Source organism: Bradyrhizobium sp. 160 (genome assembly GCF_023073735.1).
Lineage (GTDB): Bacteria > Pseudomonadota > Alphaproteobacteria > Rhizobiales > Xanthobacteraceae > Bradyrhizobium.
Window position 1 is genome coordinate 56,343 of sequence record NZ_JADPKD010000055.1, and the last position, 112,410, is coordinate 168,752.

The window sequence follows — 112,410 nt, forward strand, 5'->3', positions numbered from 1 at the left end:
CCGTGCACGATATCGCCGATGATGCATGGAATCGCGCCTACACCCGCAGCGAGGGCTGCTTCCCCGCGGGCACCTCGCGCAGCGACAAGTACTGGAGCCCGGTGGGGCGCGTCGACAACGTCTATGGCGACCGTAACCTCGTATGCTCCTGCCCGCCGGTGAGCGATTATGCGGAAGCCGCGGAGTAGCGGCTTACGGCGCGATCAACGAACGGGCATCGGCGTCCCAACGCCAGAGCCGTTCGTTGGTCAGCTCGGTACCACCCCACCAACGTGTGAGCGGGTTGTGGCGCCACAAATCGTCTTCGCGGGCTACAAGTGAACGCCCGAGCTCTGTCAGCGTGACCTTCCACTCGCTCTCGCCGCGGTACTGCCGCTCTCATCGCCGCAACGGTCAAGCAGCCACAGCAAAATCAACTGCGCATTCGGCTCAGGTCCTGTCCATAATTCGACCGATTCGCATTCCGCCATCAGCTCGATCAATCCACGCCCCGTCATCCCCGAATTTTCAAGACGCCAGGATGGTGTGTCGTCCAGCCAATGGAGGCTATGCGGCTGCGTTGTGCGTGGCGCAAAGAACGCCTCGAGTTCGGCGTCCGACGGCAGCGGTCCCCAGACCAGCCGACGCTCGATCGCAATGACGAGATCGGCGAGACCGGCGCGTTGTATCCCGCCGGCAGTGGACGAGTCTGTTGTCACAATGAACCGCGTCATGCCTCAGGGCCTCGTCAAACCAGGGCCGTACCGCCACAGCCGGTCGTTGGTCAGATGCGTGCCGCCCCACCAGCGATCGATCGGATTGTGGCGGCTGAAATCATCCTGATGGGCCAGGACGGCTTTACCGAATTCGGTCAGCGAAAGGCGGCTGCGCAGATAGACTTTATGCCGAGCCCTCAAATTCTTAAGGTCGATTGTGCGCAGTTCCTCGCCCAAACCGGCCACTGCGGGATTGGGGCCGAGCGCCCGCCCCTCGAGCAACCAAGCCAACTCGGTCTCTCCGAACACGAACGTGCGCCGATGCGAGCGCAGGTGAAACAACGAATTCGTGTTCGCAAACCCTCTGGAAAGAAGTTCCAGAAATCGCATCTCCGTCGCACCAAGCCCTGTCGAGGGTGACGGCAGTTCTGGCAGCAGATTGAGCAAAGCCGGCCTCAGCATCGGTAATGCACTGAGGTCGCTGTGGAGGAGATTGACGCAGCTTTCCGGTGTCGGTTCGCAATAGGCCCGCCACGCCGCCTCGGCGGTCCCGAATTCCCTGGCAGAGACATTAAAGGCGGGAATATGCGACGCAGACTTTCGCAGGTTTTCGCCCCTCATCGCGATCAGATCGTCCACCACAAGGCGCACTTTGAGTTTTTGCGCCGGCCAGGAATGAGATCTGAGGTGATCGAGCAGCCAAATAAGTTGCAACTGATCCTCGGGATTTGGATCGAACCAGAGTTCGATCGCATCGTAAGGTTCGCAGAAATCGACAAGCGACAGATCTTTGCGACGACTCATGGCGCGAGGCCAATGGATGCCCCAGTCCGACCAGTGATCACCCGGCCCAAGACTCTCCGAACGTGCCGCAAAATAGGCCGCACGCATTTCAGGTGGAGGCACGGGTCCCCACTGAAAGCGAAACGAGAACATTATGACGAATTCGGCCAGTCTCGATCTTGCGAGAGCAAAGCCCGACGAACTGGTCAGGACCAGACGCTTCATCACACTACCGATCACGACAACGCAAAACGAAACGGGCGCTGACGACGTCGGCAACTCAACGTCCTCAGCGCCCGCTCCTCGCGAAAATTCTTCGCGGTAAGTCTTACTCCTCCGTCGGCTCCTCGCCGTCGGCGTCGCGCTCGGGGGTGCCGGCGAGAATCTGCTCGGCGATCAGGCCGGAGTTCTGGCGGATCGAGGTCTCGATCTTGGCGGTGATGTCGGGATTGGCCTTCAGGAACGCCTTGGCGTTCTCGCGGCCCTGGCCGAGGCGCTGGCTGTCATAGGAGAACCAGGCGCCGGATTTTTCGACGATGCCGGCCTTGACGCCGAGATCGAGGATCTCGCCCATCTTGGAGACGCCCTCGCCGTACATGATGTCGAACTCGACCTGCTTGAACGGCGGCGCCAGCTTGTTCTTCACCACCTTGACGCGGGTGGTGTTCCCGACGACTTCGTCGCGCTCCTTGATAGCGCCGATGCGGCGGATGTCGAGGCGGACGGAGGCGTAGAACTTCAGCGCGTTGCCGCCGGTCGTGGTCTCGGGCGAACCGTACATCACACCGATCTTCATGCGGATCTGGTTGATGAAGATCACCATGGTATTGGACTTGTTGATGGAGGCCGTGAGCTTGCGCAGCGCTTGGCTCATCAGGCGGGCCTGCAAACCCGGCAGCGCATCGCCCATTTCGCCCTCAAGCTCGGCCTTCGGCACCAGCGCTGCGACCGAATCGATCACCAACACATCGACCGCGCCGGAGCGCACCAAAGTATCGCAGATCTCCAGCGCCTGCTCGCCGGTGTCGGGCTGCGAGATCAGGAGCTCATCGATGTTGACGCCCAGCTTGCGGGCATAGACCGGGTCGAGCGCGTGCTCGGCGTCGATGAAGGCACAGATGCCGCCCTTCTTCTGCGCTTCCGCCACCGTATGCAGCGCCAGCGTGGTTTTGCCCGAGGATTCCGGCCCGTAGATCTCGACGATGCGCCCCTTGGGCAGGCCGCCGATGCCGAGCGCGATATCGAGCCCGAGCGAGCCCGATGACACCGCCTCGATGTCCATGGACCGGTCGTTCTTGCCGAGCTTCATCACCGAGCCCTTGCCGAACTGACGCTCGATCTGGGAGAGCGCGGCGGCCAGAGCTTTACTCTTGTCCATGGAAGATCCTTCGACGATACGCAAGGCAGTGGCGGACATTGGGTCGTGCTCCTTATGGCGAGGATTCGCTAGGGGGACAAACGATTGAGATGCGGGCCGGCAATAAAAGCAATGTACCCCATTTGTTCTAGGTTCGCAATATGTTCTTTCCGAGAGTCCCTAATTCACTCACCGCCTGAATCGAAAAGGGGCCGCCTTTCAGCGACCCCTTGCCGGTTACAATCTCGTTTCGGGATGAAATGCCAGCCCCGGCGGGAGCCATCGTACCGGTACCCCGATGCCAAGTGGATTCCGGGCAACTACCGTTCGTATCACTGTCCTATCTGCCCAGGATCTCTCGCTTAGCCGTCACAATCCTTAATCCTGAGGCACCGAACCTTTTCGCGGTCTATGGCCTTCTTCGGGAGGAGACTGCACCTCCGGGGCCTCTGCCATGACTGAAGACGCACACCGAGACGTCATCGGGCGCAATCCACTCCTGAGGCCGCGCAGGAGGAGAGATGATCAAGTTCGAGCGCAAGGAGAACGCGTTCCGCAAGAAGGACCGCGACGAGCGCGCCGCCGAGCTGCGGCTGCCCTGGGACGAGGTCAAGCTCCACTAGCGCTCGCCAGGGCCCGCTGCGCACGGCTGCCGTGAACCCGAGGGAACCAACATCGCGCGTCGGGGGTGCGCTTCTCGCTCGATTAAGGTGTCAAGATACCTCCGGTAAGTCATTGATGGAATGACGAAATCATCCCAGAGCCTACTGTGCATGGGGTTGTTTTTCCATTTTTGAAAGACAAAGCGCCGGTTCATCATCGGCAAACCGCGACGATACGGACCCCGGTCGCTCCCGCACCTGCGCTTGCGCTGCCTTACAGCACCGCCAGCAGCACGAGGCTGATCACCAGCACGACGAAGCCAGCCGCCGTCGCGGCGGCGAATGACCGCTCTACGTTATCCATGATGCCACCCCGTTGCCGCCGCGCCACGTTCCCCCATGGCCGCGCCGGACGGTGTGGAATCTTGCCGACCCGTGTGTCGCCAGTTGTGCGGCCGGATGTCGAAATTGGGACGGGCGCGGGGCCAGTCTGCGGCCTCGCGACCGCGACTTTCACTGACACCCGTCAGGCGCGTGTCAGCCTGATCGCCTATTCTCGTCGTGCTCGGTGGACCAACACTGGGCCTCCATACCCAGCCGACGACCCCGCTCCCCCGAGCGGGGTTTTCTGTTTGCGGCCCATGGACGAAGGCGATTGCCGACGCGGCTTCGATTTGGCCCTGTCAGGCTGTCGTAAGCCGAACCGGCTAGGGTCGCTTGGCTATGGTGTTGCAGCCCAGCACCTCAGCCTCCAATAACTTTCTCCCCGCTTGGCTCTCCCCAGGCGGGGTTTTTTTCATGCCTGCCGGCCGGGTCGCAGGTCCTTCTCCTCGCGCGTCAGCCGCAGCGAGACGGCGCGGATCGCGGGCGCAGCCAGCAGCACGATCGGCAGCATCGCGGCCCATGCGATCAGCCACGAAACCATCCAGTGCCCGAGGAAGGCCATCGCGCTCCCCGCGGGAACGCTGGCGATGCCGGCCGCGATCAGCGAGGTCAGTCCGGACTGGATGATGCCGAAGACGAAATGGGAGTAGCGGCGGGGAATGCCGAGCATGAGGCGCCCATGGTTTGCCTGCCGTCATGAGGCCAAGCAAGGCACATGCCGTCGGCGCGATGGACTCCGTGGTTCTCCGACCATGAACAGAGTTCCCTTCCCGCGCGCGAGGCCACGATGGGTTTACCGGCAGATTTTGCTTGTCCCCCGGAATATGACGGCGCCCAACATGCTGCAGGCATGGAAAGTGAGTCGTGGGAGGTGACCATGAATCACAGGGGTGTCGAATTCACCGTCGCCAGGACGGCAATTCCCGGAATCTGGCACTGGCGATTCCGCATCGGTGAGCAGATCAAGATCGGCCGAACCTCGATTTGTTGGCGATTCGACGGGTGCAGCTGCGCATCGACCGCGAGCTCAAGGCGATCGAGCGCAAGACGGCCTGAGCAAGACCGCCGGTGAGATCAAGCGGCTAGTGCGGCGCCTCGCCAGGGGCGTATCCCGTAGCCGCCCGGAATTGATCTGATCGGGGTTTGGGATTGCACTGCGCGCCCGTGGCCTTGGGGGTTGGGCCGTCACGCGTGATCGGTGCCAGCCATGCCGCTCTACTTCTTTCGAATCCGGAACGGCCGTTATTCCGGCTGCGCGGACCAGGCGAGCGAATTTGCCGATCGCGACTCGGCCTGGAAGGAGATGACCAGCGTCTGCGCCGACATGGCCGCCGGGATCGCCCGCAAGCTCCAGGAAAATTCCGAATGGCACATGGAGCTGCTGGACGAGGCCAAGGAGCCGGTATTCCGGATCCGCATCGTCGCAGAAACGCTCGAAAAGGTGAGACCCTAATCCGCGCTGGGCAGCCGCCGCATGGTGAATTCGATGTCGCCGCCGGGCAATTCGCGCCAGCTCTCGACCGCGCTCATATAGCCCGCCTTGGGGTAGCGGGCGAAGAAGGCCTCCGCCCTCGCCCGTGCCGCTGCGCGTGGCAGCGTGAAGGTCTCGCGCAGATAGCCGTCGCCGGTCGCGTGGTCCGGCTTGCCGCCCATCTTGCGCCGGCGCGCCATCCGTTCGGCGAGATCCCGCGGACGATCGGCCATGTCCCGCCCTCCTCTACGCAAATACGCTCTTGCGAGATGTAAGAGGCCTGTGGGGCAAAGAGGAGTCCCCGGCCGGAGGCGTCCACCGCCTCCGATCGGCGGAAAGGTCAATTGGCAGCCGTGCCGGATTTCTTCTTCGGCGCACTGGTCGCGGCCGATGCCTTCGGCGCCGCCGACTGCTTCGGCGGATCGGAGCGCATGCCGCCCCAGGGATCGTTGGAGGCCTTGGAGTCCGGAATCTTCTTCAGCGTTTCCTTGTAGGCCTTTTCACGTTCGGCTTCCGCAGCCTTCTCCTCGGGGCTCTTGCTCGGACCGTCCTGCAGCAAATTGAGATTGGGCATTTGCGCATAGGCCGGTCCCGCCAGCACGGCCAGCACCGCGGCCATACGGAAAAGCTTCATCATTCGCTCCTTGATCATCCACGAAGCGCGGATCGCCCGCGCCTTGTCGTCCTTGTGGCGGCCGACCGCAAGCTCAGGGCCGCATAGCCGCTAGATCCGGTCCGATCTGCATGATTTCGGCGCATGTAGCCAGTCGTCCCAGATCGGGCCGCATCTGGTGCAGCCGTTCAGCGCAAGGGCGAGCGCGGCCAGACAAAAGACCAGGACACATCGACGCAACATCATCCACCCTACCCAAGCAAGGCCATCATATCGGGCAAAGTCGGGCATTTTCAAGCCGACGCGGCCGGCAGCAGACCGGGTGACTTTGCCGCGCCGATGCGCGCAGAATGAGACCAAACATCCGGCAACAATGGAGGGAACGACAGCAATGCAAACGCAGCCAGACGTCGAGTTCGGCATCACCGATGCGCAACGCATCCTCGGCGAGGTCTTTGCACCCTGGGTCCAGGATCTCGACCTCTCGGTCGAGCGCATCGAGCACGCACAGCCAGCGAATGCGCCGGACTGGCAGCCGGGCGCGCTCTTGCGCATGCCGTTCTCGGAACGGCTGTGCCGGAACGGCGGCGTGGTCTGCGGCCAGGCGCTGATGGCGCTCGCCGACACCGCGATGGTGATCGCGATCCTCGCCGCCAATCGCGGCTATCGTCCGATGACCACGGTCGACCAAACCACGCATTTCATGCGCGCAGCCTCCTCGTCGGACGTGCTGGCGGACGCGCGCGTGGTGCGGCTCGGCCGCACCATGAGCTTCGGCCGCGTCACGCTGCTCTCGGCCTCCGACAACAAGCCGGTTGCGATGGTGTCGAGCGCGTTCGCGATGCTGCCGGGGTGAGCACGCGCGATGTGAACGATCGTTCGCATCGCCTCCATAACACGATCATGATCGCGTGACACGACGGCGGTGGCGCCAGCGCAGGCCCGTGATCACAAGCGCGACGACCGCGAGCGCGATGGCTGAGAACGCCGCAAGAAAACGTCCACCGGGACGATCGACGGTGCGTGACCACAACGATGGCCCCTCGCCCGGCCGCGCCAGACGAAACGCAACGACGCTGTCGCCGATCGACGTGCCTGCCTCGGAGTGGCCGCCGGCGCCGATCGCGACATATTGCTCCCCCTGCCAGAGATAGGTCATGGGGTTGGCGACGCCCGGGACGGGCAACCGGCCCTGCCATAGCTCCCTGCCGCTCTGCGCATCGAAGGCGCGCAAATAGGCGTCCATCGCTCCGGTGAAGACGAGCCCGCCTGCGGTGACCGCGAGCCCGTTGACGAGCGGCGCGCCCCAGGGCAGCGGCACGCCGAGCGGCGCAAGATCCTCGGTGGTGCCGACCGTCGAGCGCCAGAGGATTTTTCCGGCCTTCAGATCAACCGCGACCATCTCGCCCCATGGCGGCTTGTTGCAGAGCAGGCCGAGCGGCGACGTCACCATGGCGCGCGTCATCGCGAACGGCGTGCCATGCTGCTGGCCGAAATCGTGACCGGGCGGCGGATTGAACCCGACGGCGTCCGCGCGCGGAATCAGCTTGATGAGATGAACGGCGCGGCTGGTGTTGGCGTAGAGGACCTGGCTGACCGGATCGAAGGCCGCACTGCCCCAGTTCACCCCGCCACCGGTGAACGGAAACAACAGCGTGCCCTGCACGGAAGGCGGCGTGAACAGGCCCTCATTGTGAGCCTCCGCGAATTGGCGCTCGCAGGACGAGCGACGCAGTGCAGGTATTAGCGAGAGCGCATCGTCGGTCGAGATCGTCTGCGACGTTAGTGGCGGTACATGCGTCGGGAATGGCTGCGTTGGTGATAGCGCTTCACCTTCCGCGCCGCCCTGCGGCACGGCGCGCTCCTCGACGGGCCACACCGGCTTGCCGGTGTCGCGATCGAGCACGAAGACGAAACCCAGCTTGGTCGGCTGGATCACGACGTCGCGCTCGCCATCACCAATGTCGAGGCGCGCCAGCGTCGGTTGCGCCGGCAGATCGTAGTCCCAGACGTCGTGATGCACGGTCTGAAAGGCCCATACGAGCTCGCCGGTCTCAATCTGCAGCGCGACCACCGAATTGGCGTGCTCGTTATTGCCCGGCCGCCTACCGCCCCAGAAATCCGGCGAGGGCGACGACGTCGGCAGGAACACGAATCCGCGCCTGTCGTCGACCGACATCGGCGCCCAGACATTGGCGTGACCGGCTTCGATGCCATCGCGCTTGAGCGGCTCGAAGGTCCAGCGTGGCTGGCCGGTTCGCGCATCGAACGCACGCACCTGGCCGCTCGGCGCGTCGACGCGGCGGTTGTCACCGATTGCAGACCCGACCACGACGACACCGCGGCCGACCGCCGGCGGCGAGGTGATCTGGAATTCGCCCGGCCATTCCAGGGTCATTCCGATATCGAGCTTGATCTGCCCGCCATTGCCAAAACCGGCACAGGGAACGCCTGTCTTCGCATCGAGCGCGATCAGGCGGACGTCGTTCGTGCCCATGAAGATGCGCGCGCGGCAGGCAGCATCCGGCGGCGCCGTGTCGTCGACCCAATAGGTGACGCCGCGGCAGACATAGCGATTGGCCGGCCGCTGGTTGATCGCGATCTTCGGATCGTAACGCCATTTCTGCACGCCGGTGCCGGGATCGAGCGCGATGACCTCGTTGAAGGGCGTGCAGAAGATCAGGCTGTCTTCAACGAACAGCGGCGTCGCCTGGAATTTGGTTCGCCGCATCAGCTCGGGCGCGCGTGCTGTGAGATCGCCCGTGTGATATTCGAAGGCGCGGACGAGTTGGCCGATATTGCCGGGCGAAATCTCCCGCAATGGCGAGAAGCGCGAGCCGCCGGGATCGCCGCCCCAGCTCTCCCAGGCGAAGCATGGCGGCACGGCAAGCAGCAGGAGCGTAACGGATGCGACCGCAGCGCGCAGGTGGATCCGCAACGCCCGCCCCGTTCTATTTCGGCTTCTTGGTGGGCTCGCCAGGGCGGGCCCCGCCCCACGGATCGTACTTTTCCTTGGGCTCGGGAATGCGCTCGAGCGCAGCCTTGTAGGCCTTTTCGTCGATCTTGGGTGTCAGCCGGCTTTGCACCCTCACTGGGCTGGCGCCGGCCCTGCGCCTCCGCCGATCCAGCCGCCAGCGCCAGCACCGCGGCCGCGATGACCAAAATCCTCATCCGTGCAATCCCCCTGATGTGGGATACAAACTAGCCCGCAATCCCGTATTCGCAAATGCCCCGGTTTCCGCGTCTTCAGCAAATTTTGAACGGAGCGGACTTCGCCGGATCGCATTCGTGCCTATCTGTTGGCCCGCAGGGGACCTTCAAGGGATGTTGCGGATCATTGCTCATGGGGCGCTGCTCGCCGGCGCGCTCGCGCTCGGTGCCTGTGGCTTTGCCGACAGCCGCGCGCCGGTGCCGGAGTTCATGCGCATGAAGGAGGCCGAGCAGCCGCCGCCCGAGCCGCCCCCGGACGTCAAGCGCCTGGTGCGCGAGCAGATCGACGTCGTCTTCCTCGCCACCTCCTATCCGCGCGAGGTGCACGTCGCCCCGCCTCATCGCGAGCTGCGAGGGCCGGGCTGGACGGCCTGCGTCCGCGCGCAGCTCACCTCCGCGACCGGCACGCCGCTTGGCGCCCAGACCTACATCGTGACCATCAACGCCGGAAAGGTCGTCGACCGCCGGCGGGCGGACGCCGACGACATCTGCGGGACCGAGACTTACGAGCCGATCTAGGAACAAATCGCTGTAACGAAGCTGCGGTTCCGGGAAAAACCAGCATCGCGGACGGGAACGATCACCGCCTCCCCTTCTTGTTACCGCCGAGGGCAGTTTCGAGGAGGACATGATGAGGATGTTGACTATTGCGCTGTTGGCGGGTGTCGGTGCTTTGGCAGCCGCATCGGGTGCGAAGGCTTCCGATATCTATACGAGCAGCGAGTACACCAATCCGGATCTCGTCCAGCAGGTACGACTTGTCTGTGACGACGCTGGCCGCTGCTATCGGACGCGCGGCGGTTCGCGCGTGATCGTGCGGGATTCCTATAACTACATGCCGCGCGAGCGCTATTACGAGCGTCGGACCTATCATCGCGATTGGGATGACGGACCGCGCGCCGGCGTCGGCATTCGCGCACCTGGCGTCAGCGTCGGCGTCGGTGTCGACGACCGCTGGTAATCCATGAACGCTTGATGGCCGGGACCGGACGAGACGACTCGCCCGGTCCCTTCATATCAGGTTTCGTGCGGATCGGCCGGCGTCATGACGCGCGCCCTCGATGGCAAATGCGCGGTGAACCGCGCAAGCAACATGCCGGCAAACATCGCCGCGGCGAAAATGAGGGCGGAGCTCGAGCCAAATCCGAGCGCCGTCAGCGCCGGTCCCGGGCAGAACCCCGCCAATCCCCAGCCAATGCCGAAGATCGCCGGACCAACCACTATTCTCCGATCGACGTCTGCTCGCGTGGGAAGATAAAATCGCTCGGCGAAAAATGGACGTCCCAGCCTCAGGACGCGATTGAAGCCGACGAAAGTCACGGCCACAGCGCCGGCCATCACGAACGCGAGGCTCGGATCCCACGTCCCTGCCGGGATGCCGGCGGCATCGAGGAAATTCAAGACCTTTGCTGGATTCGACATTCCGGAGACGATGAGGCCGACGCCGAAGATCAGGCCGATCGCGAACTGAACGAAAATTGCCATCGCCGTCAGCTCCCGTGCCGCATCACGAAGACGGTCGCCATGCCTGCCGCCATGAAGATGATGGTCGCGACCAGCGAGCGCACCGACAGCCGCGACAGGCCGCAGACGCCATGGCCGGACGTGCAACCGCTGCCCCACACTGCGCCAAATCCCGTCAGTAATCCCGCAACGATCAGCACCGGCGTTCCCGCCAGTATAGTCTGCTCGGGCAGGCCTCCGGTGGTGAATCGAACCAGCACAGGCGCGAGGATGAGACCCGCGACGAAGGCGAGCCGGCCGGGGAATTCGCGATCCTCATAAGGCGGGAACAGCCGCGCCGCGATGCCGCTGACGCCGGCGATTCGTCCCGTCGCCCACATTAGAAGCACCGCGGACATTCCGATCAGCGCCCCGCCCAGAAGCGAAGCCAGCGGCGTGAAAGGTGTGGCGATCATCTTAATCCCTCCGGTCGAGCACCCCTCGCCCATCCGCTACAACCGGCGCAGTGCCGCCGGAATGTCAACGAGACGTTAACACGACCGCTCGAATTGACGCAGCATCCCAACGGTATCTTTCCAATCGTTGCGCTAAGCATGGCCGTAACGCGGCCTTGGCCTGCATGAACGGGGAACGACGGGACGTGGTCGACATCGCGCAGCAGGCAGCGGTCAAGCCGGCATCGGCAAGGGATGCTGTGGCCGCGCGCGCGCTCGTTCCGCTCACCTCCATTGACCCCGGTCAATGGCGCGCGCTCGCGCAGCGGGCGGTCGAGCCGAACGGCTACTACTTGCCCGGCTGGGAGCTTGCCGTCAGCGCAACCGCGCGCGGCCGCAGCTCGGCCTCGGCACTGCCCGCATTCGACGGATCTTCGGCGCGGCTGATCGGACTGATGCCGGTGATCTCGCTCTGGCGCGCCTGGAAGATTCCCCTGCCCGCGCTGGTGAGCGCGCATCCCTATGGCACGCTGTGTAGCCCGCTGATCGACCGCGACGCCCCGATCGAGGCCGCTATGCGTCTGTTGCAGCAGGCGCGCGAGGCGGGAGCCCATGCGCTGGTGCTGAATGACGTTGCGCTCGATGGCGCTGCGATGATCACCCTCAATCAGGTTCTCAATCGCGACGGCCTGAGACCGCGCGTGCTCAGCTCCTACATCCGTGCCAGCCTCGATGCGACGCAAGACGGCGATGCGCTGCTGCGCGAAGCGCTCGGCGCCAGGAAGCTCAAGGAGCTGCGGCGCCAGCGCCATCGGCTCGAAGAAAACGGCGCGGTCGTGTTCGAGGTCGCGCGAGGGCGCGACGAGATCGGGCCCGCGCTGGAAACGTTCCTGCAGCTCGAGGCCAGCGGCTGGAAGGGCAAGCGCGGCACCGCGCTAATCCAGCATGCGGGCGATGCGACCTTCATCCGCCGCGCCGTCGCGGCGCTGGCGGAAACCGCGCAATGCGAGATCATCACGCTGCGCGCCGGCACGACACCGGTCGCCGCCGGCGTCGTGCTGCGCCATCAGGACCGCGCCTTCTTCTTCAAGCTCGGCATCGACGAGCGCTTTGCAAGATATTCGCCGGGCGTGCAGCTCACGCTCGACCTCACTCGCCATCTCTGCGCTGATCCGGCCATTGCCAGCGCGGATTCGATGGCCAGCGCCAACCACCCCATGATCAACCCGATCTGGCGCGGGCGCTTCGCAATCGGCGACGTGCTGGTCCCGCTGCGGCGGAATGATCCGGTCGTCGCGCTCATTCATGCCGCGCTGGCCGGCCTCAACGTCGCGCACCAGGCCGCGCGAGGCGTGGTCCATCGGCTCCGCAAATAAGAGAAAGCTACTCCGCCGCCTGCGCGTTGACCTCCGCCGAGACCTGGCGGATGGCGCGCGCGAGCAGGTTCGGATCCTGCGCGCCGGAGACGGCGTATTTCTGTGCGAACACATAGGTCGGCACGCCGGAGATGCCTTTCTCGGCGGCCTCCTGTGCGTCCGCCGAAACGCGCGCGACATCCTCGTCGGTGGCAAGGCGCTTGCGCACGTCGTCGGCATCGAGGCCAACATCGGCGGCCGCCTGCACCAGCACGTTGACGTCGGTGAGGTCGCCGCCGTCGCGGAAATAGAGCTCCATCAGGCGCTGCTTCATCTCGGGCGCCTTGCCGATCGCCTCGGCCCAGAGGATCAGGCGATGGCAATCGGTCGTGTTGGGCTGACGCGCCACGAGCTCAGGCCGGTAGACGAGCCCCTCCTCGCTTGCGGCCGCGACGACGCGCCCGGCAATGCCCTTATAGGCCTCGACCGAGCCAAACTTCTGGGTGAGATAGTCCTCGCGGCTGATGCCCTCGCGCGGCACCCAGGGATTGAGGAAGAAGGGCCGGAAGTTGAGCTTGACCGGAACATCAGGCACGAGCGCCAACGCGCTCTCGATGCGGTGTTTGCCGATATAGCACCAGGGGCACACCACGTCGGAGACGACGTCGATCTGGAGCGGTTTCAGCGTGCTCATGGCGGCGCTTCCTTCGGGCAGTCTACGGGTCCATCGGAAGATAAGCCGAACCAGAGGCCGCGCAAGGCGCCCGTCCCGCATGGCTCACGACTTCACCTCTGCGGTTATTGTAGGAAACGCAACCCGCCCCGATACTCGCTGCACGATCGAGCCAGCGGGAGACTGCAATGACAGCCATTTTCAGGCCGGAAGGTCATCAATTTCGGGCTACGGAGCATGCCGGCGGTCCGTGGTCGCCGGACATGTTGCAGGGAAGCGCTACCACCGCGCTGATGGCCCGTGAGGTCGAGCGGCTCGCAACCGAATCGGGCTTTGCGGTGCGGCGCCTGACCTTCGATCTCTGGCGACCGGCAGGCCTGCGCGCCTTCAGGACCACCACTGAACTGCTGCGCGACGGGCGCAAGGCCAAGACCGCGCAAGTGCGGCTGATGGACGGCGAGACCGAGATCGGCCGCTGCACGGCGCTGCTGACGGCGCAGAGCGGAAAATCGCCGGTCGATCCCTTCGCGGCGCCCGCAGCGCTCGACCAGGCGCCCGAGGCAGGCACGCCGCCGCCGGCCTTCGCGCAGAAATGGAGCCGCTATTTCCAGAATGTGACGGTGCGGCTGATCGAGGGCGCACTGGAGAAGCCGGGTCCGGCCGCCGCCTGGATGCGGCTCGACGCCGCGCTGGTCGAAGGCGAGCCGAACACGCCGCTGCTCCAGGCGGTGCAGGCCGCTGACTTCTCCAGCGGCGTCGCGCAGATCGTCGATATGCGCCAATGGACCTTCATCAATCCCGAGATCAGCCTCTATTTCGTCCGGCCGCCGGAGGGCGAATGGATCCTGATCCGCGCGGCGACGGGCGTCGGCGCCAACGGCGCGGGCCTGACCACGGCGACGCTGAGCGATCGCAACGGTCCGTTTGCCGAGGTGATGCAGGCCCTGAGCTTCGAGCGGCGTGAGGCCGTGCAGGCTCAGGCGTCCTGAGACGCAAGCGCGATCAGCGTGGTCTCGGACCCTGCATCCGCCGGCATGAACATCTCGACACGAAGCTCCTGGAGCGTGACGTCCTGCGGCGTGCCGAGCGTCAGGACCGCACCGATCAGGCCGATGCCGACCTCACCTTTGCGCAGGCGCACCTCGCACAACGGCCCCGGCACGGCCTCGTCCTCGAGTTGAGGCGCCGGCAGCTCCGGCAAGCGCATCAATTCGCGCCAGGTCGATTGCAGGGCATCGTCGAGCGGGGCGGCCATCGCTTCATGACGCGCCCGCGACAACAGCGCTGCCGCGACAATTGGCCAGTTCTCGACGAACGGCTTGAGCTCGTCCGGCGCGAGGAACATGCGCATATGGTTGAGCGGACGCTGCATACGTTCAGAGCCAAGCAGCATCGTCATCAGACGCGAGGCGGCGCGGTTGGCCTGTTTCACGTTCCAGCGCCGGTCGGTGACGATCGCGGGAAATGGCTCGTGACGGCTGAGCAGAAGATCGATGGCACGCCGCGCATCGGCAAGCTCGGGCGCGGCGAGGTCGCGCTCGCCATATTGCCGCGCGAAGCCGCCGGCCTCGAGCAGCGCATTGCGGTCGCGCAGCGACAAATCGAGCGCGGAGGCGAGCTGGAGGAGGATGTCCCGACTGGCCGCCGCCTTGCCGGTCTCGACATGACTGAGATGCTTGACCGAGATGCCGGCCTCGAACGCCAGCTCCGCCTGGCTCAACTTACGGCGCATGCGCCAGGCGCGCAGGAGATTGCCGACCGGATTGGCCGGCCGCAAGGACCGGGACGAGCGTGTATCCATCCGCCGATTATGCGGGCCCTCGTGCACCCTGTAAACGCGGCTAAGAAAGTGTGGCCGCCATCTGCTTCAGCCGCTCGGCAGTGCGCTCGTCCGCCGGGAAGAAGGTCTCCAGCGCCAGCTCCGACAGAGTGATGTCGACGGGCGTGCCGAACACCATGGTGGTGGAAAAGAAGCTCAGGATCTCACCCTGGTGGCGCAGCTTGAACGGGATCGCGACATTGTCGCTCGGCAGCGGCGCCGCACGCGCCGGGATGGGGTAGCTTTTTAGATCGTTATACAACTTGATCAGTTCAGGATCGGCGGTCGCCTCGCATTGCCGGTGCAGCCGCTCGAGCAGATGCCCGCACCATTCCGCAAGATTGACGGTACGCGGCGCCAGCGCCTCGGGATGAAAGGCAAGTCGCAACACGTTCAAGGGCTGGCCGAGCAGATGCTGCGGGATGCCGTCGAGCAGCGGCGCCATCATGCGGTTGGACGAGACCAGGTTCCAATGCCGGTCCACCGCCAGTGCCGGATTGGGCTCATGTGCCTTGAGGACGAGGTCGATCGCCTGGCGGGCTGATGTCAAGGCGGGATCCTCCAGCGGGCGCTGCGGGAACGCCGGCGCATAGCCGGCCGCGACCAGCAGCACGTTGCGTTCGCGCAAGGGCACGTCGAGGCGCTCGGCGAGCCTGAGCACCATGTCGCGCGAGGGCGCGGCGCGGCCGGTCTCGACGAAGCTCAAATGGCGCGCGGAGATCTCGGCCTCGCCGGCGAGATCGAGCTGGCTCATGCGGCGGCGCTGCCGCCATTCTCGCAAATGGTCGCCGATATGGACCGGTTGGCTGCGTTCAGTACGTGCCGTGGATGCATGTGCCTTCATGATCGAAAACCTAGCATGCGAATTTCGGCCCTTCCATTACCCGCGAGGTAATCGAATTGAGGCGCGGACGCGCGCATCGTCGGTCGCAACAGGAGATGACCATGATCGCGCTGCTGCTCTACCGGACCATCGCTGACCACGTCTTCCCCTGGGCCATGGCCTTCGCAACCCGGATGCTGGCGCGCAGCCTCAACGTCCCGGAGCCGCTCGTGCATTCGACCGGCGACTATGTCGTCGCGCAGGTCATCGCCTTCGAGCACGGCGTCGGCAGGAGCCTGTGCCCGTTCCGCCTCGCCCGCCTCGTCCGCGCCTGGTGGCGCGGATTGCGGTGATGTCCCTCGACCTCAACCAAGGAGAACCACGATGATCGAAGCGTCCACTTTCCTGCGCCGTGCACTGCTCGCCGATGCCGTCTTCAGCGGCGTCGCCGCGCTGGGTTTCACTTTCGGCGCGAGCACGTTCGCCTCGCTGTTCAACCTTCCCGAAGCGCTGCTGGGTGAGACCGGCCTGTTCCTGATTGCCTACACCGTACTGGTCGGCTGGCTCGCCGCGCGTGCATCTGTTTCCAAGGCGCTCGTGCTGCTGGTCGTGATCGGCAACGCGGCCTGGACGGTCGGCAGCATCGCGCTGCTGCTTTCAGGCGCGGTGTCGCCGAACCTCATGGGCGAGCTGATGGTTGTGGCGCAAGCCATCGCGACCGGCGTGTTCGCGGAGTTGCAATATGTGGGGTTGCGGAGGAGCGCGAGTGCGGTGGCGGCGTGACCTACCGATCACTGCCATTCCGGGCTGGTGCGGCAGCACCAGACCCGGAATCTCGAGATTCTCAGGTGCGCAAGGGCGCACCGTAGTTCGCTGCGCACCGCCCCGGAATCTTGGATTCCTACGCCCGCGCGCGGCCGTTCGTCTTGGCGACGGCGTGACCGTTGAGCTGGTTCTTTTTGGGAGCCTTCTTTTTCGCACTCTTGGCGCCCGCCTTCGCGGCCTTGCGCTCGGCCCGCGCCTTCGCCTTGGTGCGTTGGGCCCGCGCCTCGGCGCGCAGCTTCTTGCGCTTCTTCTCGCAGGAATCGCACTTGCAGCCGATCGGCTTCAGATAGGCTTTGAAATAGTCGGTGCCGTAGTCGTAGTTGATCTCGTCGCCCGGCTCGATGTTCTTGATGGCGCGGATGAAGACCTTGCGCTCGCGCGGGCGGACGTCGGACTCGGCGTTGGGCCGGCAGGAATGATTGATGTAACGGGCGAGATTCTTGCGCACCGATCCGTCGATGGTCCAGCGCCCGTTGAGCTCGAACAGATATTTGTTCTCGATCTCGTCGTGCGCCGGAATCCGCGAGTCCAGGATCGGCCCGAAATAGCGGATGATCCGGGTGCCCTTCTTGATCGGCTTGGTGGCAAAGAGGCCGAGCCCTGTCTTGGAACGGCCGACGCGATAAGGTTTGTTCGAGGATATGGCTGGCATGATCAAGAGAACGAGGACGCGAACGGGGCCGGAGCGGCCCAGGCGAGCCGCTCTTCTAGAACGATTCCGCGCCGCTGTCAGGTGCCTGGAGGCGCTTTTGAACCTTGCCCACAGTCAAGACGTCTGATGCTACGAAGTTCCAGCTGCATCGAAGCGTCATCATGATCCGCATCGTCACCACATGCCTATCCGTGTTGCTGATATGCGCCGCCGTCAATTGGGCTTGCGCCGAGTCCGTGGGCGGCATCTACACCTCGACCGCGCCGAAAGATTGCCGCCAGATCGGTAAGCCCAGCGCGCTCGACGGCAGCACCATGCGGGTCTGTCCGGGCAAGTCCGGCCTCGTAGTGCTGATCGCCGAGGATGATCTTCGCGAGGTCGTCTCGGTCGGCCGCAATCGCAAGGAAGCGGCCGAGGAGCCGGCGGCCAAAGTTTGGTTCGCTCCCTTCAATTCATCGGACACGACTGTCGAATGGCGAGCTGCGGGCGCCAAGCCATTTGCGATCATTCAGCGCTGGCATATCGCCGACAGCAGCGATCCCGACAAGCAGGGGCGGCCGAACACCAAAGCCATGCTGGTCGTGACCCGGCTGCCGCCGGGTCCGGTCTGTCACGTCGCCTATGTCGATGCGATCGCGAATCCCACCGCCAATGAGCTCGCGCGCAAGGCCGCCGACGATTTCGCCCGCGGCTTCAGGTGCGGCAAGGACGAGGTCAAGATCATCGGCACAAGAGGCCGCGCCGTCGAGCTCGCGACCATGCGCTAGGTCTTCGCCGGGGGCAAACAGCCGCCAGGCGGCAATTTCGTGGTCACGGGCGACGTCAGCATCGCCTCGAGCAGCCGTTCGGCCGTCGTTCCCTCGGGCAACCTCTCCAGGATATCTTCGAGCCGGCCATCGAGCAGCAGCATGGTGAAGCCGTGCACCAGCGACCAGGCCCGCGCGATCGCCGCGCCCTGGTTCAAGGTCAGCGCATCGCCGCTGATCTGCTCCTGGCGCATCATGCCGACGGCATTGGCGAGCCCGGCAAAGGAGGCTTCGGCCGCCTCGCGCAGCGAGGGCCTGGAATAATCGAGCCGCTCGGTGCGAAACATGATGCCGTACATGCCGGGATGCGCCTGCGCATAGGCAACATAGGCTTTCGGCCGCGCCAGTGCGTGTTCAAGCGGCGTGGACGCGGCATCGGATGAAGCTGCCATCGCCGCGTTGAATTGGCGGAAGCCGACCGCCGCGAGCTCGCTGAGCAGGCCCGTGAGGTCTCCGAAATGATGGGTGGGAGCGGCGTGCGAGACGCCCGCCTCGCGTGCCACCGCACGCAATGTCAGGCCGGCAAGCCCGTCGCGCTCCAGCACCCGTTCGGCGGCCTCGAGCAACGCCTCCCGCAGAGCGCCGTGATGATAGGGTGTCTCAGCCTTCGCAACTGCCGGGCGCCGCGCGAGACGCGGCAAGACGTGCGAGGTCGACGATGTCTTCTTCGGGGGGCGCAGGCCGCGCGCCGCCCTGGTTTCGCTTTTGCCCATGCACAAGCTATAAGGCGCCATATTGACAGTGTAAAGATTTCCCTTGACCGCAACGGCAATCGGCACTATCTGATCTTTACGATGTAAAGATAGGGAAGGATACGCCGTGCAGCAGGACGTCGTCACCGAGCAGCGCAACAATATCGCGCCGATTCCCTTCGAAGCCGACGCGGCGTACCTCAAGCTCATCGGCGAATTGCCGCGCGAGTTGAACGGCACGCTCTATCGCAACGGCCCCAATTCGCAGTTCTCGTCGCCCGGTGCGCACTGGTTTGTGGGCGACGGCATGCTGCACGCCTTCCACCTCGAGAACGGACGCGCGAGCTACCGCAACCGCTGGGTCCGCACGCCGAAATGGCTGGCCGAGCACGACGCCGGCCGCGCTTTGTTCGGCGGCTTCGGCCGCAAGCTGCCGGATGCCCCGGCGGATCTCTCTGACGGCGGCGTCGCCAACACCAACATCATCTTCCATGCCGGCAAGCTGCTGGCGCTGGAAGAAGCACACCTGCCGACCGAGATCGAGCCGGGTACGCTGGCAACGCGCGGCTATCACAACTACCAAGGCCGCATCGCCGGCAGCTTCACGGCGCATCCGAAGATCGATCCTGTGACCGGCGAACTCGTATTCTTCGGGTACAATGCGGCCGGACCGCTGACCCCTGCCCTCTCCTACGGAGCGATCGATGCGTCAGGACGGGCGACGCGCTTCGAGCGTTTCGAGGCGCCCTATGCCAGCATGGTGCACGACTTCATCGTCACCGCGAACCATGTGCTGTTTCCGATCCTCCCCATCACCGGCAGCATGGAACGCGCGATGAGCGGACGGCCGCCCTATGCCTGGGAGCCGGACAAGGGCGCCTATGTCGGCGTGATGAAGCGCAACGGCACGGCAAAGGACATCGTCTGGTTTCGAGCTGAGGCCTGCTACGTCTTCCACGTCATGAATGCGTGGGAGGAGGATCACCGCATCATCGCTGACGTCATGCAGTTCGAGGAGCCGCCGTTGTTTCCGCATCCCGACGGTCGGCCGACGGATCCGGAGAAGTCGCGCGCCCGCCACTGCCGTTGGACGTTCGATCTTTCGGGAAAAACCGACCGCTTCCAGCAGACTTATCTCGACGATCTCGCCGGCGAATTCCCCCGCATCGACGATCGCCGCGCCGGACTGAAGAGCCGCCATGGCTGGTACGCCTGCGCCAATCCACGGCTGCCGATGTTCGACGCGCTCTCAGGCATCGTCCATGTCGACGGCAGCGGCCGACGGCTCGGCCATTATCTGCTGCCGGCCGGCGACACCATCTCCGAGCCGGTGTTCGTCGAACGATCGAAGGATGCGGCCGAGGGCGACGGGTGGCTGCTCGCATTGGTCTGGCGCGCGCGGGAGAACCGCAGCGACCTCGCCGTGTTCAACGCCACCGATGTCGAGGCCGGTCCCGTCGCGCTTGTCCAGCTCGGCCACCGCGTGCCCGACGGCTTTCACGGCAATTGGGTGGGGGCGGCGTAACGCCCTCCTCGTCATTCCGGGCGCGCATTCACGCGAGTCCGGCATGACGGCGCGGATGCATCACCAAGAGGTTCCACATGCACATGCCCTCGATCACAGCAGCCTGCCTCGCCGTCCTCGCTCTCTCCTGCGCCGCGCTCGCATTCGAGATGATCCGACTGAAGCGAAGCAGCCATACCATCTTCAACGGCGGCATCTTGCTCGCCGCGGCTCTTTTGAGCGCCGCAGCGGCGCCGATCCTGTCGCGCCTCCCCTGGGCGGAATTGGCCGAGGAGGCGTCCGAACAAGCCACTGCAGCAATTCATCTTCTAGAGGCCGCCTTCGTCATTTTGACACTGTAAAGATTTCCCTTGACCCAATTTTCGCGTTCGGCTACGTATCTTGACGTTGTAAAGATTCGGCCTGACCGAGGTGGCACATGGCGATTTTCCTGATCCTCGCGCCCTACGCCGTCTTCGCGTTGCTGATGCTGGTGACCTCGGCGACGATCAGCGTGTTCGCGGCCTCCGCGATCTGCCTCGCCACCGTTGCAATCGAGTCGCGCGCGGCCGCTCGGTGAAGATCCTGGCCGCAGGCTCGGCGGCCGTGTTCGCCGCAATCGGCCTCTATCTCGCACTGGTCCATCCCGGGCTCGGCACGCTCAGTGTCAAGCTGTCGGTCGATATCGGCATCTTCGTCATTTCACTCGGCTCGATGCTAGCCCGCCGTCCCTTCACGCTGCAATATGCGCTTGAATCGGTCCCGGCCGAAACCGCGGCGATGCCTGGCTTCCTTTACGCCAATTACGTCATAACCGGCGCCTGGACCGCAGCCGCGCTGTTGATGGCCGCCGCCAATCTCGTGCTGCTCTACGTCCCCGGGCTGCCGCTCTGGTCGAGTGTTGCGGTCGCCTTCGCCGCGCGCAACAGCGCAATCTACTTCACAAAGTGGTATCCCGAGTATCGCCAGATCAAGTACGGTACGCCCGCCCGCGCATTACGCAGCGCCCGCTGAACACGGATCGACGATGAAGGACGTATTCGCTCGCCTCGCCTCCGACCTCTTTTCCGCCATCGTCTTCCTCGCCGTCTACCTCATCACCGACAACGTCATCCTGGCGACATCGGTGGCGATCGCCGGCGCAATCGCGCAGGTGATCTATGCCCGCGTCAAGGGCCAGCAGCTCAACTACATGACTTATGCGAGCCTCGCGCTCGTTGTTGGACTGGGCGCGATCACACTCTTGACCAATGATCCCCGCTTCATGCTGGCAAAGCCCGCGATCGCGCATTTCGCGATCGGCCTCATCATGCTCAAGCGCGGCTGGATGCTGCGCTACCTGCCGCCGATCGTCGTCGAGACCGTTCCGGAATATGTGACGGCTGCGGGCTATGCCTGGGCGGTGCTGATGTTCGTGATCGGGATCGGCATGATCGCCGTCGCATCGACCGGCGATCTGAAGCTGTGGGCGTTCTATCTCACCGTCGTCGCAGGCGGCGCCAAGATCCTGGCCTTTGCCGTGCAGTACGTCGTGCTGCGCCTCATCGTCACCAGCCGCCGGCGCGGCGCTGCCCGCGCCTAATTGCCCCATCGGAGCGTTAGGCAGGAGCTGCGAGTTGGGTTATAGGCTCGCCACAGGACTGGCCGCGGATCGTCGCGGCCCGCCGGGCTTTGTTTGGGAGACGGGAATGGCCGTGGACGGCAACTGGAATCTGACCATGACGACGCCGATGGGCGAGCGCCAGGCGACGCTCAGCCTGAAGGCCGCGGGCGGCACGCTCACGGGCACGCAGGGTGCCGAAGGTAGTACCGCCGAGATTTTCGACGGCAACGTCAGCGGCGACAACGTCTCCTGGAAGGTCTCGATCACCAATCCGATGCCGCTCACGCTCGAATTCACCGGCACCGTCTCGGGCGACAGCATCAGTGGCGAGATGGGCATCGGCCCGATGGGTAGCTTCCCGTTCACGGGCACGCGCGCTTAAGGCCGGTCTGCCGTCCGCTGAGGGCGACAGGGCGCGCCTAAGCTTTTCCGCATCGTCATGGCCGGGAATGCTCGGCCATCCACGGGCTCGCAGCAGCAGAAGGTCCGTGCAATCCCGGGCATCACGGACTTGCGTAAGAGCACATGCACGCTCACCGGCGCCGCAAGCGAGGTGAGGCCGCTAGCCCAAATTCAATTCCTTGAAGAAATCATTCCCCTTGTCGTCGATGATGATGAACGCCGGGAAGTCGACGACTTCGATGCGCCAGATCGCTTCCATGCCGAGCTCGGGATATTCGAGCACCTCGACTTTCTTGATGCAGTGCTCGGCAAGGTTCGCGGCGGCGCCGCCGATCGAGCCGAGATAGAAGCCGCCATATTTCTTGCAGGCCTCGCGCACGGCCGGAGCACGGTTGCCTTTCGCCACCATCACCATCGAACCGCCCGCAGCTTGGAACTGGTCGACGAAGGAATCCATGCGGCCTGCGGTTGTCGGGCCGAACGCGCCGGAGGCATAGCCTTCGGGCGTCTTGGCTGGCCCGGCGTAATAGACCGGATGGTTCTTGAAATAGTCCGGCAGCGGCTCGCCCCTCTCCAGCCGCTCGCGCAGCTTGGCATGCGCGGAATCGCGCGCGACGATCATGGTGCCGGTCATCGAGACCCGCGTCTTGATCGGGTACTTAGAGAACGTCGCCAGAATGTCCTTCATGGGCTGGTTGAGATCGATCTTGACGACCTCGCCGCCGAGCGACTGCTCCACCTGCGGCAGGTATTGCGCCGGGTTGTGCTCGAGCTCCTCGAGATAAACGCCATCCTTCGTGATCTTGCCGAGCACCTGGCGGTCGGCCGAGCAGGACACGCCAAGCCCGATCGGCAGCGAGGCGCCATGACGCGGCATCCGGATCACGCGCACGTCGTGGCAGAAATATTTTCCGCCGAACTGCGCGCCCACTCCCAAGCTCTGCGTCATCTTGTGGATTTCCTTCTCCATCTCGACGTCGCGGAAGGCATTGCCGTCGGGCGAGCCGTGGGTCGGCAGCGCGTCGAGATAGCGGGCGGAGGCAAGCTTCACCGTCTTCATGCAGAGCTCGGCCGAGGTGCCGCCGATCACGATGGCGAGGTGATAGGGCGGGCACGCCGCGGTGCCGAGCGTCAGGATCTTTTCCTTCAGAAACGCGAGCAGCCGGTCCTTGGTCAGGACGGACGGCGTGGCCTGGAACAGAAAGCTTTTGTTGGCGGAGCCGCCGCCCTTTGCCATGAACATGAACTTGTAGGCGTCGTCGCCCTCGGCGTAGATCTCGCACTGCGCCGGCATGTTGTTGGCGGTGTTCTTCTCTTCAAACATCGAGAGCGGGGCGACCTGCGAGTAGCGCAGATTGCGGCGCAGATAAGCATCGCGCGCGCCCTCCGAGAGCGCCGCCTCGTCGTCGCCGTCGGTGATGACGTTGCAGCCCTTCTTGCCCATAATGATCGCGGTGCCGGTGTCCTGGCACATCGGCAGCACGCCGCCCGCGGCAATATTGGCGTTCTTCAAAAAGTCGAGGGCAACGAACTTGTCATTCGGGCTCGCCCCGCCGTCCTCCAGGATCGCGCGAAGCTGCTTCAGATGGCCCGGCCGCAGGTAATGGTTGATGTCGCCGAAAGCCGCCTCCGACAACGCCCGCAGCGCCTCGCGCGACACCACCAGCATGTCCTTGCCCAGCACCTTCTCAACCCTGATACCCTCGGACGAAATCTTCTTGTAGGGCGTCTCGTCCTTGCCCAGCGGGAACAGCGGGGTGTGCTTGTAGGGCGGAACGGGTTTTGACTGGTCGGGAAAGGCGGTGGGAGCGTTCATAGCGGATCTCGGGGTTTGGGGCCACGTGGGCCCTCGGCATAGAAGCGTTCTAAGCCCATTTTGGACGGAAAAGAAAGGGACCGGGGCGCATGGGAGAGGGTGGCTAGGGGCTCGGGAAGGCATTGGCACGGCACGTGGAAAGGCCGGCGCCCACCCTTGCGCTTCGCGCCCGCCGACGCTTGAATGCGCGCCGCAAGAGGCTTTTCATCATGACATTGAACTTGAACCTCCGCGGCGCGATCCTGGTCGCCGCCGCCATCACCGGCCTTGTGGCCCTCACCTTCCCCGCGCGCGCCGACCGCTGCGACGACAGCGCCAAGGAGCTGGCGAACCAGGTCGATCGGCTCAAGGTGAATTTCCGGGCCGCCAACATCGTGTATTTGACGCACCCGGCGGCCAAGGAGCTGTCCGTTGGCTGCCGCGGCGACAAATATTCGATCGAGCTCTATGCCAAGGGCGATCGCAAGCCCAAACCAGAGTTCTATGCGCTGGTGGGGTCGATGGCGGCGATCGTCTTCACCGTGACGAAGGACGACACCACGACGGGCGCGACACGCTGCCTGAAGCGGATGGGCCTGCTGCGCGGCGATAAGATCAGCATGCGCTACCGGCGGCTCAACATGGAATGCACCCGCACCAAGTCGGACGCCTCCATCGCGATCACGCGCGGCAAAGACGAATAGGAGCCTTGCACGTTCTTGCCGCCGCGGTGCGAGCATCACGATGTTGCTCGCCGCATACGTCGTCATTGCGAGCCAACGGCGTCCGCGCCCCTTTCAAATCTTGCACTCGCGGAAGCAAAGAGAGCGCATCCACCGCGCCAATTCCCTCGCATTTTAGCAATTGCCTTGAAGGAAATTTCGCTCCTCACAGGGCAGGCTCGATTGCTTCCATGTGTGAGGATTGCGGATGAAGGTTTCCACCGTTGCGCCGCCGCCGATCGCGATCGTGGTTCCGAACTACGACACGACCAAGCAGCAGGACGATCAGGCCAAGGTTAAGGACGAGGATCCGACCTATAAGCCGCAGCCGCCCGCGCCGCTGCCGCCCGGTCAGGGTACGCGGATCGATCAGCTCGCCTGATCAGGCTTGCCAAGGCTGAAGCGCCCGATCCGGTCGATCGGGCCTTTGGTGCATCCGGCCGCATCTTTGCCGGATAGCGGGACCATGATCGTGCGGTCATCCCGGGATCCTGCGCATGATCGCACGCTTCCTGTTGCAGAACACGATCGTCGTCGTCGGCATGGGCGCGCTGTTGTTCGCCTCCGCCGGAACGTGGCACTGGCCTTCGGCCTGGGTGCTCCTCGCCACCTCTGCCCTGCTCGGTCCGCTCTGCGGCTGGTGGCTCTACCGGATCGATCCGGCGCTGCTCGCCGAACGTCTGCGGCCGGTTCTGCAACGGGATCAGCCCGTCGCCGACAAGATCTTCGTGACTGTCTTTGTCATCACGATGCTCGCCTGGCTGGCGCTGATAGGATTTGACCGACGCATTGGGTCCTCCGAGATGCCGGTTGCGTTCCAGGTCCTCGGCCTCGTGTTGTTCCTGGCCTCGACGCTGTTCACGATGTGGGTCTTCCGCGAGAACTCCTTTGCCGCCCCCGTGGTGAAGCTCCAGGCCGAGCGCGCACAGCGGGTGATCTCGACCGGCCCCTACGCCCACGTCCGCCATCCCATGTACAGCGGCATGATCCTGTTCTTCACCGGCGTGCCGCTGCTGCTGGGGTCGTGGTGGGGACTTGCGATGCTGCCGCTTTTCGCCGCTTTGTTTGCGGTCCGCATCGGGATCGAGGAGCGCACCTTGCGCGAGGGCCTGCCGGGCTATGCCGACTATGCGGCGCGGGTGCGCTATCGCCTCGTGCCGGGGCTCTGGTGAGGGCAATCCCACTGCCGTCCGACCGGCTAATTATCCAGCTCGCGATAGCGGCGGAAGATGCCCTGCTCGTTGAAGGGAATGCGGCGGTCGCTTTCGAGATAGGCCTTGATGTTCGGCCGCGCAGCGATGCGGTCGTGCAGGCCGACCAGGCCCGGAATATCCGTCTCGAACGCCTTCATGCGCCTGGGGAAGGCATAGCGCAGCCCCGCGACGATCTGGAACAGCGAGAGGTCGACATAGGTCAGTCGGCGGCCGGTGACATAGGTGCCGCCACTCTCGGTGAGAATCTGCTCGAAATAGCCGAGATATTTCGGCACGCGCTCGCTCCAGAAATCGGCGGTGCGCTTCTTCGCCGCTGGCTTCTGGTCCTCGTAATAGAGCGAGGGTCCGAGCGGATGATGGGTGTCGTGGATCTCGACGACGAGGTCGGCGACGGTGAGCTGGAGCTGGTGCACCCAGAGCCTGCCGCCTTCGGTCTTCGGCGCAAGGCCATGGCGGGCACCGAGATAGAGCAGGATGTTGGCGGTCTGGCCGATGACGAGCTTGCCCGCTTTCAGGAACGGCGGGGCAAAGGGCGGCGTGCCTTCACGCGCATTCATCATCTTCATCATCGCAGCCGTTCCGCCCGGCCCGCGTACGACGTCGACATAAGCGGCGCCCGCCTCCTCCAGCGCCAGCCGCACATATTCACCGCGGCCCTGGATCTCGGGCCAGTAATAGAGCTCGTATTTCATGGAGACCGTCCGTGATTGCGTTGCGGCAAGTGCAGTACGCAACCACGAACGCCATGACGTGAGAAGGAGTTCCGCGCCTCAATTCGCCGCAAAACAATAGAACAGGCCGTCGCCGCCGGTGCTCTTCAGATCGGCCTGCGAGCAGCCGCCGTCGGGACCGCGGGACGGGTGAGAGCTGTTCCACGATTTCGAGGCCTCATCGTCGCGCAAGCCTCGTCGATCGAGATGGCCGACCATCGCCGCGCCTTGTGTGCTCGATGTCCAGTTCTTGCAGGTGCGATCGTCCGGACCGCCAAACGCGGTGCCGTCTGGTTGCGATCCCGTGAGGACGTCATGCCGGTTTGGCTGGTCGCCAACACCATTGATCCCCTCGCCCTTCTCGCTGAGGGCGGTCTGCTTGGTGAGGTTGTTGGCCGGGCTGTGCAGATCGGCAACGTCCTTCGCAATCACCGCGCCCTTGGCGTTCTGCCACGGTCCCTTGCCGATGCGGTCTCGGGCGTTGATTGCCGGCTTGCCGTCGGCGGCCTGGGTCGAGAGATAGGCGCGCCAGGTTTTGTTGCCTGCGCCGGCGGCCTGAGCGAGCTTCTGGCAGTGCGCGTCGGCTCCCTCGAGGCCGCCGAGATCGGCGCCCTTGCCGAGGCCGCTTGAGGTCACGAAAAAGGTCATGTCGGCCGATTGTGCCAGCGCCGATGGGGCCGCAAGCAAGGCCAATACGAGTGCGAGGCCTGAAATCGCCAGGGATTTCTCGGTGCGGATCATGGTGTCCTCCTGTTGTGGTTGTCGTTGGCCGCCTGATTTCAACCCGACGCACGCCTGCTTATTCCGATGCGGCGATGCGAGGCGCCGCAAAGAAGAGACGCGCAAAAGAAAAGGCGCCGTGCCGGAGCACGACGCCTTGGTTTCTCATGTCACGAGCGATCAGTTGGTCTGCTGGATCGCCGACAATTCCCAGCCGGTGCCCGGCCGGCGGGCGAACGTCCAGATTTCGGTCGCCTCGCCCGGCTGCTCGCTGCCGGCAACGACTGCGCCGGTGTTGCGGTCGACCGTCTTGTCGGTGAGAGCGAAGCGCAGCGCCACCGTGGCGTAGTCCGTCTCGCCTTCGCGCCAGGCCTCCGCGAGGTCGCCCTGCAACAGCTTGACGTTGGTCACCTTGTTGACGACGTTGCGCGCGCGGTTCTGGGCGAGGTCCTGCTCGAAGTAGGAGACCATCTCCGGCGTCGCGAGCGTGTGCAGCTTGGCGACGTCCTCGTTCGACCATGCGGTCTGGACTTCGCCGAGCAGGCGCTCGAATGCTTCATAGTCGTCAGGCTTGATCTCGAGCGGCGCGTTGTTGGCGCCGAAGCCCAAGCCACCGAGACCGCTGCGATAGTTCGGCTGGGGTCCGGGACCTGCGCCCGCATCAGCATTGGCATAGGCCGCCTGCGGCGAGTGACGGCGCTGCCACCAGGACATCGCCAGCCGCACCACGAGCACCACCAGCGCGATCTGGATGATCAGGCCCAGGATCGAGGACAGGCCGCCGAGGCCGCCGAACAGACCGCCGCCGAACAGCATGCCGAGCAGGCCTGCGCCGAGGAAGCCGGCCGCAAGGCCGCCCAGGAAGCCGCCGCCGCGACCGAACAGGCCGCCGCGCGCCGGCGCGGTCGCGGCCGAATTCATGCCTGCGCCCGGCTGGGTGTAAGTGCGGTTGAACTGCGAGGTCGAGCCCGGCGCGGTCGTGGTCGATGGCGGCGCCGAATACGTCCGCGAGCCGCGCGAACCCGAGGAGAAGCCGCCGCCGGCGCGGGCGTCGGCAGACGAGATCGCCAGCGCGGTCGGCAGCGCAAGCGCCAGCACGACGGCAATCGCCTTGAAGACACTGCGGGAGCGTTGCGAGAAAGTCATGTGCGTTTCCCAAATCCCCGGCATGGGGACGTGCGCTTAAGATGGGCAGACTTCCCGAAAAGTGAAGCGGGTTTCGGAACCTGTGGCTGCGGCCCTCAGTCGCGGGGATGTGGCAAAAGCCCATATTTGGCGAGGGTTTGGCCGGGTAAACGGGAACGGGGGGTCGCCGGATACCGGCGGTTTGCAATGCGATTTCCGCTTTCTCCCTCGTCATTGCGGAATGACTGGAGAGGGCGCGCCTCACCCCGCCTTCGTCATCGTCTCCTTCACCGCCGCCACGAGCTGGCTGAGCGTGAACGGTTTTGGCAGGAAGTCGAACTGCTGGCCTTCGGGGAGGCTCTTCTCGAACGCATCCTCGGCGTAGCCGGAGACGAAGATGAACTTGATATCCGGGTTCTTCTCCCGCATCGCCGTCAGCAGCGTCGGGCCGTCCATCTCCGGCATCACCACGTCGGAGACGACGAGATCGATCGCGCCGCTCTGCTCCTCCAGCACCTCCATGGCCTCGACGCCGTTCTCGGCCTCGACCACCGTGTAGCCGCGCGAGCGCAGGCCGCGTGCATTGAGGGCGCGCAGGCCCTCTTCGTCTTCGACGAGAAGGATGGTGCCCTGGCCAGTGAGATCGGTGCGCGGCTTGGCCTCCGCCACAGGTGCGGCGTCCTTCGCGGCGCCATTGCTCGCGCTGACCACGGCTGCGGGCTGCTCGACCTGTAGCTCCGGCTCGGCATGATGGCGCGGCAGGAAGATATGGAACGAGGTGCCCTGCCCCGGTTCGGAATCGACGTAGATAAAACCGCCGGTCTGCTTGACGATGCCGTAAACGGTGGAAAGCCCGAGGCCGGTGCCCTTGCCCACCTCTTTCGTTGAGAAGAACGGCTCGAAAATCTTGTCGCGGATATCGGCGGGGATGCCTGTGCCGGTGTCGGCGACCTCGATCCGGACATAGTCCGCGGCCGGCATGCCCTTGTAGGCGAGCTTGCCGGCATCGTCGCTGGTGACGTTGGCGGTGCGGATGATCAGCTTGCCACCATCAGGCATGGCATCGCGCGCGTTCACCGCGAGGTTGACGATCACCTGCTCGAATTGAGAGACGTCGACCTTTACCGGCCACAGGTCGCGGCCGTGGACGAGATCGAGCTTGACCTTCTCGCCGATCAGCCGGCGCAGCAGCATGGTAAGATCGCTCAAAGCATCGCCGAGATCGAGCACCTGCGGCCGCAAAGTCTGCCGACGCGAGAACGCCAGCAGCTGCCGCACCAGGGTGGCGGCGCGCGTCGCGTTCTGCTTGATCTGCATGATGTCCTGGAACGACGGATCGGTCGGTTTGTGCGCGTTCAGCAGGAAATCGTTCGCCATCATGATGGCGGAGAGGACGTTGTTGAAGTCGTGGGCGATGCCGCCGGCGAGCTGGCCGACGGTCTCCATCTTCTGCGACTGGTTGATCTGGTTCTCCAGCGCGCGCCGCTCGGTGGTCTCGAGCATGTGCACGATGGCGGCTTCCGCGTCATTCTCGGCCGAATCGACCGGCGTGACGAAGAACTGGCCCCAGCGCTCCTTGGTCCCTTCCAGCGCCACTTCGACCGGCGCGACGTCGGCCTGGCCTTCGGCGGCCTGGTTGATGGCCGCGATCAAAAGGTGCCTGTCGCGCGAACTGACCGCGCGGAAGATCGACTTGGAGGCGCTGTCGAGCCCCAAGGCCTGCCCAAGCTTGGCGTAGCGGGCGTTGGCGCGCACGACGTTGCCGGCGCGGTCGACGGTCGCGATTGCCATCGGCGTGTGGTCGAAGAAGCGCATGAAGCGCACTTCGGCGGCGCGGTCGGGATCGCTGCGCTCGTCGCGGGCACGGCTGATCACGAGCGTGCGCGACGGCCCCGGCGTGCCGTCGGCGCCGAAGGCAAGCTTGTGATAGAGCCGCACCGGCATGGTCTTGCCCGTGCGCATGCGCAGGTCGATATCGAAGACCTCGATCTTCACCTCGCCGGGTACCGCCACGATCGAGGTCAGCAGCGAGGCGCCGTCGCCGGAGACGATGTCGGTAAGCTTCAATCCGCCCGAGCCGATCTCGGCGAGGTCGTAATCGAGCCAGTTCGCCAGCGTCGCGTTGACATAAGCGAGCTCGCCGGCTGGATTGACCGAGAAGAAGCCGCACGGCGCGTGATCGAGATATTCGATCGCGTGCTGGAGCTCCTGGAACACGTCCTCCTGGCGCTCCCGATCGCGGGTGATGTCGGCGATCGACCACACCGCATATTTCGCTTCGCGTTTGCCGGTGCCGAGCGGGCGCACCCTCATGCGCAGCCAGCGGCCCTGGTTGCCGTCATGACCGGAGATGCGCACCTCCTCCTGCTGCCGCTTGCCTTCGCGGGCGGCTTTGAGCAGGCGGAACACGGCTTCGGAGACGTCGGGGTTGCCGATAAAGACGCGCTCGACCGGACGCACGTCCTGTGGACTGGTGGCGCCGGTCAACGTCAGATAGGCCGCGTTGGAATAGACCACATGGCCGCGCGCATCGGTGACCGCGAGCCCGTCGAACGCGTGATCGGAGATGCGGCCGATGATGGGATCGTCGAGATTGCGGTCAGCGAAGCGGATGATGCCGGCGGCGAAAGCGAACAGGTTGAACAGGCCGACCATCGCCAGCACGGCGAGGATGCCGAGAATATAGGGCTGCGCCTGCGCGCGCCCGAGCGTCATTAGCCCGACGGCGACCGCGACGAGCCCGGCGGCCACCAGCAGCACGAGCGCGATGCTGCCCGAGCGCGGCGACGGCTCATGCGCCGCAACGGGCTCGCGTGACAGGTCGTGGTCGGTCTCAGCAGTCATTTCACGCTGGCGTAGCCTGTCGGCAGAGAATCAACGCGCTACAGGGCGCGCAGGGTCCTCCCTGCCTGAATCGGACCCGAAGGCGCAAGGGCAGCAGGGGCGAAAGGTACGCTGATTCCCAGATTACGGCCATTCCCGGTACTTTCCGCGCATTTTATCCCCGCCCGACGCTGAATCCGCGCTTCAGCCGCATCACGTAGCCGATGACTTCGGCGACCGCATGGTAGTGCTCGGTCGGGATTTCCTCATCGATGTCGACAGTAGCGTAGAGCGCGCGGGCGAGCGGCACGTTCTCGACGATCGGAATGTCGTGCTCGCGCGCGATTTCCCGGATCTTGAAGGCGAGGTTGTCGACGCCCTTGGCGACGCAGACCGGCGCCGACATGCCGCGCTCGTAGGACAGCGCCACCGAATAGTGCGTCGGGTTGGTGATGATCACGGAGGCCTTGGGAACCGCCGCCATCATGCGCTTCTTGGCGCGCTGCTGCCGCAGTTGCCGGATCTTGCCCTTGATGTGCGGGTCGCCTTCGGACTGCTTGTACTCTTCCTTGATCTCCTGGAGCGACATCTTCTGCCGCTGGAACCAGCTTCGGTACTGGAAGAAATAGTCGGCGATGGCGACGATCGCGAGCGCCGCCACCACTGCCCCGAGCAGATGGATGGTCATGCTGGTGGTGGCTCCGAGCATGGCGGCCGGATCGAGCTTGACCATCGCTTCCATGCGGTGCCGCTCCGGCCACAGGATCATGGCCATGACCACGCCGAGCCCGATCAGCTTGCCGAGACCTTTCAGGAAGTTCGCCGCCGCCTGCTTGCCGAAGATGCGCTTGAAGCCAGCACCGGGCGAGATTTTGCTGAATTTGGGTTTCAGCGATTCGGCGGACCACACCAGGCGATGCTGGAGCATGTTGCCGGCAATCGCCGCCAGTATCAGCATCAAGAGGGGCACGCCGATCGCGGCGAGCACGGCGAACTCGATCTGCTGCATCAGCGCGAGCAGAGCCCTGCCGTCGGTCTTGATCATCCAGGAATTGGCGAGCAGGTTGCGCATCGGCGTCAAGAGCCCGCTGCCGACCGAGGCCGAGAAGGTCGAGACCACGAGCGTGCCGCCCGCCATCATGAACCAGGTGTTGATCTCCTGGCTCTTGGCGACGTCGCCGCGTTCGAGTGCATCGTCGAGGCGCTTTTGCGTCGGGTCTTCTGTTTGACTCTCGGGATCGTTGTCGTCCGCCATCGATCGATCCCTATTACTTGAGCGGCATCATCTGGTGCATGACACCGATGAAGTAATCCAGATACGTACCCATCATCGCCGTGAGCACCACGGCGAGCACCAGAAAGCCCGCGAAGATCGACAGCGGCACGCCGACGAAATAGACCTGCATCTGCGGCATCAGCCGCGCCAGCACCCCGAGCCCGATGTTGAAGACGAGGCCGAACACCAGAAACGGTCCGGAGAGCTGCAAGCCGAGGCGAAACGCGGCGGCGAAGGCCCGCGTTGCCAGCGAGGCGACATCGCCGCTCGAGACGGTCTCGCCCGGTGCGAAGATCGTGTAGCTGTCGTTCAGCGCCGCGATCACCAGATGATGGCTGTCGGTGGCAAACAACAATGTCACGCCCAGCATGGTCAGGAAATTGCCGACCAGCACGCCCTGCTGTCCCTGCGTCGGATCGACCGAGGTGACGAAGCCGAGTCCCATCTGCTGCGCGATCACGGAGCCGGCGACTTGCAGGGCCGAGAGCGTCACACGAGCGGTCGCACCCAGCACGATGCCGATCGCGATCTCATGCAGCATGAGCACCAGGAGCGGCGCGAGCGAGCCCATGTCGACCTGGTAGGCATTGCGATGCAGCGGCAGGATGATCAGCGTGAGCAGCAGCGCGATCGACAGCTTGATCCGCGTCGGAATGTTGGTCTCGCCCAGACCCGGCAGCAGCATCACCATCGCACCGACCCGGGCGAAGGCGAGCATGAAGGAAGCGGCAAGCGCCGGCAGCAGCGAGATGTCGATGCGCATGACCGACGCATTGTGCCTCAGCCGCCGATGATTCGCGACGAGATCCGCAGCATGTGGGCATGGAGCGAGTCGGCCATGAACGGTAGCGCCAATAGCATCGTGGCGAAGATGGCCAGGATCTTCGGCACGTAGATCAGCGTCTGTTCCTGGATCTGCGTCAGCGCCTGGAACAGCGACACGATGACGCCAACCACGAGGCCGACCACCATCAGCGGTGACGACACGATCACGATGGTCCAGATCGCATCGCGCGCGACGTCGAGGGTTTCGGGTCCGGTCATGACACAGTTCCTTTGTTCAAGTCTCATCCTCATCATTCTGACGGGACGGAATGTTCTCTCCCCGTCATTGCGAGCGTAGCGAAGCAAATCCAGACTGCCGTCTGCGGAAAGATTCTGGATTGCTTCGCTGCGCTCGCAATGACGACGGAGGCCGAAATCAGATCGGCATCTTCATGATGTCCTCATAGGCCGCGATCACGCGATCGCGGACCGAAACCAGCGTGGACACCGCGACGTCGGTGTCGGCAACCGCCGTCACTACGTCCATCACGTTGGCCTTGCCAGCGGCCATCGTCACCGTCTGCGCGTCGGACTTGCGGCCGGACTCCATGACGCTGCCGACCGCGTCTTTCAGCAGTGAAGCGAAGGATTGCCCGCTGGGCTCGCTGCCCTTGCCGGCGCCGCTGTTCTCCAGCACGCGGGCGAGATTGGCGTAAGCATTGGCGGCGATTGTCGGTGATGCCATGACTCAGATGTCCTGTTCAGCTCTTGAGGATGTCGAGCGTGCGCTGGATCATCCGGCGCGTCGCACTGATGATGTTGAGATTGGCCTCGTAGGACCGCTGCGCGTCACGCATGTCCGTCATCTCGACCACCGAGTTCACGTTGGGATATTTGACATTACCGCTCGCATCGGCGGCCGGATTATTCGGCTCGTATTTGACGCGGAAGCTGGACTGGTCCGGCTTGATCCTGCCGAGGGTGACAACCTGCGCGTCGAGCGTGCGGTCGAGCGCGGACGAAAAGGTCGGCACCTTGCGCCGGTAGGGCTCGCCGCCAGCGGTCTGCGAGGTCGAATCCGCGTTCGCGATGTTCTCCGAGATCACCCGCATGCGGCCGGCCTGCGCCCGCAGGCCGGAGGTCGCGATCGCCATCGAGCGGGCAAAGTCGCTGCTGTCATTCGCCATGATGCGTCTCTAGCTCTTCCGTTCCGGGATCATGCTCTAGCCCTTGCCGATCGCGGTCTTGAGCAGACGCAGGCTCTTGGAATAGAGCGAGGTCGCCGCCGCGTAGTCCATCTGGTTGCTGGCGGCCTTCATCATCTCCTCTTCAAGATTGACGGCGTTGCCGGCAGGGCGAGTCTCAAAACCCGCATTCTTGTTCTGGTCGAATGCGGAGGCCGCCCCTAGCGGCGTCATGTGAGAGGCGCTGGTGCGGGCCAGGGCCAGCGGCCCCATCGAGCCCGTGACGGCGCCGGTCCTGTCGAACTTAGGCTCGACCAGGTCGCGCGGCCGGAATTTGGGGGTATCGGAGTTGGAGACGTTCTCGGACAGGACGCGCTGGCGCTCCTGGTGCCACTGCATCTTGGTCCGAAGCGCTGACAGCACCGGGAGGTCGTTAATGGACATCGTTGCGGCTCCTTCCGCCCCTTGCGGACCTTGAGATCCGAAGCTAGGCAGAATTTGCCGCCTGTATGGTTAACAGCTGGTTAAAGATATCACAGGCACCGGTTCCCCGATGGACACGACAGGCGGGCAGTTCCGATTCGGCCTTTCCAAAAGTGGCATTAACCCAACCATTTGGCGGCGCGTACACGGGCCAAGAAGTCGTTTTGGATCGAGCGATTCATGGGTTATTAAGAGTTGGGGACGGCAAAACTTGCCGTGGAACGTTAAGAGATCGCAGTTTGGGGCATCGTATGCCGGTGGTTGGCGCGTCTGACCACGGGCACGAGAAAAGCGCCATTTGTCGGGGACAAGTATGCAAGGCAGCCCTATCACCTTCATCGTCGCGTTCATCGTCGTTCTGGCGTTGATCGGCGTCGCTGCATGGCTGGTTCGCCGATTCGCCAGCAGCCGGCTGGGCGCCAACACCCAGCGCGGCAGGATGCCCCGGCTCGCCGTGATCGATGCCGCCGCCGTCGACGGACGGCGGCGCCTAGTGCTGGTCCGGCGCGACAATGTCGAGCATCTCCTGATGATCGGCGGCCCGACGGACATCGTTGTCGAGCCCAATATCGTTCGCGCCGGGTCCGGCCGCGACCAGTTTCCGCAGCGCTCCAGCGCTGCCGAAGCGCCGCGCCTCGCCCCCATGCCCGATTCCGGCGCCTGGGCCGACGAAGCGCCGCGACCCGAACTGCTCGATCACCCCGAGCCGCAAATGCCCGAGCCGCCGCCACGGCCCGCGCGGCCGTCCTTCGTCGACGAGGTGCGCCGGCCCGCTCCCGCGCCGGCCGAACGCCGCAGCGATCCCCTGGCCGGCTTTCCGCCCGAGCGCGAACCACGGCCCGAGCCGCTGCCGCCGCGCATCGCCCGCAGCGAGCCGCCGTTGATGCCGCGTCCGCCGCGCCACAACGACCCGGGAAAGTTGCCGCCGGTGCGCGCCGAGCGTGCGGCGCCGCCGCCACCGATTCCGCAGGCGGCTCCGCCGGCCCCTGCCCCGGCCGCTACGCCCTCGAGCGCCGAGCAGAATCTCGCCGAAATGGCCCAGCGGCTCGAAGCTGCGCTGCGACGCCCGGCTGGCGAAACGGTCGCGCCTCCGGTTGCGCCGGAGCCACCGGCCGCTCCCCCGCGCGCGGCACGCAGCGAGCCGCCGGCGCCACCGGCCCCGCCGGCAAAGCCCGCCACGGAAAAGACCAGCTTTGAAAATCTCGAAGACGAGATGGCGTCCCTGCTCGGCCGTCCGAAGCCGTCTTCGTGAGGTTGCCGGCCCTCCCGCGTAGAGTTCTTTTTCTTTCTGTCCTGATCGGCGCGGTCTCCCTCGCGAGCCTTTCGCATGCGCAGGACGTCAGCATCAATCTCGGCGGAGGTCCGGGTGGCGGCGGCGTCACCGAGCGGGCGATCCAGCTCATCGCCCTGCTCACGGTGCTGTCGATCGCGCCGTCGATCCTGATCATGATGACGTCGTTCACGCGCATTGTGGTCGTGCTGTCGCTGCTGCGCACCGCTATGGGCACGGCGACCGCCCCGCCGAACTCGGTGATCATTGCGCTGGCGATGTTCCTCACCTTCTTCGTGATGGGGCCGGTCCTGCAGAAATCCTACGACGAGGGCATCCGGCCGCTCGTCGCCAACCAGATCGGCGTCGAGGACGCACTCCAGCGCGCCTCGGTGCCCTTGCGCGGCTTCATGCAGAAGAACGTGCGCGAGAAGGACCTCAAGCTGTTCCTGGATCTCTCCGGCGAGGCCCTGCCGGCCACGCCTGACGATCTCGCACTGCGCATCCTGGTCCCCGCCTTCATGATCTCCGAGCTGAAGCGCGCCTTCGAGATCGGCTTCCTTTTGTTTCTACCCTTCCTGATCATCGACCTCGTCGTTGCCTCAGTGCTGATGTCGATGGGCATGATGATGCTGCCACCAGCAACGATCTCGCTGCCGTTCAAGCTGATCTTCTTCGTGCTGGTCGACGGCTGGTCGCTGGTGGCGGGAAGCCTGGTGCAGAGCTACGGGGGATGATGGGGCGTTCGGCGGCAGCTTCGCGCGACGGATCCTCTCCACTCCAGCGCTGGCCTCTCCCCGTCATGTATGGACGGCCCCCTCTCGGCAAGGGCTTTTTGCTGCTTCGGCAAACGGATCGGGGAGCGGTCATGTATATGGCCTCGAGATGCGGCCATTGACCGCGGGCCCTGATGGAGATCGCAGATCGAATTCCAATCATTGCGGCGCGCTGTAACGCGCGATGACGGCGCGGAGTGTTTCGATCTCGGTTTCCTGACCATTTGCCATCACACCTTAAGTGCCCTTCCGATAGGCGTGGAGCGCGAGCGCGGCGGCTGTTGCCCCTCAACTAGGCCGCAGCCGGCGCGCTCGCGCGGTCTCGGTAAGCTTCTCCTTTGACCAGCATGGCCCAGATGATCCGGGCGGTTTTTGCGGCGAAGGCCACCATGGCGACCTTGTAAGGCCGCCGCGCCAGCAGATCACGCAACCACGGATCGGTGACGCCGCGCGCCTTCTGCTGTCGCAAATGGGCACTGGCTCCGCTGATCAGCAGCGCGCGCAGCACGCGGTCGCCCCGTTTGGAGATGCGCCCCGGGCGATGCTTGCCACCGGTGCCATGATCCTTGCCGGTGATCCCGATCCAGGCCGCAAAGTCACGCCCAGAGCGGAACACTGTTGCGTCGGGCACTTTGGCCAGGACCGTGCTGGCGATGATCGGGCCGACGCTTGGAACATCCATGAGCCGCTTGGCGTCGCGATCGCAGCGGGCAGCCTTGGCGATCTGCCGTTCGAGCCCCCGTTCATCGGCATTGAGCGCCTGCCAGTGCTTGGCCAGCATCAACAGGGCGCCGCGCATCATCTCCGGAACCTCCTCGCTCGGTTCTTCGAGCCGGGCCATCAGCTCACACAGCCCCTGATATCCTTGCGCAGCAACGATCCCGAGTTCACTCAGCGCGGCTCGCAAGGCGTTTGCCACCATCGTCCGCTGCCGGACCAGCAAGGCACGCGCGCCATGAACCGCCAGCATCGCCTGTTGTGCGACGCTCTTCACCGGAACAAACCGCATCGTCGGTCGGGTCACAGCTTCGCAAATCCCCTCGGCGTCACGACCGTCGTTCTTGTTGCGCTTGAGTAGAGTCGAGGAGAGGCGCGGTGATGCGCTTGTTGCGCGTTCCGTTTCCTCTCCCCGCTCATCAAACCGGACGTGCAGTTTTCCCGCATCCGGCTTTCCGACAGGTTTCGTCACAAGCCGCACGTCGGCGACACTTTGCGCACGCGGTTCAGCACGAGTACGCCAGGGTTCCCATAGATCTGATCAGAGAACCGTCTGACGCCACGTCCTGGCGTCTTATGTCGTCTGCGCAGAAAGGCGAGCACGCGGTCGAAGACGTGTCGATCAACGGCCTGATGAGCCGTAGCAAGAGAGCCATAGCTGAAGTAAGCGGACCAGCCGCGCAGAAGGCGGTTCAGTCGTGCCTGTACTTCGGGCCAAGCGCCCTTGTTGCCCGGCGTCAGCAGCTCGCTGACCTTCCTCTTGATCCGCAGCACGCTTTTCTTGGACGGAGCCGCGCCAAGATACCACCGTCCCCCATTGCGGAAGCGGCGGGGTCCGAGCGTGTACCCAAGAAAGTCAAAGCTTTCCAATCGGGCATTCTTCACCGAGGTTTTAGTCTCGTTGAGCGTCAACCCAAGCTTGGTCATCACCGCTTTCGTCCACGTCAATGCCTCCTCCGCGTGGCCGCGGCTGAGAATGACGAAGTCGTCGGCATAGGAGATAACCTGGGCATGGAATGCTTCACGCCGACCGCTGAGACGCCAATGTTTCAGGAACCGGTTCATGTAGATGACGGAGAGCAGCGGACTGATGACACCGCCCTGTGGCGTGCCACGCTTGTTGCTCTTACCGCCGCTCATGCGCCGTTTCCCATCGCTATCCCGCTCCTCGACCGGTACTCGCAGCCATAACTTAATCATCCGCAGCACATTCCGGTCGACGATGCGTCGGGCCACCGATTTGAGGAGGTCCGAGTGCGGAATCGTGTCGAAATATTTCGACAAATCGGCGTCAACAACGTCCGTGTAGCCCCGGCACACAAGCCGGTGCACTTCCTTGACTGCATCGACCGCGCTGCGACGCGGGCGATATCCATAAGCACCGTTCTCAAAATCCGCCTCGAAGATCGGCTCCAACACGATCTTTGCGGCAGCTTGGACGACCCGGTCCCGGATTGTTGGGATACCGAGTGGACGTTCGCCGCCGCCGGGCTTCGGGATCATCACCCGCCGCACCGGATCGGGCCGGTAAGTCTTCGTGACGAGTTCATCGCGCAGGCCGGCCAACCATGCTTCGAGTCCCGACGCGTCGATTTGCTCGAAAGTTGTTCCGTCCACTCCTGGCGCACCCGCGTTGGCGCGGGCCAGCTTGTAGGCATGGTTCAGAATGTCCTCGCGGCAGATCTTGTCGTACAGCACGTAGAAGCGGAAGGCAGGCTCCGCCTTCGCCTTGCAATAAAGCTTTCTCTGAAGGCTCCTGATCTTATCGGGCGTTTCAAGGCTCATCGCCAATCGACCCTTCCCCTCGCCATCTTCAAAAGCGCACCTGAAGTCAGGGTCCTTTCCTCCACCGGAATTACCCGGTTTCATCGGTACCTATGACCCTGTCCGACTCCCATCCGGTCCATCGACTACTCAATGCTGAAGGCGCGACCTTCGACCAAGACGGGTCTCCCCCGATTACCCGCACTACCTTTCCAGCGTGCCATGCCCATTACCCCGGTGAACCAGACAGGTGCATGTGTCGATTGCTTCCCTGTCCACACGGCCTTCCCCGCCATACGATCGGGTCGGCATTCACATCGTAACTTTCGAGGCGTGCTCAGACTTCACTCACGTTACGGCCCGCTGGATTGCTCGGCCGCCCAAGGCGACCTTTGTCACGAGGCTTCGGTCCGTCCGATTGCTCGTCCAAACCGCTCGTCAGCTACCAGATCAATCGACAATTCTCTGGGTGGATCCTTCCTCCACTGGTAATACGCGCCGTCGGGGCGCACCATAGGGCTTCACATACGCCGGCGGCATCAGCCGCACCTCATGGCCATAGCGGCTGATGACGCGCGCCCAATGATGAGCGCTGCCGCAAGCCTCCATGCCCACCAGGCAAGGCGGCAACTGCGCGAAAAACCTCTCGACCGCGGCTCGCTTAAGCTGGCGCCTCACCACCACAGCTCCCGACGCATCAACCCCATGAACCTGAAAAACGTTCTTCGCCAGATCCAAACCAATTGTGCTAATCTTCGACATGGACGGCTCCCTTTGTCTGGTTCGACTCAACATCACCAGTCTGGCACATCGATGCCGTTCGGGGGCCGTCCACCCCATCATTGCGAGCGTAGCGAAGCAATCCAGTCTATCACCGCGGAGGACTCTGGATTTGCTTCGCTGAGCCTGTCATCGGACCGCGCTTCGCGCGGGCCCGTGGCTCGCAATGACGGAGAATGCGGCGCTCTCACAGGCCGCGCTTCGCGCGGCATCAGTCCCCTACCGCGCCATCTTGATCTGCCGCACGACCGGGATCGTGGGCAGCGAGCCGGTGTGGTCCGTCTCGTCCTTGGCCTGCGGCGCGCTAGGTGCGCGGGCGGTGGCGTCGGGGAAGCGCTGCTTCATCTCCCGCAGGAAGCCGTCGAGCGTATCAACGCTGGCGGCAAGCTTGGCGATCTCGGCGAACTCGGCGCTCGAGGCCGCGGCGGGCTTGCTGGCGATATCGAAGGCGAGACGGTCGGCGCTCTCGCTCATCAGCGGGGCGTATTTCTCGCGGAAGCGCGACAGGCCGATCGAATCGTCGGCGAGCGCGTAGCCGACTGCGGCACGGATGATGTCGCTCTTCTCGACCGCATTGAGCGGCTTGAAGTCACGGAAGCGCTCGCCGTAATAGAGCTCGATCTGCTCGGCGGATTCGCGCCAGCGCCGCGCGGCCCAGAAGATATCGGAGCGCAGGCGCAGCACTTCGCGCCCGGAGACATTGGAGACGATGTCGAGCGCGAGATCGTGACGGCCGACGTCGCTCTGCGCCCGCCCTTCCAGGAGGAGGCGCTGCTGCCTGAGCTCACCGGCGAGATCGCTGATGCGGCTCGCGCGCAGCGCGGTGATCGCCATGTCGGGCTTGCGGTTGGCGAGATAGATCATGGCAAGGCGCGCGGCGACCTGGGCGCGGGCGGCGCCTTCGAGGCGGTGATCGACCTGGTATTGCAGAAGCTCGGCGGCCTGGTCGAGCAGATCGACCGAGGCGAGACGATCGGCGAGACGGCGGATCAGCTCGTCGCCGCGGCGGCCGATCGGTGTGAGCTCGCGGAACTCGTAGAACATCCCGAGCGCCTCGACCGGCGGCAGATCGTCGCCCTTTGGTCCTAAGAAGATCTGCGTGAACAGGTCGGAGGCGAGATCCTGCGCCTGGCGCGAGGCTTCCGCGTTCGGCTGGAGCTTCGTCGCGGTGCGCGCCGCCGTGAGCGCGTCCCGGTAGCGCCCGTTCTCGGCATAGAGCTGCGACAGCATCTGCAGCGTCTTGACCTCGATCGCATCGCCGCGCCAGGTCATCGATAGCGTCTCGAGCTCGCGCAGCGCTTCTTCCTTGCCGATCTCGTCACGCTTCTGGCGCAGCGCGACCTCGAGCTGCTTGGCCTCGGCCGCTGCCGGTCGGTCGCTCGAGGCAACCGCGTATTTGTAGTCGTCGAGCGCATCCTTGTCGTGGCCGAGTGCCTCGGCGAGCCGGCCCCGCAGCACGGCAAAGCCGGGCGCAGCTTCGGGCGAGACGCCGACCACCTCGAGCTCGCTGCGGCGCTTGGAGGCGCCGGCATAGTCCTTCACCTCGAGCGCGGCGCGCATCGCGTCCATCGTCACGATGCGCTGGATGTCGAGCGGCAGCGAGGCGATGGCGAACTCGACGTTCTTGAATTTCTCGCGCGCGTCCGCCCATTTGCCCTGGCGCGCATAGGCGAGCGCCTTCCAGAGCTGGGAATCGTGGCTGTTGCCGATCACGGGACTGGCGAGGTCCTTCAGGCCCTGCGCCGGCCGGCCGATCAGGATGTTCGCGATTGCATGCATGATCAGCGCGCCGCTCTCCTCCTTGTTGAGGGGATCGCTCAGCATCAGGTCCGTCACGGCCTTGGCTTCGTGATACATGGCCCGCGACATGTAGAACTGCGCGAGGTCGAGCCGCGGCAGCGAGCGCAGCGCGGGCTCGACCGCCGAGATCGCCGTCGTCAGCTCGCTCTGGCGGGTCCAGAAATTCTCCGACTGGCCCTTGCGCCAGCCTTCAGGACTGAAGATCGGGCGCACCGCGGTCGGGGCGCGCTCGGCCGAGATGTCCACCGGCGACAGCGTCAGCCCGCCCTTTTTGCCCAGAATGACCTTGTCGGCGCCGACCTCGACGCCGACCTCGTCGGAGTTCGGCCGGATCGCGATGCCGTGCGCGGATTCCAGCAGCGAGAGATCGACGAGGTCCTGCCGCTTGATGAAACCGCGCACCGGCCGCTGCGCGGTGACGACATAGAGCGTATCGCCGGCATCAGGGTCGGTGAGCTTGTGGAGCAGGCCCGGATTGGCGAAGGGGATCGCGATGTTGGCAAGCGCAGGATCGGTGATGTTGCGCGACATCATCAGCGGCAGCGGCGTCGCCTGGATCTTGTCGGCGAGCGTCAATAGCCAGTTGGTCTCCTTGCCGACCTCCTCGCTCGTCAGCGAGTAGACCAGCGGACGGGTGAGGCGGATGCGAACCGCCTGCCCCTTGTCGAGCGGCACGCAACCGACCTCGCCAATCATCGCCCCGCCCTTGCTGCGGATCGCCTCGACATCGATCGGCCTCAGTGTATCGAACACCAGCCAGACCGTATCGCCGCGGCGGAACGCCGCCGCAGGCGTTGCGACCTGAAGCGGGAACGTGACGCGCAGGCCGTCGCTGTCACGGCGCACATCGACGCCGGCAATACCGGGCTGCACTGCCGCCGGCGCCTGCGCAGCAGCAGCTTTCGGAGCTTCCTTGACGGATTCCTTGGCCGGCTCTTTCGCAGCTTCCTTTACAACCTCTTTCGGTGCTTCGGCAGGGGCGGCTTCGGCAACGTGCGGCGCCGGCTTCGAGGCTTCCATGGGCGCTGCAGGAGCGTGCGCAGCCTCAGTCGCGTGCACCGGTTTCGGCCCTTCGACCGTCGGCATCGCGGCGAGCGCTTCCGGCTTCACCTCGGGCTTGACGTCGGGCTTTGCCTCTATTCTGGCTTCAGGCGCGATCGTCTCGGACGTCGGCGGCGCGATCTCGCGATGAGCGTCCTTCGGCTTCTCGGCCGCCGGCTTTTCAGACGCAGGCGCAGGTCCGTGAGGTGCGGGCTTGACCTGCGCGATCGCCGCCTCGGGGGTCGCCGCCGCTCTGCCCCTGTCCGGCTGGAAGGCGATGTCGACGATATAGTTCTTCTCGTCGCGGAACGAGTGCACGTCGGAATCGCCGATCAGAGCGATCTCGACACTGGTCTGGTCGATGTCGGCCTTCTGCTTGATCGAGGCGACGTTCGGCGGCGCAGCAACGACCGCATCCGCCAGATCGAAATTGAGGTTGGCGTTGAACGCGAGCGTGAGCTTCTGCTCGTTGAGCACGGAGGACACGCCGACGCCGTCGGGCATCTCGAACACGAAGCGGACGAAGGTCGGCTGCACCGAGGCGCGGACGCGGATCTGCGGACGCTTCTTGGCCTCGGCCGCGGCGCGCTGGGCGCGCAGCGCACGTTCGGCGACGCGCGCGCGCTCGGCCAGCTCCTTGACCACCTCCATCGGCAGGCTCGGCGGCGGCCCCTTCCAACCCTCCGGCAACAGGTCGATGAAGGTGCGCTCGCCGGCATTCATGGTGTTGACGGTGACCCGGCGCGCCAGCGACAGGCGGATGGCGCCGCCATCGGGATCGCGCCGGGCGGAGTTGACGTAGTCGGGCGCGCCTTCCGGAACGCGGTCGACGGGAACGTCGACGGACCGGTCGAAACGGATCACGAGAATGGAGCCGGCCGTCGTCACCTCGGAGGGAACGTCCTCGCCGAGCTTGATCACGAGACGGGCAAAACCGCCACCGGCCGAAAAGCTCGCTTCGCCCCTGACAGGATCGGCCGCCCGGGCGGGCGCAGCGAAACCGATCAGCAGGCAGGCCGCGAGCACCGCGTTGCGGATATGACGCGACAGCCCCAGCGCCAGGGCGCGGGCTCGCGATACAAATCCAGCGGCAGCCTTTCGCGCCATTGGCGGCATTTCTTCCGGTCTGACAATCCATGCCGGCAATCGCGCCGGCCGGTGCCGTCGACTGTAGGTCTCGCCAATTAAGGACTTGTTAATGCTATATCTTGATTTGCTCTGGAGAGAGCACGCCTCGTCAAATCGAGCGTGGGCGGTCCGCCAGCTTTGGATTTGAGACGCAGGCGGTTAAGGAATTGTTCACACCTGCACAACTGCGCTGCCGCCACCAGTCAATCGTTCGAGGGCACTCCATAGCGGGCAAAGTCCTCGCGGACTCCAGCGTCGATTCTTCTTGCCGCCGAAATATCGCTATCGCCGCCAGCTCTGTCGCCGAGCTTGAGTCTGGCAACCCCGCGGCCGTAGAGCGCGCTCGCAAGCTTGGGCATGAACCGCAGCGCCGAGTTGTAATCATCGATCGCCGCGGAGAGTTGCCCCATTTTCAGCTTTATCAGAGCTCGCGAATCGTATGTTGCGGCGTTGTTTGCTTCGAATCGAAGCGCTCTGTTGCAGTCTTCCAGCGCAGCCTGCAAAGCCCCGAGGACGGCCCGGGCCCAACAGCGTCCGCTCCACATCGCCTCGAGATTCGGATCGAGGCGAATTGCCTCGTCATAGTCCTGCGCTGCACGGTCGTACGCATTCCTCTTCAGGTAGGCCGCCGCACGGTTGGCAAAAGCAGCGGCATAGTTCGGGTTGAGCTTGAGCGCCTCCTCAAAAGCGCCAAGGGCCAGGTCGTACGCGCCCGTTCTTAGATAGGCCACGCCGAGGTTGTTGAAGGCTTTCGCATAATTCGGGTTAAGCCTGGTCGCTTCAACGAAATCCTTGATCGCGCGTTCATAGTTGTTTTTGGCGCTGTAGGCATTGCCCCTGTTGTTGTGGGCGACAGCGAAGCCGTTCGCGGTCCCATCGCCCGCATCGATAAAGGCCGTGCAAGCATCGATCCGAGCTTCGGGCGACACGCGGTCTGAGCCGTTACACAGTTCAACATTCTTCAGGGAGCTGCCCTTCTTCGGCTTCTGCGCCCAGCCCGACGAACCGGACAGCACAAGAATAACAATGAGCATCACGGCCTTGATGAAACTGGCTCTTGCGGTCATTTCCACACCAGGCGTCCGACTCCGACAGCGAGCGAAGCGCTAATCCTGATCTCTCTGCCCGGCCGGCGCTGCGCGCGCATTACGCGGCCTCGGGCCAAGCAAAGTTCTCAGCATCCCCGACAGATGTTGAGCCTGCGATTGCTGCTTCGATCAGGCTCCGGCGCCGCGGATGTCGCCGGCTTCTTCAGGAGCTTACTTTTGCCCTCTTCGATCAGGGTCGAAAACTTGACCGACCCATCATCCGAAATCTCGATATGCGGCGTCGTGCCTCGGATTCCCAGCGTGGCGACGGGAGTCTCGACCTTCATGTCGCCGGTCTTTGCGACACTGCCAGCAACGAACGTGAACGTGCCCCTGGCGAGATTGAACAGGGTTGCATTGGAATTGCCGGCCGGCTCATACACATAATGATCCAACACCATACGGGCGTTGCTCGATAGATTGAACGAGCTGCCGTCGGTGAAGTTGATTCCCACTCGGCCATCGGCCCCGGTCAACACCACATCACCGAGATATACAGGATCACCGGTGTTGGCCCGGCCGGGCTCACTCGAGACATTCGCTTGAACGACCACTGCGCTCGCATGCTCGATGGTGACCGAGCCTGTGGCCACCACCACCTTTCCAATCGGTTTCGATGACGAGGTAGCAAGGGCGGGCTTGGCGGAATCGATTTGCCCTCGAGCCGCACTCGGCAAGAAATTGGCAAGCGCCAAAACAAGGCCGGTTGCCAAAGCGACCATCGTAGGTTTGCACATGATCCCCCCTTTCTGAGAAGATCTTGTCGGCATCGGCGGCGCATTGAAGCCGCGAACTCAGCACAACAAATATAATTGTTGTTTAATTCGTTTAATTGACTTAATTTATATCCAATATTGCGAAAGCGCCACCAATTTAAATCGTTTGTCAATGCAATCACTTTGGCGGGAGGGGCATGTCGGGAATGACAGTACGGCATCGCCGTCCCCGAGAATGCGTCTCTCTCTAGAGCGGATTTGATTCTTTCGGCGGGCAAGCCTCGGCTGCCAGCGCCTAGGATATCTGTCCCTTGGCGAGGGTCGCCCTGACAAGATCATGGCAGCACGCCGAGCCTGAATCGATCACCCAGGCGAGGTCGAGCCATGTTAGTTGCATCCGGCATCGAGGTTGGTAACGGGCCCGCCGTGGCCCTGCCCGTCGAAATCATCGGCCATATTCATAAAGTGATCGGTTGCGGTACGCTTACGCGAGCGACCGGCATCGCCACACAGGCGGCAGCTGGTGCGCTTGTCTACCGGGGCGACGCGCTGGAGACCGATGCCGACGGACAGATCACAATTGGCTTCCTCGACGGTACTTTCTTCAACATCGCCTGCGGCACTCGCGTCGTGCTGAGCGAGTTCGCCTTCGACGTCGAAGGCATGTCACCTGCAGCCTTGTTCGAGGTGACCCGAGGGAGCTTCAGTTTCGTACCAGGCCGGCTCGTAGAAACCGGGTCATTCCAGCTGGATACGCCCATCGCAGCCATTCGCGCCCGGAGCCACGCGGGCGGCTTCGGGATGCTGACGCTTGCAGCATTGACCTTCTCGACCGCGCACAATGCCGAGGCCGCGGATCCTGATGTCACATTCTTGGATGACGATTCCATCACTTACAAGGACCTCGCGCACGGTGCATTTGAGCTCGTGACCAAGGAACCGATCCCGCGCCACATCATCGTCGAGGATCCGGGCGAGACGATCGTCCTCAAGAAGGTGGGATCCACCATCAGCGTCAATCAGGTCGCGAACACGGCCGCTCGCATGGACGAGTTGCGCGCCGCGCAACAGGATGTGCTCGCCAATCTCACACAAGGGCAAGGGCCGCATGGCTCGAGCACCCCTCCCTTCGTCAAATCCCAGCCGCTGCAGCCGATCAACTTCGTTCCGCCTGATACGCCGGAGCTGCAGACTTTGCCGACTGTGTTGCCCTTCGCCACTCTGGAGCCTGTGGGACGTCTACCGCCGACGCTCAGCACCGGGGCTGGGCCAGCTGAACGCGACACGGTGGTGTTTGACACATTCACTGCGACAACAGGAACTTTCAGTGCCAGTAGCACCAACGGCGGCGGCCAGCTGACTTTCGGCGTCATCGGGGCGAACGCCGCTCAGACGGTCCTGGATGGGGTGACGTACGATCTGTCGAAGACAAGCCCCTACGGGATACTCTACGTCAACAGCACAAGCGGCGCCTATACGTTCGTGCCTAACGACGCTGCGATCAACGCGCTGAAGGCGCCCACGACTGACGGTTTCGTTATCACGGTCTCTGATGGATTCACCTCGGTCAATCAGACGTTCACGGTCACCATTAACGGTGTCAACGACGCTGCAGTCATCTCCGGCACCACGACCGGTTCGATCATCGAGGCTGGCGGAATCGCGAATGGAACGCCCGGCACGCCGATTGCGACCGGCACCCTTTCCGATACCGACGTCGACGATCCGCCCAACACGTTCACGGCCGTGAGCTCGCCAACGACGAGCGCCGGCGGCTATGGCACTTTCACGATGACGGCGGCCGGCGTGTGGGTCTACACCTTGGACAACGCCAACGTCGCTGTGCAAGCGCTCAATGCCGGCGAGACGCTGATCGACAGCTTTACGGTGACCACGATCGGAGGCACCGCCCAGGTAGTGACGATCACCATCCACGGAGCCAGTGACGCGGCGGTCATTTCCGGCACGACGACCGGCGCAGTGATCGAGGCTGGCGGCATCGCCAATGCAAATCCCGGCACGCCCACCGCGACCGGCACGCTCACCGACACCGATGTCGACACGACCGCAAATGCTTTCACGGCAGTCGGCTCGCCAACAGCGAGCGCAGCCGGCTACGGCAACTTCACCATGACGGCAGCGGGCGTGTGGACCTACACGCTCGACAACACCAACGACGCGGTGCAGGCGCTCAATGCCGGCCAGACACTGACCGACACGTTCACAGTGACCACGCTGGACGGATCCGCCCAAGTGGTGACGATCACCATCCACGGCAGCAACGATGCTGCCGTCATTTCCGGCACCACGGCCGGTTCGGTGACCGAGGCCGGAGGCGTTGCCAACGCCACACCCGGCACGCCGAGTGCAACAGGCACGCTCGTTGCCATCGACGTCGACAATACGTCCAATACCTTCACAGCTGTGAGTTCGCCCAAGGCAAGCACGAATGGGTATGGCACCTTTACGATAACCGCCGCCGGCGTGTGGACCTATACGCTCGACAACGCCAACGGCGCGGTGCAGGCCCTCAATGTCGGCGGCGCGCTCACCGACAGTTTCTCTGTCACAACCCTCGACGGCACGCCGCAGGTGGTGACGATCACTATTCAGGGCAGCAACGACGCGGCTATCATTTCCGGCACCACGACCGGCTCAGTGACCGAGGCAGGAACTTTCTCACCCGGCATTCCGATCGCGACCGGCACGCTCACCGATACAGACGTGGACAACGCGCCGAACACGTTCACCGCAGTCTCCTCGCCTGCTCCGAGCGACGATGGATATGGCACGTTCACCATGACGGCGGCCGGCGTATGGACTTACACCCTCGACAACAACAACAGCGTGGTTCAGGCGCTCGAGGTCGGCGACACGTTGACCGACACTTTCACCGTAACTGCCATGGACGGTACCACGCAGGCGGTGACCGTCGCGATCCATGGGGCCAGTGACGCAGACCCGAATGACTTTGATTATCTGGCCACCGGATCTGTCGTGATCTCCGATCCACCCAACGTGTATGGGACGCCGGGGCCCGAAACCATCGCGGGCGGCGGCGACACAGGTCAGATCATCTACGCGGGGGCCAGCGATGATACCGTCAATGGCACCGGCAAAGCGGACGTTCTCTATAGCGGCTCCGGCAATGACACGATCAAAGGTAACGACGGCGATGACGCCATCTACGGGGGCTCGGGCAACGATACAATCAACGGCAATAACGGCGGCGACACCATAACTGGTGGATTTGGTGCGGACCAACTCACCGGCAGCAATGGGAAGGACCGTTTCGCTTATTTGTTCGTAGCCGATTCCAACGCAAGCCAGTTCGACACCATCACCGATTTCGCATCGGGGTCCGACAAGATCGACTTGACCGCTCTTGGCGCGCTTGGGTTCGTCATCTTGGCCTTGAGCTCAACCAGCACGGCCGTGCCGGCACATACGATCGCCTGGCTCTATGACAGCGCGGCGAATGAAACCATCGTGTACGTCAATCCAACGGACCAGACCCTGCACATCGGCGATTCCGGTCTGCTCGAAATCCATTTGCAGGGGATCGCAACCATCGACGCGTCAGACTTCCTCGTGGCGCCGGTTGCGGCACCTGTGATGGCGGCTGCCAGCGAACCGCTCGACCTCACCGCAACCGCGCAGAGTGACGCGACCGCCGTGATGATCGCCACTTCCGAGGTCTCGTCCGATTCCGCAAGCGGCGACGGCACGCTATCCGCCCATGGGAGTTCCACAATCCCCTCAAGTGAGGCGACCTACAGCCTGCATTGGAGCTGGGACCAGATCGGACCGACCGAATATTCCAGCCTCTCCAGTTCAGACGACGTGCAAACGCACCTGACCGAACCGCCCCGCAATGACGCATTAGCTCCCGCAGCCAGCGGACTGTCTACGATCTTGCACCACATGGCCGCACCGACGGAGGTCACTTTTATCTTCGATCAGATCGATGTGGCCGACACAGGGACTATCATTGGCAAGAATGGCGAGCTCGCCGGAAGTGCCCACATGCCTGATGTTGCTCTTGCAGCACTGGACATGGCCCACAACCCCGCTGAACAGCACGCCGGGCTTGCGCTGGGGAGCGTTGCCGGGAATCATGGCGCCGCGAGGTCGGAAAACGCTGACAATGCCGCTCTTGCTCACGGCCACACCGGCCATGACGGCGTAGGCACGACGCCCAACCCGAGCCTGCTGAAATCGGCTGGCGGCGTCAATCATTCGCCCTCAAGTAAAGCGGCCGACGAGCAGCATGATCCGCACCATGCACCGTCTGGGTCAGCGCCTGCCGATCCCCAGCAGCTCGGCGAATCATTCGAATTCAAGGATGACACTTCACACGGCCGGCGGTTACTGCCCAACGCAGAGCTCGATGATCTTTCTAACCCGGCCGATCATCACGACCACGCTGGAGGGGCCCACGGATCCGAGCTGGTGGCTATGCCTGAACTGTCCCCGCCAAATGTTGATCCAACTGACCGGGCAGGTACAGCTCACGGCCACGTGCTGCACGATCTGATCGTGTGACGCCCAACTGCGTCTTCAGTGCTGTTTTCCGCTGCCATCCGGCGCGGAGGAGTTCTGTTGATCGGGAGAAGATTCATCATCGTTGCCGTCGTCTCCTTCGGGCGGCGCTGCATGCTGATGGCTTAGCGCCGATATCCAGGCGGACGTCATCGCCGCTATGAGGACCCGGTTGACGGCCTCAATTACGCGTTCTGCTGCGGACGAGTAGTTCATGGCCTCCTGCTCCCGCGCTGCTGATTGCGAATGGCCCAAGCCTACGACGATCCCTCGAGTGCCACTGTCCGCTGCTTCACACCCGCGCGCGTCAACTCACCGCAGTCTCAGAAGATGCCGCGTGCGGCAGCTGCAGCCGCGACGGGAGCTTGATGTGCTGCATTGATGAGTTGCTGAGCGCGCGCACTCACAACCTTGGGGGCGTTGCGCTTCGCACGCGACTCTGAATCAGATGTGATCTCGGCGATGCGAATCGATTGGTTAGCTTTGGGGGTAATCAATGAGCGGAGAAGCCGGTTGCATTGTGTGTAGCAGGGCAAGAGCGGTCGTAGCGATCGTTCCGATCGCCAGAGGATATGCCCTGAAAGTATATGAATGCTCCTGTTGTCATAGCACGCTGCAGCTCGTGACTCGCGTCACGAAGGCCGCGCTGATCAAGCAGCAGCTCAATACTCTTCCTCGCGTTGAGAAGCAGTTGCGCCCGCCTGTTCGCAGGGTGCAACAGGCGCTTGCAAACTAACCAAGCAAGGGCGTCTCGCTGGGCTGCAGTCGGACAACCGCGCGAACGCAGGTTGCCAAGGCACGCTTCGCCTCGCGCCCTCAATTCGGCTTTTGCGTCGGCTTGCCGTCGATCTTGGGCAGATCGCCGGCCGAGGCGGACTGATCTCCGCCGCCATTGGCCCGCCGGGCCATCTCGACGGTGAGCCGCTCGGCCGCCTCGGGCGACATCAGTCCGAGGATGTCCGACATCTTGCGCGGCGCGATGGCCGAGGCGATCTCGATCAGCACGCCCATCTCGAGCCGGTCGAACACCCGCGCGGCATCCTTCGGCTTCATGCCCTCATACATGGTGACGAGGCCCTTCATGCGCTGGGCTTCGGCCGCCTTCTGCTCGGCCTGGGTTGCGGAGATGCGGGTCTCCACCGCCTTCATCTCCTCGACCTTGTTCTCGATGCGCTTCTCGGCCGACTTCAGCAGGCTCTCGCGAATGTCGATCTCGCGCTGGCGGGCCTCGATCTCCTGGCGGCGCGCCTGCAATCGCTCGAGGATCGCGCGCTCGGCGGCCGAGACCTGCGGCTGGGCCTCGTCCATCTTGATCACGGTGCCTTCGGGCTTGCTTTCGGGAGCAGCCGGCTTCGGCGCCTTCTTGGGCGCGCCATGAGTCGATCCGGTGATGTCAGGATCCTCGCGACCGGTTGGGAAGTTCAGATTCTCCTGCGCCCAGGATTTCTTGGCTTGGTTCGGCTTGTAGTCGAACACATAGCCGCCATTGATCGCGAGGCCCGCGACCTTCAGCGTGGCGAGACCTGCGACGGCCACCAGAACGACGGGGATGACGCGGATGTTACGAAAGGACTTCATACCCCTGACTTCATGCGGCAAGGCCGTTGGATCGCCGGCGCTCGGAGAAAGCTTCAGCCGCCGCCGCGACCGCCTTCGCCGTCGTAGGCTTGGCCGCGGGGACGGCAACCGTTTCCTGATTGGTGACGGGACGCGCGGCGATCGCGATCTTGGACAGGCGCCGCACCACGTTGTCGGCCTCGCCGAGCTGCTTGTGGAGCTGGTCAGACATTTGCGTCGCTGCTGCGAGCTGGCTGCCGAGGTTCTCGTTGACGTCGCGCACGGCGAGCTTCAGTCCGCCGATCGCGCGCTCGGCGATTTCAGTCGCGGTGATCAGCTCGCCGATTACCGCCTTCAGCGAATGCTCGTCCGCCTTCAGCCGCGTCAGCCGCTTGTTGAGCATGACGCAATAGACGATCGTCAGCATCAGCAGGATAGCCACCAGCGACTCGATCGCCATTCCCAGGGAGTGGTTCATGGGGCCTCTATCATCTTGTTCTGCTCGTCAACCTTCTCGAACATCGCAAGTGTCGTACTTGGCTTGCGCAGGGGTTTCGTCACCCGGATCGCGACCCGGTCGCCGACCCGGCCCATCCGTCCTTCGGTCAGGGTGACGCTGCCGCAGCGCACCGACACGTTGGCATCCGCGCGCATCTCAAGCGGCAGCGTGTCGCCGACCTTGAGCCGCATCAGCTGCTTAAGCGGAATGTCGGCCTCGTAGAGCACGGCGTCGACGGCGATCTCGGCCTGCACGATCTCGGTGGCGAAATGCCCCTCCCACACCGGGTCGCGGCCGAACTTTTCGCCCATGAACATCTGGAGCAGGACGCCCCGGATCGGTTCGATGGTCGCGTAAGGCAGCAACAGCTCGATGTTGCCGCCGCGGTCTTCCATGTCGATGCGCAGGCGCACTAGGATCGCGGCGTTGGCGGGACGGCTGATCGCGGCGAAACGCGGATTGGTCTCGAGCCGGTCGATCGTGAAGGTCACCGGGGAGAGTGGCCGGAACGCCTGCTCGGCATCGGCCAGCACCACCTCGACAAGCCGCTTGACCAGCTCGGTCTCGATCGTGGTATAGGGCCGCCCCTCGATGCGGAGCTGGCTGGTGCCGCGGCGGCCGCCGAGCAGCACGTCGATCATCGAGTAGATCAGGTTGGAATCGACCGTCGCCATGCCGAAGTTTTCCCACTCCTCGGCCTTGAACACCGAGAGCACGGCCGGCAGCGGGATCGAGTTCATGTAGTCGCCGAAGCGCACCGAGGTGATGCGATCGAGCGAGACTTCGACGTTGTCGGAGGTGAAATTGCGCAAGCTCGTCGTCAACAGCCGCACCAGGCGGTCGAAGACGATTTCGAGCATCGGCAGACGCTCGTAGGAGACCATCGCCGAATCGATGATCGCGCGAATGCCGGAATGATCGTCGAGCGTGACATCGCCGACGGTGAAGCCGAGGAGATTGTCGATCTCCTCCTGCGACAGCACCCGCTCGCCGGAGTTCTTGCCGCTGCCGAGATCGCGGCTGCCGTCCTCGACCATCGCCGCCCATTGCAGGGCCATGGTCTCGGAAAGTTCGTTCTCGGCGGCAGCCTTGGCGGCCTCCGCCGGATCCTCCGAATCGAGCGAGGCCTCCCATTGGGCGGCAATCGCATCCTGGTCCATCTGCTCGGTGCCGGCCATGGCGCTAGCTCATTCCCCTCACTGCACCACGACTTCCTTGAACAGCACCGCGCTGACCTGGATCGGGGCGACCGCCGCGTTGACGCGCTTGGTCAGTTCCTCCTTGAGGCGGAAGATGCCGGCGGAGCCGTTGAGGTCGGAGGGGCGAAGCTCGCGCACATAGGTCTGGAAGATGTCGGTGACGCGCGGCATCGTCGGCTTGATCGCCTCGATCTGCTTTTCTTCCTTCAGCTCCAGGACGATCTTCAACCGCAGATATTGCACGCGCTCGCCGGGCGCGCCGGCGAGGTTGACCATCATGTCGGGAACGTCGACGAAAGCCGGCGGCTTCGGCGGCGGCGCCGCCTCGGCATGGTGCTCGTCGTCGCCATGACGGAAGAAGAAGAACCAGGTCGCAGCACCGCCGCCGAGGACGGCGAGCAGGCCGACGGCCATGATGATAAGCTTGAGCTTGTTCTTCGGCGGAGCCGCTTCCGCGCCGTCAGCGGCTGCGCCGCCTTCCGCTTCATTCTCTGCCATGATCGCCGCGCCCGGATCTCTCAAAGGGGTCGAAAGAGCGAAGCCTCAGACAGTGACGCGATACAAATGCCCCAGCGCGATGCGCTCCTCTTCATGGCAAACGCTACGGTAATAATGGTTAACGGAACCTTTCGATTGGGCGTCCGCTAGGAAAAATCTGCCGGGCAAACATGGCTAACAGAACCTTTCTGCCGCCCTCCCGCACCTCTCAAATTTCACCAAGTGCTTTAAATAACACGACTTTTAGAGTTGGCACGGCTTTCGCTGAGAAAGGGCCGAGACCCGACGGTTTGGGAGAACCAGACGGTCTCGTTCACGGGGTCCGCCAAGGCGCTTGGGAGAGCGAGGTGGCAGATCTCACTCAGGGGAGAATTCCGATGCAGAACGCGCTTCTGATCGGCTTGTCACGGCAGATGACGTTGGAACGGCAGATGGATGTCATCGCCAACAATGTCGCCAATGCCAATACCAACGGCTTCAAGGCCGACCATTCGCTGTTCGAGGAGTACCTCAACTCGAACGCGCGTGAGGACAATTTCCTCGGCTCCGACCGCCGGGTCTCCTATGTGCAGGACCGCGGCACCTTCCGCGACGTCGGCCAGGGGCCGATGGAGCCGACCAACAACCCGCTCGACATGGCGATCGACGGCAACGCCTATTTCGCGGTGCAGGCCAATGGCGGCGAGCGTTACACCCGCGACGGCAAGTTCTCGCTCAACAGCACCGGCCAGCTCGTCACCTCCGACGGCAACCTCGTGCTGGGCACCGCCGGCCCGATCACCTTCCAGCCGACCGACCACGACATCAACGTTGCACCCGACGGCACCGTCACCGTGCTCGAGGGCACGGCGAAGACCGACTCCATCCGCGGCAAGATCCGCATGGCCTCGTTCGACGATCCGGCCAAGCTGACCAAGCTCGGCGCCAACCTCTATGACATCGGCTCCGCCGTCCAGCAGGCCGACACCAAATCCAGCGTGCGCCAGGGCTACGTCGAGAAGTCGAACGTCAATGCGGTCGGCGAGATGAGCCGCATGGTCGAAGTCATGCGCAGCTACACCGCCATCGCCAGCCTGCTCCAGCAGCAGAGCGACCTCCACAAATCGGCGATCGAAAAGCTCGCCGACGTTCCGGCCTGATTGAAGGAGAACTGACATGCAGGCGCTTCACACCGCAGCGACCGGAATGGCGGCACAGGAACTCAACGTTCAGGTGATCTCCAACAACATCGCCAACCTCCGCACCACCGGCTTCAAGAAGCAGACCGCGGCGTTTCAGGACCTGATCTACGAGCACGTCCGCCGCGTCGGCGCGCAGTCATCCGACCAGGGCACCATCCTGCCGGTGGGCGTCGACATCGGCGGCGGCGTCAAGACGGTCGGCACGCCGCGCAGCATGACGCAAGGCACGCTGTCGCAGACCGGTAACGATCTCGACCTCGCGGTCTCGGGCGACGGCTTCTTCAAGATCCTGATGCCCGACGGCACCTACCAGTACACCCGCGACGGCACCTTCCAGATGGACAATCAGGGCCGCATTGTCACCGCACAGGGCAACCCGGTGCAGCCGACGATCACGATCCCGAACAACGCCTCGGGCCTGACCGTCAACGTCCAGGGCCAGGTCTCGGTGACCCTGCCGGGCTCGTCGACCTCGACCATCCTCGGCCAGATCGGCCTAACTCGCTTTATCAATAAGGCCGGCCTCCAGCCCGTCGGCAGCAATCAGTTCACCGAGACACCCTCCTCCGGCCCGCCGCAGGACGGCACCGCGACGGCCGAAGGTTACGGCAATATCACGCAAGGCAGCCTCGAGCAGGCCAATGTCGACGTCGTCTCGGAAATGAGCGACCTGATCGCGGCCCAGCGCGCCTACGAAATGAACGCCAAGGTGATCAGCGCCGCCGACCAGATGATGCAATCGACGACGGCGCTGTTCCGCTGAGGTGATGACCATGATACGGACCACCCTCGCCACGATCTTCGCTCTGCTCGCGCTGGCGCTGCCGGCAGCTGCGGCCGACGATTTCATCGCAGCGCCGACGCTGCGCGCGAGCATCACCGTGACCGCGGACGTGGTGCGGGTCGGCGATCTCATCGACAATGCAGGATCTGCCGCGCTGATCCCCGTCTACCGCTCGCCCGATCTCGGCACCACCGGCGCACTGCCGGTCGCGCAGGTGTTGTCGGTGCTCCGCGCAAAACAGGTGATCGGCGTCATGACCGGCGACATCAAGGAGGTCCAGGTCACCCGGCTCGCCCGCACGCTCGCCAGCAAGGACCTCGAAACCGCGGTCGCCTCCGCGCTCGAGCGCCGCTTCGGCCTTGGGGAAGCCGCCAACATTACCGTCACGTTCGATCGCGGCATCGCCGACATGCGGTTGGATGCCTCCAACACCGGCGCGCTCCAGCCGGTTGCAACCCGCTATGACGCCCGCAGCGGCCGTTTCGACGTCGCCTTCGAGATCAACAACGACAACAATCCGACGCCGACCAAGCTGCGCTTCACCGGCACCGCGATCGAAACGGTGGAAGTGGCCGTGCTGACGCGCGACATCGACCGCACCGAGCTCCTGAAATCCTCCGACGTCGCGCTGGAGCGCCGGCCGAAGGCCGAGGTCACCGGCGAGCCCGCCTCGCGCGACCGCACTGTCGGGATGCAGCTGCGTCGGCCGATGCGGGCCGGCATGCCGATCCGCATCGCCGACATCGTAAAGCCTGATTTCGTGGTGCGCGATCAGACCGTCACCATCATTTACCAGGTGCCCGGCCTCCACCTCACCACGCGCGGCAAGGCGATCGAGAACGGCGCCGAGGGGGACACCGTCAGCGTGCTCAATTTGCAATCCAAGCGTACGCTGACGGGAACCGTCACCGGCCGCGGCCAGGTCACCGTCCAGGGCGCCAGCCAGTCCGCACCGATGACGCCCGCGATCGAGCAGACCTCGTCGATCAAGCGTGACGACGTGCCGGCGGCCGCAGCCCTGGCGCAGAGCCTGATCCAGGCGCCGGCGTCTCCCGCCCAGATCGCCCAAGCCCAGATTCCGCAAGTTCGCGTCTCGCAAGCTCCAGCCAAGTCAGAGTAAGTCATGTCTCCGTTCAGTTCGGCTTTCCACCTTCGTCGCATCGCGATCTCTGCCCTGCTGCTGGCGACTTGCGCCCTCGCAACCGGCTGCTCCTCGATCGACCGCCTGTCGCAGATCGGCGAGCAACCGAAATTGTCGGCGATCGACAATCCGACGACGCAGCCCGGCTACAAGCCGGTGCAGATGCCGATGCCGAAGCCGGAAGTCGCCTCCTACAATCCGAACTCGCTGTGGCGCAACGGCAGCCGCGCTTTCTTCAAGGACCAGCGCGCCCGCCAGGTCGGCGACCTCCTGACGGTGACCGTGAACATCACCGACAAGGCCAACCTCTCCAACGAGACCCAGCGCAGCCGCACCAACCAGGAAAACTCGGGCATCGACGATTTCATCGGCGCGAAGACCCTCGGCGTGCAGGCGCAGAAGGTGCTGCCCGGCCGCATCTTCGCCGCCGACTCGACGGCCTCCAGCGATGGCAAGGGCTCGGTCAACCGCCAGGAAGCGTTGCAGACCAACGTCGCCGCGGTAGTCACGCAAGTGCTGCCGAACGGCAACCTCGTGGTCGAGGGCAAGCAGGAAATCCGCGTCAACTACGAGATCCGCGAGCTCGTGGTCGCCGGCATCGTCCGCCCCGAAGACATCCAGAGCGACAACACCATCGACTCCACCAAAATCGCGCAGGCCCGCATCGCTTATGGCGGCCGCGGCCAGATCATGGACGTGCAACAGCCGCGCTACGGCCAGCAGGTCATGGACGTGCTGTTGCCCTTCTAAGCTTCTTTAAGAGCTCCCACATCGTGTTCGCGAACCTAGGCGCGAACGACGATGTACGACGCGGCCTCCGGTAGCTCCCCTGCCGGAGGCCGCATGTATTTTGGAGGTGGATGCTGGCGGGCTGTGAGTCAGGTCGCGCCATAGAAACGACGCCGCTGCCTCAAACACCGTTGCAATGACGAGCTTGGCCGGGTGCTATCTACTCTCCCCCCTGTCATCGTCCGCGAAGGCGGACGATCCAGTACTCCGAGGCCCTCGTTGCTAAATCGATGCGGCGCGGCGTACTGGACTCGCCGCCGTCGCGGGGAATGACAGCATAGAATGCCGTAGCCCCCTCACGTAAACTCCGCCTCCACCGTCCCCAATCCGTCCAGCTCCATGCGCACCTTGTCGCCGGCCTTCAGCCAGAGCGTCTTCACCAGGCTGCCGGTGAGCACGAGCTGTCCCGCATCAAGGCTCTTGCCTTCGGCCGCGAGATGGTTGGCGAGCCAGGCGAGTGCGTTGTGGGGATGACCGAGCACGTCGGCGCCGGTGCCTTGGCTCACCTCCTCGCCGTTGACGATGGCCCGCCCCTTCAACGCGTTCAGATCCGGCACCGACGAGCGCGGAACCAGGGGTCCCAGCACGCAGCCCGCGGCGAAGAAATCGTCGGCGATCAGCGTCGGCGCCCCCATCGTCTCCCACTTCACGTAGCGATCGTCGACGATCTCGATCGCGGGATGGTAGGCGTCGACGGCCTCGCCGACCCATTCGGCCGTGAACGGCGCCTCGCCGGCGGCAAGATCGCGCTTCAGCCGCACCGCGATCTCGCATTCGACGCCGACGCGGACATAGTTGGAGGCGGCGAGCTTGGCGCCGCTGTCATGGACGCCGTTCTGGAACACGCCGCCGCCGCAAGGGTGCGGGATACCGATGTAATCCTGCATCACCTGGCTGGTGCAACCGATCTTGTAGCCGACGAGCGGCCCGATATGAGGCAGCAGGAGATCGTGCAGCGCGCGCTGGACTTGATAGCCTTCGGCTTCGTCCGTAGGGGGGCGCTTCAGCGCCGCGAGCGGCGCATGGTTGCGGCGCGCCTGCGCGATCGCCTTTGCGGCTTCGAGAATCCTGTCCATCGGCGCCGCCTCCCACGCTACGCATTCGAGGGCGGCACTTCAGCATCCCCGCTCCGGCCTGACAAGCACGGCTGGCGGGCAGATTACGGCCTCGTGCCGGCGTTTAAGGAAATATTGATTTGGTCCAGGCTTCATGGGATGCACGCCCCATGGCGTCGCAGCAGGCCTGACCGCAGCGATGCTTGATGCAGCTCGATCAGCGCTTCAGCAAGCGAGTCGATCTCGTTGATGCGACTCGCAAAACCTCCCGCGCCTAAAGTGAAAGCTGTTTCTCATCCGAACTCACGTGAGCTTGGAGGAACTGAGTCTAGCCCATTGAGCGCGATTCACTTTTCGCGATTGCGCAAGCGCGTTGAGGCGCGCGGCTTTCAAGCGCGAGGCAAAACGCCGACCACGACGCCAAACGGCGCGTTGCCTCCAAAAACAAAGAGCCGCAACTCTGCGGCTCGGGCTCTATTCGTCGCGATAGACCTTCTCGCGCTTCTCGTGGCGCTCCTGCGCCTCCACCGAGAGCGTCGCGATGGGCCGGGCCTCGAGCCGCTTCAACGAGATCGGCTCGCCGGTTTCCTCGCAATAGCCGTAGGTGTTGTCCTCGATGCGCTGAAGCGCGGCGTCGATCTTCGCGATCAACTTGCGCTGGCGGTCGCGGGCGCGGAGTTCGATGGCACGGTCGGTTTCAGACGAAGCCCGATCGGCGAGATCGGGGTGGTTCACGTTCTCCTCCTGCAGGGCTTGCAGGGTGAGCTTGGACTCTTTGAGGATCTCATCCTTCCAGGCGAGGAGCTTCAGACGAAAGTACTCCTTCTGCCGGTCGTTCATGAAAGGCTCTTTGTCGGTCGGACGGTAGTTTTTCAACTTTTCCAAAGGGCGGCCTATCTGTCTAAGCAACGACTCGCAAACGGAACGGGGTCCGTCGAGCGGGGCGTTATATAGCGGCCTCCTGTGACAGACAATATTTCCCTGCCGCCTCGGTCGCCGCCCCCAAGCCCTTGCACAGGAAAGGTTTATCCGCAAACGCTCGGGGGCGGCTGACGGCTCAGTAGCCGACCGTGAAACGCTGCCTCGGATGGGCCGGCCGCTCGATCTCGTCGGCGAGCGCAATGGCGTAGTCGGCGAAGGTGATCCAGCTCTTTCCGTTCGCATCTGCGAGAAGCTGGTCGGTCCCGAGCCGGAACTTGCCCGTCCGCTCGCCCTCGACGAACAGCGCCGACGGCGAGATGAAGGTCCAGTTCAGGTCCTTTTCCTGCCGCAACAGGTCCAGAAAGGCCCCGCCCTTTTCCGCCTCGGCCTTGTACTGGGCGGGAAAGTTGGAAGTCGTCACCAGTTTCACGCCCGGCGCCACTTCCAGGCTGCCGGCGCCACCGACAACGAGGTAGCGGCCAACCTTGGAGTCCTTCGCAGCGCCGATCAGCCTGGGGGGATCGCTGGCCAGGAAATGCACGGAACTCACGGCGACGTCGTGCCCAGCCCACAGCTTGGGAAGGCCGGCCTGATCGAGCACGTCGCCCTTGGTGGGCGTGACGTTCGGCAGGGCCGCGATCTTTTCGGGGTTGCGAGCAATGGCGGTGACGCTATGGCCGCGACGAGACAATTCCCTGGTGATTTCCGATCCGGCCCGGCCCGAGGCGCCGGCAACTGCGATTTTCATGGAGGCTCCTTTGCTTGGTTAGTAACTAGTGGCGACTAGATATCGCAAAGAATGCTGGTGTTAAGAGAGCACTTTGTGCTTACCTGATAACGCTGGAGTAACCGCCAAGCATATTCGCAAAGCACCAGGAAGGAATCCGAGGACTCGACGATGAAGCCAGACGTCTATGCAGCGAACTGTCCGACGCGCCAGATCCTCGATCGCGTCGGCGACAAATGGGCGGTGCTGATCCTCTTGCTGCTGCGCGAGCAGCCGATGCGTTTCAATCAGTTGCGCCGCACGATTGAAGGCATTTCACAGAAGATGCTGAGTCAGGTTCTCAAATCGCTCGAACGCGACGGCCTGATCAGGCGCCGCGCCATCGCGACGGTGCCTGTCACGGTGGAATATTCGATCACGCAGCTCGGGCTGACGCTGGCGGCGGCGGTCGATCCCCTGCGCGATTGGGCCGAGCAGAATCTGAAGGACGTGCTCGCCGCCCAGCGCCGCTACGACGCACAACAGAAACAACAGAAGGAGGAAGCGGCGGCCTAGGCGCTCTCGCAGGAGCGCGCTCTGCACCCCAACCTCTTTTGCTAGAGTGTTACGACGACCGATTGAATCCGCCCAGTACGCCGCGGCTTCTTGAATCAACAACGTCTATCTCTGGAATACTGGATCGCCCGCTTCGCAGGCGATGATAGCCTGCCTGACTTACGCCCGGCCGGCTTTCGCCAGTTCGACCTCCACCCGCAGCTCGATCTCTGAGAGTACGGAATCCAGTCCGGGATCGCCCGAAGACGATTTCAGGTTCGCCGCCGCGTCGCGCAGCCGCATCACGGTCGAGGCGTCGAGATTGCCGGACAGGAGCCCCATCTTGAGATCGTCGAGCACGTCGAGCGCAGTCTTGCCGCGCGCGACCGAGCGCTTGCGGCGCGCGACCGGATCTTCTTCGACGCCTTGCAGTGCGAGCAACGCATCGATGTTGGCGGCGGCTTTCGGCGCGGCAGCGCTGCGCGTCTCCTGCGCCAACGAGGTGTCGGGCAGGACGAAGGTGCCGGAACCCGTCCGCCGGGCCTGACTGGCCGGCGTTCCAAGCGTGGTGCCGTTCGGTCCGTAGATGCGCATCGCAGCAATCCGGGTGATCGATGCCTCACCTTCGCCGCTTTATGGTTAACGGCGCGTAAACGGCTCGGCAAAATCTGCCGACAGACGGCAGTTTCGCACCTGAAGGCGAACGCCGGCTGACACCGGTCGGAACAGATTTATTCAACCTATTCAGCCACCTACCCTGCTGCCCTCGCTTGGCACGGCGCTCGCAAGGAAAGCGCCGGACCAGCTCGTCATGGGAGTGTCGCAGACGGTCCTTTGATTTGAGGAGCCCTTTTTAGGGGACCTTTGGGGAGCAGAGGATGCCAGGCGTTCGTTGGGTGAGGATTGTTGGGGTGGCCTGTGCCGCGCTGTCGGCGCTGGCGCTCTCGGTCACGCCTGCAAGCGCGACGTCGCGCATCAAGGACCTCGCCAATATCGAGGGCGTGCGGCAGAACCAGCTCATCGGCTACGGCCTCGTCGTCGGCCTCAACGGCACCGGCGACACGCTCAACAACATCCCCTTCACCAAGCAATCGCTGCAGGCGATGCTCGAGCGCATGGGCGTCAACATCCGCGGCGCCACCATCCGCACCGGCAACGTCGCCGCTGTGATGGTGACGGGCAATTTGCCGGCGTTCGCCACCCAGGGCACGCGCATGGACGTCACCGTCTCCGCGCTCGGGGACGCCAAGAACCTCCAGGGTGGCACCCTGCTTGTCACCCCCCTGCTCGGCGCCGACGGCAACGTCTATGCGGTTGCGCAGGGCTCGCTCGCGATCTCCGGCTTCCAGGCCGAGGGCGAAGCGGCGAAAATCGTGCGCGGCGTGCCGACCGTCGGGCGCATTGCCAACGGCGCCATCATCGAGCGAGAGATCGAGTTCGCGCTCAATCGCCTGCCGAACGTCCGCCTGGCGCTGCGCAATGCCGACTTCACCACCGCCAAACGCATCGCGGCCGCCGTCAATGACTATCTCGGCGTCAAGACCGCCGAGCCGATCGACCCCTCGACGGTGCAGCTGTCGATCCCGCCGGAGTTCAAGGGCAACGTCGTCGCCTTTCTCACCGAGATCGAGCAGCTCCAGGTCGATCCCGATCTCGCCGCCAAGATCGTCATCGACGAGCGCAGCGGGATCATTGTGATGGGCCGCGACGTCCGCGTCGCCACGGTGGCGGTGGCGCAGGGCAACCTCACCGTGACGATCTCCGAGAGCCCCCAAGTGAGCCAGCCCAACCCGTTGTCGCGCGGGCGGACCGTGGTTGCGCCGCGCAGCAGCGTCACCGTCACCGAGGACGGGAAAAAACTGGCCGTCGTCAAGGACGGCGTATCGCTCCAGCAGCTCGTCGACGGCCTCAACGGCCTCGGCATCGGTCCCCGCGACATGATCAGCATCCTCCAGGCGATCAAGGCCGCCGGCGCGATCGAAGCCGACATCGAGGTGATGTGATGCAGATCGGCGCAATCAACACCCCGCGCGTCGCCAACGCTTCGGCCTTCTCGGTCGAGAGCCGCAACGGCCGGCCGGATTTCGAGCTCGCGAGTGCCTTGCAAAAGGTCTCGCCGCAACAGCAGGCCAAGGCGCAGAAGACCGCCACCGATTTCGAGGCGATGTTCCTCAACAGCATGTTCTCGCAAATGACCTCCGGCCTGAAGGGCGAAGGCCCATTCGGCGACACGCCTGGAACCGGGGTGTGGCGCTCGATGCTGACGGAGCAATATTCGAAGAACTTCGCCAGGGCCGGCGGCGTCGGCGTCGCCACCGAAGTCTACCGCACCCTGATCATGCAGCAGGCGAAAACGATCCGCACGGCATAAGGTCAACCGAGATGAACCATTCCCACGCCTCACGTCAGCCAATGCAAGCGCAGCGCCCGAGCCCCGCGCATGGCAGCGCCGAGGCACGCAAGATCGGCGAGAACCTGATGGATGCAATGAGCGCCCTGCTCGGACTGATCGAGCGCGAGACCGAGCTCGTCCGCGCCGGCAACGTCCGCGAGGCGATGACGCTCGAGGGCGAGAAGCAAGAGTTGTCGCGCAACTATGTTGGCGCTGTCAGCCAGCTGAAAGCGAACCAGGCCCAGCTCGCCAAATCCGCGCCCGAGTTGCTCTCGACGTTGCACCGCCACCACGATGCGTTCCGCGCCATGCTTCAGGTCAACCTCACCGTGCTCGCCACCGCACACGCGGTGTCCGAGAGCGTTGTGCGCGGCGTCAATGCCGAGATCCAGAAGCGCAACGTGCCGAACACCTATACGGCTGCGGGTCGTCGCGCGGCCCCCGGCCCGCGCCACATCACGCCGCTCGCGGTCAGCCGCTCGCTCTGAGCGCCCGCAAGAACAAGAGACAATTTTACGAAAAAGCGCGCGGCGATGTCGTCGCGCGGTTAGGCACGTTTGCTTACCCGGTCTTCAGTCCTGGTGTTCCATGCTTGCGCAATGAGAGGGGTTGGGATTTGACTCAATACTAGGCAACCAGGAGGCTGCCAATGAGTACAGATTTCAGCATCAGGCCGGTGGGGATCCCGGCCCCCGTGCAGATCGTACCGACGTCCAACGCGGCGGCGAACGAGGCTGTGCAAACTGATCTTCCGGTGCGGCAGACGGTCGCCGCCAGCGATACGGGCGCGCCCGTGCGCAATGATCCGCCAAACCACGAGAACGTCTCGCGCCAGGTCGTGTTCGACCAGGCGGCCGCATCCTTCGTCTTCCAGGTCGTCAACGACAAGACCGATGCGGTGGTCAACCAGTTCCCCGATGAAGCGATGCTGCGCCGGCGGGCCTATTTCCATGCGCTGGATCTGAAGTCCGAACCCTCGCGCCCGCTCAGCACCGACCGCAGCGCCTGACGATCAAGCGTCGAGCGGCGTAACGGCAATATCGAAATAAGATCTGGCTTGCCACATCTGTCGGCGTGACCTTGGCCCGCACTCGACAGATTGCTCGACTGACGCAGGCGGCTTGCTGTCACGGCCTTCCGGACAGACCAGCTGCGATATTGCGGTTGATCTCGATCAGCGGACGGAAGTGATCGAACTGCGGGCTCATCTGCAGCGCGGCGGTCTGGCTCAGCACGAACACGCTGATGTTGGCGATCTTCTGCCGGACGTCGATCGGCTGCGGATTGTTGTCGCGCATCGCCTCGCTCAAGAAGATGGTCCAGAGCTTGCGGTTGAACATCAGGGCCTGCATGGTCTGCTCGCTAAGCGGATCGGCGTTGTTCACCGCATCCTGAAGCTTGTTCGCGGCCTTGAGCAGAGTTTGCGCCTCGATGTCGCGAGGAGATGCAGTGGTCGTTGCAACACGCGCGTAGGCCGAGGCAGCGGAATTCGACATCAATCACACCCTGGAGGTTACCTAGCGCGTTGAACACGCTTAAGGATTTCTTTTCCGACCCTAGGCAGCACCGCTTAAGATTTTGCTTACGTGACGAGTGGAAGGACTCCGGATTATTACGGTCGCGGAGTGCTTCGTCACCGCAAGGCTAGATGCGCGCACGCATGCTGTAAACACGCCTCGCACGACGCGCATCAATCTCGGCTAATCCTGCCTTAGCGATCTCCATAAAAAAGGCGGAGCGTGAGCCCCGCCGTGAAATCTTGAATGGCGATCTTGCACCGTGAATTAGCGGAGCAGCTGGAGCACGCTCTGCTGCGACTGGTTGGCCAGCGATAGCGCGGAGACTGCGATCGACTGCCGGGTCGACAGCGCCTGGCTGTTGGCCGCTTCCTCGTTGGTATCGGCGAGCGTCAGGTTCGACGAGCCGGTCTGGAGCACGTTGATCAGGTTTTTGGAGAAGTCCTGACGCACCTGCACGATCGAGAGGTTCGAGCCGAGAGCAGAGCCTTCCGAGCGTAGCGTGCTCGAGGCCGCATTGAGGCTCGCGAGCACCCTGTTGGTGGCGCCGTTGTCGATGAAATCGACGCCGTTGACGAGATTGGACAGGCCGAGGCCCGCCGCGTTGAACACGACGCCATTGATGCCGAGCGTCGAGCTGCCGGTCTCATTGAAGATCAGCTTCAGCGTGTCGCCGTTGAGCAGGTTGACGCCGTTGAAGGAGGCGTCCTGCGACGTCGTGTCGATCTGGGCCAGGATGTTGTTGAACTGGTTGACGAGGTTCGAGCGCGCCGTCTGCGCGACCGGATCCTGGATCGGCGGCTGGGCCGTCGTAAAGGCAACCGTACCGGTGATCGTACCACCGACGACGCCGCCGGCCGTCACCGAGCCGAGCGTCGAAGACGCGTATTCGTTCACGGTGGTGATCGTGAGCACGCCGTTGGCGTCGATTGTCGCCGTGAGGTGATTCGCCTGAAGCTGCGAGTTCAGCTGATCGAGTGTCTTGACGGTGCCGTTGGTGCCGTCGCCGAAGGTGACGTTGACCGCCGTGCCGCCGTTGAAGGAGGTAAACGTCAGGGTCTTGCCCGAGATGCTGCCTACTCCCGGCGCGCGTCCCGCGGTGAAGGCCGTGCCGGTGCCCGTGGGACCGGTCAGACCGAACGAGGACAGCGCGTTGCCGGTTCCAGTGATCGACAGATCCGCCGTGGTGCCGGTGCTGAGCTTGAGAGCGCCATTCACGACCGAGGACAGCGACGAACCGCTCGCCGCAACCACGGCGCCGCCGCTGACGATGCCGGCCCCCGAAGCCAGATCGATCGCGTTCAACGAATCCTGAACGTTTCCGCCCTGGAGATACACGACGGAGTTGCCGTTGTTGTCCGTCACGATGTTGCCGATCTTGGTGGAGCCTGTCGGCGCGGCAGCAGGAGCGGCCGCATTCTTGAACGTGACCGTCTTGCCATCCACATTGAGCGTGGAGCCGTCCTGAACGAGAGTGCCGAGCGTCGCCGAAGTCGTCAGGCGCGCCTTGGTCACATTGACATTGCCGGACCCGGTCGCGGTTGTCAGACCGAGCGCCTTGAGGAAGTCGGCCTTGCCGGTGATGCTGAGGTCGGCGCCGGTACCAGTGGTGAGCGTGAGAACACCAGAGGTGATGGAGGCGTTGGCGCCGGACGAGCTCGACAGCGTCGCGGTGCCGCCCGTGATGGCAGCCTTTTGCACGCCGCTTGCAAGGTCGATCGCATCCATCACGTCCTGGACGGTTGCGGCCGGAGCGGCGTTTGTCCCGAGATAGACAGTCGAGTTGCCATTGCCGTCGGTGACGACGTTGTTGTTCTTGCCGGACCCGGCAGGAACGTTGGCCACCGCGGGCGCAGCGCCGGCCCTGAATGTGATGGTCTTGCCGTCCACGACGAGCACATCACCATCCGACGGAGCACCGTTCGCCGCGATAGTGCTCGCGCTGGGCGTGCCGAGCAGCGTCAGACCCGCAGCAAGGCTGGCGGCGGTGCCGGCACCATCAGGAGCAGCCGAACCGACCAGCGACTGCGAGATGCCGCCGAGCGTGGTCGTGGTGGTCGCCGGTGTCGTGCCGCCAGCGGTACCGTTGGTGACCACATTGCCGGTTGCCGTTGCGTATGTATAGCTCGTGGTGCCGCGCAGATCAGCCGGCGTCGCGCCAGGGATCGTGGTCGAGATGTTCGACTTGGTCGAGTAGCCGACTGTGGTCTGGAGCGCCTGGTTGGCGATCGACTTGGCGCTGTCGATCAGCTTTTGCAGCGAGGTGATGCCGGTGTTGGCGGCCTGCAGCACCTGCACACCGTTGTTGATGCCGTCGAGGAGATTGCTGATGTCGCTCGCCCGGTTGTCCAACCCCTGCGCGGTAAAGAAGTTGGTCGGGTTGTCGAGCGCGGTGTTGACCTTTTTCCCGGTCGAAAGGCGCTGCTGCGTCGTGGACAGCAGGTCGGCCGTCGACTGCAGCGACAACAGGTTCTGGCGAACCGACGCCGAGAGAACGATGTTGGACATTGGCGGGTCTTCCTTTTGAACCGGATACGAATCGTGGCTCGCCGATCTGGAAAGCGGGCTTTTGTCCAGTTTTAGGGGCTGTCCTTTAAAGTAAGGTTAACGCCGGTTTAAGGGACAAGGTTAATGCCGGGTTAGCGCCCCTCCCGGCTCGGAGCACGGGTTCGATCGAGCCCTTGCACGAACGAAAAAAGCGGCGGGGCCGAAGCCCCGCCGCCGGTTTTAGTTCCGTGATTTCAGTCGCTTATTAGCGAAGCAGCTGGAGCACGCTCTGCTGCGACTGGTTGGCGAGCGACAGCGCCGAGACTGCGATCGACTGGCGGGTCGACAGCGCCTGGCTGTTGGCCGCTTCCTCGTTGGTATCGGCCAGCGTCAGGTTGGACGAGCCGGTCTGGAGCACGTTGATCAGGTTCTTGTTGAAGTCCTGACGCACCTGCACGACCGAGAGGTTCGAACCGAGCGTCGAGGCTTCCGAACGCAGCGTGCTCGAGGCTGCGTTCAGCTTGGCCAGGACCCTGTTGGTCGCGGAGTTGTCGATGAAATCGACACCCTGCACCAGGCCAGCCAAACCCAGACCCTTCGAGTTGAAGGTCACGCCGGTGATGTTCAGGCTCGATTTACCGGTCTCGTCGAACACCAGCTTGAGTTGATCGCCGTTCAAGAGGTTCACGCCGTTGAAGGAGGAGTCCACCGACGTCGTGTCGATCTGCGACATGATGTTGTTGTACTGGGCAACCAGGTTCGAGCGGGTGGCCTGGGCAACTGCGTCGACGATCGGGGTCGTCGCGTTCGTCCAAGTCAAGGCTGTCGTGATCGTGCCGCCGATCGCACCGCCCGCGATGACGGATCCGATCGTCGAGGACGCATAGTCGTTGGTCGCAGACACAGTGAGCAAGCCGTTGGCATCGATCGTGGCCGTCAGGTTGTTGGCCTGAAGCTGCGTGTTGAGCTGATCGAGCGTCTTGACCGTGCCGCCGGTACCATCACCGAACGTGACGTTGACCGCCGTGCCGCCATTGAAGGAGGAGAAGGTCAAGGTCTTGCCCGAGATGCCACCCGACGCCGCGGCGCGGCTCGCCGCGAAGGCAGTGCCGGTGCCGGTGGAGCCAGTCAGGCCGAGCGCGGACAATGCGTTGCCCGAACCTGTGATCGACAGGTCCGCGTTCGCACCGGTCGAGAGGTTGAGCGCACCGGCCACGATCGACGAGTTCTTGGCGCCTGCGGTCGTCTGCAGAGCACCGGAAGCACCCGCCGTCTTGACGGTCTGCACACCGGTCGCGAGATCGATGGCATTCAGAATGTCGTTGACGTTGCCGGCCTGAAGGTAAACGGTCGAGTTGCCGTTTCCATCCGTGACCAAATTGCCGACCTGGGTGGAACCCGTTGCGACGGTGGTGGGCGTCTTCGCGTTCGAGAACGTGATCGTCTTACCGTCCACGTTCAGCGTCGATCCGTCCTGGATCAGGGTCCCGAGCGTGGTCGAAGCGGTCGAACGCGCCTGGGTGACGGTGACCTGGCCGCTGCCGGCCGCGCCCGTCAGGCCGAGGGCCTTCAGAAGGTCGGACCGGCCGGTGATGCTGAGGTCAGCGCCGGTACCCGTGTTCAGGGTAACCTTGCCGGCGGCGATGCTGTTAGCAGTGCCGCCGCCGCTCAGGGTAGCAGCGCCACTGGCGATCGAGACCGTCTGAGCTCCGCTGGCAATGTCGATGGCATTCAGCAGGTCCTGCGCAGTACCCGTCGCAGCCGTAGCGCCAAGATAGACGGTCGAGTTACCGTTACCGTCCGTGAGGACATTGCCGACGGTGCCGGATCCCGACGGGATATTCGTCCCGGTCGGAACGTCCGCGGCCTTGAAAGTGATCGTGTGGCCATCGACGGTCAGCGTTTCGCCATCGGTAGGTGCCGCGTTGGCAGCGATGGTCGTCGCACCGGCGGTACCGGCCAGCTTCAAGGCGCCGCTGAAGGCGGTCGTACCGTCGCCGGCAACTGCAGCCGAGCCGGTCAGCGCAGCCGAGACACCGCCGAGCGTCGTCGTTCCGCTCGCAACGGTCGCGCCGCCGGCAGCGCCGGAGAACAGCACGTTGGAGAGCGCGGTCGTGCTGGTGTAGGTCGTGGTGCCGCGCAGGTCGGACGAGGTCGCACCCGCGATCGTGGTCGAGACGTTGGACTTGGTCGAATAGCCGACCGTGGTCTGCAGCGCCTGGTTGGCGATCGACTTCGCGGAGTCCAGCAGCTTCTGCAGCGAGGTGATGCCGGTGTTGGCGGCCTGCAGCACCTGCACGCCGTTGGCGATGCCATCGAGCAGGTTGTTGATGTCGCTGGCGCGGTTGTCGAGCGACTGGGCGGTGAAGAAGTTGGTGGGGTTGTCGAGCGCCGAGTTCACCTTCTTGCCGGTCGACAAACGCGACTGGGTGGTGGCGAGGAGGTCGGCGGTGGACTGGAGGGAGAGCAGGTTCTGACGAACCGACGCAGAGAGAACAATACCGGACATAACTCTTACCCTTCTGGTTTACGCGTCTTCGTTCGATCGCTTCGGATCGAGTGACGGGCACAGCCTGCGCGGTCATGGCTAACAAAGGGTGAAACGAGCCTTGCCCACATAAGCGTCGGTTCACCATAAACTGGCGAGCGGCGCCACGCGGTCGGGCAATCAGACTGAAATCGTTGGCGATTCTCTGCGCTTACGCTCCATTAACCATAACCGACGGTTACAGAGCGCTGTGTTTCGAAGCCGAACGCCAACAAAGAAAGCGGCGGAGCCGAAGCCCCGCCGCCATGACTTGATTGCGATGTCAGCCGCTATTAGCGAAGCAGCTGGAGCACGCTCTGCTGCGACTGGTTGGCGAGCGACAGCGCCGAGACCGCGATCGACTGGCGGGTCGACAGCGCCTGGCTGTTGGCCGCCTCCTCGTTGGTATCGGCCAGCGTCAGGTTGGACGAACCGGTCTGGAGCACGTTGATCAGGTTCTTGTTGAAATCCTGACGCACCTGCACGACCGAGAGGTTCGAACCGAGCGTCGAGGCTTCCGAACGCAGCGTGCTCGACGCCGTGTTCAGCTTGGTCAGCACCTTGTTGGTCGCGGCGTTGTCGATGAAGTCGGTGCCCTGCACCAGACCAGCCAGACCCAGACCCTTCGAGTTGAAGGTCACGCCGGTGATGCTGAGGTTGGACTTGCCGGTCTCGTCGAACACCAGCTTGAGCTGATCGCCGTTGAGCAGGTTGACACCGTTGAACGACGCGTCCAGCGACGTCGTGTCGATCTGAGTCATGATGTTGTTGTACTGGGACACCAGGTTGGTACGGGTGGCCTGGGCAACAGCATCAGCAACCGGCGCGGTCGCGTTCGACCAAGTCAGAGTCGAAGTGATCGTGCCGCCGATCGTGCCACCAGCGGCGGCAGATCCGATCGTCGAGGACGCATAGTCGTTGGTCGCAGACACAGTGAGCAGGCCGTTGGCATCGATCGTGGCCGTCAGGTTGTTGGCCTGAAGCTGCGTGTTGAGCTGATCGAGCGTCTTGACCGTGCCGCCGGTACCATCACCGAACGTGACGTTGACCGCCGTGCCGCCATTGAAGGAGGAGAAGGTCAAGGTCTTGCCCGAGATGCCACCCGACGCCGCGGACCGGCTCGCCGTGAAGGCGGTGCCCGTGCCGGTGGAGCCAGTCAGCCCGAGCGCGGACAGCGCATTCTTGGTGCCGGTGATCGACAGGTCCGCGTTCGCACCGGTCGAGAGGTTGAGCGCACCGGCCACGATCGACGAGTTCTTGGCGCCTGCGGTCGTCTGCAGAGCACCGGAAGCACCCGCCGTCTTGACGGTCTGCACACCGGTCGCGAGATCGATGGCATTCAGAATGTCGTTGACGTTGCCGGCCTGAAGGTAAACGGTCGAGTTGCCGTTTCCATCCGTGACCAAATTGCCGACCTGGGTGGAACCCGTTGCGACGGTGGTGGGCGTCTTCGCGTTCGAGAACGTGATCGTCTTACCGTCCACGTTCAGCGTCGATCCGTCCTGGATCAGGGTCCCGAGCGTGGTCGAAGCGGTCGAACGCGCCTGGGTGACGGTGACCTGGCCGCTGCCGGCCGCGCCCGTCAGGCCGAGGGCCTTCAGAAGGTCGGACCGGCCGGTGATGCTGAGGTCAGCGCCGGTACCCGTGTTCAGGGTAACCTTGCCGGCGGCGATGCTGTTAGCAGTGCCGCCGCCGCTCAGGGTAGCAGCGCCACTGGCGATCGAGACCGTCTGAGCTCCGCTGGCAATGTCGATGGCATTCAGCAGGTCCTGCGCAGTACCCGTCGCAGCCGTAGCGCCAAGATAGACGGTCGAGTTACCGTTACCGTCCGTGAGGACATTGCCGACGGTGCCGGATCCCGACGGGATATTCGTCCCGGTCGGAACGTCCGCGGCCTTGAAAGTGATCGTGTGGCCATCGACGGTCAGCGTTTCGCCATCGGTAGGTGCCGCGTTGGCAGCGATGGTCGTCGCACCGGCGGTACCGGCCAGCTTCAAGGCGCCGCTGAAGGCGGTCGTACCGTCGCCGGCAACTGCAGCCGAGCCGGTCAGCGCAGCCGAGACACCGCCGAGCGTCGTCGTTCCGCTCGCAACGGTCGCGCCGCCGGCAGCGCCGGAGAACAGCACGTTGGAGAGCGCGGTCGTGCTGGTGTAGGTCGTGGTGCCGCGCAGGTCGGACGAGGTCGCACCCGCGATCGTGGTCGAGACGTTGGACTTGGTCGAATAGCCGACCGTGGTCTGCAGCGCCTGGTTGGCGATCGACTTCGCGGAGTCCAGCAGCTTCTGCAGCGAGGTGATGCCGGTGTTGGCGGCCTGCAGCACCTGCACGCCGTTGGCGATGCCATCGAGCAGGTTGTTGATGTCGCTGGCGCGGTTGTCGAGCGACTGGGCGGTGAAGAAGTTGGTGGGGTTGTCGAGCGCCGAGTTCACCTTCTTGCCGGTCGACAAACGCGACTGGGTGGTGGCGAGGAGGTCGGCGGTGGACTGGAGGGAGAGCAGGTTCTGACGAACCGAGGAGGAGAGAACGATACCGGACATACTGTTACCTTTCTGGTAGCTACGCGTCCTGTCTGACCGAGATTGATCAAACGACCGGCGGACGGTGCCTCCGAGCCTCTAACAATCCGTGAAATGAAACCTCGGGTTTGTCCGCGTCGCGCGCAAAATGCCCTCGGGCGAACTTTCAAACCTCGTCCTTGTCATCGCGCACAGTATTGACATCATTCGGCTTTTTCGCGCAGAGGTCGGTGTTTACGACCCGTTAACCACATTCGGCAAGGATTGGACCCAATCAGAGCCGGCAGCCGCCATTGAGTGGGCGCGCGCGCCACTCGGTTACAAAAGCGTTGATGGAGAACAGGCATGGCCCTCAAGGTCGAGCTCAGACCGCACGAACGCATCATCGTCGGTAACTGCGTGATTACCAACACCGACCAGCGCGCCCGCCTCCTAATCGATGGCGACAACGTGCCGATCCTGCGCGAGCGCGACATCCTCACGCCGGAGACCGCAAATACGCCCGCCAAGCTGGTCTATCTGGCGGTGCAGCTCATGTACATCTCGCCGGATCCGCAGACCCAGCACGGCACCTATTTCAACCTCGTCCGCGACATCGTCACCGCGGTGCCGAGCGCCTGGCCGATCATCGAGGGCATCAACAACAACATCATGAGCGGCGATCTCTATCGGGCACTGAAGGAAGCCCGCAAGCTGATCGCCTACGAAGACAAGCTGCGTGAGCAGTTCGAGGCCACCCATCCCAAGGACGAGGTCAAGGGCGAGGTCAGCTCGGCCGCCTGAGCGCTTCGCAACATCTGAAGCAAAAACGCCCCGGACCAGGTCCGGGGCGTTTTGTTTTGAAGGTTCCTGATGCTACTGCGCCGTGAGCGGCGGCGCCTCCACCTCGATCACGCCGCCACTGCGCCGAGCGCCGAACTCCAGCACGGCCGCGACCAGCGCATCGATGTCCCTCTCATCGGTGCGGTGATTGACGATCGCGGCACGGATCGCAAACCTGCCATCAAGCGTCGTGCTCGACGGTGCCGCGACGCCCGACTCCTGGATGTCGGCGACGATCTCGCGATTGACCGCGTCATCGGCGCGATAGCGGAAGCAGACGATGTTGAGATTGACCGGCGCCAGCAATTCCAGCCGCGGCTCGGCCAGGATGCGCGCCTCCAAATATTTTGCGAGCGCGCAGCTTCGCGCGATCACCGCACCGAGCCGATCGGTGCCGAACGTCTTCAGAGTGAACCAGGTCTTCAGCGCACGGAAGCCGCGCGACAGATCAGGTCCGAGATCGCAGGGCCAGACCGCACCCGCCGCAAGTCCCCTCGCCTCCCGGCGCAGATAGGCCGCGGGCTGCGCAAACGCCTGCCGATGCTGCTCGCCGTCGCGCACCAGCAGGAAGCCGGCGTCATAAGGCACTTGTCCCCATTTGTGGAAGTCGAGCGCAATGGAATCCGCGAGCTCGATGCCGCCAAGCAGCGGTGCGAGCTCGGGTGACATGATCGCGAGCGCTCCGAAAGCACCGTCAACGTGAAACCAGATCCCCTCCTCGCGGCACAGCTCCGCGACGGCCTTGAGATCGTCGATCGCGCCGACATCGACCGTGCCGGCCGATGCGACCACCAGGAACGGCTTGAATCCGACTTCGCGATCAACAGCGATCTGCGCGCGCAGCGCGGCAACATCGATGCGATGATCGGCATCGACACCGATCTTGCGTAGCGCGTCCGTACCGAGCCCGGCAATGTCCATCGCCCGCGGGATGCAGCCATGTGCGGCGTGCGACGTATAGGCCGTGAGCAGCGCGCCGTCATTGCCGATACCATGCTGGCGCGCGAGCGCGCCGAGCGCGTTCGTACGTGCCACTAGCACCGCCATCAGATTGGCCATCGACGTGCCCGTGACGAAGATGCCGCTCGCGTCGTCCGGAAACGCCAACAGGCGGCGCATCCACGCGACGATCTGGCGCTCAACCTCGATCGGCATGTGGTCGCGTCCGCCAAGATTGGCATTGAGGCCGGCTGCGAGCATCTCCGCGAGCATGCCGACCGCCGTGCCACCACCATGGACCCAGCCCATGAAGCCCGGATGGACGTTGCCGGTCGCATAGGGCGCGACATGCTCGGCAAAATCGCGATAGACATCGGGGAGGCCGCTCGCCTGGCGCGGCACGTCGGCCTTGAATGCCGCGCGGACCTCGTCGGGGATCGGCTGCCAGACCGGACGCGCCCGAATGTTGGCGACGCCGTCGATCGCCTCGTCCAGCATGCGATGGGCCAGCGCGCGAAACTCGCTCCAGTCCTGCGGATCGAGTGATGTGTGGGTGACCGAGCCGGGCGTGTTGCGGATGATCTCGTTCATGCTGCGCTCTCCTTGCCCGCGCATGCATGCCGCGACAGCATCGCCGTGAACGCCGCAAATATCTTGCGCATCTGCGGCGGCTTGTAGGGAAACACGACCGGCGAATCCATGTTGTGCACGACGGCGGTGTTGTCGGCTTCGAAGACCAGGAGCTCACGGTCCTGGTTCTCGGCGCAATCGACGATGAAATAGTCGAGCCCGACGCGTCTGCTCATCTCCTCGAGCGCGCTCCTGTGGCGCACCGCGAAGGTGTGGTCGAAGTCGAGCATGAAGATGGCCTCCTCGGCCCGCTTCTCCTCGCTGAATGCCATGTAGGCGTTGAGATACCAGATGTCCCAGCGATCGGCGATCGCCATGTGGCAAGCGTAAGGCTTGCCGTCGATCATGGCGAGGCGATATTTGCGATAGAGCCCGTCGGGGCTGACATAGTCAACGAAGCGTGCGACGAAGAAGTCCTCCTCCTGCCGTTCGCCGAGATAGGCCGATAGCGCCGCCGCATCAGCGAGCTTGGCGAGCCCGACGCCGGCATGCGAGCCGCACGGTCGCGCGATCATCGGAAAGTGCAATTCTTCCGCGATGGAATTGCAGGCGATCCGCCCCAGCGCGAGCTCCGACAATTGCGCGCGCGTGGCGTGGACGGTCGCGGGAATGTCGAGGCCGGGCACACCCGTCAGCAGCCGGTACAGCTTGTCGCGATCGAGGTTGCCGATGAGATCGGGGCGATTGAGCAGCGGCCGCGGCCAATGTGGCGCGGCCTTCTCGATCAGCGCGAGCGCGTCCCGGCATTCCTCGGAATCGGATGCAACCACGATGGCGACGTCGTGCTCGGGCAAGTTCTCCGGCAGACCGACGCCCTTGACCACATAGAGCGTCAACAGCTCGATGTCGGACCCTTCGAGCAGGAAGTCGATCGGCGTGTTGCCGCCCATGTCGATGTCGGCTGCAAGCGCGAGCACGCGCAAGCCCGGCTTCGGGGCAGCGCTGGGCGTACGAAACAACTGATGGAAGGTCAGCACCTCCGACTGGATCGCAAGCCCTGCCTCCTTGTCGCCAAGAAGCTGGACGATCAGCGACAGATCCAGGCCTTCGCCCGCCTGCGCCGTCCCCTCTCTGATCCGGACCACGAGCTGGTCGCGCAACGGCTGCAAATCGACACCTTCGAAAGCCTGGCGCGTCAGCTGCGCAAAGCCGATACGGTCGGCGTACGCGCCGGCGCTCATCCCGAAAGGCTCACGCCGCATGGGCCGCCGCCGCTGTGGGCGCCGGCGCGAATTGCGAGGCGATATCGCCGTGGAACACCGACGGTCCAACGTGATCGAGCGAACTCTGGATGTCGGCCCAGATCTCGCCGCCGATGTCGGTCCAGCGCTTGCAGAAGGCGAAGTCCTCGGACAGATACGTTCCGGTCGCTGGATCGATCATGCATTCGAACAGCGCGAACCGGTTCAGGCTCGCCGCCAGCGTATCGTGCGAATGCTCGCGGAAGAATTGCAAGTTGGCGTAGTCGGGGTGGCGGCACATCGCTTCCAGCACGTGGCGCCGGATCATCAGGAAGCCGGTGCCGGCATAGCGCACGCGGGTGAAGCCGTTGACGACCACGATGCACTCGGGATCCTCGATCTCCAGCACGTAATCGAGCGCAGCCGGCGGCACGTCAGCGCGGCCGACCTCAATTGCGCGCTTCGCCTTGTCCCAGTTGACCCGCTTGATCGGATAGCAGCCGGCCACGAGGTCGGCGCCGCATTCGATCAGCCGGAACACCTGCTCCGGCTTGAAGCCGATGTCGGCATCGATGAAAAGGAAATGCGTCGCCTTGGGATCATCCAGGAACAGTGCGACCAGATTGGCCCGCGCGCGCGTGATCAGCGCGTCGCCGTCGCGCAAATGCACCTTGAGCTCGAGATTGGACATGCCGTGGACGGCGCGCTGGAGCGCGAAGATCGAGCTCGCATAGATGCTCGACACCTGCCCGCCGAAGCATGGCGTGGCCACCACCAGTTGCATCTTGTCTGACATCCCCAGCTCCGCCCCCGCTCCAATCCTCACCAAGAGGTAAAGAGGCATGGTTAACGGCGTCTTAACGCGTCCTTACAGGAACTTGACGAGCGAGAGCTGCGCCAGGTTCGAGGTCACCTGGTAGGACGCCTGGAGCGCATTCTGCAGCGCCAGGATCTCGCTCGCGACCTGGTCCGGCGAGGCTGATTCCGCCTGGTCGATGATGGTCTGGAGCTGCGCCTTGGCCTGGGTCTGGCGCGTGGACGCATCCTTCATCGTGTTCTGGGCCATCGCGATGTCAGTCTGGATGTCCTCGATGCGCTGCTGCCCGGGCTGCTGGGTCAGCGCCTGCGTCACCCGCAGGCTCAGCGCGGAAACCTGCCCGCCCGAATATTGGCCGGTTGGCGAGGTCGAGAAGGTCCCGAACACCGCGATCGCCTGCAATTGCCGGCGGATCGCATCCTCATTCGCCTGGGCGCCATATTGCACCGTCACGGCATCGTCGACCCGCGCCATCGCGGTTGAGCGCGGCGAGCCCGGCCCGTCGTTGCCCAAGTACCATTTCACTGTATTGGCCGAGCCGTTCACCAGCGTGGTCGCCGAACTCGCCGGCGACGAGCCGACGCGCAGCGGCGGTTGCGTGGCGGTCACGGGCGTCGAATTGAAACCGAGCGAACTCAGCGCGCCCGTATTCGAGCTCGTGATGCTGAGGCTCGCCGCATCGTCGGTGTTGATCGTGATCGAGCCGCCATGGACGGTCGAGGGCTTCGACGTCCCCGTGATCTGGTCGATCCTGCTCAAGAGGGTCTGGATGCTATCGGTGGAGTTGAGCTGGTTGCCGGTCGCGCCGGAAGCGACAAAGGTCAGCGTGGTGCCGTTGACGGTGATGGTGTCGCCGGCGACGAAGCCCGGCGAGATCGAGTCCGAGGGGCTCGCGCCGGACAGTGCCGTCGCGCCGGAGACAGGGGCCGGCGGCGTCGCCTGGTTATTGACGGGCGCGCCGATTGCAGAGCTCGCGCTGTTGAAGAAGTTGTCGCCGGCGACGACCGCGGATGCCGCCACCAGCGAGGTGTTGGCGAGCTTGGTGATCGCGGTGTTCAGCGCCGTGTTGAGGTTCGCGGCCGTGTTGTTCGGATTGACGGGGACGCTTGCATCGATCGCGAAGTTGCCGAGCGGGGTCGGCGTCGCCGTCGAGGCGGTCAGGTCGATCTGCTCGGTCGTGCCGTCCGGCAGGGTGAACTGGACGCTCAGCTTGTCGCCGTTGTTCGGGTTGACGCCGTTGAGATCGACCGAGAACGACACCGGCGAGCCGCTCGGGCCGGTGACGGTCGCACCGGTCAACGTCGAGGAGACCGACTTGATCTTGAGCCCGAACGGTGACCCGGCGGCGTCTTCCGCGACTTGCACCGAACTCGGCGTCGGCTGCGTCTGCACCAGACGGCCCATGCCGTTGGCGCCGAGGTCGGCGGCTTGGCGCTCCGCCATGACGGTCTTGAACCCCGCCTGCGTCGTGGTGCCGTTGATGATGTCGCCGGCATCGGCGACCGATTGGGTGTTGACGGCCGTTCCGGAGAACAGATAGCGGCTGCCGGTCTGCGTGTTGAGAACGCCGACCATTGAGCCGAACTGGGCGGCCGCGGTGTTCTGCGCGACCGTCTGGCCGTTGACGTTGAGATCCTGCGCGGTAGAGGCCGAGCCCGTCTGCACCGTGCTGCGGATCTTCGTCAGCGACTGCAGGGCGGTATTGGCGAGGTTGATGCTGACATTGACGTTGGTGATCGTGTCGGTATAGGCGGCGATGTTGGAGAGCTGCGCGCGCCCGGCGATCGCAAAACCCTCGTTGGTGCCCATGCCGGAATAGTTCTGCGACAGCTTGCCGGTCGAAAGCTGCGTCGACAGGTCGGTGAGCTGCTGATTGATGTTGCGGATCTGCGAGCCCAGAACCGACGACGAGTAGTTGATGCTGCTGATCGACATGTTTCAGAGCCCTGTTACTTGTTAGCCTTGAGCCTGGAGCAACGTGTTCATCATGCTCTGCACCACCGACATGACGTGGGCGTTGGCGGCATAGGCATTCTGAAGCTGGATCAGGTTCGACATCTCCGAGTCCAGGTTGACGCTGGAGGTCGAGTTGAATTTGGCCTGGAGCGTCGAGACCACGACGCTCTGGCCCTGCTGGAGCTGGGTCGCCTGGGTCGCGGCATTGGCCTGCACGCTCAGGAACTGCTGGAGGTAATTCGAAACGCTGCCGGTGAAGGGCTGGTTCGCCGAGCCGAGCCCGCTCTGCGGCGAATAGGAGAACACCGCATTGGTGAGCTGGGAGTAGAGATAGTCCGAACGCGTGGTATCGCCCGCGGGCGTCACCGGCGAGGTGTTGTAGACCGACAGCCGGGTCGGATCGGAAACCAGCTGCGTGTTCACGGCGATGCGCCCGGCAAGGCCGGTCATCTGCGAACCCGACGCGGTGATCGCGCCGGTGTAGAGCGCCTGGCCGCCGTCGGTGAACAGCGGCAGTTGCGGGTTGCCCGAGGTCAGCGACGAGATCGTCTTGGTGGTCGAGGCCGAATTGACCTTGGCAAGGCCGGTGTTGTCGTCGGCTAGCCGCAGCGTCGTGGCCGTCGCCGGCGACGGGGCGGCGGCGAACGACAGATGCGTGGCTGATAGCGCGGTGTTGAGCGCAGAGGCGATCGCGCCCATGCCGCCGGCGAAGTTGATGCCGATCCGCATCGGATTGGCATTCGTCGCGTTCTGCAGCGGCAACGCGGCCGGATCAGTCACGTTGACCAGCGTAATCTGGCGCTGCGTGTTGGTGGTCGTGTCCGTGTAGGCGATGTTGACGGTGTTGCCCGGCACCGCACCGGCGAGGTCGAGATCGAATCCGGCCGGCGGACCGGAGACCGTGCTGCCGGCCGTGGTTTTGTCGGACAGCGCGCTCGACATCGTGGCGGCGAGCTGGTCGATCTGGTTCTGCGCCTGCACCAGCGTCTGGTCGCGCAGCTTCAGGTCAGCCGCGATCTGGCCGGAAGACACCACGTTGTTGGCGACGACGTCGAGCTGCGAGCCGTTCGGCAGCTTGATGTTGAACGCGCCGACGCCAGACTTGGCCGGATCGATGTTGTAGAGCGAGGTCGCCGACAGCGCGCCGGCGGACGCAAAGGAGAATTCCGAGGCGAGCCCGGCGCCGACGAGCTGAATCCCGGTCGTGGTGTAGATGTTGGCCTGGTTCGAGCCGTCGGTGGTGACGCGGACGTCGACATATTTCGACAGCGTGTTGATGGCCTGGTCGCGCTGGTCCATCAGCGTCGCCGCCGAGGGATCGTTGGCCGACAGGCCCTGGAGCCTGGTGTTGATATCGGCGATCTGCCGCATCGCCGCGTTGGCGGCTTGCGCCGAAGTGCCGAGATCCTGCTCGACGTTGGAGCGCAGCGACTGGATGCCTTTGGTCGTGACGTTGAGCTGCTGTGCCAGCGCCTGGGCCGCGCCGAGGGCCACGGTCTGCGCCGACGACGCGCCCGAGCTTGTCGACAGCGCCTGCAGCGCCGTGGTGAAATTGTTCAGCGCAGTTTCGAGCGTGCCGGAATTGCCGGGCGTGCCATAGACATTCTGAAGCTGCTTCAGGATGTTGGCCATCTGGTCGGCGTAGCCGCTGCCGCCGGTCTCGGTCCGTAGCTGGTTCAGCACGTAGCTGTCGAGCTCGCGGCTGACACCGGTGGTCATCGCCGTCGAGCCGAAGTCGCCGGTGGTTACCTCGATCTGGTTCGGCGTCTGGACGACGTAACCCGGCGTCTGCGAATTTGCGACGTTCGAGGAGACGATCGAGAGCGCGGCCTGGTTGGCACGCAGACCGCTCATCGCACTGGCGAGGGCCGAACTCAAACCCATGTTACTAGCCGCCTTTGGTTAGGTTACGCGCCGATCAGCGCAACACGTTCAAAAGGTCCTGCACCATCGAATTCGCGGTCGTGATCACCTTGGTGTTGGCCGAATAGGCCTGCTGGGTCACGATCAGCTTGGTGAATTCGTCGGCGATGTCGGTGTTGGATCCCTCCAGCGACGAGCCGCTGATGGTGCCCGAAGCGCCATCGATGGCGTCTCCCGACTGTTCAGTCGCGGCATAAGCGCCGCCGTCGAGCGCCTTCAGATAGTTTGTGCCGTTGAAATGCGATAGCTGGACCTGAGCGAGGTTGAGGTTCTGGCCGTTCGAGAAGGTTCCGACCACGATGCCATTGTTGTTGACGGCAACCGAGCGGAGCTGACCGGCGGAATAGCCGTTCTGGGTGATGGTGTTGATGGTCACCGCGCCGCTCGTGCTGGCATATTGCGTTAGCCCGCCCGAGGAGATGTTGAAGGCGACGGAGCCGAGCGACTGGCCGCTCACGCTGACATTGTTGATGGTGATGCCCGAGCCGCTCGGCGAGGTCAGCGAGCCGTCCGAGGCAAAAGTGAAGGCCTGGCCGGTATTGACCCAGCCGACCGTCGTGCCGGTCGCATTCGGGTCGGTCTGGTAGAACAGGTTCCAGGTATCGGAATGGCCCGCGCCCAACGAAGCGCTGTCGGTCTTGGCCCAGCGCAATTGCAGATTCACCGGCGTGCCGGCGGCGTTGTAGGCGGTCACGGCACCGCCGCTGATCGATTCCTTGGTGAAGGTGGCGATGTCGTTGCCGATCACACCGCCGGTGCCGGCGGTGCCGCCGCCGTCGCGATTCTTGGTGATGGTCGAGGTGAAGCCGAGCGCGGCAAAGGCCGCGCTGTTCGAGCTCGACACTGTGAGATTAGAGACGGTGCCGGTATTCAGCGTGATCACGCCACCGCTGCTCACCGACGACCCCGACCCGCCGGAGAGTGCATCGATCTTGCCGAGCAGGGTCGTGATGTTGTCGGTGATGTTGATCTGGTTCGGGCCCGAGGCACCCGAGGCGACGAAGGTCAGCGTCTGACCGTTGACGGTGATCGTGTCGGCGGGCGGGCCTGCGGAAAAACCCGACGAGAGCACTTGGGCGCCGCCGGCGGTCGCCGTGCCGCTCAGCACCGTTGAGCCCGAGATCGCGGGCGAGGACAGCACGTTTCCGCCGCGCGTCACGCTGCTGATGCCGAGCGCGGTGGCTGCCGTGCCGCTGCCCACCGCCACGTCGGTGCCGGTACCGCTGGAGATCACGATGTTGCCGCTGGCGGAGAGGGACGCCGTGACACCGGCGCCGCCGGCGGTCTGGATCGCGTTCAGGATGTCCGCCACCGTAGCCGTCGTACCCGCACCGAGACCGATCGTGGTGTTGCTGCCGACCGTCGAGACCGTCGTGCCGGCGTTGAAGGTGACCGTGTTGCCGTTAATGGTCAGCGTCTGGCCGCTCAGCGCGGTGAGAATGCTAGAGGCGAGATGCGTACCTACCGTGTTGTCGAGGGACGTGGTGGTCGAAGCCACGGCGGACGAATTGTTCTGAAGCGCAACCGTACCCGTGCCCGTGGTCGACGAGTAGGGCGAGCGGACGTTGCCGGTCGCCGCCGCGCCGGAGACCTTTGCGTTGGCATAGGGTGCGGGCGGTGTGCCGACGGGCAACGGATTGGCGGCGAAGTCGGATGGGTTCAGTCCACCAGCGGCCAGCAGCGTGCCCGTCGCCGCCGTCGTGCTCGCCACCGTGTTCGGCTGCGTCGGCAGGTTCGCGGCGTACTGGATCGAGGTGGTCGCCTGCGCCGGAATGAAATTGTTCTGGAATTGCAGGACGGTCGCCACGTTGCCCTGCGGATTGCCCGTCTTCGGGTCGACCGTGACGCCCATCAGGTAATAACCGGCGCCATTGACCAGATTGCCGTTGGCATTGAGCTGGAAGTCGCCACGCCTGGTGTAGTAGGTGACGCCGCTGAACACCGGTACGTTGTCGACGACGCCGGTCGCCTTCTGGATCGAGAAGAAACCGTCGCCGGTGATTGCCATGTTGGTGGCGACGGTGGACGACGAGATCGTTCCCTGCGTCGTGATGGTGGCCTTGGCGTTGGCCGTCACGCCGCCTGCGACCTGCTTGCTCGGCACGGACGAGTCGGGAATGAGATCGACGAAGCTGGTGCCGATGCCCTTGTAACCGGTGGTCGATGAGTTCGCGATGTTCCCGGAAATGTTCTGAAGCGCGAACGACTGCGCCTGCAGGCCACCCACCGAGGTGTTCATTGCATCGAAGATACCCATAACTTTGTCTCCAAATCCGATCCCGGCGGCCGGTCGAGCCTGGCCGCAGTCGGAGGAGACAGTCGCAAAGGCTATGCCAATGCAGGTATCTTCAGGAAATCAACGACTTAAATGAACATGCCCCAGTCGGATGACCGGGGCACAATTGCCGGGCCGGCAACAATTGCCGGGATGCCATAGCGTTTTCGAGCGAAGTGGCTACCGGTTCGCGTGAAGAAGACGCCTCAAAAAAAGCCCTACGTCGCCGACGCCGCCGCGGGATGGAAGACCAGCCCGAAACCGTCGATGCAGTAGCGCAGACCGGTTGGTTTCGGACCGTCGTCGAAGACGTGGCCGAGATGGCCGCCGCAGCGGCGGCAATGCACTTCGGTGCGGACCATGCCGTAAGCACGGTCCTCTGTCTTGCCGACATTGCCCTCGATCGGCTGGTAGAAGCTCGGCCAACCGGTGCCGCTCTCGAACTTGGTGTCGGAGCTAAACAGCGGCAGGTCGCAGCCGGCGCAGGCGAAAATGCCCTTGCGATGCTCCTTGAGCAGTGGGCTGGAGCCGGGCCGCTCGGTGCCGTGATTGCGCAGGATCTCATATTGCTGCGGCGTGAGCTGGGCACGCCATTCGGCCTCCGTCTTCACGATCTCGAACTTTTCCGCGGCCTTCTCGCCAGCCTCGGCCGGCGATGCCCTCAGCCAGCGGAAGGCCGAAAGGCCGAACAGCCCGGCGGCAGTCGATAGCAGGATGCGGCGATCAAACATCTCATTCTCCGTGCGGGAGCGTTCACGCCCTGAGATACGGGCTTCTGACGGCCGATGTTACACTTCCGGGCGGAATTATTCTCGGGTCTATTGCGAGACGCTGTCCTCCTGCGGGGCTGGTTCCGCGGCCTGGGCCGCAGCTCGTGGCGGCGGTGCCGGCCGTGGCCGGACCCCGGGCGGCGGACGGCGCGGACCGGTGCCAGCCGCCCGGTTGGCTTCGGCGAGGCGCGCCTCGCGTTTCCCGTCCTTGACCCGCGCCCGCTCGCGGTAGCGGGCGAGCGAGCCGGCGGCCGCGGAACTCGCCCTGCCCCAGAGCCCGACCAATTGGCCGGCGACCCGTCCGGTCATCCCTCCCGCCCAGACCAGCTCGAAGGGCGAAAACAGGCGCCAGCGTTCATCACCCCGCAGGATGCTGCGCGCGATCAACTGTCCGGCCATGGCCGAGGTGTTCATGCCCTGGCGGCCGAACCCGCTCGCCACCCACAGGCCTTTGCGCAGTTGGCCGATCTGCGGCATGCCGTGCACCGTCTGGCCGGTGGCGCCGCCGAACATATCGGTGATCTCGACATTGCCGAGCTGGGGAAAGATCGTGCGGATCCGCCGCCTGACCGCGCCGGCGAAGCGCTGCGGACGCGCCGCCCACGTGGTCTGCGGGCTCTCCCACATCAGCCGGTCGCCGTCGACGATACGAAAATGGTCGATGCCGCCGGAGTCCATCACCGATCCCTTGAAGGCGGTGATCTCGTGCACGCGCTCGCCAAGCGGCGCGGTGATGCCGGCATAGCGCCAGACCGGAAGCAACGTCTCCGACAAACGCCGCAGGGGCGCGCCGAGATGGATGTTGCCGGCGAGCACGATATGGCTCGCGCGCAGCCGCGCCGAGGGCGTGACGATGCGCTTGCGGATGCCGGAATGATCGATGCTGACGACCGGGGTATCCTCGAAGATGCTGGCGCCTGCCCGCCGCGCCAGTGCCGCAAGGCCGTGCACATATTTGCGGCCGTCGACCTGGAACGCGCGGGGATAATGGATGCCGTGGAAGTATCGATCGGTCTTGAGCACCGCTCGGACGCGATCGACCTGCCAGCCCTCGACCTCGGTATCGAAATCCTCGTGCAGCATCTGCAGCCGGCTGATCAGCCGGTCGCCGTCATCGACATTCGACACTTCCAGCGCGCCCTCGCGGAGGCCGATCCCCGGCATGTTCTCTTCGGTGGCGTTGGCGCGGACGAACTCGGCGCCCTGCTTCGACAGCGTCCACAATTCGCGCGCGTCCTCAAGACCGACGCGCTCGATCAGATCCGCGAGCGACAGTGCAAAGCCCGGCATCACGGTGCCGAGCTGGTTGCCGGAGGCGTTCCAACCGATATGGCGGCCCTCGAGCACCGCGACACTGGCCCCGAGCCGGGCCGCCTCCAGCGCGACCGAGAGGCCGGCAAGCCCCGCCCCGATCACGCAGATGTCGGCATCGAGATCGAACGTCAGCCGCGTCCGCTCGCGAAAGCCGGCTTCTTCCTGGGACACGCTTGTGAAAGTCTCGCTCATGTCGTTTCTTAACGGAGCCATCAGGCGCTTGTCACCTTGTCCTCAACCCGCGCCTGTAGATTATCGTGGACGCGTAACGATTCGAGAATGCCATGCGCCGTTTGATGCTGCTGCGTCACGCGAAGACCGAGACCGACGCACCGAGCGGCCGTGACCAGGATCGCCGGCTCGACGACCGCGGCCACAGGGATGCTGCGCAGATGGGCGACTGGATCGCCGCCCATCCGCCCTTCCCCGAGACCGTGCTGGTGTCGCATGCCGTCCGGGCCCGGCAGACCTGGGACATCGCCTGGGAGGCAATGAAGGACCGCGTCGCTGCGCCGCAGGTCGAGGTCCTGCCGGAACTTTATGGCGCCGATCCCGCGCAGATCCTGGACGCCATTCGCACTGCAACCGCCCCGGCCGACCCAAAGCAATTGCTGCTGGTCGGCCACAATCCCGGCATGCACGAGGTCGCGCTCATGCTTATGGGCGGCGGCGATCCGGCCGGCGCGCGGGCACTCGGCGACAACCTGCCTACCGCGGGGCTTGCGATCTTCGACTTTGACGTCAAGGATTGGGGTGACGTGGCCTACCGCCGCGGCAAACTGGTGCTGTTGGTCAGCCCCAAGCTGCTTCGATCGGGATGATCGCGCGACGTACCGCCAAGACGTGCTGACCGAAAGATTGGAGGCGCAGATGTTCAAGTCCATCCTCGTGCCCATTGACCTCGCTGACACCGATCTCGCCAAGCCGGCGATCGCAGCCGCGGCGACGTTGTCGCAAACCTGGGGCGGCGTTGTACGCCTGCTCAACGTGCTGCCGATGACGCCGGTGATGCTGGCCGAATACGTGCCGGCCGATTTCGACGAGCAGCAGCGCCAGACCTCGGAAGAAGCGCTCGCCATCGTCGCGCGGGAGTCCGGGATCGAACCCTCCCGCATCTCCAGCGTGGTGCGCCAGGGCGGCATCTACCACGAGATCCTGGAGGAAGCGGTGCACATGAAAGCCGACCTGATCGTGATGACCTCGCACAGGCCGGCGATGCGCACCTATTTCCTCGGCTCCAACGCCGGGCACGTCGTGCGCTACGCCAAATGCTCGGTGCTGGTGGTCAGGCACTGAGCTCGGAGCAATGTCGTGAAGCAATGGTGGCGGAGATGGACCTATGAGGTCCCGCTTGCGGTCGGCGACGCACTATGGGAGGTGCTGGTCGTGCGGCTGGCCGCGCTGCTGGACAGACTGACGGTGCGGAAGTTGATCGCCTCCATCCCCGTCGCGATCATTGTGCTGGCCTACTATCACAGAATCCCGATTCCGCCGGAGCTGATGCTGGTCGGCGACTTCCTCGCTTATGTCGACATTTTCTCGGTGCTGTTCCTGGTAGGTATGCTGAGCCGCGTCACGACGGTCATGTTCTTCGTCAAACAAGCGGCAGTACGCGTCGCCCAGCTCACCGGCGGTGTCGTCGCACATATGCAACGTCTCGATATCCGGCATCGACGTGAACGGGGCGCCTGGTCGAGACCACACCGCAAATCCGACCGGCCCGAGCACGACCTCACGGCCTTTGAGCGCGACCGGGCTCAGATCCAGCAACGGGCGGTTTTGCGAGAACCGCCCGTTTGCACATTCTGGCAGATTTCCCAGACACAAGAGCGCGACATAAGCCGTTCCAACCGTCCGCGCAGGGAAGGCCGGGATGTCTCCGGTTGCCCTGTTGTCCGCTATGCATGAAGCACACGCAACCTGCTCTTGGCATGGCGGTTCATGGAAGCCAACCGGCTCCCGGTCTTCCCCCCGTCTTCCCTGCCCCTCTTTCAATTATGAGGGCAAGGCACCGAAGCAAAGCTCGGGCGAACAAGCCGCGAGGATGCGAAGGTGTGTCTGCCACCACACACTCGCTGTCATCGCCCGGCTCGACCGAGCGATCCGGTACGCCGAGACGGCAGTGATTGAACAGAGACGCCGCGGCGTACTGATTCCCCGCCGGGGCCTGTCATCGGGCTCGCCGAAGGCGAGACCCGGTCGCGGGGAATGACCGCGTCACCTGGAGAATCAGGCCGCCGCCTCTTGATCGTCATCGCGAGGAGCCCTTGCGACGCAGCGCGTCCGGGACACGCGAAGGGCGAACGCCGTCACCCACCCTTCGCCATTGTCATCGTCTCACAAATACCGCGTCAGCTCGGCCTTGAACTGCCCGTAGACGGCGTCCTCGATCTGGCTGCGCGTGATGCCGATATCGCGCAGGGCGCGGTCGTCGAGTTGGTTCAGCGTCTTGACGGCGGAGCGGCGCTCGAGGCGGTCGAACAGCGCATAGGTGGCGGCGACGAGCGTGCTGAAAAATCCGCGTGATGAGGAGGGGCGTAAACTCCGCTCGGCAGTTTGCGAGATCGTGGTCATTGTTCTTCTCCGGCATGCTGTCCCGCGCGGCGAAGCCGATGCCGTTGGCGCAGACGCTTCGAGCGCTTGCACCTCATTTGCCGCGGGATTGCTCTCGCTCTCCTCGGCTCGCGGAACTTGATGGAACTTAAATGCTTCAGTACACTGATCGGAGCAAGTAAAACATTGCTCTCGGTGCAATAATGTCCAAGTTCGAGTACGTGAAGCTCGCCGATGCCATTGCGGCCGATATCACTAACGGCACGTTAAGGCCTGGCGACCGGCTGCCGCCGCAGCGCAATTTTGCCTATGACCGCGGCATCGCGGTCTCGACCGCGAGCCGGGTTTACACCGAATTGCTCCGTCGCGGGCTCGTCGTCGGTGAGGTCGGCCGCGGTACCTTCATCTCCGGCGATGTCAGGCGCGAAGTCGAGACGATCAGGGAGCCCGTGGACGCGCGCATCAATTTCGAGGTCAATTATCCGCTGCTGCCGCAGCAATGGGCGATGATCGCCAAGAGCCTTGCAGGGCTCGAGCGCGTCGACGCGCTCGAATCCGCGCTGCGCGTCTCGACCAGCACCGGCACCAAGAGCGCGCGCGTTGCGGCCGCCGCCTACCTCGCACGCAAGGATTTCGCGCCGCAGGCCGAGCAGATTTTCTTTACCGCCAACGGCAAGCAGTCACTCGCGGCCGCGCTCGCAGCGCTCGTCCCCACCGGGGGCCGCTGCGGTGTCGAGGCGCTGACATATCCTTACGTGAAGAGCATCGCCGCGCGGCTCGGCGTGACGCTGGTCCCGATCCCGATGGACGAGCACGGCGCGCGGCCCGACGCCATCCAGAAAGCGCATCGCGAAGCCCACCTGTCGGCGCTGTATCTCCAGCCCATCATCCAGAACCCGCTCGGCGTTACCATGAACGCAACGCGGCGCGCCGATATCATGCGCATCGCCGAGAAGCTCGATCTCACCATCATCGAGGACGCCGTCTACGGCTTCCTCGCCGACGACACGCCGCTCGCAGCGCTCGGGCCCGACCGCTGTATCGTGCTCGACAGCCTGTCCAAGAAGGTCGCGCCCGGCCTTGCGCTCGGCATCCTGGTCGCGCCGCCGCATCTGCGCGAGAGCGTGATGAGCGCGATCCGCACCGGCGGCTGGATCGCCTCCGGCCACGCGCTGGCGTCCGGGCAGCGGCTGATGGCCGACGGCACCGTCTCCGAGCTGACAAGGCTGAAGCGCATCGACGCCGCACGCCGCCAGCAGACCGCAGCGAGGCTCTTGGCCGGCTACCAGCTCGCCGCCGATCCGCGCGCCTATCATCTTTGGCTGACGCTGCCACCGCATTGGCGTTCGCAGACCTTCGTCGCCGCGGCAGCCCGGCGCGGCATCGCGCTGACGCCGTCCTCGACCTTCGCGATTGCTCATGGTCATGCACCGAATGCGGTGCGGCTCGCGCTCGCGCCGCCCTCGCCCGAGCAGCTCGATTCCGGCCTGCGCACGATCGTTTCGCTGCTCGGCACCAAGGAAGAGGATTTTGACTCGACGGAGTAGCGATCTATCTATGGCAGCAAGGACCGGGGTAGTTGATCGAAGCTGTAGCTCCGCGGCCGGTTGCGCCGGACGAAGCCGCCGACCCGCCAGGCGAACAGCGCGGCAAAGCCGAGAATGAACAGCGCGCCCGCGAACTCGCCGATCATCAGCGCGCGGATCAACAGCACCGCCATCGCCACCGTCAGCACCGCAAGGAAGACCAGCACCGCCGCATAGGCCATGCGGCCGAGGCCCGCGCTCAGCGTCGCCCGGCTGCCGGCCTTGGCCATGCGTGCATGCAGCGCGACGATGAACTGGCGAAAACCGCTGTCCTGCGGCGCCATCAGCGCGGCCGTTTGCCAGCTCGTCGACAGGATCGCGATGCGCCGACCATCGGCGTGGCTGACGTCGGCGCGAAAGCGGTGCTGCTGCATCGACACTGGGCGGAACGACAGCCGGATCGCGCTGATCTCGTCATAGCGCCACAGCGCGGAGCGCCCGGCGATGTGCCAGGACAGGCCCTCGTCCGTCAGCTCGAAACGGTGGGCCGAACCGATCAGCGAGGCCTTATAGGCATAGCTCGTGACTGCGTCAGCATCCGAAACCTGCATCTCGACATCGATCCCGTCCTCGCGATCCCGTCAGCGATCCGCTTGCGCGAACGCCCTCGCCCATCCTACAAGCGGGGCATGGCTGAGACGACCTTTTTTCCGCGCCGCCTGATTCTCGGCGCTGCCCTGATCTCCGGCGTGCTGCTCGCGCTCGCGGTGCATATGCTGGGCGCGCGCTACGGGCTCGACCTCGGCGGTCTCTGGCGCGCCGACACGCATGAGTTCATCCCGGCCGGCGCGGCGATCGCATGGTGGCTGATCGCCACCGTCGGCTTTTCCGGCGGCTATTTCACGGCATCATTGATGCAGAGCGCCGTCTCCGGCCAGATCCCGCAACGGATGCGCCAATTCCTGATCGCAGTCGGCGTGCTGCTGCTCGCGGGCGCGGGCCAGGCGGCCTCAGCACCGAGCCCGATCCCAACGGTCTCGGGTGTCCTGGCCGGGCTCGCTGCGCTGTGCCTCGGCGCTGTGATGGCATTTTGCGGCGCGCATTTTGCGTTGCGCCGCGGCTAGGCCATCACGCCGACGCGAGTAGCCGCGGCCGATCCAGCATGATCGCGATATCGCAAGCAGGCCGCGGCTTGCTGAACAGATAGCCTTGCGCCTGGGTACAGCCTTCACGCCGGAGCAGCTCGAGCTGCGCGTCATTCTCGACACCTTCCGCCGTGGTGACGATACCGAGGCTGCGGCCGAGGCCGGTCACAGCGCGGATGATCGCTATGGAATCCTCGCGCGTCGCCAGCTCCGACACGAACGAACGATCGATCTTGATCTTGTCGAACGGGAAGCTGCGCAAATAGCTCAGGGACGAATAGCCGGTGCCGAAATCGTCGAGCGAGATCCGCACGCCCATCGCGCGCAGCTCGTGCAGGGTCGTCAGCGTCGCCTCGCTGTTCTGGAGCAGCACCGATTCGGTGATCTCGAGCTCGAGGCGGCGCGCATCAAGTCCCGAGAGGGCCAGCGCCTCGGTCACCGATGCGATCAGGTTCGGGCTCTTGAACTGCACCGGCGACAAGTTGACGGCGACGTCGACATCGTCGGGCCAGGTCGCCGCGTCGGTGCAGGCGGAGCGCAGCACGAACTCGCCGAGCTGAACGATGAGCCCGGTCTCCTCGGCCAGCGGGATGAAGCTGATCGGTGCGATCAGCCCGCGCTGCGGGTGATTCCAGCGCAGCAGCGCCTCGAAGGCGACGACGCGGCCGCTCGCGACGTCACGGATCGGCTGATAATACGCCACGAACTCGTCACGTTGCAGCGCCGCGCGCAGATCCATTTCAAGGAGGCGCCGCGCCTGCGCGCGCGCATCCATGCCGGTCTCGAAGAAGCGATAGGTGCCACGGCCGTCCGCCTTGGCGCGGTAGAGCGCGAGGTCTGCGTTCTTCAGGAGCTCGTCCGGATGGCTGCCATCCTGCGGCGATAGCGAGATGCCGATCGAGACGCCGATCACGATCTGGTGGTCGTCGATCTCGTAAGGCGCCGAGATCACCTCGACGAGGCGCCCGGCAAGCGATCTCGCAGCGGTTTCCTCGGAACGTCCGATCTGGACCACCGCAAACTCGTCGCCGCCGAGCCGCGCCACGGTGTCGTGCTCGCCGACGGTGGCCTTCAGCCTGCGGCCGACTTCCTTTAGCAGCGCATCGCCGATGGGGTGGCCGAGCGAGTCGTTGATGTCCTTGAAGTGATCGAGATCGAGACAAAGCACCGCGAGCTGCTCGCCCGACCTGGTCCGGCGCAGCCCATGCTCGAGCTGTTCGTGGAACAGCACGCGGTTCGGCAGGCTGGTCAGCGCATCATGGCGCGCCATGTGCGAGATCTTGGCCTGCGCCTCCAGCCATTCGGTGATGTCCTCGAAAGTGGCGACCCAGCCGCCGCCCTGCATCGGCTGGTTGACCACCCGGATAGAGCGGCCGAACCGGTTGACGACGTCGGTCGTGGTGCGTCCCTCCCGCGCGTCGGCGACGAGGCGGGCGAAGAATTGATCCGCGTCGCCCTGCCACTGGCCCTTCGCCTGCTCTTCCCTAAGCACGTCGACCAAAAGGCGGCCGGTGAGCAGGATGTCGGTGCGACGGAGCATCGCGGCATAGCGCTCGTTGAAGAGGATGATCTTGCCGTTGGCGTCGAACATGCACAGTCCTTGCGACATGTTCTCGAGCGCGCTGTCCAGCACGATCTGCTGGCGCCCCAATTCGCCCTTGGCGCGGCGGTCGAGCAGCGCGGCCACGAGCGCAATCGCGATGATCGCAACCGCAGCGCTGGCGGTGAGGAAGGACAGCGAGGCCGGCGGGATGGAGAGCCCGCTGATCGCGCGGGTCGGGTCTGGCGTCAGCAGCACCGCGCCCATCGCGGTGAAATGATGCGCGACAATGGCAAGCGTCAGCAGCGCAGTCGCGCTCAGCGCATGGGAGAGGTCGTCGCGCCGCGCGGCGATGAACAATGCGAAGCCCGCAAAGACGATTCCGAACAGCACCGAGGCGGCAACCGTGCTTCCGATCCAGGCCACCTGCGCCGGAATCTCCAGCGCCGCCATGCCGGTGTAGTGCATCGCCGCGACACCAGAGCCGACAATCGCGCCGCCGAGGGCGATCCACGCCGGGCGCGTGGACGATACCGCGATGCTCAGCCCCACGAAGGTCACGGAGATCGCAAGGATCAAGGAGAGGAGCGTCACCGGGATGTTGTAGGCGCCGGCACCGCCCGGCCCGTAGGCGAGCATCGCGATGAAATGCGTCGCCCAGATGCCGCATCCGCTGACGACGGCATCCAGGGCGATCCAGACCAGACGTCCGGGGCCCTGCGTCGCGCGTGCGCGCTGGAACAGGCTGATTGCCGCCGCGCTGGCGAGCAGACACACCGCAGCGCCAAGCGCGACCAGTCGCCAATCGTGCTCGTCGGTGAGACAGAAGAGAACTTGATACATCGCCGGCCCCTATCGACCGGCACTTGAGCCGACAGAGATGGACGATTGGTAACTGGCTGCAAACCTGCTCCGGGAATGGTGAATGGGAGATGTGTGCGTTCGCTCAATTGTTCATCCTCGCGCCGGCGCACCGACACCGATCACGGCGGCGGCAATCAGCAAGACCGCCGCCGAGATGACCAGCGACAGATGCAGCCCGGTCATGAACGCACGGTCCGACGCCACCAGCGAACCGAACAGGGCAACGCCGAGCACACTGCCGGTCTGCCGCGTCGCGTTCAGGACGCCGGCTGCGATGCCGGAGCGCGCCTTCTCGACGCTGCCGAGCAGCGTTGACGTCAGCGGCGGCACCAGTAGGCCGAGCCCGCCGCTGATCGCGATCGTCTGCGCGCAGATCGCCCAATAGCTGGTCCCGGCTTCGATCCAGAGCAGGCCGAGACAGCCGAGTGCCGATATGCAGGCGCCGAGGACGATGGTCGGGCACGAGCCGATGCGCTCGGCTAGGCGCGGCGCTAGCAGATTGACCGGCAGAACCGCCGCCATCATCGGCACGAAGGCAAGCCCGGTCCACCACGCGGACAGCCCGTTGATCCTCTGGAAATACAGGCTGAGCACGAAGATCAGGCCGTAGATCGCGATGTTCACCAGCAGTCCCACGAGTGAGGTCAGCGTGAACAGCCGCTGGCCGAACAACGACAGCGGCAGCATCGGCTGCGCCGCGCGGCTCTCACGCCAGACAAAGAGCACGGCGAGAATGGCGGCTCCGACAAAGGCTGCGATCACGGCCGGATGGTCCCAGCCGAGCGCCCCGCCTTCGATGATTGCTCCGGCAAGCGCGCCCAGCGCACCGATTGCAGCCAGCTGTCCAAGCAGATCGATCTCGCGCGAGCGCGCCCGCGTGGTCTCGCTGGCATAGCGCCAGCTCAGCCACAGGCCGGCGAGCCCGATCGGCAGATTGACCAGGAAGATCGCGCGCCAGCCGACCAGCGTGATCAACGCGCCGCCGACAAACGGGCCGGCGGTGAGTGCAAGACTTGCTCCGGCGGCCCAGACCGCGACGGCGCGGCCGCGCTCGCGGTCGTCCGCATAGGCATGATTGAGCAGCGCAAGAGAATTCGGCACCAGGATCGCCGCCGCCAGGCCCTGAACCAACCGTGCTGCGATCAGCACGACCGCATTGGGCGACAGCGCACAGGCGAGCGAGGCCGCGGTGAAGATGGCGAAGCCCGCCATGAAGACGCGCTTGGCGCCGATCCGGTCACCCAGCGCACCGGCCGTGAGGATGAAGGCGGCAAACGCGATGGTGTAGGCGCTGACCACCCATTGCAACTCGGCGACCCCGCCGCCGAGCGCCCTCCCCATTGCATCGAGCGCGGTGTTGACGATGGTGACGTCGAGCTGCACCACGCCATAGCCGAGGCTCATGGCGGCAAGCGTGAGGGAGGTTGCAAGATGCGAGCGGGCCCGCGGCGCAGGACTCGCGTTGTCAAAGGTTTGGTGTTTGATAATGCTTGCTCGCATGCTGCCACCTCGCTTGCAGCCCCATGCGAAATATACCCGTCCGGCGTGCCGCCATGTTTCGACAATGGCCGAATGATGGATGCGGATGCGCCCGGCCGCCACGCGTAAAGTACATCGCCCGTCTTGTGCGCAGTGGCGCACTGGGATGAGGACGGAAATAAGAAGACGCCGCGCGGACCATCGCGCGGCGTCTTCATCTTAGCTCCGTCTTGCCTCAGCTCGCCGCGCGCAGATTCACCTTGCTCTCGGCGAGTGTCGTCAGCTTCTTGTCGGTCGCCTTTTCCTCCTCAAGCGTCTTGGCAAGCACCGCCGCGCAATCATTGCGGCCGAGCTGCTTGGCCCAGGCGATCAGGCTGCCGTAGCGGGCGATCTCGTAATGCTCAGCGGCTTGGGCCGCATTGATCAGCGCCGCGTCGAGCACGGCCTTGTCGGCAACTTCGCCCGCCGTCTCGTCGGCTTCCTCGATGATGCCGTCGATCGCCGGGCAGTCGATCGCCTTCACGGCGACGCCGTGCATCTTGAACACTTCCTCGAGACGCGCCACGTGCTGCTTGGTTTCTTCAAGGTGCGTCAAAAAGCCCTGTTTCAGCTGCGGATCGGTGGCCTTGCTGGCCATTTTCGGCAGCGCCTTGGTGAGCTGCTGCTCGGCGTAATACACGTCCTGGAGCTGGTGCACGAACAGGTCGTTCATGGTTTTGATGTCTTTTGTGAACAGTCCCATCGTTCCGGTCCTCTCGGTTTCGGGAACACGGCGGCATCGGCCTGCAGAAAGGCCGCCTGTTCCGCCATGTCCGGTTGCTGATGGGGCCTAACGAGCACGCGGCACCGACGTTCCAAGACACCCTCCGCCTGCGCTGGAACAATGCCGACGGCGCCAGGATTGAAACCGTCCTCCTCAAATACGAATGCGCTTTCCGAACCGCACGTCGCGACTCATATGCTTAACGCGCGTCGGATGTGAACCACATATGACAAAGTGGCTGGTCCAACGCAGAACCTATTGTTGTCAAGGGCTGCACAAGCCGCTGTTTTTGCCTTAAATGAGCTGGATCATGCCAAGCGATCGACGCCTGCCCTTTGGCCGTCATCGTACCCGCACTGGCCAATGCCTGGCCGGATCGGTCTTGCCCCCCGCCGGGAGGATGAATGCACGGACTGCTGCCCGCGCTGAAACGCGGCTTCAACAGATGGATTGGCTGGCGACGGCTCGGCATTGCCGCGAGCGTCTTCATCATCGCCTTCGCAATCACCACGCTGGTGCGGACCCTCAAGGGCATCGATACCGGAGTTATCTTGACGGCGTTGACCGAGATTCCTCGCGGGAATATCGGGCTGGCGGCGATCTGCGTTTTGTTTGCGTTCTGCACGCTGACATTCTACGACTTTTTCGCACTGCGAACGATCGGCAAGAAGCACGTGCCCTATCGCATCGCGGCTCTCTCCAGCTTCACGTCCTATTCGATCGGCCACAACATCGGCGCTACCGTCTTCACCGGCGGAGCGATCCGCTTCCGGATCTATTCGGATTACGGGCTGAACGCGATCGACGTCGCCAAAATCTGCTTCCTGTCGGGCCTGACCTTCTGGCTCGGTAACATCTTCGTGCTCTCGATCGGCATGGCCATCCATCCGGGTGCGGCGTCGTCGATGGATCAGCTGCCGTCGTCGATCAACCGGTTGATCGCGCTCGGCGGCCTCGCCTCGATCGGCGCTTATCTGGTCTGGCTCTGCATGGGTGAGAAGCGGCGCGAGCTCGGCCAGAAGGGCTGGAAGGTGGTGCTGCCCTCGGCGCCCCTGACGCTGGTGCAGATCCTGATCGGCGTGATCGATCTCGGCTTCTGCGCCACGGCGATGTACCTGCTGATGCCGGCCAATCCACCGATCGACTTCATGTCGCTCGCCGTTGTGTTCATCCTGGCAACGCTGCTCGGCTTTGCCAGCCATGCGCCGGGCTCGATTGGCGTATTCGATGCCGCCATGCTGGTGGCGCTCCCCGAATTCGGCCGCGAGGAGCTTCTGGCGACGCTGCTGGTGTTCCGCATCCTCTATTTCGTGATCCCGTTCGGCCTCGCCATCTCCATCATGGGCACGCGCGAGCTCTGGATGAACGTGGTCGCGCCGTGGCAGGAGCGGCGGCGGCTGGCGGAGGCCTGCACCCAGGCCAACCTGCCCAAGCAGGTGGCCGCGATGGAGCGCGAGCGTGCGCTGCGGCAGGCCGGCAAGCGGTAGGCCACTCAGACAAAGGTTGCGGGCGGGCAGCGATCCTCTCTTATTTCCGCCTCAACTTTGCCGTTGAACACGCGGGCCATGATCCCTCCCTCCTTTCGTACCCTCTCCGCAGGCGCCCTGCTGCTTGCCGGGATTCTGACCGCTTTGCCGCTCGAGCGCGCCGCCGCTCAAGACGCCGGCGCCATGCAGATCAGCTGGGAGGTGCGCAACCGCTTCCGCCTGTTCCGCGAGGAGCGCGATTTCCTGCTCCATGTCGAGAATGCGCGCAACCGCAGCATCCTGGCCGCCGAGCAGTCGCTGGAGCTCCAGAGCGAGGGCCGCGGCTGGGCCCGCAACATGGTCAACCGGCTCTGCATCGATCTCCAGGGCCGGGTCAACCAGCCCTGCACCCGCGACAACGTCAAGGAGAACTACATCACCCCGATCGATCATCCCGTCACCGTGCGCCTCGTCGGCACAGTGCCGGTCGGCGCCACCTGCGCCTGGTCGTTCGATGACGGCGACGGGCCGCAAGCGTCGACCTTCGATTGCGCCGAGCCGGTCAATTTGCGCGTCCGTTACGGCAAGCAGACGGTCGCGACCGTCGACGTCTCCTCCGGCTCCGATCCGACCCAGCGGGTCCAGGCCGAGATCCAGGTTCGCGACATTTTCGTCGCCGGCCTCGGGGACAGTATCGCCTCCGGCGAAGGCAATCCGGACCGGCCGCTGGCGCTGTCGGACGAAGGTTTCTGCTTCCGCTCCTATCTCGGCACCGCCGGCGCGCAGTACTATCGGCCGAGCCGCGCCGGCTTCAAAGGCGGCCGCGCCTGCGAGGCGCCGGACACGCTCGCCAACTGGCAACGCTACAGTGCGCTCTGGTTCAACGCGCCCTGTCACCGCTCGCTCTACAGCTATCAAGCCCGCACCGCGCTGGCGCTCGCGGTGCGCTACACCCATATCGCCGTGACCTTCCTGCCGCTCGCCTGCACCGGCGCCAGCATCGGCGACGGACTGCTCGGCTCGCAGCGCGCCCGCGAATGCCCGCCCGGCAAGACCGGCGTCTGCAACACCAGCGTGAACGCGCAGGTCGCCGAGCTGCGCGAAGCGCTCACCGCGGCGAAGAAGCGCCAGCCCGACCGCACGCTCGATCTCGTGCTGCTCTCGGTCGGCGCCAACGACGTCTATTTTTCCGGCCTCGTCGCCGACGTCATCGTCGACACCGCGACCGAGCGCGCGCTGTTCCGCCGCTCCGGCGTGATGGCGAGCGTCGACGATTCCCGCGACGCGCTGGCGCGCGAGCTGCCGCAGAATTTCGTCAAGCTGCGCGAGGCGCTGAAGCCGCTGGTCGGCGGCGACCTCTCACGTGTGGTCTATGTCTCCTACGCCAACCCGGCGCTCGCCGATGGCGGCGTGCCCTGCCGCGGCGGCCGTGGCGGCTTCGACATCCATCCATCCTTCAATGCCGATCCGCAGCGCCTCGCCCGGGTCTCCACCTTCGTCGACACCGAATTCCTGCCGCAGCTGAAGGGCCTCGCCACCTGCACCCGTGGCGCGCTCTGCCGCGATCCCGAAGCCGATCGCATGACCTTCGTCGATGCGCACCAGGCCGCGTTCGCCGATCACGGCTTCTGCGCCCATTCCGGCAACGATCCCGAATTCGACCGCACCTGCTTTGCCGAGAACGGCCAGAGCTTCAATCCCGACATCGTGACGGCGGCGAGTCAGCCGATGCTGTGCGGTCGCGGCGCCTCGGAATATCGCGCCTACCTGCCCCGTGCCCGCTGGATCCGCGACGCCAACGACAGCTATTTTGCTGCGATGACCTATCCGCAAGGATTGCCGGCCGCGAGCCAGCCGACCGACATCCATGACGCCACCTGGGGCGTGCTCTCCGCCGTCTATGGCGGCGCCGTGCATCCAAGCGCCGAAGGCCACGCCGCGATGGCCGATGCCGCACTGCCTGCCGCGAGCGCCGTGCTCGGGCTGGATGCAGTACCGCCAAGCGTGACGCGCGGATTTCTGCCGCAGCTATTGCCGAGCGCCCGGCAGTAAAAGCAAGAGCGAGCTCTCTCCACACCGTCATTGCGAGCGCAGCGAGGCAATCCAGAGTCCCTCTGCGGAAAGAGCCTGGATTTGCTTCGCTGCGCTCGCAATGACAAGTGCGGGGCTCACGGCTCTAATCTCCTCGCATCGTTCCCCTCATCTGCCGTTCCATCAATCCAAAAACGGCATCGATCGATACTCCCTTGAACTTGGACACTTTGCCGCGCGCGCCTCTAGGAGTCGCCTTGAGGAAATGTTCGAGTTCTAAGGAGGCGCGTGATGAGCGCAGTGGTGTCCGCGGCGGACGTGAGGAGGTCTCGCGTCAGGCTGTTCATCGTGACCATGTTGTTCCTGGTCACCACCGTCAATTATGCCGACCGCGCAACGCTGTCGATCGCAGGCCCCGCACTCTCCAAGGAGCTGCATCTCGATCCGGTCGCGATGGGCTACATCTTCTCGGCGTTCGGCTGGTCCTATGTGATCGCGCAGGTGCCGGGCGGCTGGTTGCTCGACCGCTACGGCTCGCGCCTCGTCTATGCCTTCAGCATCATCGTTTGGTCGATCTTCACGATGATGCAGGGCTGGGTCGGCTTCTTCAGCGCCGGCACTGCGATCGTCGTGCTGTTCGCGTTACGCTTCCTGGTCGGCATCGCCGAAGCGCCCTCCTTCCCCGCCAATGCGCGCATCGTCGCGGCCTGGTTTCCGGGCAACGAGCGCGGCACCGCGTCGGCGTTCTTCAATTCGGGGCAGTATTTCGCGACCGTGATCTTCGCGCCGCTGATGGGCTGGATCGCGCACGCCTCCGGCTGGCGCTTCGTGTTCTTCGTGATGGGCGCGCTCGGCATCGTCATGGGCCTCGTCTGGATCAAGACCATCTACGGCCCGAAGGAACATCCTTCGATCAACGATGCCGAGTTCGACTACATCAAGGAGGGCGGCGCGCTCGTTGATCTCGACGCGCCCAAGGACGATCTGAAGCAGGAGCGCGCGCCTCAATCCGGCTCCGGGTGGGACCACATCCGCCAGTTGCTCTCCAACCGCATGATGCTCGGCGTCTATCTCGGCCAGTATTGCATCAACACGTTGACCTATTTCTTCCTGACCTGGTTTCCGGTCTACCTCGTCAAGGAGCGTGGGCTGTCGATCCTGCAAGCCGGCTTCGTCGCGACGCTCCCGGCGCTGTGCGGCTTCATCGGCGGCGTGCTCGGCGGCATCATCTCCGACGCCATCCTGCGCAAGACGGGCTCGCTGACCCTGGCGCGCAAGATCCCGATTGTCGGCGGCATGCTGCTGTCGATGTCGATCATCGCCTGCAATTATGTCGACGGACAGGCATTCGTGGTCGGCTTCATGGCGCTCGCCTTCTTCGGCAAGGGCATCGGCGCGCTCGGCTGGGCGGTCGTCTCCGACACCTCGCCGAAGGAAGCCGGCGGCGTGTCCGGCGGCCTGTTCAACACGTTCGGCAATCTCTCCTCGATCACCACCCCGATCGTGATCGGCTACATCCTGGCCGCAACCGGTTCGTTCAACGGCGCGCTGGTGTTCGTTGGTCTCAACGCGCTGGTGGCGGCGTTCGCCTACCTCGTGATCGTCGGCAAGATCGAGCGGGTGGTGCTCAAACGTTCCTCCTGAGAGCTCCGAGCAATCGGAGCGGACCAGGCAACTCAACGGCGGCTTAATCAGCCGCCGTCTTTGTTTTGGGGGTGATCGATGCTAGAAGTGCCGGGGAAACGCCTTATCCATCTAAGGCATGTATCGATGTTCGACCTCAACCAGCTCCGCTGTTTCGTCACGGTGGCGGAGGAATTGCATTTCGGCCGCGCCGCCGCGCGGCTGAACATGACCCAGCCGCCTTTGTCGCGGCAGATCCAGGTGCTCGAGCACATCATCGATGCGCCGCTTCTGGAGCGTACCAGCCGCTCGGTGCGCCTGACGCCCGCGGGGCGCAGCTTCCTGCCGGAGGCGCGGCGCATTCTCAAGCTTGCGGAAAGCGCCTCGCAGGTCGCCCGCCGCATCGCGCTCGGCAAGACCGGCTCGCTGAAGATCGGCTTCACGGCCGCCGCGGCCTACGGCTTCCTGCCTGAGCTCGTCGCCGCCTGCCGTGCAAAGCTGCCTGAAGTGGATTTCTCGCTGAAGGAGATGGTGTCCGGCGACCAGTTCGAGGCGCTGACCTCGGGCCAGATCGACGCCGGCCTGCTGAGGCCGCCGATCGCGCGTCCCGAGCTTGCCAGCCGCCGCGTCGTTGCCGAGCCCCTGCTCGCCGCGATCCCGAAGAAGCATCCGCTGGCGAACGCCGACAGCGTCACCATCAAGGATTTCGACGACCAGCCCTTCGTGATGTATTCGCCTTACGAGAGCCGCTACTTCCACGATTTGCTGGTGGCGCTGTTCACGCGCGCCGACGTGCTGCCGCGCTACGTCCAGCATCTCAGCCAGATCCACTCGATCCTCGCCATGGTGCGCGCCGGGCTCGGCCTCGCCATCGTGCCGGCGGCGGCGGCGAGCCTGAAGATCTCCGACGTGCGGCTGCGGCCGCTGAAGCTGCGCACCCGCCTTCCGGTCGAGCTCTTCATGGTCTGGCGCCGCGACGACGAGAATCCGTTGCTCTCGGCCCTCGTCAAAATCGCCGGTGAATTGTCCTCCGCGGAGGTGATAGAGGATTGATGCTCAATCTGCATCAGTCGATATAGGCTTTGGCTTGGACGCGCATCGAACGGTTTCCTAAACACCGGCCCATGGACGCGCAGGCTTGCGTCCTCCACAACACGCAAGAAGGGAGCCGCGCCCATGAGCAAGATGACCCCGCCGGAGATGGCCCAGAAGATCGGATCTGGCCTCCTGTCCTTCCCCGTCACGCCGTTCAGGGCTGACTACTCCTTCGACGAGGCGACCTATCGCGCTAACATGGACTGGCTGTGCGGCTATGACGTCGCCGGCCTGTTCGCCGCCGGCGGCACCGGTGAGTTCTTCTCGCTGACGCCGACCGAGGTTCCGCAAATCGTCAAGATCGCCGTCGAGGAGACCAAAGGCCGCGTGCCAGTGCTCGCCGGCACCGGCTACGGCACCGCAATCGCCCGCGAAATCGCCCTTGGTGCCGAGAAGGCCGGCGCCGACGGCCTGTTGCTGCTGCCGCCCTATCTCACGCATGCCGAGCAGGAGGGTCTCGCCGCCCATGTCGAGGCAGTCTGCGCTGCCGTGAAGATCGGCGTCATCGTCTACAACCGCGACAACGCCATTCTCCAGCCCGACACGCTGGCTCGCCTTGCGGAGCGCTGCCCGAACCTCGTCGGCTATAAGGACGGCATTGGCGACATCGAGCTGATGACCCGCGTCTATACCAAGCTCGGCGACCGCCTGACCTATATCGGCGGCCTGCCGACCGCGGAGACCTTCGCGCTGCCCTATCTCGACATGGGCGTGACGACCTATTCCTCGGCCGTGTTCAACTTCGTGCCGGAATTCGCCACCAACTTCTACGCCGCCGTGCGCAAGCGCGACCATGAGACGATCCACGCCGGCCTGAAGAACTTCATCCTGCCGCTGATCGCGATCCGCAACCGCAAGAAGGGCTATGCAGTCTCGATCATCAAGGCCGGCATGAAGGTGATCGGCCGCGACTCCGGCCCGGTCCGTCCGCCGCTGACCGATCTCACCGAGCAGGAGGTGGCGGAACTGACCGCGCTAGTAAAGAATCTGCCCGCCATCCGATCGACACAACAGGCAGCAGAATAGCGAACGACAATAGAGAGGAGCGTGCGATGGTCCAGACGGAGATCTCTGGCGCACCGGTCGTCACATCGATGCAAGTGATCCCGGTCGCGGGCCGCGACAGCATGCTCCTCAATTTGAGCGGCGCGCATGCGCCGTTCTTCACCCGCAATATCGTCATCCTCACCGACAATTCCGGTCATACCGGCGTCGGTGAGGTGCCCGGCGGGCAGAAGATCTGGCAAACGCTCCAGGACGCCCGCGATCTCGTGATCGGCAAGACCGTCGGCGCCATGAACAACATCCTCGCCGACGTCCGCACCACTTTCGCCGACCGCGATGCCGGCGGTCGCGGTAAGCAGACGTTCGACCTGCGCGTCATGATTCACGCGGTCACAGCGATCGAATCCGCACTGCTCGATTTGCTCGGCCAGCATCTGGGCCTGTCCGTCGCGGCGCTGCTCGGCGAGGGCCAGCAGCGCAACAGCGTCGAGACGCTCGGCTACCTCTTCTTCGTCGGCGACCGGCGCAAATCCCGCCTGCCCTATGTGGAAGGCGAGACCGGCAAGGCGGAATGGTTCAACCTCCGCCACCAAGAGGCGATGACGCCGGAGAGCGTGGTGCGGCTCGCGGAGGCCACCCACGACCATTATGGCTTCGCCGATTTCAAGCTCAAGGGCGGCGTGCTCCGCGGCGAGCAGGAGATCGAGGCCGTCACCGCCATCGCAAAACGCTTCCCGAACGCGCGCGTCACGCTCGATCCCAACGGCGCCTGGTCGCTCGATCAGGCTGTCCGGCTTTGCAAGGACATGCACGGCATCCTCGCTTACGCTGAGGACCCCTGCGGCGCCGAGGCCGGCTTCTCCGGCCGCGAGATCATGGCCGAGTTCCGCCGCGCCACGGCCTTGCCGACCGCGACCAACATGATCGCGACCGATTGGCGGCAGCTTTCTCATGCGCTGCGTCTCGGCGCGGTGGACATTCCGCTGGCCGATCCCCATTTCTGGACCATGCAAGGCTCGGTGCGCGTCGCCCAGACCTGCCGCGACAATGGCCTGACCTGGGGCTCGCACTCCAACAACCATTTCGACATTTCGCTCGCCATGTTCACGCATGTCGGCGCCGCCGCACCTGGCAAGGTCACCGCGATCGACACCCACTGGATCTGGCAGGACGGCCAGGCGCTCACCAAGGAGCCGCTCCAGATCAAGGGCGGCAAGATTGCCGTCCCGGACAGACCTGGTCTGGGTATCGAAATCGACAGGGCCGCCATCGACGCCGCGCATGACCTCTACAAGCAGCATGGACTTGGCGCCCGGGATGACGCTATTGCCATGCAGGACCTGATCCCCGGCTGGACCTTCGACGACAAGCGTCCCTGCCTCGTTCGCTAAGAAACTCAGGCATGATTCCGGAAAAGTGGGTACCGGTTTTCCGAGAGGGATCATGCCCCTAATGACTTGGAGGAATACATGACTGCGATCCTGAAGAACTTCATCGGCGGCGAATGGGTCGACGGCTCCGGCGTCACCAGGAATATCAACCCCTCCAACACCAACGACCTCGTCGGCGAATATGCCAAGGCCGACAAGGCGCAGACCGAAAAGGCGATCGCCGCCGCCAAGGCCGCCTTCCCCGCCTGGGCGCGTTCGACGCCGCAGGAGCGCTATGACGCGCTGAACAAGATTTCTCTCGAAATCCTGGCCCGCAAGGAAGAGCTCGGCCGCCTGCTCGCGCGCGAGGAAGGCAAGACGCTGCCGGAAGGCATCGGCGAAGTCGCCCGCGCCGGCCAGATTTTTGCGTTCTTCGCCGGCGAAGCGCTGCGCCTGATCGGCGAGAAGGGCGCCTCGGTGCGTCCCGGCCTCGACGTCGAGCTCACCCGCGAGCCGATGGGCGTCGTCGGCATGATCACGCCCTGGAATTTCCCGATAGCGATCCCCGCCTGGAAGATCGCGCCCGCGCTCTGCTACGGCAACACGGTGGTGTTCAAGCCGGCCGAGCTGGTGCCGGGCTCGGCGCACGCGCTGTCCGAGATCATCACCCGCTCCAGCATTCCCGCGGGCGTGTTCAACCTTGTCGTTGGCTCCGGCTCCGTGGTCGGCCAGACGCTGCTCGAACACCCGGACGTCGCCGCGATTTCCTTCACCGGTTCGGTTCAGACCGGCCGCAAGATCGCGCAGGCCTGCGTGCTGTCGAATCCGATGAAGAAGTTCCAGCTCGAGATGGGCGGCAAGAACCCGCTAGTCGTGCTCGACGATGCCGACCTCAAGACCGCCGTCGAGGTCGCCGTCAACGGCGCCTATTTCTCGACCGGCCAGCGCTGCACCGCTTCCTCCCGTCTGATCGTCACCGAAGGCATCCACGACCGCTTCGTCGCCGCGATGGCCGAGCGCCTGAAGGGCCTGTCGGTGGACGACGCGCTCAAGGCCGGCGTGCATATCGGCCCCGTCGTCGACCAGAGCCAGCTCGATCAGGACCTGCGCTACATCAAGATCGGCCAGGACGAGGGCGCCAAGCTTGCGTGGGGCGGCGAGCTGCTCAAGCGCGAGACGCCGGGCCACTACCTCCAGCCGGCGCTGTTCACCGAAGCCAACAACAATATGCGCATCGCGCGCGAGGAAATCTTCGGACCCGTCGCCGCCGTGATCCGCGCCAAGAACTACGAAGAGGCGCTGGCGATCTCCAACGACACCGAGTTCGGCCTGGCTTCCGGCATCTGCACCACCAGCCTGAAATACGCCTCGCACTACAAGCGCAACAGCGAGTCCGGGATGGTGATGGTCAATCTGCCGACCGCCGGCGTCGACTATCACGTGCCGTTCGGGGGGCGGAAGGGCTCGAGCTACGGCGCCCGCGAGCAGGGCTCGTACGCGCGCGAGTTCTACACCACGGTGAAGACGGCTTATACCTTCCCTGGCTGATAGGCCGGGATCGCGTCGCAAGCGTAGGTGCCCACCTCTCCCTTTGGGAGAGGTGAGCGAAAGCACGGCTTCTCCCGTTCTTGAGGAAAGCGTATGGACCAGTCAGTCGCAGCGAAAGAGCAACCCCGCTACATCAAGCTCAACGAGCGCGACAATGTTGCGATCGTCGTCAATGATTTCGGGCTTCCCGCCGGCACCCGCTTTGCCTGCGGGCTGACGCTGCGCGCCTTCGTGCCGCAGGGGCACAAGACGGCGCTGGTCGACATCGCGCGAGACGCGCCGATCATCCGCTACGGCGAGGTGATCGGCTACGCGCTGTCGCCGATCCTGGCCGGCGAATGGGTGGATGAGGCGCGCATTCGCATGCCGGAAGCCCCTGCCCTCGACAAGCTCGAAATCTCGACGGCCGTGCCCGCGCCGCTGCCGCCGCTCGAAGGTTTCACCTTTGAGGGCTATCGCAATCCCGACGGCTCGGTGGGCACCAAGAACATCCTCGGCATCTCCTCCTCCGTGCAATGCGTCAAGGGCACGATGGAATATGCGGTGAAACGCATCCGCGCCGAGCTGTTGCCGAAGTACCCGAACGTCGATGACGTCGTCCCCCTCACCCACGCCTATGGCTGTGGCGTCGCCATCACCGCGCCCGACGCGGTGGTGCCGATCCGCACGCTGCAGAACATCGCGCTCAATCCGAATTTCGGCGGCGAGATTCTGGTCGTCGGGCTTGGCTGCGAGAAGCTCGCGCCGGAGCGGCTGGTGCCGGAAGGCGTCAGCGATGCGATCGTGCGCATGCAGGACGAGGCCTTCGATGGCTTTGGTGCGATCGTCGATGCGATCATGACCCAGGCCGAGGCGCGGCTGAAGGTGCTCAACACGCGCAAGCGCGAGACCTGCCCGGCCTCCGACCTCGTGATCGGCCTGCAATGCGGCGGCAGCGACGCGTTCTCCGGCGTCACCGCCAATCCCGCCGTCGGCTTCGCCGCGGACCTGTTGGTGCGTGCCGGTGCCACCGTGATGTTCTCGGAAGTCACAGAGGTGCGCGACGCCATCCAGCTGCTCACGCGACGCGCCATCAACGAGGACGTCGGCCGCGCGCTGGTGCGCGAGATGGCCTGGTACGATTCTTATCTTGCCCGCGGCGGCGCCGATCGCAGCGCCAACACCACGCCCGGCAACAAGAAGGGCGGCCTTGCCAACATCGTCGAGAAGTCGCTGGGCTCGATCGTCAAGTCCGGATCGTCCGCCATCACCGGCGTGCTTTCGCCCGGCGAGAAGGCGACTCAGAAAGGCATGCTGTTCGCGGCAACTCCTGCCTCCGACTTCATCTGCGGCACGCTCCAGCTCGCCTCCGGCATGACGCTGCAGGTGTTCACCACCGGCCGCGGCACACCCTACGGCCTTGCGGCCGCCCCCGTCATCAAGGTCGCAACCCGCAGCGAACTCGCGCGGCGCTGGAAGGACCTGATCGACTTCGATGCCGGCCGCATCGCCACCGGCGAGAAAACCATCGAGGAAACCGGCTGGGACCTGTTCCGCCTGATCCTCGACGTCGCCAGCGGCCGGACAAAACCGTGGTCGGACCGCTGGGGCATCCACAACGATCTCACGCTGTTCAATCCGGCGCCGGTGACCTGAAGAAAGCGATCGACGAAACGATCTTGAAACCGAACCCTGAAGCGTTTCGTCTTCCTTTCACCGCCGCTACCCATCGAGGACTTACCGCGTTCACGTCATGCTGCCCGGCATGAAGCAGCGCACGCGCGGATGGCCGTCGATATAGTGTTTCCACACCATGGTGCGGCCGATCTTGTTCGGCACGGTGATCACCGCGCCGTCGGGCACCACGACCCATTCGTTGTCGATGCGCACGCGGTAGCGGCCGCGATCGGACGCCCAATCGACGTCGGCGATGACGTAGCCGTCGGCGTCGGTGCAGCATTGTCCGAACTCGCTGTGCAGGCTTTCGAACCAGGGTTTTAGCGGCGAGTTGGCGTAGCGCCCGTCGTCGCGCGCCAGCGCCGATGTGGCCAGCAGCGTCATAAGGCCCAGCAGCGGGGCCGCACGCGATGTTGCAGATCTCATGTCGTCTCCGCGGATCGAAATCATCGCCGCGAGGGACAACGCCTGCCGTTCGCCTTTCGCGGCTCGGCGAAAGGCGTGAAGGACAGCGACTCACCCCCCAACAGCTTTGCGGAGGCTATGCAATTCCAGCGCCAGCACGCATTCCGGGGAACTACTGGCGAAGGGCGGAATGATCGACGCGTTGCGGCGGATGCGCACCATCATCGGGCTCGCCGAAGGCGAGACCCGGTTGCGGGCCGATGACGCCAGTGAATGGGAAAGCAGCCGGGATGATACCCAGCGTGAAGCGCCCTTACTGCTTGGGCGCCGGCGCCACCATCGCGCCGCCCTTCTTCGCCGCAGGTGCCGCCGGCTTCGCGGCGGCGGCCTGCGCAGGGAGATATTTTGCCACGATGGCAGGATCAATCTGCGCGATGTTGGCATCGGGCAGCCGCGTCCAGGTCTCGTCCTTACCGAGCAGCGCGATGCCAAGATAGCCGCGCAGCGTCAGGGTCTGGCCATCGGGACTGATCTTCATGTTGGCTTTCCAGATCTGGCCGTCGCGCGGATTGAGCACATTGCCGCCTTCGTACTTCAAGCCTTCGCGCTTCATGTTGCGGACGAAGGAGATGCCGAGCACCGGCGCGTTCTTGCGGTCGTCCGTGCACTTGCTGCAGACCTCGTTCGGATCGTCGCCGGGCCGCGGGAAGGTCTTCGCGATCACGCCTTCGAAGATGCCGTTGCGGTCGATGAAGAGAAACCATCCGACCGTCTTGCCGTCTTCGACCTTCTGCCAGAGCCCCGCCGCCGTGGGCTCGGCGGTCTGTGCCGCAGACGGTGTCACCGCAAAAAGCGACAACGCGAGCGCGAGGAAGGGGAGCAGCCGAGAGCTGGAAAGAAGATTCTGCATTAGATCACCTTGCTATGCCAATCACTTGCTAGCCAGGACTGGATGGCCACAGAGTACGGCGATTTCGCGAACGGCTCCAGCACCAGAAACATGGGACATGGCCTTCCGGCCCCAACCGCTCAGTTGACGCCGAGCTTCTTTTGCAGACTGGAGGACGAGGTCGTGTACTGGAACACCAGCCGCTTCTCCGGATAGACGTAGCGATGGGCTTTTTGCGACATCAGCGCCCCCTCGTGGAAGCCGCACAGGATCAGCTTGATCTTGCCGGGATAGGTGTTGATGTCGCCGATTGCGAAGATGCCGGGCACGTTGGTCTCGAACGCGGATGTCTCGACCGGCACCAGATTGTTCTCCAGCGCGATGCCCCAGTTCGCTACCGGCCCGAGCTTCATGGTCAGGCCGAAGAAGGGCAGCATGGTGTCGCAGGCAATTTCAGTCATGGTGTTGTCGTTGCCCTTGATGGTGGCACCAGAGAGCTTGCCATCAATGCCGGAGAGCGCCGTGACTTGGCCGAGCCGCAGATCCATCTTGCCGCCTGCGACCAGCGCGCGCATCTGCTCGACGCTGTGGGGCGCGGCGCGAAACTCGTCGCGCCGGTGCAGCAGCGTGATGCGCTTGGCAAGTGGATGCAGATTGAGTGTCCAGTCCAGCGCGGAATCGCCGCCGCCGACGATCAGCACGCTCTTGTCACGAAATGTCTCCATCTTGCGCACGGCGTAGTGCACTGAAGTGCCTTCATAGGCCTCGATCCCCGGGACCGGCGGGCGCTTGGGCTGGAACGAGCCGCCGCCGGCCGCGATCACCACCACCTTGCATTCGAACACCTTGCCGGCATCGGTGGTGCAGCGGAATGCAGGATCGCCGATCTTCTCCACGGTCTCGACCATCTCGCCGAGATGGAAGGTCGGATGGAACGGCTTGATCTGCTGCATCAGCGCCTCGGTCAGCCCCTGGCCCGAGACCTGGGGAATGCCGGGAATGTCGTAAATCGGCTTTTCCGGATAGAGCTCGGCGCATTGGCCGCCGACCTTGTCGAGAATGTCGACGAAATGCGCCTTCATGTCGAGAAGGCCAAGCTCGAAGGCGGCGAACAGACCGCACGGGCCGGCGCCAATAATCAGCACATCGGTTTTGATCACGTCGCTCATGTCGTCTCTTTTATCGGTCGTTACCGGTTGGACGGCGTCCCTTAGGCCGAGGGTGACCCTGCCTGTCTAGCCAACGGGGATGGATCAGGGAAGGCATAAAAGCGGGAGCGCCCCGCAGCCGCACCCACTTGCCGGGTCAAACTAACTGGGCTGTAACGAGCAAGGATATGACGGAGATCAATCGGTGAACGCACCAAGCCACCTCGATACGACGCCGCGCCTGGAAGACTACCCATATCGCCTCAGCGACAACGTGCGCTTCGGCGATCTCGATCCCAACCAGCACGTCAACAACGCCGTCTACGCCACCTATTTCGAGACCGGCCGTGTCACGCTGATGAAGCTCCCGGAATATGGGCTGACGCCGCCGGGTCTTGCCTGGATCATGGTGCGGCTCGACATCCATTTCCGCGCCGAGCTGCACTGGCCGAACACCATCGAGCTCGGCCTCGGCGTGGTCAAGCTCGGACGAACGTCGGTGACCTTCGAGCAGGTCGTATTCTCGCAAGGAAAGTGCATCGCGTCGGCGAATTCGGTCGGCGTGATGATCGACGAAGCGTCGCGGCGGCCGACGCCGCTCACAGCGGAAGTGATCGCAAAGCTGAGACCCTGGCACAAGCGCGGCATCGAGGTCGCGCCGGCGAGGACATAGTTACCTAATCGAGTGGATCAGGCCTGGCGTTCCGGCGTCGCGACGACGAGCCCGTCGAGTTCGTCGGAGACCTTGATCTGGCAGGACAAGCGCGAGTTCGGGCGCACGTCGAAGCCGAAGTCGAGCATGTCCTCTTCCATCGGCGTCGGGTTGCCGACCTTCTCGCGCCAGGCTTCGTCGACATAGACATGGCAGGTCGCGCAGGCACAAGCGCCGCCGCATTCGGCCTCGATGCCCGGAATGCTGTTGCGGATGGCGGCTTCCATCACGGTTGCGCCGTTCTCGATTTCCACCGTGCGGGTTTCGCCCTTGTGGTCGACAAAGTGAATCTTGGCCATGTGTGCTCGTGCTGCCGCGGTGCTTGGAATGAAGGAGGGGTCCCGGCCTGTCCTATAACGGGTCGGTCAGCCCGGCGCCATAGCGTTTTCGGCGCGCGGTGAATCCCGCTTCGCGGGAAGAAAACGCGTCAAAACAAAAGAGTAGAACCCGGTTCTGACAGTACGCGCCTTAAGGCTTCAGCATCGCCTCGATGGCGGCGCGAGCCTCGGTGACCGCCTCTTTCAAGGCAGCAAGGGCGTGGGGCCGACCATGGCCGGTGCGGATCGCGGTCTCCAGGCTGCCTGCGGCATCGGCCACGGCAAAGGCGCCGATCCCTCGTGCCGAGCCTTTGAGCTTGTGGGCCAGTGCGCCCGCCTCGGCCGGCAGCGCCGTCATCGCTGCAACCAGGCGGACCGCCTGCTCGGCGAACATCGCCAGCACTTCCCGTTCCAGCTCGGCATCGCCGAGCGTCATGCGGGCAAGGTGATCGAGGTCGAGCGGACTGTCGATGGGTGCAAGCGGGGGCGAGGGCATCCAGTCCATCCGTTGCAGTTCAGGCGTCATGACCCAGGCCCCGGCAGCGCGCGATCGTCCCGCCGGTCCGGCGGTCAGGTTCCTCCCACCCAAGCATGAAAATGGTTAACGAAATGTTTGGGCCGTTTTACGCAATTCCGCCGATTTGTTGACGAGAAGTTGCCGCAATCGGCCGAGTTCGGTGGAGAATTGCATTTAGTGCTAAGGCGTTACGGCGCGATCCTGTTAACGATGATTAACATTGTCTTAATCGCAGCCATTTCATTCGCGACGCTCTGCCAATAGGATGTTGCAGAAATTGGCGGACAAGCCGTCCGGGTGGGGACGGCTCGGAGATCCGCGCAAGCGGCATGATCCGGTCTGTGGGCTTGCGTATCGCGCAGGGCTCGCGGGGGGACGCGTACAAGTAACGAGGGCTCGGACTGAACATGGCGAACACTCCGAAAAAGGCCAAAGACCCCACAGAAGTTGCGCTTTCTGCGATCCAGGAAGCCCTTAACATTAGTGACACCGCTGCGGATACCAGCCGCAACGCCGCGATGCGCAACGAGACGGTGCCTCCGGTGGGGCCGCCCGCGCCTCCGGTCTTCGACGAGCCGAGCTTCGAGTCGCGCCCCGCCGCCAACGAACGCGCAACTGCGTTCGACCCGATCGAGGAGCCGCGCACCTCCCGCCGCGCCGCCAATGATGACCGTGAGACCATCGGCCAGTTGCTCCAGGCGCTTCAGAGGGGCCGCCCTGCCCGCAACGTCTACACCTTCGCCACCATCTTCGCCGGCGTCTGGCTCGCCGCCTGCGCCGCGCTGACATTCGGCTTCCTGCCCTCGATCCAGGCCGCCATGGGCCAGAGCGGCGGCGTGCTCGTCGTTGCCGGCCTGATCGCGATGTTCTTCGCGCCCATCATGCTGTTCTACTTCCTGGCGAGCCTCGTTTGGCGCGGCCAGGAAATGCGCATGATCGCGCAGGCGATGGCGCAGGTCGCGATCCGCTTCTCCGAGCCGGAAGGCTCGGCCTCTGACTCCATGGTCACCGTCGGCCAGGCGATCCGCCGTGAGGTCGCAGCGATGGGCGACGGCATCGAGCGCGCCATCGCGCGCGCCGGCGAGCTCGAGACGCTGGTCGCCAACGAGGTCGCGGCGCTCGAGCGGGCCTATTCCGACAACGAGGTGCGCATCCGCGCCCTGCTCCAGGACATCGCGCATCAGCGCGACAACCTGGTCGG

Annotated in this window: 106 protein-coding genes and 3 pseudogenes (2 of these 109 running past the window's edge); 46 read left to right on the top strand and 63 right to left on the bottom strand. The window is 64.3% G+C overall.

Going from position 1 to position 112,410, the window contains the following annotated elements; translation table 11 throughout:
* On the top strand, nt 1–188 hold the end of the coding sequence (gene gcvP / locus IVA98_RS22030; protein WP_247355550.1) for an aminomethyl-transferring glycine dehydrogenase. Its footprint begins 2,680 nt before the window's first position; 188 of the gene's 2,868 nt are visible here — the last part of the coding sequence; the start codon falls outside the window, past its left edge; its stop codon occupies nt 186–188.
* 147 nt (nt 189–335) lie between these two features.
* On the opposite strand, the gene IVA98_RS22035 is transcribed toward gcvP, so the two are convergent.
* From IVA98_RS22035 to IVA98_RS22050, 4 genes are all read right to left on the bottom strand, one after another.
* Entirely contained in the window at nt 336–713 is a 378-nt protein-coding gene (locus IVA98_RS22035; RefSeq protein ID WP_247334465.1) for a hypothetical protein, read from the bottom strand.
* A 3-nt stretch (nt 714–716) separates the two neighbouring features.
* Nucleotides 717–1,703 carry a hypothetical protein gene (locus IVA98_RS22040; protein ID WP_247296526.1) on the bottom strand — a complete coding sequence of 329 codons (987 nt, stop codon included), beginning with the start codon at nt 1,701–1,703 and terminating at the stop codon, nt 717–719.
* A gap of 103 nt (nt 1,704–1,806) precedes the next feature.
* The gene (gene recA / locus IVA98_RS22045) at nt 1,807–2,895 is read right to left on the bottom strand and encodes a recombinase RecA (protein ID WP_247280668.1); all 1,089 of its coding nucleotides are present in this window, start codon (nt 2,893–2,895) and stop codon (nt 1,807–1,809) included.
* Between the two features lie 1,338 nt (nt 2,896–4,233).
* A complete protein-coding gene (locus IVA98_RS22050) occupies nt 4,234–4,491 on the bottom strand; it encodes a DUF2798 domain-containing protein (protein ID WP_247296524.1) in 258 nt (85 codons plus the stop codon).
* A 537-nt stretch (nt 4,492–5,028) separates the two neighbouring features.
* Here IVA98_RS22050 and IVA98_RS22055 point away from each other — a divergent pair.
* Nucleotides 5,029–5,274 (top strand): DUF6894 family protein, encoded by a 246-nt coding sequence (locus IVA98_RS22055; protein WP_247280664.1) that lies wholly within the window; start codon nt 5,029–5,031, stop codon nt 5,272–5,274.
* On the opposite strand, the gene IVA98_RS22060 is transcribed toward IVA98_RS22055, so the two are convergent.
* Nucleotides 5,271–5,525, bottom strand: coding sequence for a hypothetical protein (locus tag IVA98_RS22060; protein ID WP_247280663.1), 255 nt, complete (start codon nt 5,523–5,525; stop codon nt 5,271–5,273). The genes IVA98_RS22055 and IVA98_RS22060 overlap by 4 nt on opposite strands.
* A gap of 107 nt (nt 5,526–5,632) precedes the next feature.
* The gene (locus IVA98_RS22065) at nt 5,633–5,926 is read right to left on the bottom strand and encodes a hypothetical protein (protein WP_247296522.1); all 294 of its coding nucleotides are present in this window, start codon (nt 5,924–5,926) and stop codon (nt 5,633–5,635) included.
* A gap of 370 nt (nt 5,927–6,296) precedes the next feature.
* Here IVA98_RS22065 and IVA98_RS22070 point away from each other — a divergent pair, with 370 nt between their 5' ends.
* Nucleotides 6,297–6,761, top strand: a complete 465-nt coding sequence (locus IVA98_RS22070) for a PaaI family thioesterase (RefSeq protein ID WP_247296521.1) — start codon at nt 6,297–6,299, stop codon at nt 6,759–6,761.
* Nucleotides 6,762–6,806: 45 nt separating this feature from the next.
* Here IVA98_RS22070 and IVA98_RS22075 read toward each other — a convergent pair whose 3' ends face one another.
* Both IVA98_RS22075 and IVA98_RS22080 read right to left on the bottom strand, forming a co-directional pair.
* Nucleotides 6,807–8,843 carry a pyrroloquinoline quinone-dependent dehydrogenase gene (locus tag IVA98_RS22075; protein ID WP_524536396.1) on the bottom strand — a complete coding sequence of 679 codons (2,037 nt, stop codon included), beginning with the start codon at nt 8,841–8,843 and terminating at the stop codon, nt 6,807–6,809.
* Between the two features lie 13 nt (nt 8,844–8,856).
* Nucleotides 8,857–9,076 (bottom strand): annotated as a pseudogene (locus IVA98_RS22080) (hypothetical protein).
* Between the two features lie 153 nt (nt 9,077–9,229).
* Between IVA98_RS22080 and IVA98_RS22085 the strand changes: the two are divergent.
* The gene (locus IVA98_RS22085; protein ID WP_247355513.1) at nt 9,230–9,634 is read left to right on the top strand and encodes a hypothetical protein; all 405 of its coding nucleotides are present in this window, start codon (nt 9,230–9,232) and stop codon (nt 9,632–9,634) included.
* Between the two features lie 109 nt (nt 9,635–9,743).
* Nucleotides 9,744–10,076: a hypothetical protein gene (locus IVA98_RS22090; RefSeq protein ID WP_247280659.1), complete on the top strand. Its 333-nt coding sequence runs from the start codon at nt 9,744–9,746 to the stop codon at nt 10,074–10,076.
* 56 nt (nt 10,077–10,132) lie between these two features.
* Here IVA98_RS22090 and IVA98_RS22095 read toward each other — a convergent pair whose 3' ends face one another.
* Nucleotides 10,133–10,600 carry a YeeE/YedE family protein gene (locus IVA98_RS22095; protein ID WP_247296511.1) on the bottom strand — a complete coding sequence of 156 codons (468 nt, stop codon included), beginning with the start codon at nt 10,598–10,600 and terminating at the stop codon, nt 10,133–10,135.
* Nucleotides 10,601–10,605: 5 nt separating this feature from the next.
* On the bottom strand, nt 10,606–11,034 hold the full coding sequence (locus IVA98_RS22100) for a YeeE/YedE family protein (protein WP_247296508.1): 429 nt from the start codon (nt 11,032–11,034) through the stop codon (nt 10,606–10,608).
* Nucleotides 11,035–11,219: 185 nt separating this feature from the next.
* On the opposite strand from IVA98_RS22100, the gene IVA98_RS22105 reads away from it, so the two are divergent.
* On the top strand, nt 11,220–12,389 hold the full coding sequence (locus tag IVA98_RS22105; protein ID WP_247334463.1) for a GNAT family N-acetyltransferase: 1,170 nt from the start codon (nt 11,220–11,222) through the stop codon (nt 12,387–12,389).
* A gap of 7 nt (nt 12,390–12,396) precedes the next feature.
* On the opposite strand, the gene IVA98_RS22110 is transcribed toward IVA98_RS22105, so the two are convergent.
* Nucleotides 12,397–13,062 (bottom strand): DsbA family oxidoreductase, encoded by a 666-nt coding sequence (locus tag IVA98_RS22110; protein ID WP_247296502.1) that lies wholly within the window; start codon nt 13,060–13,062, stop codon nt 12,397–12,399.
* Nucleotides 13,063–13,229: 167 nt separating this feature from the next.
* On the opposite strand from IVA98_RS22110, the gene IVA98_RS22115 reads away from it, so the two are divergent.
* Nucleotides 13,230–14,030: a thioesterase family protein gene (locus IVA98_RS22115; RefSeq protein ID WP_247296500.1), complete on the top strand. Its 801-nt coding sequence runs from the start codon at nt 13,230–13,232 to the stop codon at nt 14,028–14,030.
* Here IVA98_RS22115 and IVA98_RS22120 read toward each other — a convergent pair.
* Both IVA98_RS22120 and IVA98_RS22125 read right to left on the bottom strand, forming a co-directional pair.
* Entirely contained in the window at nt 14,018–14,842 is an 825-nt protein-coding gene (locus IVA98_RS22120; RefSeq protein ID WP_247296498.1) for a helix-turn-helix domain-containing protein, read from the bottom strand. The genes IVA98_RS22115 and IVA98_RS22120 overlap by 13 nt on opposite strands.
* A 40-nt stretch (nt 14,843–14,882) precedes the next feature.
* Nucleotides 14,883–15,704, bottom strand: coding sequence for a helix-turn-helix domain-containing protein (locus IVA98_RS22125; protein WP_247296496.1), 822 nt, complete (start codon nt 15,702–15,704; stop codon nt 14,883–14,885).
* Nucleotides 15,705–15,805: 101 nt separating this feature from the next.
* Between IVA98_RS22125 and IVA98_RS22130 the strand changes: the two genes are divergently transcribed.
* Both IVA98_RS22130 and IVA98_RS22135 read left to right on the top strand, forming a co-directional pair.
* Nucleotides 15,806–16,036 (top strand): hypothetical protein, encoded by a 231-nt coding sequence (locus tag IVA98_RS22130; protein ID WP_247296494.1) that lies wholly within the window; start codon nt 15,806–15,808, stop codon nt 16,034–16,036.
* A 31-nt stretch (nt 16,037–16,067) separates the two neighbouring features.
* Nucleotides 16,068–16,466, top strand: coding sequence for a hypothetical protein (locus tag IVA98_RS22135; RefSeq protein WP_247280650.1), 399 nt, complete (start codon nt 16,068–16,070; stop codon nt 16,464–16,466).
* 118 nt (nt 16,467–16,584) lie between these two features.
* Here the strand turns inward: IVA98_RS22135 and IVA98_RS22140 are convergent, their stop codons facing one another.
* Entirely contained in the window at nt 16,585–17,160 is a 576-nt protein-coding gene (locus IVA98_RS22140) for an SET domain-containing protein (RefSeq protein WP_247280649.1), read from the bottom strand.
* 161 nt (nt 17,161–17,321) lie between these two features.
* Between IVA98_RS22140 and IVA98_RS22145 the strand changes: the two genes are divergently transcribed.
* Nucleotides 17,322–17,927 (top strand): hypothetical protein, encoded by a 606-nt coding sequence (locus tag IVA98_RS22145; protein WP_247280648.1) that lies wholly within the window; start codon nt 17,322–17,324, stop codon nt 17,925–17,927.
* Here the strand turns inward: IVA98_RS22145 and IVA98_RS22150 are convergent.
* Entirely contained in the window at nt 17,924–18,679 is a 756-nt protein-coding gene (locus IVA98_RS22150; protein WP_247280761.1) for a TetR/AcrR family transcriptional regulator, read from the bottom strand. The two genes, IVA98_RS22145 and IVA98_RS22150, sit on opposite strands and share 4 nt — an antisense overlap.
* A 106-nt stretch (nt 18,680–18,785) precedes the next feature.
* Here IVA98_RS22150 and IVA98_RS22155 point away from each other — a divergent pair, with 106 nt between their 5' ends.
* The 5 genes and pseudogenes from IVA98_RS22155 (at nt 18,786) to IVA98_RS22175 (ending at nt 22,147) form a co-directional block, all read left to right on the top strand.
* On the top strand, nt 18,786–20,183 hold the full coding sequence (locus IVA98_RS22155) for a carotenoid oxygenase family protein (RefSeq protein WP_247296490.1): 1,398 nt from the start codon (nt 18,786–18,788) through the stop codon (nt 20,181–20,183).
* Nucleotides 20,184–20,260: 77 nt separating this feature from the next.
* Complete coding sequence (locus IVA98_RS22160) at nt 20,261–20,524, top strand: hypothetical protein (RefSeq protein WP_247296488.1); 264 nt, start codon at nt 20,261–20,263, stop codon at nt 20,522–20,524.
* Nucleotides 20,525–20,601: 77 nt separating this feature from the next.
* A pseudogene (locus tag IVA98_RS22165) lies at nt 20,602–21,176 on the top strand (hypothetical protein).
* Nucleotides 21,177–21,189: 13 nt separating this feature from the next.
* Nucleotides 21,190–21,744 (top strand): inner membrane-spanning protein YciB, encoded by a 555-nt coding sequence (locus IVA98_RS22170; protein WP_247334459.1) that lies wholly within the window; start codon nt 21,190–21,192, stop codon nt 21,742–21,744.
* A 106-nt stretch (nt 21,745–21,850) separates the two neighbouring features.
* Nucleotides 21,851–22,147, top strand: coding sequence for a hypothetical protein (locus IVA98_RS22175; RefSeq protein ID WP_247280643.1), 297 nt, complete (start codon nt 21,851–21,853; stop codon nt 22,145–22,147).
* Nucleotides 22,148–22,327: 180 nt separating this feature from the next.
* Here IVA98_RS22175 and IVA98_RS22180 read toward each other — a convergent pair whose 3' ends face one another.
* Complete coding sequence (locus IVA98_RS22180) at nt 22,328–23,983, bottom strand: fumarate hydratase (RefSeq protein ID WP_247296483.1); 1,656 nt, start codon at nt 23,981–23,983, stop codon at nt 22,328–22,330.
* A 209-nt stretch (nt 23,984–24,192) separates the two neighbouring features.
* Between IVA98_RS22180 and IVA98_RS22185 the strand changes: the two genes are divergently transcribed.
* The 3 genes from IVA98_RS22185 (at nt 24,193) to IVA98_RS22195 (ending at nt 25,856) form a co-directional block, all read left to right on the top strand.
* The gene (locus IVA98_RS22185) at nt 24,193–24,666 is read left to right on the top strand and encodes a hypothetical protein (protein WP_247296481.1); all 474 of its coding nucleotides are present in this window, start codon (nt 24,193–24,195) and stop codon (nt 24,664–24,666) included.
* A gap of 226 nt (nt 24,667–24,892) precedes the next feature.
* A complete protein-coding gene (locus IVA98_RS22190) occupies nt 24,893–25,066 on the top strand; it encodes a hypothetical protein (protein ID WP_247278050.1) in 174 nt (57 codons plus the stop codon).
* Between the two features lie 115 nt (nt 25,067–25,181).
* Nucleotides 25,182–25,856, top strand: coding sequence for a methyltransferase family protein (locus IVA98_RS22195; RefSeq protein WP_247296479.1), 675 nt, complete (start codon nt 25,182–25,184; stop codon nt 25,854–25,856).
* 26 nt (nt 25,857–25,882) lie between these two features.
* Here IVA98_RS22195 and IVA98_RS22200 read toward each other — a convergent pair whose 3' ends face one another.
* The 10 genes from IVA98_RS22200 to flgB all read right to left on the bottom strand — a co-directional run bounded on the left by IVA98_RS22200 (nt 25,883) and on the right by flgB (nt 34,945).
* Nucleotides 25,883–26,590, bottom strand: coding sequence for a glutathione S-transferase (locus IVA98_RS22200; protein WP_247334453.1), 708 nt, complete (start codon nt 26,588–26,590; stop codon nt 25,883–25,885).
* Between the two features lie 78 nt (nt 26,591–26,668).
* Nucleotides 26,669–27,349, bottom strand: a complete 681-nt coding sequence (locus IVA98_RS22205; RefSeq protein WP_247296474.1) for a lectin — start codon at nt 27,347–27,349, stop codon at nt 26,669–26,671.
* A gap of 159 nt (nt 27,350–27,508) precedes the next feature.
* Nucleotides 27,509–28,498: a Tim44 domain-containing protein gene (locus tag IVA98_RS22210; protein ID WP_247296472.1), complete on the bottom strand. Its 990-nt coding sequence runs from the start codon at nt 28,496–28,498 to the stop codon at nt 27,509–27,511.
* A gap of 216 nt (nt 28,499–28,714) precedes the next feature.
* Nucleotides 28,715–31,297, bottom strand: coding sequence for a cell cycle histidine kinase CckA (gene cckA, locus IVA98_RS22215; protein WP_247355514.1), 2,583 nt, complete (start codon nt 31,295–31,297; stop codon nt 28,715–28,717).
* Nucleotides 31,298–31,451: 154 nt separating this feature from the next.
* The gene (flhB, locus tag IVA98_RS22220) at nt 31,452–32,531 is read right to left on the bottom strand and encodes a flagellar biosynthesis protein FlhB (RefSeq protein WP_247296469.1); all 1,080 of its coding nucleotides are present in this window, start codon (nt 32,529–32,531) and stop codon (nt 31,452–31,454) included.
* Between the two features lie 13 nt (nt 32,532–32,544).
* Nucleotides 32,545–33,315 (bottom strand): flagellar biosynthetic protein FliR, encoded by a 771-nt coding sequence (gene fliR, locus IVA98_RS22225; protein ID WP_247278056.1) that lies wholly within the window; start codon nt 33,313–33,315, stop codon nt 32,545–32,547.
* A 17-nt stretch (nt 33,316–33,332) separates the two neighbouring features.
* Nucleotides 33,333–33,596 carry a flagellar biosynthesis protein FliQ gene (fliQ, locus tag IVA98_RS22230; RefSeq protein ID WP_011088555.1) on the bottom strand — a complete coding sequence of 88 codons (264 nt, stop codon included), beginning with the start codon at nt 33,594–33,596 and terminating at the stop codon, nt 33,333–33,335.
* A 157-nt stretch (nt 33,597–33,753) separates the two neighbouring features.
* Nucleotides 33,754–34,062 carry a flagellar hook-basal body complex protein FliE gene (gene fliE / locus IVA98_RS22235; protein WP_247355515.1) on the bottom strand — a complete coding sequence of 103 codons (309 nt, stop codon included), beginning with the start codon at nt 34,060–34,062 and terminating at the stop codon, nt 33,754–33,756.
* Between the two features lie 16 nt (nt 34,063–34,078).
* The gene (flgC, locus tag IVA98_RS22240) at nt 34,079–34,504 is read right to left on the bottom strand and encodes a flagellar basal body rod protein FlgC (protein ID WP_247296466.1); all 426 of its coding nucleotides are present in this window, start codon (nt 34,502–34,504) and stop codon (nt 34,079–34,081) included.
* 36 nt (nt 34,505–34,540) lie between these two features.
* Complete coding sequence (flgB, locus tag IVA98_RS22245; protein WP_247296463.1) at nt 34,541–34,945, bottom strand: flagellar basal body rod protein FlgB; 405 nt, start codon at nt 34,943–34,945, stop codon at nt 34,541–34,543.
* A gap of 352 nt (nt 34,946–35,297) precedes the next feature.
* On the opposite strand from flgB, the gene IVA98_RS22250 reads away from it, so the two are divergent.
* Together IVA98_RS22250 and fliP are read left to right on the top strand one after the other, a co-directional pair.
* Nucleotides 35,298–36,236 (top strand): flagellar biosynthetic protein FliO, encoded by a 939-nt coding sequence (locus IVA98_RS22250; RefSeq protein ID WP_247355516.1) that lies wholly within the window; start codon nt 35,298–35,300, stop codon nt 36,234–36,236.
* Nucleotides 36,233–36,991 carry a flagellar type III secretion system pore protein FliP gene (gene fliP, locus IVA98_RS22255; RefSeq protein WP_247296458.1) on the top strand — a complete coding sequence of 253 codons (759 nt, stop codon included), beginning with the start codon at nt 36,233–36,235 and terminating at the stop codon, nt 36,989–36,991. Before IVA98_RS22250 ends, fliP begins: the two co-directional genes overlap by 4 nt.
* 331 nt (nt 36,992–37,322) lie before the next feature.
* Here fliP and IVA98_RS22260 read toward each other — a convergent pair whose 3' ends face one another.
* The 6 genes and pseudogenes from IVA98_RS22260 to IVA98_RS22285 form a co-directional block, all read right to left on the bottom strand.
* On the bottom strand, nt 37,323–38,219 hold the full coding sequence (locus IVA98_RS22260) for an IS110 family RNA-guided transposase (RefSeq protein ID WP_247334450.1): 897 nt from the start codon (nt 38,217–38,219) through the stop codon (nt 37,323–37,325).
* Nucleotides 38,216–39,532 carry a group II intron reverse transcriptase/maturase gene (gene ltrA, locus IVA98_RS22265; protein ID WP_247334514.1) on the bottom strand — a complete coding sequence of 439 codons (1,317 nt, stop codon included), beginning with the start codon at nt 39,530–39,532 and terminating at the stop codon, nt 38,216–38,218. Before ltrA ends, IVA98_RS22260 begins: the two co-directional genes overlap by 4 nt.
* A 492-nt stretch (nt 39,533–40,024) precedes the next feature.
* Nucleotides 40,025–40,273, bottom strand: a pseudogene (locus tag IVA98_RS22270) (IS110 family transposase); the annotation flags it as partial.
* A 237-nt stretch (nt 40,274–40,510) separates the two neighbouring features.
* A complete protein-coding gene (locus tag IVA98_RS22275) occupies nt 40,511–44,239 on the bottom strand; it encodes a tetratricopeptide repeat protein (protein WP_247355517.1) in 3,729 nt (1,242 codons plus the stop codon).
* A gap of 224 nt (nt 44,240–44,463) precedes the next feature.
* Nucleotides 44,464–45,327 (bottom strand): tetratricopeptide repeat protein, encoded by an 864-nt coding sequence (locus IVA98_RS22280; RefSeq protein ID WP_247300220.1) that lies wholly within the window; start codon nt 45,325–45,327, stop codon nt 44,464–44,466.
* 107 nt (nt 45,328–45,434) lie between these two features.
* The gene (locus IVA98_RS22285; RefSeq protein WP_247300222.1) at nt 45,435–46,070 is read right to left on the bottom strand and encodes a FecR family protein; all 636 of its coding nucleotides are present in this window, start codon (nt 46,068–46,070) and stop codon (nt 45,435–45,437) included.
* A 378-nt stretch (nt 46,071–46,448) separates the two neighbouring features.
* On the opposite strand from IVA98_RS22285, the gene IVA98_RS22290 reads away from it, so the two are divergent.
* Complete coding sequence (locus IVA98_RS22290) at nt 46,449–50,609, top strand: VCBS domain-containing protein (RefSeq protein ID WP_247300073.1); 4,161 nt, start codon at nt 46,449–46,451, stop codon at nt 50,607–50,609.
* Nucleotides 50,610–50,624: 15 nt separating this feature from the next.
* Here the strand turns inward: IVA98_RS22290 and IVA98_RS22295 are convergent, their stop codons facing one another.
* The 5 genes from IVA98_RS22295 to fliL all read right to left on the bottom strand — a co-directional run bounded on the left by IVA98_RS22295 (nt 50,625) and on the right by fliL (nt 54,359).
* Nucleotides 50,625–50,822 carry a hypothetical protein gene (locus tag IVA98_RS22295; RefSeq protein ID WP_247300075.1) on the bottom strand — a complete coding sequence of 66 codons (198 nt, stop codon included), beginning with the start codon at nt 50,820–50,822 and terminating at the stop codon, nt 50,625–50,627.
* Between the two features lie 600 nt (nt 50,823–51,422).
* A complete protein-coding gene (locus IVA98_RS22300) occupies nt 51,423–52,184 on the bottom strand; it encodes a MotE family protein (protein ID WP_247355518.1) in 762 nt (253 codons plus the stop codon).
* 10 nt (nt 52,185–52,194) lie between these two features.
* Nucleotides 52,195–52,641, bottom strand: coding sequence for a DUF6468 domain-containing protein (locus IVA98_RS22305; protein ID WP_247278068.1), 447 nt, complete (start codon nt 52,639–52,641; stop codon nt 52,195–52,197).
* Nucleotides 52,638–53,840 carry a flagellar motor switch protein FliM gene (gene fliM, locus IVA98_RS22310; RefSeq protein ID WP_247278069.1) on the bottom strand — a complete coding sequence of 401 codons (1,203 nt, stop codon included), beginning with the start codon at nt 53,838–53,840 and terminating at the stop codon, nt 52,638–52,640. Before fliM ends, IVA98_RS22305 begins: the two co-directional genes overlap by 4 nt.
* 18 nt (nt 53,841–53,858) lie before the next feature.
* On the bottom strand, nt 53,859–54,359 hold the full coding sequence (fliL, locus tag IVA98_RS22315; protein WP_247278070.1) for a flagellar basal body-associated protein FliL: 501 nt from the start codon (nt 54,357–54,359) through the stop codon (nt 53,859–53,861).
* Between the two features lie 377 nt (nt 54,360–54,736).
* Here fliL and flgF point away from each other — a divergent pair, with 377 nt between their 5' ends.
* The 4 genes from flgF to flgH are packed head-to-tail and all read left to right on the top strand — an operon-like array spanning nt 54,737 to nt 58,215.
* Nucleotides 54,737–55,498 (top strand): flagellar basal-body rod protein FlgF, encoded by a 762-nt coding sequence (gene flgF / locus IVA98_RS22320; protein WP_247278071.1) that lies wholly within the window; start codon nt 54,737–54,739, stop codon nt 55,496–55,498.
* Nucleotides 55,499–55,514: 16 nt separating this feature from the next.
* On the top strand, nt 55,515–56,303 hold the full coding sequence (flgG, locus tag IVA98_RS22325) for a flagellar basal-body rod protein FlgG (RefSeq protein ID WP_247278072.1): 789 nt from the start codon (nt 55,515–55,517) through the stop codon (nt 56,301–56,303).
* Between the two features lie 10 nt (nt 56,304–56,313).
* A complete protein-coding gene (gene flgA, locus IVA98_RS22330; protein ID WP_247355519.1) occupies nt 56,314–57,444 on the top strand; it encodes a flagellar basal body P-ring formation chaperone FlgA in 1,131 nt (376 codons plus the stop codon).
* Nucleotides 57,445–57,447: 3 nt separating this feature from the next.
* Nucleotides 57,448–58,215 (top strand): flagellar basal body L-ring protein FlgH, encoded by a 768-nt coding sequence (gene flgH, locus IVA98_RS22335; protein ID WP_247334440.1) that lies wholly within the window; start codon nt 57,448–57,450, stop codon nt 58,213–58,215.
* A gap of 335 nt (nt 58,216–58,550) precedes the next feature.
* Here flgH and IVA98_RS22340 read toward each other — a convergent pair whose 3' ends face one another.
* From IVA98_RS22340 to IVA98_RS22350, 3 genes are all read right to left on the bottom strand, one after another.
* Nucleotides 58,551–59,330, bottom strand: coding sequence for a 2-keto-4-pentenoate hydratase (locus tag IVA98_RS22340; RefSeq protein WP_247334438.1), 780 nt, complete (start codon nt 59,328–59,330; stop codon nt 58,551–58,553).
* Between the two features lie 453 nt (nt 59,331–59,783).
* Nucleotides 59,784–60,149, bottom strand: coding sequence for an RNA polymerase-binding protein DksA (gene dksA / locus IVA98_RS22345; RefSeq protein ID WP_085966600.1), 366 nt, complete (start codon nt 60,147–60,149; stop codon nt 59,784–59,786).
* A 217-nt stretch (nt 60,150–60,366) separates the two neighbouring features.
* On the bottom strand, nt 60,367–60,978 hold the full coding sequence (locus IVA98_RS22350) for an NAD(P)-dependent oxidoreductase (RefSeq protein WP_247355520.1): 612 nt from the start codon (nt 60,976–60,978) through the stop codon (nt 60,367–60,369).
* A gap of 150 nt (nt 60,979–61,128) precedes the next feature.
* On the opposite strand from IVA98_RS22350, the gene IVA98_RS22355 reads away from it, so the two are divergent.
* A complete protein-coding gene (locus tag IVA98_RS22355; RefSeq protein ID WP_247334434.1) occupies nt 61,129–61,512 on the top strand; it encodes a winged helix-turn-helix transcriptional regulator in 384 nt (127 codons plus the stop codon).
* Between the two features lie 159 nt (nt 61,513–61,671).
* Here IVA98_RS22355 and IVA98_RS22360 read toward each other — a convergent pair whose 3' ends face one another.
* Entirely contained in the window at nt 61,672–62,085 is a 414-nt protein-coding gene (locus tag IVA98_RS22360; RefSeq protein WP_247334431.1) for a flagellar assembly protein FliX, read from the bottom strand.
* Nucleotides 62,086–62,369: 284 nt separating this feature from the next.
* Here IVA98_RS22360 and IVA98_RS22365 point away from each other — a divergent pair, with 284 nt between their 5' ends.
* From IVA98_RS22365 to IVA98_RS22380, 4 genes are all read left to right on the top strand, one after another.
* Nucleotides 62,370–63,494 carry a flagellar basal body P-ring protein FlgI gene (locus tag IVA98_RS22365; protein WP_247278668.1) on the top strand — a complete coding sequence of 375 codons (1,125 nt, stop codon included), beginning with the start codon at nt 62,370–62,372 and terminating at the stop codon, nt 63,492–63,494.
* Nucleotides 63,494–63,862, top strand: a complete 369-nt coding sequence (gene flgJ / locus IVA98_RS22370) for a flagellar assembly peptidoglycan hydrolase FlgJ (RefSeq protein WP_247334427.1) — start codon at nt 63,494–63,496, stop codon at nt 63,860–63,862. Before IVA98_RS22365 ends, flgJ begins: the two co-directional genes overlap by 1 nt.
* Nucleotides 63,863–63,873: 11 nt before the next feature.
* A complete protein-coding gene (locus IVA98_RS22375; protein ID WP_247355521.1) occupies nt 63,874–64,371 on the top strand; it encodes a hypothetical protein in 498 nt (165 codons plus the stop codon).
* 161 nt (nt 64,372–64,532) lie between these two features.
* The gene (locus tag IVA98_RS22380) at nt 64,533–64,892 is read left to right on the top strand and encodes a hypothetical protein (RefSeq protein ID WP_247334423.1); all 360 of its coding nucleotides are present in this window, start codon (nt 64,533–64,535) and stop codon (nt 64,890–64,892) included.
* Between the two features lie 118 nt (nt 64,893–65,010).
* On the opposite strand, the gene flaF is transcribed toward IVA98_RS22380, so the two are convergent.
* The 4 genes from flaF to IVA98_RS22400 form a co-directional block, all read right to left on the bottom strand.
* Nucleotides 65,011–65,379, bottom strand: a complete 369-nt coding sequence (gene flaF / locus IVA98_RS22385) for a flagellar biosynthesis regulator FlaF (protein WP_008554779.1) — start codon at nt 65,377–65,379, stop codon at nt 65,011–65,013.
* A gap of 288 nt (nt 65,380–65,667) precedes the next feature.
* Nucleotides 65,668–67,908, bottom strand: a complete 2,241-nt coding sequence (locus tag IVA98_RS22390; RefSeq protein WP_247300111.1) for a DUF1522 domain-containing protein — start codon at nt 67,906–67,908, stop codon at nt 65,668–65,670.
* A 244-nt stretch (nt 67,909–68,152) separates the two neighbouring features.
* Nucleotides 68,153–70,396, bottom strand: coding sequence for a DUF1522 domain-containing protein (locus IVA98_RS22395; protein WP_247334420.1), 2,244 nt, complete (start codon nt 70,394–70,396; stop codon nt 68,153–68,155).
* Nucleotides 70,397–70,707: 311 nt separating this feature from the next.
* Nucleotides 70,708–72,951, bottom strand: coding sequence for a DUF1522 domain-containing protein (locus IVA98_RS22400; protein ID WP_247300115.1), 2,244 nt, complete (start codon nt 72,949–72,951; stop codon nt 70,708–70,710).
* A 324-nt stretch (nt 72,952–73,275) separates the two neighbouring features.
* Here IVA98_RS22400 and flbT point away from each other — a divergent pair, with 324 nt between their 5' ends.
* Nucleotides 73,276–73,713, top strand: coding sequence for a flagellar biosynthesis repressor FlbT (flbT, locus tag IVA98_RS22405; RefSeq protein ID WP_247300117.1), 438 nt, complete (start codon nt 73,276–73,278; stop codon nt 73,711–73,713).
* Nucleotides 73,714–73,785: 72 nt separating this feature from the next.
* On the opposite strand, the gene IVA98_RS22410 is transcribed toward flbT, so the two are convergent.
* The 8 genes from IVA98_RS22410 to IVA98_RS22445 all read right to left on the bottom strand — a co-directional run bounded on the left by IVA98_RS22410 (nt 73,786) and on the right by IVA98_RS22445 (nt 85,749).
* Nucleotides 73,786–75,282 carry a pyridoxal phosphate-dependent decarboxylase family protein gene (locus IVA98_RS22410; RefSeq protein ID WP_247355522.1) on the bottom strand — a complete coding sequence of 499 codons (1,497 nt, stop codon included), beginning with the start codon at nt 75,280–75,282 and terminating at the stop codon, nt 73,786–73,788.
* The gene (locus IVA98_RS22415; protein WP_247355523.1) at nt 75,279–76,502 is read right to left on the bottom strand and encodes an ATP-grasp domain-containing protein; all 1,224 of its coding nucleotides are present in this window, start codon (nt 76,500–76,502) and stop codon (nt 75,279–75,281) included. Before IVA98_RS22415 ends, IVA98_RS22410 begins: the two co-directional genes overlap by 4 nt.
* Before the next feature lie 10 nt (nt 76,503–76,512).
* Nucleotides 76,513–77,298: a hypothetical protein gene (locus IVA98_RS22420; protein WP_247355524.1), complete on the bottom strand. Its 786-nt coding sequence runs from the start codon at nt 77,296–77,298 to the stop codon at nt 76,513–76,515.
* 72 nt (nt 77,299–77,370) lie between these two features.
* Entirely contained in the window at nt 77,371–79,254 is a 1,884-nt protein-coding gene (locus IVA98_RS22425) for a flagellar protein (RefSeq protein WP_247355525.1), read from the bottom strand.
* A gap of 21 nt (nt 79,255–79,275) precedes the next feature.
* Nucleotides 79,276–81,159, bottom strand: coding sequence for a flagellar hook-associated protein FlgK (gene flgK / locus IVA98_RS22430; protein ID WP_247355526.1), 1,884 nt, complete (start codon nt 81,157–81,159; stop codon nt 79,276–79,278).
* 34 nt (nt 81,160–81,193) lie between these two features.
* On the bottom strand, nt 81,194–83,455 hold the full coding sequence (locus IVA98_RS22435) for a flagellar hook-basal body complex protein (RefSeq protein ID WP_247278680.1): 2,262 nt from the start codon (nt 83,453–83,455) through the stop codon (nt 81,194–81,196).
* A 236-nt stretch (nt 83,456–83,691) separates the two neighbouring features.
* Entirely contained in the window at nt 83,692–84,204 is a 513-nt protein-coding gene (msrB, locus tag IVA98_RS22440; RefSeq protein WP_247278681.1) for a peptide-methionine (R)-S-oxide reductase MsrB, read from the bottom strand.
* Between the two features lie 87 nt (nt 84,205–84,291).
* Nucleotides 84,292–85,749 carry an NAD(P)/FAD-dependent oxidoreductase gene (locus IVA98_RS22445; RefSeq protein ID WP_247278682.1) on the bottom strand — a complete coding sequence of 486 codons (1,458 nt, stop codon included), beginning with the start codon at nt 85,747–85,749 and terminating at the stop codon, nt 84,292–84,294.
* 92 nt (nt 85,750–85,841) lie between these two features.
* Between IVA98_RS22445 and IVA98_RS22450 the strand changes: the two genes are divergently transcribed.
* The 3 genes from IVA98_RS22450 to IVA98_RS22460 are packed head-to-tail and all read left to right on the top strand — an operon-like array spanning nt 85,842 to nt 87,465.
* A complete protein-coding gene (locus IVA98_RS22450; protein WP_247300133.1) occupies nt 85,842–86,378 on the top strand; it encodes a SixA phosphatase family protein in 537 nt (178 codons plus the stop codon).
* A gap of 49 nt (nt 86,379–86,427) precedes the next feature.
* Nucleotides 86,428–86,853: a universal stress protein gene (locus IVA98_RS22455; RefSeq protein WP_247355527.1), complete on the top strand. Its 426-nt coding sequence runs from the start codon at nt 86,428–86,430 to the stop codon at nt 86,851–86,853.
* Nucleotides 86,854–86,868: 15 nt separating this feature from the next.
* Nucleotides 86,869–87,465, top strand: a complete 597-nt coding sequence (locus tag IVA98_RS22460) for a hypothetical protein (RefSeq protein ID WP_247355528.1) — start codon at nt 86,869–86,871, stop codon at nt 87,463–87,465.
* Nucleotides 87,466–87,894: 429 nt separating this feature from the next.
* Here the strand turns inward: IVA98_RS22460 and IVA98_RS22465 are convergent, their stop codons facing one another.
* Nucleotides 87,895–88,131: a DUF1127 domain-containing protein gene (locus tag IVA98_RS22465; RefSeq protein ID WP_247300137.1), complete on the bottom strand. Its 237-nt coding sequence runs from the start codon at nt 88,129–88,131 to the stop codon at nt 87,895–87,897.
* Between the two features lie 182 nt (nt 88,132–88,313).
* Here IVA98_RS22465 and IVA98_RS22470 point away from each other — a divergent pair, with 182 nt between their 5' ends.
* Nucleotides 88,314–89,657, top strand: coding sequence for an aminotransferase-like domain-containing protein (locus tag IVA98_RS22470; protein WP_247355529.1), 1,344 nt, complete (start codon nt 88,314–88,316; stop codon nt 89,655–89,657).
* Between the two features lie 8 nt (nt 89,658–89,665).
* On the opposite strand, the gene IVA98_RS22475 is transcribed toward IVA98_RS22470, so the two are convergent.
* Nucleotides 89,666–90,247: a hypothetical protein gene (locus IVA98_RS22475; protein WP_247278688.1), complete on the bottom strand. Its 582-nt coding sequence runs from the start codon at nt 90,245–90,247 to the stop codon at nt 89,666–89,668.
* Nucleotides 90,248–90,325: 78 nt separating this feature from the next.
* On the opposite strand from IVA98_RS22475, the gene IVA98_RS22480 reads away from it, so the two are divergent.
* Entirely contained in the window at nt 90,326–90,760 is a 435-nt protein-coding gene (locus IVA98_RS22480; protein ID WP_247278689.1) for a hypothetical protein, read from the top strand.
* A 4-nt stretch (nt 90,761–90,764) separates the two neighbouring features.
* Here the strand turns inward: IVA98_RS22480 and IVA98_RS22485 are convergent, their stop codons facing one another.
* The 3 genes from IVA98_RS22485 to IVA98_RS22495 all read right to left on the bottom strand — a co-directional run bounded on the left by IVA98_RS22485 (nt 90,765) and on the right by IVA98_RS22495 (nt 95,406).
* Nucleotides 90,765–93,164, bottom strand: a complete 2,400-nt coding sequence (locus IVA98_RS22485; RefSeq protein WP_247355530.1) for a bifunctional diguanylate cyclase/phosphodiesterase — start codon at nt 93,162–93,164, stop codon at nt 90,765–90,767.
* A gap of 111 nt (nt 93,165–93,275) precedes the next feature.
* Complete coding sequence (locus tag IVA98_RS22490) at nt 93,276–94,685, bottom strand: MFS transporter (RefSeq protein ID WP_247355531.1); 1,410 nt, start codon at nt 94,683–94,685, stop codon at nt 93,276–93,278.
* A 214-nt stretch (nt 94,686–94,899) separates the two neighbouring features.
* Complete coding sequence (locus IVA98_RS22495) at nt 94,900–95,406, bottom strand: YciE/YciF ferroxidase family protein (protein WP_247278692.1); 507 nt, start codon at nt 95,404–95,406, stop codon at nt 94,900–94,902.
* Nucleotides 95,407–95,831: 425 nt separating this feature from the next.
* Here IVA98_RS22495 and IVA98_RS22500 point away from each other — a divergent pair, with 425 nt between their 5' ends.
* The 8 genes from IVA98_RS22500 to garD all read left to right on the top strand — a co-directional run bounded on the left by IVA98_RS22500 (nt 95,832) and on the right by garD (nt 107,200).
* The gene (locus IVA98_RS22500) at nt 95,832–96,914 is read left to right on the top strand and encodes a lysylphosphatidylglycerol synthase transmembrane domain-containing protein (RefSeq protein ID WP_247278693.1); all 1,083 of its coding nucleotides are present in this window, start codon (nt 95,832–95,834) and stop codon (nt 96,912–96,914) included.
* A 78-nt stretch (nt 96,915–96,992) separates the two neighbouring features.
* Entirely contained in the window at nt 96,993–98,945 is a 1,953-nt protein-coding gene (locus IVA98_RS22505; RefSeq protein ID WP_247334402.1) for an SGNH/GDSL hydrolase family protein, read from the top strand.
* Between the two features lie 270 nt (nt 98,946–99,215).
* Complete coding sequence (locus tag IVA98_RS22510) at nt 99,216–100,568, top strand: MFS transporter (RefSeq protein ID WP_247355532.1); 1,353 nt, start codon at nt 99,216–99,218, stop codon at nt 100,566–100,568.
* A 126-nt stretch (nt 100,569–100,694) separates the two neighbouring features.
* Entirely contained in the window at nt 100,695–101,600 is a 906-nt protein-coding gene (locus tag IVA98_RS22515) for a LysR family transcriptional regulator (protein WP_247278696.1), read from the top strand.
* 123 nt (nt 101,601–101,723) lie between these two features.
* Nucleotides 101,724–102,668, top strand: a complete 945-nt coding sequence (kdgD, locus tag IVA98_RS22520; RefSeq protein ID WP_247278697.1) for a 5-dehydro-4-deoxyglucarate dehydratase — start codon at nt 101,724–101,726, stop codon at nt 102,666–102,668.
* Between the two features lie 26 nt (nt 102,669–102,694).
* Complete coding sequence (gene gudD, locus IVA98_RS22525) at nt 102,695–104,038, top strand: glucarate dehydratase (RefSeq protein WP_247355533.1); 1,344 nt, start codon at nt 102,695–102,697, stop codon at nt 104,036–104,038.
* Nucleotides 104,039–104,116: 78 nt separating this feature from the next.
* Nucleotides 104,117–105,565 (top strand): aldehyde dehydrogenase family protein, encoded by a 1,449-nt coding sequence (locus tag IVA98_RS22530; protein WP_247355534.1) that lies wholly within the window; start codon nt 104,117–104,119, stop codon nt 105,563–105,565.
* 93 nt (nt 105,566–105,658) lie between these two features.
* On the top strand, nt 105,659–107,200 hold the full coding sequence (garD, locus tag IVA98_RS22535; RefSeq protein WP_247300154.1) for a galactarate dehydratase: 1,542 nt from the start codon (nt 105,659–105,661) through the stop codon (nt 107,198–107,200).
* A gap of 90 nt (nt 107,201–107,290) precedes the next feature.
* Here the strand turns inward: garD and IVA98_RS22540 are convergent, their stop codons facing one another.
* From IVA98_RS22540 to IVA98_RS22550, 3 genes are all read right to left on the bottom strand, one after another.
* Nucleotides 107,291–107,647, bottom strand: coding sequence for a hypothetical protein (locus tag IVA98_RS22540; protein ID WP_247300156.1), 357 nt, complete (start codon nt 107,645–107,647; stop codon nt 107,291–107,293).
* A 292-nt stretch (nt 107,648–107,939) separates the two neighbouring features.
* Nucleotides 107,940–108,536: a DUF2147 domain-containing protein gene (locus IVA98_RS22545; RefSeq protein WP_247355535.1), complete on the bottom strand. Its 597-nt coding sequence runs from the start codon at nt 108,534–108,536 to the stop codon at nt 107,940–107,942.
* Nucleotides 108,537–108,655: 119 nt separating this feature from the next.
* Nucleotides 108,656–109,684 carry an NAD(P)/FAD-dependent oxidoreductase gene (locus IVA98_RS22550; protein WP_247278703.1) on the bottom strand — a complete coding sequence of 343 codons (1,029 nt, stop codon included), beginning with the start codon at nt 109,682–109,684 and terminating at the stop codon, nt 108,656–108,658.
* A gap of 184 nt (nt 109,685–109,868) precedes the next feature.
* On the opposite strand from IVA98_RS22550, the gene IVA98_RS22555 reads away from it, so the two are divergent.
* Nucleotides 109,869–110,336 carry an acyl-CoA thioesterase gene (locus tag IVA98_RS22555; protein WP_247278704.1) on the top strand — a complete coding sequence of 156 codons (468 nt, stop codon included), beginning with the start codon at nt 109,869–109,871 and terminating at the stop codon, nt 110,334–110,336.
* A gap of 17 nt (nt 110,337–110,353) precedes the next feature.
* Here the strand turns inward: IVA98_RS22555 and IVA98_RS22560 are convergent, their stop codons facing one another.
* Together IVA98_RS22560 and IVA98_RS22565 are read right to left on the bottom strand one after the other, a co-directional pair.
* On the bottom strand, nt 110,354–110,674 hold the full coding sequence (locus IVA98_RS22560) for a 2Fe-2S iron-sulfur cluster-binding protein (protein ID WP_247278705.1): 321 nt from the start codon (nt 110,672–110,674) through the stop codon (nt 110,354–110,356).
* A gap of 169 nt (nt 110,675–110,843) precedes the next feature.
* Complete coding sequence (locus IVA98_RS22565; protein WP_247300162.1) at nt 110,844–111,218, bottom strand: Hpt domain-containing protein; 375 nt, start codon at nt 111,216–111,218, stop codon at nt 110,844–110,846.
* A gap of 398 nt (nt 111,219–111,616) precedes the next feature.
* On the opposite strand from IVA98_RS22565, the gene IVA98_RS22570 reads away from it, so the two are divergent.
* Nucleotides 111,617–112,410 carry the beginning of an apolipoprotein A-IV repeat region-like domain-containing protein gene (locus tag IVA98_RS22570; RefSeq protein WP_247355536.1) on the top strand. The gene runs 4,915 nt beyond the window's last position, so only the first 794 of its 5,709 coding nucleotides appear in the window; its start codon is at nt 111,617–111,619; the stop codon falls past the right edge of the window.

Bases quoted from the DNA above. Each gene is read 5' to 3' on its own strand.
- IVA98_RS22470 (WP_247355529.1), top strand. From the start codon at position 88,314: ATGTCCAAGTTCGAGTACGTGAAGCTCGCCGATGCCATTGCGGCCGAT.
- IVA98_RS22375 (WP_247355521.1), top strand. From the start codon at position 63,874: ATGAACCATTCCCACGCCTCACGTCAGCCAATGCAAGCGCAGCGCCCG.
- IVA98_RS22340 (WP_247334438.1), bottom strand. From the start codon at position 59,330: ATGGACAGGATTCTCGAAGCCGCAAAGGCGATCGCGCAGGCGCGCCGC.
- fliQ (WP_011088555.1), bottom strand. From the start codon at position 33,596: ATGACCGGACCCGAAACCCTCGACGTCGCGCGCGATGCGATCTGGACC.
- IVA98_RS22060 (WP_247280663.1), bottom strand. From the start codon at position 5,525: ATGGCCGATCGTCCGCGGGATCTCGCCGAACGGATGGCGCGCCGGCGC.
- fliR (WP_247278056.1), bottom strand. From the start codon at position 33,315: ATGCGCATCGACATCTCGCTGCTGCCGGCGCTTGCCGCTTCCTTCATG.
- flhB (WP_247296469.1), bottom strand. From the start codon at position 32,531: ATGGCGGACGACAACGATCCCGAGAGTCAAACAGAAGACCCGACGCAA.
- IVA98_RS22145 (WP_247280648.1), top strand. From the start codon at position 17,322: ATGATCCGCATCGTCACCACATGCCTATCCGTGTTGCTGATATGCGCC.
- flaF (WP_008554779.1), bottom strand. From the start codon at position 65,379: ATGTCGAATTCCGCTGCCTCGGCCTACGCGCGTGTTGCAACGACCACT.
- IVA98_RS22195 (WP_247296479.1), top strand. From the start codon at position 25,182: ATGATCGCACGCTTCCTGTTGCAGAACACGATCGTCGTCGTCGGCATG.
- IVA98_RS22050 (WP_247296524.1), bottom strand. From the start codon at position 4,491: ATGCTCGGCATTCCCCGCCGCTACTCCCATTTCGTCTTCGGCATCATC.
- IVA98_RS22465 (WP_247300137.1), bottom strand. From the start codon at position 88,131: ATGACCACGATCTCGCAAACTGCCGAGCGGAGTTTACGCCCCTCCTCA.
- IVA98_RS22035 (WP_247334465.1), bottom strand. From the start codon at position 713: ATGACGCGGTTCATTGTGACAACAGACTCGTCCACTGCCGGCGGGATA.
- IVA98_RS22390 (WP_247300111.1), bottom strand. From the start codon at position 67,908: ATGTCCAACATCGTTCTCTCGGCGTCGGTTCGCCAGAACCTGTTGTCG.
- IVA98_RS22290 (WP_247300073.1), top strand. From the start codon at position 46,449: ATGTTAGTTGCATCCGGCATCGAGGTTGGTAACGGGCCCGCCGTGGCC.
- ltrA (WP_247334514.1), bottom strand. From the start codon at position 39,532: ATGAGCCTTGAAACGCCCGATAAGATCAGGAGCCTTCAGAGAAAGCTT.
- IVA98_RS22455 (WP_247355527.1), top strand. From the start codon at position 86,428: ATGTTCAAGTCCATCCTCGTGCCCATTGACCTCGCTGACACCGATCTC.
- cckA (WP_247355514.1), bottom strand. From the start codon at position 31,297: ATGACTGCTGAGACCGACCACGACCTGTCACGCGAGCCCGTTGCGGCG.
- IVA98_RS22055 (WP_247280664.1), top strand. From the start codon at position 5,029: ATGCCGCTCTACTTCTTTCGAATCCGGAACGGCCGTTATTCCGGCTGC.
- IVA98_RS22140 (WP_247280649.1), bottom strand. From the start codon at position 17,160: ATGCCAGCCATATCCTCGAACAAACCTTATCGCGTCGGCCGTTCCAAG.
- flgA (WP_247355519.1), top strand. From the start codon at position 56,314: ATGATACGGACCACCCTCGCCACGATCTTCGCTCTGCTCGCGCTGGCG.
- flgH (WP_247334440.1), top strand. From the start codon at position 57,448: ATGTCTCCGTTCAGTTCGGCTTTCCACCTTCGTCGCATCGCGATCTCT.
- IVA98_RS22125 (WP_247296496.1), bottom strand. From the start codon at position 15,704: ATGAAGGCACATGCATCCACGGCACGTACTGAACGCAGCCAACCGGTC.
- IVA98_RS22130 (WP_247296494.1), top strand. From the start codon at position 15,806: ATGATCGCGCTGCTGCTCTACCGGACCATCGCTGACCACGTCTTCCCC.
- IVA98_RS22545 (WP_247355535.1), bottom strand. From the start codon at position 108,536: ATGCAGAATCTTCTTTCCAGCTCTCGGCTGCTCCCCTTCCTCGCGCTC.
- IVA98_RS22395 (WP_247334420.1), bottom strand. From the start codon at position 70,396: ATGTCCGGTATTGTTCTCTCTGCGTCGGTTCGTCAGAACCTGCTCTCC.
- IVA98_RS22210 (WP_247296472.1), bottom strand. From the start codon at position 28,498: ATGCCGGGGATTTGGGAAACGCACATGACTTTCTCGCAACGCTCCCGC.
- IVA98_RS22085 (WP_247355513.1), top strand. From the start codon at position 9,230: ATGTTGCGGATCATTGCTCATGGGGCGCTGCTCGCCGGCGCGCTCGCG.
- IVA98_RS22300 (WP_247355518.1), bottom strand. From the start codon at position 52,184: ATGAAGTCCTTTCGTAACATCCGCGTCATCCCCGTCGTTCTGGTGGCC.
- IVA98_RS22450 (WP_247300133.1), top strand. From the start codon at position 85,842: ATGCGCCGTTTGATGCTGCTGCGTCACGCGAAGACCGAGACCGACGCA.
- IVA98_RS22475 (WP_247278688.1), bottom strand. From the start codon at position 90,247: ATGCAGGTTTCGGATGCTGACGCAGTCACGAGCTATGCCTATAAGGCC.
- IVA98_RS22550 (WP_247278703.1), bottom strand. From the start codon at position 109,684: ATGAGCGACGTGATCAAAACCGATGTGCTGATTATTGGCGCCGGCCCG.
- IVA98_RS22365 (WP_247278668.1), top strand. From the start codon at position 62,370: ATGCCAGGCGTTCGTTGGGTGAGGATTGTTGGGGTGGCCTGTGCCGCG.
- IVA98_RS22305 (WP_247278068.1), bottom strand. From the start codon at position 52,641: ATGAACCACTCCCTGGGAATGGCGATCGAGTCGCTGGTGGCTATCCTG.
- IVA98_RS22285 (WP_247300222.1), bottom strand. From the start codon at position 46,070: ATGGTCGCTTTGGCAACCGGCCTTGTTTTGGCGCTTGCCAATTTCTTG.
- IVA98_RS22435 (WP_247278680.1), bottom strand. From the start codon at position 83,455: ATGGGTATCTTCGATGCAATGAACACCTCGGTGGGTGGCCTGCAGGCG.
- IVA98_RS22530 (WP_247355534.1), top strand. From the start codon at position 104,117: ATGACTGCGATCCTGAAGAACTTCATCGGCGGCGAATGGGTCGACGGC.
- IVA98_RS22350 (WP_247355520.1), bottom strand. From the start codon at position 60,978: ATGAAAATCGCAGTTGCCGGCGCCTCGGGCCGGGCCGGATCGGAAATC.
- flgK (WP_247355526.1), bottom strand. From the start codon at position 81,159: ATGGGTTTGAGTTCGGCCCTCGCCAGTGCGATGAGCGGTCTGCGTGCC.
- IVA98_RS22425 (WP_247355525.1), bottom strand. From the start codon at position 79,254: ATGTCGATCAGCAGCATCAACTACTCGTCGTCGGTTCTGGGCTCGCAG.
- kdgD (WP_247278697.1), top strand. From the start codon at position 101,724: ATGAGCAAGATGACCCCGCCGGAGATGGCCCAGAAGATCGGATCTGGC.
- IVA98_RS22250 (WP_247355516.1), top strand. From the start codon at position 35,298: ATGCAAGGCAGCCCTATCACCTTCATCGTCGCGTTCATCGTCGTTCTG.
- gudD (WP_247355533.1), top strand. From the start codon at position 102,695: ATGGTCCAGACGGAGATCTCTGGCGCACCGGTCGTCACATCGATGCAA.
- IVA98_RS22415 (WP_247355523.1), bottom strand. From the start codon at position 76,502: ATGAGCGCCGGCGCGTACGCCGACCGTATCGGCTTTGCGCAGCTGACG.
- IVA98_RS22510 (WP_247355532.1), top strand. From the start codon at position 99,216: ATGAGCGCAGTGGTGTCCGCGGCGGACGTGAGGAGGTCTCGCGTCAGG.
- IVA98_RS22275 (WP_247355517.1), bottom strand. From the start codon at position 44,239: ATGGCGCGAAAGGCTGCCGCTGGATTTGTATCGCGAGCCCGCGCCCTG.
- IVA98_RS22200 (WP_247334453.1), bottom strand. From the start codon at position 26,590: ATGAAATACGAGCTCTATTACTGGCCCGAGATCCAGGGCCGCGGTGAA.
- flgG (WP_247278072.1), top strand. From the start codon at position 55,515: ATGCAGGCGCTTCACACCGCAGCGACCGGAATGGCGGCACAGGAACTC.
- IVA98_RS22410 (WP_247355522.1), bottom strand. From the start codon at position 75,282: ATGAACGAGATCATCCGCAACACGCCCGGCTCGGTCACCCACACATCA.
- IVA98_RS22495 (WP_247278692.1), bottom strand. From the start codon at position 95,406: ATGGGACTGTTCACAAAAGACATCAAAACCATGAACGACCTGTTCGTG.
- msrB (WP_247278681.1), bottom strand. From the start codon at position 84,204: ATGTTTGATCGCCGCATCCTGCTATCGACTGCCGCCGGGCTGTTCGGC.
- IVA98_RS22065 (WP_247296522.1), bottom strand. From the start codon at position 5,926: ATGAAGCTTTTCCGTATGGCCGCGGTGCTGGCCGTGCTGGCGGGACCG.
- IVA98_RS22090 (WP_247280659.1), top strand. From the start codon at position 9,744: ATGATGAGGATGTTGACTATTGCGCTGTTGGCGGGTGTCGGTGCTTTG.
- IVA98_RS22500 (WP_247278693.1), top strand. From the start codon at position 95,832: ATGCACGGACTGCTGCCCGCGCTGAAACGCGGCTTCAACAGATGGATT.
- IVA98_RS22070 (WP_247296521.1), top strand. From the start codon at position 6,297: ATGCAAACGCAGCCAGACGTCGAGTTCGGCATCACCGATGCGCAACGC.
- flbT (WP_247300117.1), top strand. From the start codon at position 73,276: ATGGCCCTCAAGGTCGAGCTCAGACCGCACGAACGCATCATCGTCGGT.
- IVA98_RS22180 (WP_247296483.1), bottom strand. From the start codon at position 23,983: ATGAACGCTCCCACCGCCTTTCCCGACCAGTCAAAACCCGTTCCGCCC.
- dksA (WP_085966600.1), bottom strand. From the start codon at position 60,149: ATGAACGACCGGCAGAAGGAGTACTTTCGTCTGAAGCTCCTCGCCTGG.
- IVA98_RS22175 (WP_247280643.1), top strand. From the start codon at position 21,851: ATGGCCGTGGACGGCAACTGGAATCTGACCATGACGACGCCGATGGGC.
- IVA98_RS22515 (WP_247278696.1), top strand. From the start codon at position 100,695: ATGTTCGACCTCAACCAGCTCCGCTGTTTCGTCACGGTGGCGGAGGAA.
- IVA98_RS22185 (WP_247296481.1), top strand. From the start codon at position 24,193: ATGACATTGAACTTGAACCTCCGCGGCGCGATCCTGGTCGCCGCCGCC.
- IVA98_RS22485 (WP_247355530.1), bottom strand. From the start codon at position 93,164: ATGTATCAAGTTCTCTTCTGTCTCACCGACGAGCACGATTGGCGACTG.
- flgJ (WP_247334427.1), top strand. From the start codon at position 63,494: ATGCAGATCGGCGCAATCAACACCCCGCGCGTCGCCAACGCTTCGGCC.
- IVA98_RS22360 (WP_247334431.1), bottom strand. From the start codon at position 62,085: ATGCGCATCTACGGACCGAACGGCACCACGCTTGGAACGCCGGCCAGT.
- IVA98_RS22170 (WP_247334459.1), top strand. From the start codon at position 21,190: ATGAAGGACGTATTCGCTCGCCTCGCCTCCGACCTCTTTTCCGCCATC.
- IVA98_RS22040 (WP_247296526.1), bottom strand. From the start codon at position 1,703: ATGAAGCGTCTGGTCCTGACCAGTTCGTCGGGCTTTGCTCTCGCAAGA.
- IVA98_RS22355 (WP_247334434.1), top strand. From the start codon at position 61,129: ATGAAGCCAGACGTCTATGCAGCGAACTGTCCGACGCGCCAGATCCTC.
- flgF (WP_247278071.1), top strand. From the start codon at position 54,737: ATGCAGAACGCGCTTCTGATCGGCTTGTCACGGCAGATGACGTTGGAA.
- IVA98_RS22095 (WP_247296511.1), bottom strand. From the start codon at position 10,600: ATGGCAATTTTCGTTCAGTTCGCGATCGGCCTGATCTTCGGCGTCGGC.
- IVA98_RS22205 (WP_247296474.1), bottom strand. From the start codon at position 27,349: ATGATCCGCACCGAGAAATCCCTGGCGATTTCAGGCCTCGCACTCGTA.
- IVA98_RS22150 (WP_247280761.1), bottom strand. From the start codon at position 18,679: ATGGGCAAAAGCGAAACCAGGGCGGCGCGCGGCCTGCGCCCCCCGAAG.
- IVA98_RS22540 (WP_247300156.1), bottom strand. From the start codon at position 107,647: ATGAGATCTGCAACATCGCGTGCGGCCCCGCTGCTGGGCCTTATGACG.
- IVA98_RS22380 (WP_247334423.1), top strand. From the start codon at position 64,533: ATGAGTACAGATTTCAGCATCAGGCCGGTGGGGATCCCGGCCCCCGTG.
- IVA98_RS22420 (WP_247355524.1), bottom strand. From the start codon at position 77,298: ATGTCAGACAAGATGCAACTGGTGGTGGCCACGCCATGCTTCGGCGGG.
- fliE (WP_247355515.1), bottom strand. From the start codon at position 34,062: ATGGCATCACCGACAATCGCCGCCAATGCTTACGCCAATCTCGCCCGC.
- IVA98_RS22295 (WP_247300075.1), bottom strand. From the start codon at position 50,822: ATGAACTACTCGTCCGCAGCAGAACGCGTAATTGAGGCCGTCAACCGG.
- IVA98_RS22565 (WP_247300162.1), bottom strand. From the start codon at position 111,218: ATGACGCCTGAACTGCAACGGATGGACTGGATGCCCTCGCCCCCGCTT.
- IVA98_RS22100 (WP_247296508.1), bottom strand. From the start codon at position 11,034: ATGATCGCCACACCTTTCACGCCGCTGGCTTCGCTTCTGGGCGGGGCG.
- garD (WP_247300154.1), top strand. From the start codon at position 105,659: ATGGACCAGTCAGTCGCAGCGAAAGAGCAACCCCGCTACATCAAGCTC.
- flgC (WP_247296466.1), bottom strand. From the start codon at position 34,504: ATGGCGAATGACAGCAGCGACTTTGCCCGCTCGATGGCGATCGCGACC.
- recA (WP_247280668.1), bottom strand. From the start codon at position 2,895: ATGTCCGCCACTGCCTTGCGTATCGTCGAAGGATCTTCCATGGACAAG.
- IVA98_RS22480 (WP_247278689.1), top strand. From the start codon at position 90,326: ATGGCTGAGACGACCTTTTTTCCGCGCCGCCTGATTCTCGGCGCTGCC.
- IVA98_RS22445 (WP_247278682.1), bottom strand. From the start codon at position 85,749: ATGAGCGAGACTTTCACAAGCGTGTCCCAGGAAGAAGCCGGCTTTCGC.
- fliM (WP_247278069.1), bottom strand. From the start codon at position 53,840: ATGGCCGGCACCGAGCAGATGGACCAGGATGCGATTGCCGCCCAATGG.
- IVA98_RS22110 (WP_247296502.1), bottom strand. From the start codon at position 13,062: ATGAGCACGCTGAAACCGCTCCAGATCGACGTCGTCTCCGACGTGGTG.
- IVA98_RS22120 (WP_247296498.1), bottom strand. From the start codon at position 14,842: ATGGATACACGCTCGTCCCGGTCCTTGCGGCCGGCCAATCCGGTCGGC.
- IVA98_RS22280 (WP_247300220.1), bottom strand. From the start codon at position 45,327: ATGACCGCAAGAGCCAGTTTCATCAAGGCCGTGATGCTCATTGTTATT.
- IVA98_RS22560 (WP_247278705.1), bottom strand. From the start codon at position 110,674: ATGGCCAAGATTCACTTTGTCGACCACAAGGGCGAAACCCGCACGGTG.
- IVA98_RS22505 (WP_247334402.1), top strand. From the start codon at position 96,993: ATGATCCCTCCCTCCTTTCGTACCCTCTCCGCAGGCGCCCTGCTGCTT.
- IVA98_RS22190 (WP_247278050.1), top strand. From the start codon at position 24,893: ATGAAGGTTTCCACCGTTGCGCCGCCGCCGATCGCGATCGTGGTTCCG.
- flgB (WP_247296463.1), bottom strand. From the start codon at position 34,945: ATGTCCATTAACGACCTCCCGGTGCTGTCAGCGCTTCGGACCAAGATG.
- IVA98_RS22135 (WP_247280650.1), top strand. From the start codon at position 16,068: ATGATCGAAGCGTCCACTTTCCTGCGCCGTGCACTGCTCGCCGATGCC.
- IVA98_RS22115 (WP_247296500.1), top strand. From the start codon at position 13,230: ATGACAGCCATTTTCAGGCCGGAAGGTCATCAATTTCGGGCTACGGAG.
- IVA98_RS22490 (WP_247355531.1), bottom strand. From the start codon at position 94,685: ATGCGAGCAAGCATTATCAAACACCAAACCTTTGACAACGCGAGTCCT.
- IVA98_RS22160 (WP_247296488.1), top strand. From the start codon at position 20,261: ATGCACATGCCCTCGATCACAGCAGCCTGCCTCGCCGTCCTCGCTCTC.
- fliL (WP_247278070.1), bottom strand. From the start codon at position 54,359: ATGGCAGAGAATGAAGCGGAAGGCGGCGCAGCCGCTGACGGCGCGGAA.
- IVA98_RS22400 (WP_247300115.1), bottom strand. From the start codon at position 72,951: ATGTCCGGTATCGTTCTCTCCTCCTCGGTTCGTCAGAACCTGCTCTCC.